The 111,280-nt window shown below is 63.0% G+C and carries 107 protein-coding genes (1 of these 107 cut by a window edge); 70 read left to right on the forward strand and 37 right to left on the reverse strand.

Going from position 1 to position 111,280, the window contains the following annotated elements; translation table 11 throughout:
* Positions 1-165 precede the first annotated feature (165 nt).
* The 5 genes from CTATCC11996_RS01725 to CTATCC11996_RS01740 all read left to right on the forward strand — a co-directional run bounded on the left by CTATCC11996_RS01725 (position 166) and on the right by CTATCC11996_RS01740 (position 4,792).
* On the forward strand, positions 166-1,176 hold the full coding sequence (locus CTATCC11996_RS01725; RefSeq protein WP_034347944.1) for a Bug family tripartite tricarboxylate transporter substrate binding protein: 1,011 nt from the start codon (positions 166-168) through the stop codon (positions 1,174-1,176).
* Positions 1,177-1,301: 125 nt separating this feature from the next.
* Positions 1,302-2,918 carry a gamma-glutamyltransferase family protein gene (locus tag CTATCC11996_RS01730; RefSeq protein WP_003072324.1) on the forward strand — a complete coding sequence of 539 codons (1,617 nt, stop codon included), beginning with the start codon at positions 1,302-1,304 and terminating at the stop codon, positions 2,916-2,918.
* Between the two features lie 215 nt (positions 2,919-3,133).
* Positions 3,134-4,057, forward strand: a complete 924-nt coding sequence (locus CTATCC11996_RS01735) for an RNA polymerase sigma-70 factor (protein ID WP_003072326.1) — start codon at positions 3,134-3,136, stop codon at positions 4,055-4,057.
* Positions 4,058-4,064: 7 nt separating this feature from the next.
* Positions 4,065-4,241 (forward strand): hypothetical protein, encoded by a 177-nt coding sequence (locus tag CTATCC11996_RS25670; RefSeq protein WP_155278085.1) that lies wholly within the window; start codon positions 4,065-4,067, stop codon positions 4,239-4,241.
* A 53-nt stretch (positions 4,242-4,294) separates the two neighbouring features.
* Positions 4,295-4,792: a carboxymuconolactone decarboxylase family protein gene (locus CTATCC11996_RS01740; protein WP_003072330.1), complete on the forward strand. Its 498-nt coding sequence runs from the start codon at positions 4,295-4,297 to the stop codon at positions 4,790-4,792.
* A 17-nt stretch (positions 4,793-4,809) separates the two neighbouring features.
* Here the strand turns inward: CTATCC11996_RS01740 and CTATCC11996_RS01745 are convergent, their stop codons facing one another.
* The 5 genes from CTATCC11996_RS01745 to CTATCC11996_RS01765 all read right to left on the reverse strand — a co-directional run bounded on the left by CTATCC11996_RS01745 (position 4,810) and on the right by CTATCC11996_RS01765 (position 11,478).
* A complete protein-coding gene (locus CTATCC11996_RS01745; RefSeq protein ID WP_003072332.1) occupies positions 4,810-5,793 on the reverse strand; it encodes a Bug family tripartite tricarboxylate transporter substrate binding protein in 984 nt (327 codons plus the stop codon).
* Between the two features lie 91 nt (positions 5,794-5,884).
* The gene (gene tcuB / locus CTATCC11996_RS01750; RefSeq protein ID WP_003072334.1) at positions 5,885-7,093 is read right to left on the reverse strand and encodes a tricarballylate utilization 4Fe-4S protein TcuB; all 1,209 of its coding nucleotides are present in this window, start codon (positions 7,091-7,093) and stop codon (positions 5,885-5,887) included.
* Between the two features lie 3 nt (positions 7,094-7,096).
* On the reverse strand, positions 7,097-8,548 hold the full coding sequence (tcuA, locus tag CTATCC11996_RS01755) for an FAD-dependent tricarballylate dehydrogenase TcuA (protein ID WP_003072336.1): 1,452 nt from the start codon (positions 8,546-8,548) through the stop codon (positions 7,097-7,099).
* Positions 8,549-8,841: 293 nt separating this feature from the next.
* Entirely contained in the window at positions 8,842-10,227 is a 1,386-nt protein-coding gene (locus CTATCC11996_RS01760; RefSeq protein ID WP_003072338.1) for a GntP family permease, read from the reverse strand.
* A gap of 312 nt (positions 10,228-10,539) precedes the next feature.
* The gene (locus CTATCC11996_RS01765; RefSeq protein ID WP_003072340.1) at positions 10,540-11,478 is read right to left on the reverse strand and encodes a LysR family transcriptional regulator; all 939 of its coding nucleotides are present in this window, start codon (positions 11,476-11,478) and stop codon (positions 10,540-10,542) included.
* A 53-nt stretch (positions 11,479-11,531) separates the two neighbouring features.
* On the opposite strand from CTATCC11996_RS01765, the gene mnmA reads away from it, so the two are divergent.
* Positions 11,532-12,662, forward strand: coding sequence for a tRNA 2-thiouridine(34) synthase MnmA (gene mnmA, locus CTATCC11996_RS01770; protein WP_003072342.1), 1,131 nt, complete (start codon positions 11,532-11,534; stop codon positions 12,660-12,662).
* A 14-nt stretch (positions 12,663-12,676) separates the two neighbouring features.
* On the opposite strand, the gene CTATCC11996_RS01775 is transcribed toward mnmA, so the two are convergent.
* The 3 genes from CTATCC11996_RS01775 to CTATCC11996_RS01785 are packed head-to-tail and all read right to left on the reverse strand — an operon-like array spanning position 12,677 to position 16,525.
* Positions 12,677-13,873 carry a hypothetical protein gene (locus CTATCC11996_RS01775; RefSeq protein ID WP_003072344.1) on the reverse strand — a complete coding sequence of 399 codons (1,197 nt, stop codon included), beginning with the start codon at positions 13,871-13,873 and terminating at the stop codon, positions 12,677-12,679.
* 18 nt (positions 13,874-13,891) lie between these two features.
* Positions 13,892-15,811 carry a sensor histidine kinase gene (locus CTATCC11996_RS01780; RefSeq protein WP_236597891.1) on the reverse strand — a complete coding sequence of 640 codons (1,920 nt, stop codon included), beginning with the start codon at positions 15,809-15,811 and terminating at the stop codon, positions 13,892-13,894.
* Positions 15,812-15,832: 21 nt separating this feature from the next.
* On the reverse strand, positions 15,833-16,525 hold the full coding sequence (locus CTATCC11996_RS01785) for a LuxR C-terminal-related transcriptional regulator (protein WP_034347946.1): 693 nt from the start codon (positions 16,523-16,525) through the stop codon (positions 15,833-15,835).
* Positions 16,526-16,804: 279 nt separating this feature from the next.
* Between CTATCC11996_RS01785 and CTATCC11996_RS01790 the strand changes: the two genes are divergently transcribed.
* The gene (locus tag CTATCC11996_RS01790) at positions 16,805-17,497 is read left to right on the forward strand and encodes a TerC family protein (protein WP_003072348.1); all 693 of its coding nucleotides are present in this window, start codon (positions 16,805-16,807) and stop codon (positions 17,495-17,497) included.
* Between the two features lie 75 nt (positions 17,498-17,572).
* On the opposite strand, the gene CTATCC11996_RS01795 is transcribed toward CTATCC11996_RS01790, so the two are convergent.
* The 4 genes from CTATCC11996_RS01795 to CTATCC11996_RS01810 all read right to left on the reverse strand — a co-directional run bounded on the left by CTATCC11996_RS01795 (position 17,573) and on the right by CTATCC11996_RS01810 (position 22,857).
* Positions 17,573-17,998 carry a barstar family protein gene (locus tag CTATCC11996_RS01795; protein WP_003072350.1) on the reverse strand — a complete coding sequence of 142 codons (426 nt, stop codon included), beginning with the start codon at positions 17,996-17,998 and terminating at the stop codon, positions 17,573-17,575.
* Between the two features lie 142 nt (positions 17,999-18,140).
* Positions 18,141-18,560: a guanyl-specific ribonuclease gene (locus CTATCC11996_RS01800; protein WP_003072352.1), complete on the reverse strand. Its 420-nt coding sequence runs from the start codon at positions 18,558-18,560 to the stop codon at positions 18,141-18,143.
* A gap of 177 nt (positions 18,561-18,737) precedes the next feature.
* Entirely contained in the window at positions 18,738-20,228 is a 1,491-nt protein-coding gene (putP, locus tag CTATCC11996_RS01805; protein WP_034348045.1) for a sodium/proline symporter PutP, read from the reverse strand.
* A gap of 160 nt (positions 20,229-20,388) precedes the next feature.
* Positions 20,389-22,857, reverse strand: coding sequence for a penicillin-binding protein 1A (locus CTATCC11996_RS01810; RefSeq protein ID WP_003072355.1), 2,469 nt, complete (start codon positions 22,855-22,857; stop codon positions 20,389-20,391).
* A 266-nt stretch (positions 22,858-23,123) separates the two neighbouring features.
* Between CTATCC11996_RS01810 and CTATCC11996_RS01815 the strand changes: the two genes are divergently transcribed.
* The gene (locus CTATCC11996_RS01815; protein WP_003072357.1) at positions 23,124-23,609 is read left to right on the forward strand and encodes a glutathione peroxidase; all 486 of its coding nucleotides are present in this window, start codon (positions 23,124-23,126) and stop codon (positions 23,607-23,609) included.
* Positions 23,610-23,675: 66 nt separating this feature from the next.
* On the opposite strand, the gene CTATCC11996_RS01820 is transcribed toward CTATCC11996_RS01815, so the two are convergent.
* Positions 23,676-24,587 (reverse strand): LysR family transcriptional regulator, encoded by a 912-nt coding sequence (locus tag CTATCC11996_RS01820; protein WP_003072360.1) that lies wholly within the window; start codon positions 24,585-24,587, stop codon positions 23,676-23,678.
* Positions 24,588-24,718: 131 nt separating this feature from the next.
* Between CTATCC11996_RS01820 and CTATCC11996_RS01825 the strand changes: the two genes are divergently transcribed.
* From CTATCC11996_RS01825 to ycaC, 3 genes are all read left to right on the forward strand, one after another.
* Positions 24,719-25,639 carry a pirin family protein gene (locus tag CTATCC11996_RS01825; RefSeq protein ID WP_003072361.1) on the forward strand — a complete coding sequence of 307 codons (921 nt, stop codon included), beginning with the start codon at positions 24,719-24,721 and terminating at the stop codon, positions 25,637-25,639.
* A gap of 88 nt (positions 25,640-25,727) precedes the next feature.
* Positions 25,728-26,423, forward strand: coding sequence for an isochorismatase family protein (locus CTATCC11996_RS01830; protein WP_003072363.1), 696 nt, complete (start codon positions 25,728-25,730; stop codon positions 26,421-26,423).
* A gap of 38 nt (positions 26,424-26,461) precedes the next feature.
* Positions 26,462-27,091, forward strand: a complete 630-nt coding sequence (ycaC, locus tag CTATCC11996_RS01835; RefSeq protein WP_003072364.1) for an isochorismate family cysteine hydrolase YcaC — start codon at positions 26,462-26,464, stop codon at positions 27,089-27,091.
* Positions 27,092-27,193: 102 nt separating this feature from the next.
* On the opposite strand, the gene CTATCC11996_RS01840 is transcribed toward ycaC, so the two are convergent.
* Positions 27,194-27,592 carry a winged helix-turn-helix transcriptional regulator gene (locus CTATCC11996_RS01840; protein ID WP_034347949.1) on the reverse strand — a complete coding sequence of 133 codons (399 nt, stop codon included), beginning with the start codon at positions 27,590-27,592 and terminating at the stop codon, positions 27,194-27,196.
* Positions 27,593-27,755: 163 nt separating this feature from the next.
* On the opposite strand from CTATCC11996_RS01840, the gene CTATCC11996_RS01845 reads away from it, so the two are divergent.
* The 4 genes from CTATCC11996_RS01845 (at position 27,756) to CTATCC11996_RS24730 (ending at position 32,890) form a co-directional block, all read left to right on the forward strand.
* On the forward strand, positions 27,756-28,763 hold the full coding sequence (locus CTATCC11996_RS01845) for a zinc-dependent alcohol dehydrogenase family protein (RefSeq protein WP_003072369.1): 1,008 nt from the start codon (positions 27,756-27,758) through the stop codon (positions 28,761-28,763).
* Positions 28,764-29,840: 1,077 nt separating this feature from the next.
* On the forward strand, positions 29,841-31,646 hold the full coding sequence (locus CTATCC11996_RS01850) for a DEAD/DEAH box helicase (protein ID WP_050878820.1): 1,806 nt from the start codon (positions 29,841-29,843) through the stop codon (positions 31,644-31,646).
* Positions 31,647-31,663: 17 nt separating this feature from the next.
* Positions 31,664-32,263 carry a hypothetical protein gene (locus CTATCC11996_RS01855; protein ID WP_003072374.1) on the forward strand — a complete coding sequence of 200 codons (600 nt, stop codon included), beginning with the start codon at positions 31,664-31,666 and terminating at the stop codon, positions 32,261-32,263.
* Complete coding sequence (locus CTATCC11996_RS24730; RefSeq protein WP_080569823.1) at positions 32,264-32,890, forward strand: biosynthetic peptidoglycan transglycosylase; 627 nt, start codon at positions 32,264-32,266, stop codon at positions 32,888-32,890.
* Between the two features lie 318 nt (positions 32,891-33,208).
* On the opposite strand, the gene CTATCC11996_RS01860 is transcribed toward CTATCC11996_RS24730, so the two are convergent.
* From CTATCC11996_RS01860 to CTATCC11996_RS01870, 3 genes are all read right to left on the reverse strand, one after another.
* Positions 33,209-34,273, reverse strand: coding sequence for a sensor histidine kinase (locus CTATCC11996_RS01860; protein ID WP_003072378.1), 1,065 nt, complete (start codon positions 34,271-34,273; stop codon positions 33,209-33,211).
* Positions 34,266-35,084 (reverse strand): hypothetical protein, encoded by an 819-nt coding sequence (locus CTATCC11996_RS01865; protein ID WP_003072381.1) that lies wholly within the window; start codon positions 35,082-35,084, stop codon positions 34,266-34,268. The genes CTATCC11996_RS01860 and CTATCC11996_RS01865 overlap by 8 nt, the downstream gene beginning before the upstream one ends.
* A 247-nt stretch (positions 35,085-35,331) precedes the next feature.
* Complete coding sequence (locus CTATCC11996_RS01870; protein WP_003072383.1) at positions 35,332-35,907, reverse strand: flavin reductase family protein; 576 nt, start codon at positions 35,905-35,907, stop codon at positions 35,332-35,334.
* Positions 35,908-36,010: 103 nt separating this feature from the next.
* Between CTATCC11996_RS01870 and CTATCC11996_RS01875 the strand changes: the two genes are divergently transcribed.
* Entirely contained in the window at positions 36,011-36,385 is a 375-nt protein-coding gene (locus CTATCC11996_RS01875) for a VOC family protein (protein ID WP_003072386.1), read from the forward strand.
* Positions 36,386-36,447: 62 nt separating this feature from the next.
* Here CTATCC11996_RS01875 and CTATCC11996_RS01880 read toward each other — a convergent pair whose 3' ends face one another.
* A complete protein-coding gene (locus CTATCC11996_RS01880) occupies positions 36,448-37,611 on the reverse strand; it encodes an ankyrin repeat domain-containing protein (protein ID WP_034347951.1) in 1,164 nt (387 codons plus the stop codon).
* A 246-nt stretch (positions 37,612-37,857) separates the two neighbouring features.
* On the opposite strand from CTATCC11996_RS01880, the gene CTATCC11996_RS01885 reads away from it, so the two are divergent.
* From CTATCC11996_RS01885 to CTATCC11996_RS01915, 7 genes are all read left to right on the forward strand, one after another.
* The gene (locus tag CTATCC11996_RS01885) at positions 37,858-38,100 is read left to right on the forward strand and encodes a hypothetical protein (RefSeq protein ID WP_003066979.1); all 243 of its coding nucleotides are present in this window, start codon (positions 37,858-37,860) and stop codon (positions 38,098-38,100) included.
* A gap of 162 nt (positions 38,101-38,262) precedes the next feature.
* Positions 38,263-38,874: a class I SAM-dependent methyltransferase gene (locus tag CTATCC11996_RS01890; protein WP_003072391.1), complete on the forward strand. Its 612-nt coding sequence runs from the start codon at positions 38,263-38,265 to the stop codon at positions 38,872-38,874.
* 72 nt (positions 38,875-38,946) lie between these two features.
* Entirely contained in the window at positions 38,947-39,729 is a 783-nt protein-coding gene (locus tag CTATCC11996_RS01895; RefSeq protein WP_003072393.1) for a hypothetical protein, read from the forward strand.
* 81 nt (positions 39,730-39,810) lie between these two features.
* Entirely contained in the window at positions 39,811-40,656 is an 846-nt protein-coding gene (locus CTATCC11996_RS01900; protein ID WP_003072394.1) for a tRNA-uridine aminocarboxypropyltransferase, read from the forward strand.
* Between the two features lie 155 nt (positions 40,657-40,811).
* Positions 40,812-41,774, forward strand: a complete 963-nt coding sequence (locus CTATCC11996_RS01905) for a transporter substrate-binding domain-containing protein (protein WP_003072396.1) — start codon at positions 40,812-40,814, stop codon at positions 41,772-41,774.
* 59 nt (positions 41,775-41,833) lie between these two features.
* Positions 41,834-42,595 (forward strand): sterol desaturase family protein, encoded by a 762-nt coding sequence (locus CTATCC11996_RS01910; RefSeq protein WP_236597892.1) that lies wholly within the window; start codon positions 41,834-41,836, stop codon positions 42,593-42,595.
* A gap of 435 nt (positions 42,596-43,030) precedes the next feature.
* Positions 43,031-44,134: an acyltransferase family protein gene (locus CTATCC11996_RS01915; RefSeq protein ID WP_003072400.1), complete on the forward strand. Its 1,104-nt coding sequence runs from the start codon at positions 43,031-43,033 to the stop codon at positions 44,132-44,134.
* A gap of 5 nt (positions 44,135-44,139) precedes the next feature.
* Here the strand turns inward: CTATCC11996_RS01915 and CTATCC11996_RS01920 are convergent, their stop codons facing one another.
* The gene (locus CTATCC11996_RS01920; protein ID WP_003072402.1) at positions 44,140-44,802 is read right to left on the reverse strand and encodes a DUF924 family protein; all 663 of its coding nucleotides are present in this window, start codon (positions 44,800-44,802) and stop codon (positions 44,140-44,142) included.
* 287 nt (positions 44,803-45,089) lie between these two features.
* On the opposite strand from CTATCC11996_RS01920, the gene CTATCC11996_RS01925 reads away from it, so the two are divergent.
* The gene (locus tag CTATCC11996_RS01925) at positions 45,090-45,620 is read left to right on the forward strand and encodes a DUF1439 domain-containing protein (protein ID WP_003072405.1); all 531 of its coding nucleotides are present in this window, start codon (positions 45,090-45,092) and stop codon (positions 45,618-45,620) included.
* A gap of 68 nt (positions 45,621-45,688) precedes the next feature.
* Here CTATCC11996_RS01925 and CTATCC11996_RS01930 read toward each other — a convergent pair whose 3' ends face one another.
* Positions 45,689-46,498, reverse strand: coding sequence for a substrate-binding domain-containing protein (locus CTATCC11996_RS01930; RefSeq protein WP_003072407.1), 810 nt, complete (start codon positions 46,496-46,498; stop codon positions 45,689-45,691).
* A gap of 164 nt (positions 46,499-46,662) precedes the next feature.
* Between CTATCC11996_RS01930 and CTATCC11996_RS01935 the strand changes: the two genes are divergently transcribed.
* The 4 genes from CTATCC11996_RS01935 to CTATCC11996_RS01950 all read left to right on the forward strand — a co-directional run bounded on the left by CTATCC11996_RS01935 (position 46,663) and on the right by CTATCC11996_RS01950 (position 50,160).
* Positions 46,663-47,547, forward strand: coding sequence for a LysR family transcriptional regulator (locus CTATCC11996_RS01935; protein WP_003066996.1), 885 nt, complete (start codon positions 46,663-46,665; stop codon positions 47,545-47,547).
* 50 nt (positions 47,548-47,597) lie between these two features.
* The gene (locus tag CTATCC11996_RS01940) at positions 47,598-48,314 is read left to right on the forward strand and encodes a glutathione binding-like protein (protein ID WP_003072409.1); all 717 of its coding nucleotides are present in this window, start codon (positions 47,598-47,600) and stop codon (positions 48,312-48,314) included.
* A gap of 147 nt (positions 48,315-48,461) precedes the next feature.
* Positions 48,462-49,517, forward strand: coding sequence for a pirin family protein (locus CTATCC11996_RS01945; RefSeq protein ID WP_003072410.1), 1,056 nt, complete (start codon positions 48,462-48,464; stop codon positions 49,515-49,517).
* A gap of 157 nt (positions 49,518-49,674) precedes the next feature.
* Complete coding sequence (locus tag CTATCC11996_RS01950; RefSeq protein ID WP_003072413.1) at positions 49,675-50,160, forward strand: FKBP-type peptidyl-prolyl cis-trans isomerase; 486 nt, start codon at positions 49,675-49,677, stop codon at positions 50,158-50,160.
* Between the two features lie 146 nt (positions 50,161-50,306).
* On the opposite strand, the gene CTATCC11996_RS01955 is transcribed toward CTATCC11996_RS01950, so the two are convergent.
* On the reverse strand, positions 50,307-51,224 hold the full coding sequence (locus CTATCC11996_RS01955) for a phosphoribosylaminoimidazolesuccinocarboxamide synthase (protein ID WP_003067010.1): 918 nt from the start codon (positions 51,222-51,224) through the stop codon (positions 50,307-50,309).
* A 442-nt stretch (positions 51,225-51,666) separates the two neighbouring features.
* Between CTATCC11996_RS01955 and hpf the strand changes: the two genes are divergently transcribed.
* The 3 genes from hpf (at position 51,667) to hprK (ending at position 53,652) form a co-directional block, all read left to right on the forward strand.
* The gene (gene hpf / locus CTATCC11996_RS01960; RefSeq protein WP_003072415.1) at positions 51,667-52,026 is read left to right on the forward strand and encodes a ribosome hibernation-promoting factor, HPF/YfiA family; all 360 of its coding nucleotides are present in this window, start codon (positions 51,667-51,669) and stop codon (positions 52,024-52,026) included.
* Between the two features lie 156 nt (positions 52,027-52,182).
* Positions 52,183-52,656 carry a PTS sugar transporter subunit IIA gene (locus CTATCC11996_RS01965; protein ID WP_034347954.1) on the forward strand — a complete coding sequence of 158 codons (474 nt, stop codon included), beginning with the start codon at positions 52,183-52,185 and terminating at the stop codon, positions 52,654-52,656.
* A gap of 36 nt (positions 52,657-52,692) precedes the next feature.
* Positions 52,693-53,652, forward strand: a complete 960-nt coding sequence (hprK, locus tag CTATCC11996_RS01970) for an HPr(Ser) kinase/phosphatase (RefSeq protein WP_003060345.1) — start codon at positions 52,693-52,695, stop codon at positions 53,650-53,652.
* Here the strand turns inward: hprK and CTATCC11996_RS01975 are convergent.
* The 3 genes from CTATCC11996_RS01975 to fur form a co-directional block, all read right to left on the reverse strand.
* Entirely contained in the window at positions 53,649-54,869 is a 1,221-nt protein-coding gene (locus tag CTATCC11996_RS01975; protein ID WP_003072417.1) for a DUF1501 domain-containing protein, read from the reverse strand. The two genes, hprK and CTATCC11996_RS01975, sit on opposite strands and share 4 nt — an antisense overlap.
* A gap of 11 nt (positions 54,870-54,880) precedes the next feature.
* Positions 54,881-56,476, reverse strand: coding sequence for a DUF1800 domain-containing protein (locus CTATCC11996_RS01980; protein WP_003072419.1), 1,596 nt, complete (start codon positions 56,474-56,476; stop codon positions 54,881-54,883).
* Positions 56,477-56,638: 162 nt separating this feature from the next.
* Positions 56,639-57,064: a ferric iron uptake transcriptional regulator gene (gene fur / locus CTATCC11996_RS01985; RefSeq protein WP_003060349.1), complete on the reverse strand. Its 426-nt coding sequence runs from the start codon at positions 57,062-57,064 to the stop codon at positions 56,639-56,641.
* 146 nt (positions 57,065-57,210) lie between these two features.
* Between fur and CTATCC11996_RS01990 the strand changes: the two genes are divergently transcribed.
* The 5 genes from CTATCC11996_RS01990 (at position 57,211) to CTATCC11996_RS02010 (ending at position 60,528) form a co-directional block, all read left to right on the forward strand.
* Positions 57,211-57,756, forward strand: a complete 546-nt coding sequence (locus tag CTATCC11996_RS01990) for an outer membrane protein assembly factor BamE (protein ID WP_003072421.1) — start codon at positions 57,211-57,213, stop codon at positions 57,754-57,756.
* A 106-nt stretch (positions 57,757-57,862) separates the two neighbouring features.
* Positions 57,863-58,696: a 4-hydroxy-tetrahydrodipicolinate reductase gene (gene dapB / locus CTATCC11996_RS01995; protein WP_003072423.1), complete on the forward strand. Its 834-nt coding sequence runs from the start codon at positions 57,863-57,865 to the stop codon at positions 58,694-58,696.
* A 60-nt stretch (positions 58,697-58,756) separates the two neighbouring features.
* Complete coding sequence (locus CTATCC11996_RS02000; RefSeq protein WP_034347956.1) at positions 58,757-59,416, forward strand: MotA/TolQ/ExbB proton channel family protein; 660 nt, start codon at positions 58,757-58,759, stop codon at positions 59,414-59,416.
* Between the two features lie 11 nt (positions 59,417-59,427).
* Complete coding sequence (locus CTATCC11996_RS02005) at positions 59,428-59,871, forward strand: ExbD/TolR family protein (RefSeq protein ID WP_003072428.1); 444 nt, start codon at positions 59,428-59,430, stop codon at positions 59,869-59,871.
* 279 nt (positions 59,872-60,150) lie between these two features.
* A complete protein-coding gene (locus tag CTATCC11996_RS02010) occupies positions 60,151-60,528 on the forward strand; it encodes an HPF/RaiA family ribosome-associated protein (protein WP_003060358.1) in 378 nt (125 codons plus the stop codon).
* Between the two features lie 124 nt (positions 60,529-60,652).
* Here CTATCC11996_RS02010 and CTATCC11996_RS02015 read toward each other — a convergent pair whose 3' ends face one another.
* On the reverse strand, positions 60,653-62,053 hold the full coding sequence (locus CTATCC11996_RS02015; RefSeq protein ID WP_003072430.1) for an aspartate ammonia-lyase: 1,401 nt from the start codon (positions 62,051-62,053) through the stop codon (positions 60,653-60,655).
* Between the two features lie 301 nt (positions 62,054-62,354).
* Positions 62,355-63,287 carry a pirin family protein gene (locus CTATCC11996_RS02020; RefSeq protein WP_003072432.1) on the reverse strand — a complete coding sequence of 311 codons (933 nt, stop codon included), beginning with the start codon at positions 63,285-63,287 and terminating at the stop codon, positions 62,355-62,357.
* 233 nt (positions 63,288-63,520) lie between these two features.
* Between CTATCC11996_RS02020 and CTATCC11996_RS02025 the strand changes: the two genes are divergently transcribed.
* Positions 63,521-63,802 (forward strand): hypothetical protein, encoded by a 282-nt coding sequence (locus CTATCC11996_RS02025; RefSeq protein WP_003072434.1) that lies wholly within the window; start codon positions 63,521-63,523, stop codon positions 63,800-63,802.
* Positions 63,803-63,938: 136 nt separating this feature from the next.
* Here CTATCC11996_RS02025 and CTATCC11996_RS02030 read toward each other — a convergent pair whose 3' ends face one another.
* Entirely contained in the window at positions 63,939-64,355 is a 417-nt protein-coding gene (locus tag CTATCC11996_RS02030; protein WP_003072435.1) for an OsmC family protein, read from the reverse strand.
* Between CTATCC11996_RS02030 and CTATCC11996_RS25795 the strand changes: the two genes are divergently transcribed.
* Together CTATCC11996_RS25795 and CTATCC11996_RS02035 are read left to right on the forward strand one after the other, a co-directional pair.
* Positions 64,347-64,694 carry a hypothetical protein gene (locus CTATCC11996_RS25795; RefSeq protein ID WP_162097102.1) on the forward strand — a complete coding sequence of 116 codons (348 nt, stop codon included), beginning with the start codon at positions 64,347-64,349 and terminating at the stop codon, positions 64,692-64,694. The genes CTATCC11996_RS02030 and CTATCC11996_RS25795 overlap by 9 nt on opposite strands.
* Positions 64,695-64,812: 118 nt before the next feature.
* Positions 64,813-65,979, forward strand: coding sequence for a hypothetical protein (locus CTATCC11996_RS02035; protein WP_003072437.1), 1,167 nt, complete (start codon positions 64,813-64,815; stop codon positions 65,977-65,979).
* A gap of 17 nt (positions 65,980-65,996) precedes the next feature.
* Here CTATCC11996_RS02035 and CTATCC11996_RS02040 read toward each other — a convergent pair whose 3' ends face one another.
* From CTATCC11996_RS02040 to tkt, 3 genes are all read right to left on the reverse strand, one after another.
* Positions 65,997-67,499 carry a rhomboid family intramembrane serine protease gene (locus tag CTATCC11996_RS02040; RefSeq protein WP_003072439.1) on the reverse strand — a complete coding sequence of 501 codons (1,503 nt, stop codon included), beginning with the start codon at positions 67,497-67,499 and terminating at the stop codon, positions 65,997-65,999.
* A 209-nt stretch (positions 67,500-67,708) separates the two neighbouring features.
* Entirely contained in the window at positions 67,709-68,707 is a 999-nt protein-coding gene (gene gap / locus CTATCC11996_RS02045) for a type I glyceraldehyde-3-phosphate dehydrogenase (protein WP_003060372.1), read from the reverse strand.
* A 142-nt stretch (positions 68,708-68,849) separates the two neighbouring features.
* The gene (gene tkt, locus CTATCC11996_RS02050) at positions 68,850-70,898 is read right to left on the reverse strand and encodes a transketolase (protein ID WP_003072441.1); all 2,049 of its coding nucleotides are present in this window, start codon (positions 70,896-70,898) and stop codon (positions 68,850-68,852) included.
* A 154-nt stretch (positions 70,899-71,052) separates the two neighbouring features.
* Between tkt and CTATCC11996_RS02055 the strand changes: the two genes are divergently transcribed.
* The 6 genes from CTATCC11996_RS02055 (at position 71,053) to pyk (ending at position 77,841) form a co-directional block, all read left to right on the forward strand.
* On the forward strand, positions 71,053-71,820 hold the full coding sequence (locus CTATCC11996_RS02055; protein WP_042438111.1) for a nucleotidyltransferase family protein: 768 nt from the start codon (positions 71,053-71,055) through the stop codon (positions 71,818-71,820).
* 3 nt (positions 71,821-71,823) lie between these two features.
* Entirely contained in the window at positions 71,824-72,852 is a 1,029-nt protein-coding gene (locus CTATCC11996_RS02060; protein WP_003072445.1) for a hypothetical protein, read from the forward strand.
* A gap of 172 nt (positions 72,853-73,024) precedes the next feature.
* Positions 73,025-73,855 (forward strand): sulfite exporter TauE/SafE family protein, encoded by an 831-nt coding sequence (locus CTATCC11996_RS02065; protein ID WP_034347962.1) that lies wholly within the window; start codon positions 73,025-73,027, stop codon positions 73,853-73,855.
* A 27-nt stretch (positions 73,856-73,882) separates the two neighbouring features.
* Positions 73,883-75,292 (forward strand): aminopeptidase P N-terminal domain-containing protein, encoded by a 1,410-nt coding sequence (locus CTATCC11996_RS02070; RefSeq protein WP_003072450.1) that lies wholly within the window; start codon positions 73,883-73,885, stop codon positions 75,290-75,292.
* Between the two features lie 22 nt (positions 75,293-75,314).
* A complete protein-coding gene (locus CTATCC11996_RS02075; RefSeq protein ID WP_003072453.1) occupies positions 75,315-76,094 on the forward strand; it encodes a hypothetical protein in 780 nt (259 codons plus the stop codon).
* A gap of 310 nt (positions 76,095-76,404) precedes the next feature.
* Positions 76,405-77,841 (forward strand): pyruvate kinase, encoded by a 1,437-nt coding sequence (gene pyk, locus CTATCC11996_RS02080; RefSeq protein ID WP_034347964.1) that lies wholly within the window; start codon positions 76,405-76,407, stop codon positions 77,839-77,841.
* A gap of 157 nt (positions 77,842-77,998) precedes the next feature.
* Here the strand turns inward: pyk and CTATCC11996_RS02085 are convergent, their stop codons facing one another.
* The 3 genes from CTATCC11996_RS02085 to CTATCC11996_RS02095 are packed head-to-tail and all read right to left on the reverse strand — an operon-like array spanning position 77,999 to position 79,994.
* On the reverse strand, positions 77,999-78,574 hold the full coding sequence (locus tag CTATCC11996_RS02085; RefSeq protein ID WP_003072460.1) for a phosphatase PAP2 family protein: 576 nt from the start codon (positions 78,572-78,574) through the stop codon (positions 77,999-78,001).
* A gap of 26 nt (positions 78,575-78,600) precedes the next feature.
* Positions 78,601-79,356: a phosphatase PAP2 family protein gene (locus CTATCC11996_RS02090; protein WP_003072463.1), complete on the reverse strand. Its 756-nt coding sequence runs from the start codon at positions 79,354-79,356 to the stop codon at positions 78,601-78,603.
* Positions 79,357-79,403: 47 nt separating this feature from the next.
* Positions 79,404-79,994 (reverse strand): phosphatase PAP2 family protein, encoded by a 591-nt coding sequence (locus CTATCC11996_RS02095; RefSeq protein ID WP_003072465.1) that lies wholly within the window; start codon positions 79,992-79,994, stop codon positions 79,404-79,406.
* Positions 79,995-80,149: 155 nt separating this feature from the next.
* Here CTATCC11996_RS02095 and CTATCC11996_RS02100 point away from each other — a divergent pair, with 155 nt between their 5' ends.
* The 22 genes from CTATCC11996_RS02100 (at position 80,150) to CTATCC11996_RS02210 (ending at position 104,151) form a co-directional block, all read left to right on the forward strand.
* Complete coding sequence (locus CTATCC11996_RS02100; protein WP_034347967.1) at positions 80,150-80,845, forward strand: response regulator transcription factor; 696 nt, start codon at positions 80,150-80,152, stop codon at positions 80,843-80,845.
* Entirely contained in the window at positions 80,842-82,200 is a 1,359-nt protein-coding gene (locus CTATCC11996_RS02105; protein ID WP_003072470.1) for a histidine kinase dimerization/phospho-acceptor domain-containing protein, read from the forward strand. Before CTATCC11996_RS02100 ends, CTATCC11996_RS02105 begins: the two co-directional genes overlap by 4 nt.
* A gap of 130 nt (positions 82,201-82,330) precedes the next feature.
* Entirely contained in the window at positions 82,331-83,395 is a 1,065-nt protein-coding gene (gene fba, locus CTATCC11996_RS02110) for a class II fructose-bisphosphate aldolase (RefSeq protein ID WP_003072472.1), read from the forward strand.
* A 213-nt stretch (positions 83,396-83,608) separates the two neighbouring features.
* Complete coding sequence (locus CTATCC11996_RS02115) at positions 83,609-85,285, forward strand: long-chain-fatty-acid--CoA ligase (protein WP_003072474.1); 1,677 nt, start codon at positions 83,609-83,611, stop codon at positions 85,283-85,285.
* Between the two features lie 259 nt (positions 85,286-85,544).
* Entirely contained in the window at positions 85,545-86,078 is a 534-nt protein-coding gene (locus CTATCC11996_RS02120; protein WP_003072476.1) for a cupin domain-containing protein, read from the forward strand.
* A gap of 8 nt (positions 86,079-86,086) precedes the next feature.
* Entirely contained in the window at positions 86,087-86,965 is an 879-nt protein-coding gene (locus tag CTATCC11996_RS02125) for an alpha/beta fold hydrolase (RefSeq protein WP_003072478.1), read from the forward strand.
* Between the two features lie 5 nt (positions 86,966-86,970).
* Complete coding sequence (locus CTATCC11996_RS02130) at positions 86,971-87,777, forward strand: IclR family transcriptional regulator (protein ID WP_003072479.1); 807 nt, start codon at positions 86,971-86,973, stop codon at positions 87,775-87,777.
* Between the two features lie 42 nt (positions 87,778-87,819).
* Positions 87,820-88,620 (forward strand): aspartate dehydrogenase, encoded by an 801-nt coding sequence (locus CTATCC11996_RS02135; RefSeq protein WP_003072481.1) that lies wholly within the window; start codon positions 87,820-87,822, stop codon positions 88,618-88,620.
* A 192-nt stretch (positions 88,621-88,812) separates the two neighbouring features.
* A complete protein-coding gene (locus tag CTATCC11996_RS02140) occupies positions 88,813-89,799 on the forward strand; it encodes a Bug family tripartite tricarboxylate transporter substrate binding protein (protein ID WP_003072484.1) in 987 nt (328 codons plus the stop codon).
* Positions 89,800-89,930: 131 nt separating this feature from the next.
* Positions 89,931-90,689 carry a 5'-methylthioadenosine/adenosylhomocysteine nucleosidase gene (locus CTATCC11996_RS02145; protein WP_003072486.1) on the forward strand — a complete coding sequence of 253 codons (759 nt, stop codon included), beginning with the start codon at positions 89,931-89,933 and terminating at the stop codon, positions 90,687-90,689.
* A gap of 315 nt (positions 90,690-91,004) precedes the next feature.
* Positions 91,005-91,781 carry an SDR family oxidoreductase gene (locus CTATCC11996_RS02150; RefSeq protein WP_003072488.1) on the forward strand — a complete coding sequence of 259 codons (777 nt, stop codon included), beginning with the start codon at positions 91,005-91,007 and terminating at the stop codon, positions 91,779-91,781.
* A 161-nt stretch (positions 91,782-91,942) separates the two neighbouring features.
* Positions 91,943-92,815, forward strand: coding sequence for an IclR family transcriptional regulator (locus CTATCC11996_RS02155; protein ID WP_003072490.1), 873 nt, complete (start codon positions 91,943-91,945; stop codon positions 92,813-92,815).
* On the forward strand, positions 92,808-93,608 hold the full coding sequence (locus CTATCC11996_RS02160) for an SDR family oxidoreductase (protein ID WP_003072493.1): 801 nt from the start codon (positions 92,808-92,810) through the stop codon (positions 93,606-93,608). Before CTATCC11996_RS02155 ends, CTATCC11996_RS02160 begins: the two co-directional genes overlap by 8 nt.
* A gap of 128 nt (positions 93,609-93,736) precedes the next feature.
* Positions 93,737-95,434, forward strand: coding sequence for a thiamine pyrophosphate-binding protein (locus CTATCC11996_RS02165; RefSeq protein ID WP_003072496.1), 1,698 nt, complete (start codon positions 93,737-93,739; stop codon positions 95,432-95,434).
* Positions 95,435-95,469: 35 nt separating this feature from the next.
* On the forward strand, positions 95,470-96,945 hold the full coding sequence (locus tag CTATCC11996_RS02170; protein ID WP_003072501.1) for an aldehyde dehydrogenase: 1,476 nt from the start codon (positions 95,470-95,472) through the stop codon (positions 96,943-96,945).
* Between the two features lie 9 nt (positions 96,946-96,954).
* Positions 96,955-97,914, forward strand: a complete 960-nt coding sequence (locus CTATCC11996_RS02175; RefSeq protein WP_003072505.1) for a VOC family protein — start codon at positions 96,955-96,957, stop codon at positions 97,912-97,914.
* Between the two features lie 162 nt (positions 97,915-98,076).
* A complete protein-coding gene (locus tag CTATCC11996_RS02180) occupies positions 98,077-99,054 on the forward strand; it encodes a Bug family tripartite tricarboxylate transporter substrate binding protein (RefSeq protein ID WP_034347971.1) in 978 nt (325 codons plus the stop codon).
* Between the two features lie 184 nt (positions 99,055-99,238).
* Positions 99,239-99,460 carry a recombinase-like helix-turn-helix domain-containing protein gene (locus CTATCC11996_RS02185; protein ID WP_003060438.1) on the forward strand — a complete coding sequence of 74 codons (222 nt, stop codon included), beginning with the start codon at positions 99,239-99,241 and terminating at the stop codon, positions 99,458-99,460.
* Between the two features lie 24 nt (positions 99,461-99,484).
* On the forward strand, positions 99,485-100,510 hold the full coding sequence (locus tag CTATCC11996_RS02190; RefSeq protein ID WP_003072513.1) for an aromatic ring-hydroxylating oxygenase subunit alpha: 1,026 nt from the start codon (positions 99,485-99,487) through the stop codon (positions 100,508-100,510).
* A complete protein-coding gene (locus CTATCC11996_RS02195) occupies positions 100,507-101,466 on the forward strand; it encodes a PDR/VanB family oxidoreductase (protein ID WP_003072516.1) in 960 nt (319 codons plus the stop codon). The genes CTATCC11996_RS02190 and CTATCC11996_RS02195 overlap by 4 nt, the downstream gene beginning before the upstream one ends.
* 197 nt (positions 101,467-101,663) lie before the next feature.
* On the forward strand, positions 101,664-102,728 hold the full coding sequence (locus CTATCC11996_RS02205; RefSeq protein WP_003072522.1) for a porin: 1,065 nt from the start codon (positions 101,664-101,666) through the stop codon (positions 102,726-102,728).
* Between the two features lie 151 nt (positions 102,729-102,879).
* Positions 102,880-104,151 carry an MFS transporter gene (locus CTATCC11996_RS02210; RefSeq protein ID WP_034347976.1) on the forward strand — a complete coding sequence of 424 codons (1,272 nt, stop codon included), beginning with the start codon at positions 102,880-102,882 and terminating at the stop codon, positions 104,149-104,151.
* A 245-nt stretch (positions 104,152-104,396) separates the two neighbouring features.
* Here CTATCC11996_RS02210 and corA read toward each other — a convergent pair whose 3' ends face one another.
* The 4 genes from corA to tsaB form a co-directional block, all read right to left on the reverse strand.
* Positions 104,397-105,383 carry a magnesium/cobalt transporter CorA gene (gene corA, locus CTATCC11996_RS02215; RefSeq protein WP_003072528.1) on the reverse strand — a complete coding sequence of 329 codons (987 nt, stop codon included), beginning with the start codon at positions 105,381-105,383 and terminating at the stop codon, positions 104,397-104,399.
* Positions 105,384-105,596: 213 nt separating this feature from the next.
* The gene (locus CTATCC11996_RS02220) at positions 105,597-106,532 is read right to left on the reverse strand and encodes a uracil-DNA glycosylase family protein (RefSeq protein ID WP_003072531.1); all 936 of its coding nucleotides are present in this window, start codon (positions 106,530-106,532) and stop codon (positions 105,597-105,599) included.
* Positions 106,523-107,035 (reverse strand): ribosomal protein S18-alanine N-acetyltransferase, encoded by a 513-nt coding sequence (gene rimI, locus CTATCC11996_RS02225; protein WP_003072534.1) that lies wholly within the window; start codon positions 107,033-107,035, stop codon positions 106,523-106,525. Before rimI ends, CTATCC11996_RS02220 begins: the two co-directional genes overlap by 10 nt.
* A gap of 10 nt (positions 107,036-107,045) precedes the next feature.
* Positions 107,046-107,750 carry a tRNA (adenosine(37)-N6)-threonylcarbamoyltransferase complex dimerization subunit type 1 TsaB gene (gene tsaB / locus CTATCC11996_RS02230; RefSeq protein ID WP_034347979.1) on the reverse strand — a complete coding sequence of 235 codons (705 nt, stop codon included), beginning with the start codon at positions 107,748-107,750 and terminating at the stop codon, positions 107,046-107,048.
* 163 nt (positions 107,751-107,913) lie between these two features.
* On the opposite strand from tsaB, the gene dacB reads away from it, so the two are divergent.
* The 3 genes from dacB to CTATCC11996_RS02245 all read left to right on the forward strand — a co-directional run.
* The gene (gene dacB, locus CTATCC11996_RS02235) at positions 107,914-109,362 is read left to right on the forward strand and encodes a D-alanyl-D-alanine carboxypeptidase/D-alanyl-D-alanine endopeptidase (protein ID WP_003072538.1); all 1,449 of its coding nucleotides are present in this window, start codon (positions 107,914-107,916) and stop codon (positions 109,360-109,362) included.
* Between the two features lie 239 nt (positions 109,363-109,601).
* Entirely contained in the window at positions 109,602-110,777 is a 1,176-nt protein-coding gene (locus CTATCC11996_RS02240; RefSeq protein ID WP_034347980.1) for an SGNH/GDSL hydrolase family protein, read from the forward strand.
* A 35-nt stretch (positions 110,778-110,812) separates the two neighbouring features.
* On the forward strand, positions 110,813-111,280 hold the 5' portion of the coding sequence (locus tag CTATCC11996_RS02245) for an OmpW/AlkL family protein (protein WP_003072542.1). 204 nt of this gene lie beyond the right edge of the window; only the first 468 of its 672 coding nucleotides appear in the window; its start codon is at positions 110,813-110,815; the stop codon falls past the right edge of the window.

Here is a 111,280-nt window from a genome sequence, read left to right on the forward strand (position 1 = left end):
CGGTGAAAGCAAATCGCCATTGTGCTCGGTTTGCCGTTTTGGCAACGATGGTTTGCAAATTTGCCGATAGCGGCAAATGCCTCGGCTTTTTAAGATGTCCCGTTCGATGGTTGCCGGGCAGCGGCGCCCCCTTTCGAACAAGCTGCCATTTCACCGGGAGTTGCCATGCGGGCACGGTTTACTGTTTCAACGACGCGCCGACAGTGGCTCCAGGCCGCTGCGGCCGTGGCCGGCGGCTTGCTGGCCTTGCCGGCCCTGGCCCAGGGCGAGGCCGCCTGGCCCGGCCGACCGGTGCGGGTGATCGTGCCGTTTCCGGCCAGCGGCGCTACCGATCTGGTGGCACGCGTGATCGCGCAGCGTGTGTCGCAGGAGCTGGGCCAGCAGCTGGTCATCGACAATCGGCCCGGCGCTGGCGGCACCATAGGCACGGCCGAGGCCGCCAAGGCGGCGGCCGACGGCTACACGCTGCTGTTCACCACCAACAGCACGCATGCGATTTCGCCGCATCTGATGCCCAGGCTGGCCTACAAGGCAGACAAGGACTTCAGTCCCATCGCGCATACGGCGGACGCGGCCAGCGTGCTGCTGGTCACGCCCTCGCTGCCGGTCAAGAGCGTGCAGGAGCTGATCGCCTATGCCAGGGCCAACCCCGGCAAGCTGAACTACGCCACCAGCGGCAACGGCACCATCGTGCACCTGAACACCGCCGCCTTTGCCGCCCAGGCCGGCATACAGCTCGCCCATGTGCCCTACAAGGGCACCGCGCAATCGATCACCGATCTGGCGGCAGGTCAGGTGCATCTGCTGTTCGACTCCATTCCCACGGGCATGCCCCATGTGGCCAGCGGCCGCCTGCGCGCCCTGGCCGTGACCGGCGACAGGCGCAGCACGCTGGCTCCGAATCTGCCCACGGTGGCCGAATCGGGCCTGCCAGGCTATTCCTCGGTCACCTGGTTCGGCCTCTATGGCCCGGCCGGCATGAAGCCAGAGCTGGTCGGCAGGATCAACCAGGCCTTCAACCGCGCCATCCAGAATCCCGAGGTGATCGCCAGCCTGGCCAAGCAGGGCGTGGAGCCCGCCAAGCCGCAGACGCCAGGACAGTTCGCCGCCATGGTGCAGGCCGACAGCGCACGCTGGGCCAAGGTCATCCGGGACAACCACATTACATTGGAATAAAGCACCCCCTGAGCCGCTTCGCGTCTTCCTCCTCTCTCGCTGCGGGGCGGCCCTTGCTCGGCGTGCGTCGAAGGGGTGCGCCAGTTTTAAGCGCGGCGCCCATGAATCACTGATCGGACTTAGATATGACCAACCTCGTCAAGGACTGGACGCTTCCCTATGCCTCGCACCGCTCGCCGGTGCTGGGGCGCAATGTGGTCAGCACTTCGCAGCCGCTGGCCGCGCAGGCGGGCCTCTCCATGCTGCTGGCAGGCGGCAACGCCGTGGACGCGGCGCTGGCCGCGGCGATGACGCTCACGGTGGTCGAGCCCACGGGCTGCGGCATCGGCAGTGACGGCTTTGCCATCGTCTGGGACGGCAAGGAGCTGCATGGCCTCAACGCCTCGGGCCGCTCGCCTGCGGGCTGGACGCCCGACTACTTTGCCCAGCTGGGCGGCATTCCGGAAAAGGGCTGGAATGCCGTGACCGTGCCCGGCGCCGTGTCGGCCTGGGTGGCGCTGTCCAAGCGTTTCGGCAAGCTGCCCTTTGCGCAGGTAGCCCGGCCTGCGATCGACTATGCACGCAGCGGTTTCGCGGTCTCGCCCACGATTGCCACGCTGTGGGAGCTGGGCGGCAAGAAGCTGGGCGACCAGCCCGGCTTTGCCGAGTGCTTTCTGCCAAGCGGCCGCGCTCCCCGGGCCGGTGAGGTGTTCAGGAGCGAAGCCCATGCGCGCACGCTGGAGGAGATTGCCCAGACCCTGGGCGAGTCCTTCTACCGCGGCGCGCTGGCCAGGAAGATGGCCGAGCATTCACGGGCCTGCGGCGGCGTGATGAGCGAGCAAGACCTGGCCGCGCACCAGGCCGACTGGGTGGGAACGGTGTCGCAGAAGTTCGGCGATTCTGTGATCCACGAGATACCGCCCAACGGCCAGGGCATTGCCGCGCTGATGGCGCTGGGCATGCTGGACGAGCTGGGTGCGGGGGGCGCTCCGATCGGATCGCAGCCGCTGGACGGTGTGGATAGCGTGCATCTGCAGATCGAGGCCATGAAGCTGGCCTTTGCCGACCTGCACCAGTACAACGCCGACCTGGACCATATGCGCGTCACCCCCGCCCAGTTGCTGGACCGCGACTACCTGCGTGAACGCGCCCAGCTGATAGACCGCGAGCAGGCCAGCGCACCCACCTACGGCGCACCCCGGCCCGGCGGCACGGTCTATCTGGCGGCAGCCGATGCCAGCGGCATGATGGTCTCCTTCATCCAGTCCAACTACATGGGCTTCGGCTCGGGCGTGGTTGTGCCGGGCACGGGCATCAGCCTGCAGAACCGCGGCCACGGCTTTACCACCGAGGCTGGCCATGCCAACCAGGTCGGCCCGCGCAAGCGTCCCTCGCACACCATCATTCCGGCCTTTGCCATGCATGCCGACGGCACGCCGCAAATGGCGTTCGGCGTGATGGGCGGCCCCATGCAGAGCCAGGGCCATCTGCAGATGGCCCTGCGCGTGCTGCGCTACGGCCAGAACCCGCAGGCTGCGGCCGATGCACCACGCTGGCGCGTGACCGGCGGCAAGGGCGTGGCCGTGGAGCCGTCCTTCGATGCAGCCGTCGTTGAACAGCTGCGCGCACGCGGCCATGAGGTCAGCGTCGAGGCCGGCCACGGCGTGTTCGCCTTTGGCGGCGCCCAGCTGGTGCTGCGCGACGGCGAGCACTACATCGCGGGCTCCGATCCGCGCAAGGATGGGTGCGCGGTGGGGTATTGAGGTCCCCCCTGAGCTGCTGCGCAGCTTCCCCCGAGGGGCGACGTGCAACGGGACGACACCTTCGGTGCGGGGCGGCCCTTCCTCCGTGTCTCTGGCTTGGGGCGCGCCGGTTTTAAGCTTGGCGCGTTGTCACAAAAGCTGCGTGTTCTGCGTCTAAGGCCTGGTGCCTGTCACACTGGGTGGCTGGCCCCTGGCCTATTTGCAGGAGACATCACGTGAGCCCCACTTCCCACACTGCGCCGCCCGCCGATGCGGGACTGCAGGATTTCGAGCGCCATCGTCCCCGCCTGTTCGGGCTGGCCTATCGCATGCTGGGCCAGCGGGCCGAGGCTGAGGATCTGGTGCAGGATGTCTGGCTGCGCTGGCAGGACAGCGAGCGCACCTCCATTGTCCAGCCCGAGGCCTGGCTGGTGACCACGGCCACGCGGCTGGCCATAGACCGGCTGCGGCGCCTGCGCGTGGAGCGCGAGCACTATGCGGGTTTCTGGCTGCCCGAGCCGCTGGTCCAGCCCTGGACCGAGGCCGCTCCCTCGGCCGAGGAGCTGCTGGAGCAGGCCCATGATGTCTCCACGGCGCTGCTGTTCGTGCTGGAGCAACTGACGCCCGAGGAGCGCGCAGCCTTTTTGCTGCGCGAGGTCTTCGATGCCGACTACGCCGAAGTGGCCCAGGCGCTGGGCCGCAGCGAGGCCGCCTGCCGTCAGCTGGTGCACCGCGCGCGCTCCCATGTGAAGGCCGGACGGCCGCGCTTCGAGGCGCCCGCACAAGCCCATGCCGAGCTGCTGCGCCGCTTTGCCCAGGCGGCGCGGGGCGGCGATCTGGCGCAGATCCAGGCGCTCTTCGCGCCCGACGCCGCGCTGATCAGCGACGGCGGCGGCAAGGTGGCATCCTTTGGCCGCGTGCTGGAGACCGGGCGCCGCCTGGCGCTGCTGTACTTCGCCATGGCCCGGCGCCTGCGCCGCGACGGGCAGGAGCAGACCCTGCATCTGGCGCGGGTCAATGGCCTGCCGGGTCTGGTGCGCTGTGTGGACGGCCAGGTGGAGTCGGTGCAGACGCTGCTGGTCGAGGACGGACTGATCCGGCGCATCTACACGCTGCGCAATCCGGACAAGCTGACCCGCGTGTTGGTGCCGGCTGCCTGATTGCCTGATGGGCGATGCCGTCGTAGAAGGAGAAAAAACAATAGCTGTTACCTCATGTCAATCAATAGATTCAGATAGTTTTATTGCTGAGTTTGTTTATTACATGTCGATAGCAGCTATGTTTATTGATTGTCCGGTGATGGATGACGATGCCTGTCACAAACCGCGCCGCTGCCGCGTCTAAGAGGTATGGGCCGGCCGCAGGGGCGGGCCTGCAATGCCTCAAGGAGTATTCACATGGCCGACATCGCCAACCCCACCGCCAACCCTATCGCCATCCCCACGCCGCGCCTGGACTTCCGTGCGCTGGCCCCCGAGCTCTACAAGGCGCAGGCCGGCCTCAACGCCCAGATCGCGCGCTCCAGCCTCGGTGTGCAGTTGCTGGAGCTGGTCTATCTGCGCGTCTCGCAGATCAACGGCTGCGCCTTCTGCGTGGACATGCATGTGCGCGAGCTGCTCTCGCGCGGCGAGGACCTGCAGCGCATCAACAGCGTGGTGGTCTGGCGCGAGGTGGACTTCTTCGAGATGCGCGAGCGCGCCGCGCTGAACTGGGCCGAGCGCTGCACCCAACTGAGCCAGGCCCACCCCGGGCCGCAGGACTTTGAGGCCCTGCGCCCCTACTTCAGCGAGCGCGAGATCGTGGAGCTCAGCTACGCCATCGGCTGTATCAATGTCTGGAACCGTCTGTGCGTGGGCTTTGCGGCGCCGGTGGAGAAGAAGCCCATCACTGTCTGAACACCGGCGCACCGCCCTTAGTTCTGGGTGATCTTGCGTTCCTTGACCACCTTGCCCCATTGCTCGTATTCCTTCTTCATGAAGGCCGCGAACTCGGCCCGCGTCGTGGGCTGGGGCGTCAGGCCGTGGACCTTGAGCGCTTCGGCCACGCCGGGGTCCTTGAGCACCTTGACGATCTCCAGGTTCCAGCGGTCCAGCACGGGCGTGGGGGTCTTGCCGGGGGCGACGAAGGCATACCAGTTCAGCGCCTCGAAGCCGGGGAAGCCCGCTTCGGCCACGGTGGGAATATTGGGCATGTAGGCGGGGCGCGTCAGCCCGGTGGTGGCCAGCGGAATCAGCTTGCCGGTCTCGACATGCGGCAGGGCCGTCGGGGGCGCGGCAAAGTAGGAGGTGACGCGTTCGCCCAGCAGATCCTGCAGGGCCGGTGCGCCGCCCTTGTAGGGCACGTGCACCATCTCCACGCCGGCGCGCTGGTTGAACAGCTCGCCCGCCAGGTGCGAGGCCGATCCCGCGCCGGTCGATGCATAGTCCACGCTGCCGGGGCTCTTCTTGGCCTTGGCCACGAACTCGGCCAGGTTCTTCACGCCCGCGCCCTTGTGCACCACCAGCACATTGGGGAAGTTCACGCCGCCCGAGATGGGTGCCAGGTCGGTGAAGGGGTTGTAGCCCACCTTCATGATGTGGGGCGCAATCGTCAGCGGGCCGATGGAGCCGAACAGCAGCACCGAACCGTCGGTCGGGGCCTTGGCCACGAACTGATGGGCGATATTGCCGCCCGCGCCGCCCTTGTTGTCCACCACTACGGTCTGGCCGATGTTCTCGCCCAGCTTCTTGGCAATCATGCGCGCCGCCGCGTCGGCGGCGCCACCAGCGGCAAAGCCCACGACCAGGGTCACGGGCTTGTTGGGCAGCCAGTCGGGTGCGGCCTGTGCTGCCGAGCCCAGGCTCAGCAGGGAGGCGGCCACGGCCGTGGCGCGCAGGAAATGGCGTTTGTTCATCATGGGATGTCTCCTTGGTCGGAAAGGAATGCCGGTATTCCGGCTGATTTTTCTGAAAGCAGGCACGGCGGGCGTGCCTGTCATGGGGCTTCGCTCAATCGGCGCCCAGGCCGATGGGGCTGGGCTCGCGCTTTTCGGTGTTGTGGCGCAGCAGCGCAGCCGTGCGGAACACGCCGTGGGCAAACTTGCCGTAGGGCAGGGTGGCAAACAGCGCAATCACGGCGCCCAGGTGCAGGCACAGCAGCAGTGCCAGCGCCGGCGTGGCGCGGCCCAGCCATAGCGCGAGGCCGCTTGCGGCCACCAGGAACAGCAGGGCGATGAAGCCGAGGTCCATGGGCTTTTGCTTGGCGTCGCCATGCAGCGGGTGACGCGCGCGGTTCAGCATCCAGAGGCCGGCCGTGCCGATCATCAGGCTCACGCCGCCCAGGGCGCCCAGAATCTTGGGCAGGCTGGGCAGCTCGTAGGGAGCGGGCAGATCGAAGACATAGTGATAGACCGTGGCCAGACCAGTGGCCGCGAAGCACAGCATGAAGCCGTAGAAGGTCAGGTGGTGGAAGCGGCGACGCTTCAAGGTGTACTCGTCGTCCTCGTTGTGGCAGCCGTCACCGTGGCCACCGTCCAGGTATTTCAGGCGCAGCACGTCGTGCGTGGCTTCGGCAGCGGCGGGGCCGCTGACATCCACATTGCTGGTGGCGGGCTTCACATCCTTCCAGAAGCGGCGCACGCCCATGAACAGCGCGAAGACCACGAACAGAAAGACCGGCGCAAAGATGCCGACCAGCAGGTTGTGCGGGAACAGGTTGTAGAAGTTGTTGCCCAGATTGCCGCTCCACAGCTGGCCAATGCCGCCTTGCGCCGCGACGGCCAGCGCCAGGAACAGGAAGAGGCCGGCGACCAGTGCCAGGGACAGGGTCAGGCCGTTCTTCTGGTACAGCTTGCCCATGGCGGGCGGCCAGGCATAGTCGGCATAGGTCTGGCCGCGCACTTCGGCCATGGCCTTGGGAATGTTGATGCCGAACTCGTGCGGCGGCGCGTACTGGCAGGCGTGCAGGCAGGCGCCGCAGTTGTGGCAGAGATTGGCCAGGTAATGCACATCGGCCTTGCCGAACTCCAGACGGCGCGTCATGGCCGGGAACACGGCGCAGAAGCCTTCGCAGTAGCGGCAGGCATTGCAGATCTGCATCACGCGCGCGACTTCGTCTTCGGCGGCGGTTTCCGTCGGTGCAGGAATGATGGGGATGACCTTGCCGGTGGCCAGGGTCTGGGCTTCCTTGCCCAGTTCTTGCAGGGATTGGATGCTCATGATTCAGACCTCGTCCTTTACGGCGCCATGGATAGCGGGTTTGCCGGCAGCCGCGAGAGCAGCATTGCGTCCGGCAATGCGGCCAAAGGCTGTGCCGATCGACATGCCCACACCGGCGGTGTAGCCCTTGCCCAGCACATTGCCGGCCATCATTTCGCCGGCCACGAACAGGTTCTGGCTGGGTTGATCGTTGAAGCGCACGGCGGACGTGTCGTCCACCTTCAGGCCCAGATAGGTGAAGGTCACGCCGGGGCGCAGTGCGTAGCCGTAGTAGGGGCCGGTGTCGAGCGGGCGCGCCCAGTGCGTCTTGGCCGGAGCCAGGCCTTCGGTATGGCAGTCGTCCAGCGCGGTATGGTCGAAATGGCCGACCTTGCAGCTGCCGTTGTAGGCGTCGAGCGTGGCCATGAAGGTGTCCACGTCCAGACCCAGCTTCTGTGCCAGCTCGGGTAGCGAGTCGGCCTTTACGCCGGGGAACACCGGCGGCATGAAGCGGCCTATGGCCTTGCTGTCGATGATGGAGTAGGCCGTCTGGCCGGGCTGCTGGGCCACCAGACGGCCCCAGATCGCATAGCGCTTGGGCCAGAAGTCCTCGCCCTCGTCATAAAAGCGCTTGGCATCGCGGTTCACCACCACGCCCAGCGAGACGCAGTCGATACGCGTGCAGATGCCGCCGTCGTACAGCGGAGCGCGGGCATCGATGGCCACCATGTGCGCCTGCGTGGGATCGCCCAGGCCGTCGGCCTGCTGCTCTTGCAGCATATGCTTGAGCAGCACGCCCTGGTTGAAGGCCGTACCGCGGATGATGAAGTTGTCGGCCGGCCACTCGCCGCGCTCGTTCTGGCCCCAGGCCTCGCGCAGCCATTCGCGGTTGGACTCGAAGCCGCCCGCTGCCAGCACGCAGCTCTTGGCCGTGATGCGCTGGCGCCCATCCTTGGTCTTGACCCAGGCAGCCAGGAACCGGCCGTTCTCGATTTCGAGCTTGTCCACGGGCGACTCGTAGCGGATTTCCACGCCCAGCTTTTCGGCGCTGCGGAAATAGGCATTCACCAGCGCCTTGCCGCCGCCCATGAAGAAGGCATTGGTGCGCGCCACATGCAGCGCGCCCGACAGCGGCGGCTGGAAGTGTACGCCATGCCTGCGCATCCAGTTGCGGCAGGTCGAGGAGGCCCGGATCACCATGCGCGCCAGATGCTCGTTCGTGATGCCGCCCGTGACCTTGAGCAAGTCCTGCCAGTACTCTTCTTCGGGATAGGCCTCGACCAGCACGTCCTGGGGCGCATCGTGCATGCAGCGTAGATTGCGGGTGTGGCCGGAGTTGCCGCCGCGCCATTCGCGCGGAGCGGATTCAAGCAGCAGCACGCGGCTGCCGGCTTCGCGCGCCATCAGCGCGGCGCACAGGGCGGCATTGCCACCACCGATGACGAGTACATCGGTGTCAAAGGCTTCAGTTTTCATGATGGGCTGCCACGGGGCGATGCCTGCAGCGGTTCAACGTGGGTGGATGTCCTCTGTCATTTCCGCTACCGGAGCGCGGTTGACAGGGTCAGATTGGAGTTGAACGCCACTGTAGTGAGCACCGCCTCACCCGTGCAGCGGGGCTAGGGGATGGGGGTATCACCAATCGTGATGGATGGCTTGTGCCGCAGGCCGAAGGCGGCGCGATGCGGCCTTGCGCCACGGCTTGCAACCCCGGAGGAAGGCACCGGGGCCGCTGCGCTGCAGCCCCGGTGTGGCCTGGACGACCGGCCTCAATGCACGGTGACGAGCGCGTTGAAGAGCAGCACCATGATCAGGCCCACCACGGCCACGATGGACTGCACGACCGAGATGGTCTTGGTGGCTTCGCCCATGGTCATGCCGAAGGACTCCTTGACCATCCAGAAACCGGCGTGGTTGGCATAGTTGAAGAACAGCGAGCCGCAGCCGATGGACAGGGCCAGCAGAGGCAGGTTCAGGCTGGGGTCGGCCCCCGCCAGCGGCGCCAGCAGGCCGGCAGCGCCCACGATGCCCACGGTGGCCGATCCGGTGGAGACGGACAGCAGCATGGCGATCAGCCAGCCCAGGATCAGCGGCGGGAAGGCGAACTGCTGGGTCAGATGGACGATGGCATCACCGACCTTGGCGCTGGTCAGCATCTGCTGGAAGGCGCCGCCGCCGGCAATGATCATGATGATGGAGGCAATCGGCTTGAGGCTCTTGCCCAGCGCGTCGCGCAGCTTTTCGGTATCGCCGCCACGGGCCATCACCAGGGCCACGATGGCGAACAGCACGCCCAGCAGCATGGCGATCAGGGGATTGCCCAGAAAGCTGGCCACATGCATGGCTGCCGCATCCTTGGGCAGCAGCATCTCGGCAACAGCGTGGATCAGCATCAAAATGGCGGGCAGCAGGGCCGCCAGCACGCCCAGGGCGATGCTGGGCTGCTGGCCGGCAGTGGCTTTCTCGGTGATGGTGAACTGGTCCAGCAAGGCCTGGTCGGGCTTGGTGCTCATGCGTGGGGCGATGAAGGCGCCATACAGCGGGCCACCGAGAACCATGGCCGGAATGGCGGCCAGAAAGCCGTACAGCATGGTCGGGCCGACCGTGGTCTTGAGGGTGGCGATGGCGGTCAGGGGGCCGGGATGGGGCGGAACCATGCCGTGCATGGCCGCCAGTGCCGAGATCACGGGCACGCCGACGTAGACATAGGCCGAGCCCTTGAAACGGGCCTGGCCTTCCAGCTTGCGCGCCACGCTGAAGATCAGCGGCAGCATGACGACCAGGCCGACCTCGAAGAACATCGGGATGCCGACGATGAAGGCCACCAGGGTCATGGCCCAGGGGATCATGCGATCGGAGGAGTGCCTGAGAATGGCTTCGGCGATCTGCTCGGTGATGCCGGCATCGGCCAGGATCTTGCCCAGCATGGCGCCCAGCGCGATCACGACGCCTACGGCGCCCAGCGTTTTGCCCGCGCCGTTGGTCAGCTGCTTGACGATGGTTTCCGGATCCATGCCGGTGGCAAAGCCGACGCCGACCGAGACGATGAGCAGGGCCAGCAGCGGGTGCAGCTTGATGCGTGAAACGATCAAGGCGACCAGCACCAGCACGCTGACCAGGGCGGTCAGCAGCAACTGAATATCGAGAGATGTCATAAATGAACCTTGGTTTTGGCTGGCTGTCCTGAAGCGCACTTCACATCCAGCACGAGGCAAGGCTCATATTAAAAAAGCGCACTCGCACCCGCTGTAGGCTGGCGCCGTCGGCGTGATGCAAGATGGATGTCGAGATGCGGCCCAGGGGGCGCAACAGCAATGTTGTAATGAAGATCTAGGTTTGCCATGAGGTATGAGCTTCACATGACAACAAAGTTGCTGTGGAAATTACGTAAGGACTGAGCCTTGATTTCCCGGCGTCGCCCATGGCCAGCCAGCTTCGCATTCATCCTCTGCCTGGAAGGCGGGGGCTCAATCCGTCAGCGATGCTCCCCGCCAGACTCCGGAATGCACCAGTTGCCTGGCGCAGTCCGTCAAGACAACGCGTGCCGCCAGGGCGGCGGGCGAGAGCTCGTCGTCCGACAGGCTGCACAGCGCGGCCTTGCGCCGCACCGAGTCATCGGCGATCTGGGACCACTGAAAACGCTCGGCTGCATCACGGTACATGCCCACGGCTGACCAGGGCTGGACCGTGGCGCCCATGCCGGCGTCGACCGCTTCCATCAGCAGGGTCAGCGAGTCGATCTCCATGGCCATCTGCGACTGGAAACCGGCACTGGTGAACGAGGCCATGATGGAGCTGCGCAGGCCGTGGCTGCCCGAGGGCAGGATCAGCGGCACCTGCTGCAGCTGCTCCAGGCTGATGGGCACTTCATGCCGAATCTGCGGTGCCACCGGTTGCTGGCGCGACTGGATCAGAAACAGCTGCTCTTCCAGCAGAGGCATCACGCTCCATCGCCGGGCGCTCTGAGTATCGAAAAGGATAGCCAGATCCAGCTGTCTGGCGTTGAGAAGACTCGTCAGATGCCCCGAGAGGGCTGACACCATGTGCAGCCTCACCTCGGGGTAGCGCTCGCGCATGGCACGCATCAGCGGCAGGCCCAGCACATTGGCAATCGTGGGGGACAGGCCCATGCTGACGGCACCCGATAGCCGCGCCTGCTGGGCCGCGTGAATGGCCTGCTGGGCATGGCGCAGGGTCAGCTGGGCCTGGTGGAAAAAGGCCTGGCCGGCCTCGGTGGGGATGACTCCGCGTGGTGTGCGCTGCAGCAGCCGGGTCGAGAGTTCGGACTCCAGGCGGCTGATCTGCTGGCTCAGCGCCGACTGCACCATGTCCAGATCCAGCGCTGCCCGGCTCATGGAGCCCAGTTCAACAATTCGTACAAAGTAGCGCAGCTGGCGCAGTTCCATGGCAAATCCTCACGCCCGCAGCAGTTGACGGGCGCTGGGATAATCGCATACCTATGAGCAACAAGCAGCGTGTCGTGGTGGGTTTGTCGGGCGGTGTGGATTCCGCCGTCACCGCCTATCTTCTCAAAAAGCAGGGCCACGAGGTCGTCGGCATCTTCATGAAGAACTGGGAAGATGACGACGACAGCGAGTACTGCTCGTCGAATATCGACTTTGTCGATGCGGCGGCCGTGGCCGACGTGATCGGCATCGAGATCGAGCATGTGAACTTTGCGGCAGACTACAAGGACCGCGTGTTTGCCGAGTTCCTGCGCGAGTATCAGGCCGGTCGCACGCCCAATCCGGACGTGCTGTGCAATGCGGAGATCAAGTTCAAGGCCTTCCTGGACCACGCCATGCGCCTGGGGGCAGAAAAGATCGCCACCGGCCACTATGCACGCGTGCGCCAGAATCCGTCCACCCAGCTGTTCGAGCTGCTCAAGGGCCTGGATAACAGCAAGGATCAGAGCTATTTCCTGCACCGCCTGAACCAGGCCCAGCTGTCCAAGGCGATGTTTCCTGTGGGCGAGCTGCACAAGACCGAGGTGCGTCGCATTGCCGAAGAGATCGGCCTGCCCAACGCCAGGAAGAAGGACTCGACGGGCATCTGCTTCATCGGAGAGCGCCCGTTCCGCGACTTTCTGAACCGCTACATCAGCAAGGAGCCGGGTCTCATCCTGGACGACCGCAACCGCAAGCTGGGCAAGCATGTGGGCCTGTCCTTCTATACGCTGGGCCAGCGTTCGGGTCTGGGCATCGGCGGCGTCAAGGAAAAGGGTGCCGCCCGTGGTGCGGGTGACCATGCGCCCTGGTTTGTGGCACGCAAGGAAATGGACAAGAACATTCTGCGCGTGGTGCAGGGCCATGACCATCCGCTGCTTCAGTCGCATGCCCTGCTGGCCGATCAGGTCAGCTGGGTGGCCGGCCATGCCCCGGCCGAGGGCAAGGCCTACGGCTCCAAGACACGCTACCGTCAGCCCGATTCGCCTGCGCTGATTTCCCAGGCCACGGATGCCGGCTTCCGTCTGGACTTTCCCGAAGCGCAATGGGCTGTCACCCCTGGTCAGTCCGCCGTGCTCTATGACGGCGATGTCTGCCTGGGAGGCGGCATCATTGCGCAGGTCGATCCTGCGGCCGCTAGGTAATCGTCAGGTAGGCGCTAGTAGTCGCGGTTTTCATCAAACCACTGCTGGGCCTGCTCATCCGTCAGCTTCAGTGACAGCGCCGCAGGCAGTTGTGCCAGTTGCTGCACGGCCAGCCCCAGGTCTTCACGCTCGCTGGTTTCAATGCCCTTGACTGTGTTGAAGCGGGCGGTAAAGGTCGTCAGTGCAGCTTGCACATGGCCAAGGCTGCTTGCTGTGCCAATTTCTTGTTCGGCCAGCTCATAGGCTGCATGCGCAATCCTGGCACGGGCTGCGGGCCAGCCCGCAAATGGCCGCCCATATTCTTTGGCCCACCATTCAGGCTTGCGTAACTGGCTGACGGATGTGTAGTCAGCCCAGGGCCGAGCCTTGGCACGGTCCTTGAGTTGCTGGCGCAGGCGTTTGCCAGCGGCTTCTTCCACGTTGTAGGCGATGAAGAAGTCCAGCTCCGGCCAGGTTGGCAGCGCAGGCAGTCCCGACAGATGGCGCATAAAACGCAGTGATAGCGCCTTGAGCTGCGTACATGATGAAAGCTGGGCCAAATCGCTGTGGTTACCCCACAGGGAGAGCGATTCCAGCTTCGAAAACTGCAGCAGGTTTTGCAGCGAAATGGGTTGCTTTCCCGCTCCGTTGCGCAGCTCCAGCGTGGCGACCTGTTTCAGGCTGCCCATGTCGGGCAGCTGAAAGGCTTCGTCGGCCGGGTTCTTGCTGGTGGCCGGGCTCAAACTCAGGCTTTCAGGCAGGCCTGCGGTGACGGTGATTTGCTCCAGATTGCCATGCAGATGAAGGCGCATGCCCTGCTGCGGCAGCTTCAGGTGGATGTGGCCCTGATTGCCCGCTTGCAGATGAATGCTCAGCTCGCGAATCTGTGACTGGCTGGCGTCGATATGTACATCCTGCCGCAGCTGCGGGTGCCAGCTGAAGTTTTCGATAGGGCGCAGTTGCGCCCACGTGAAGAAGCCGCTGTCATTGCCCGTGTAGTAGAAGCTGCGCGGCCAGGGCGAGCCAGCGGGCGTGGCAAAGGGGTCAAAGCAGGGCCAGAGCACGCAGGCGTCGACAGGCAGCCACAGGTCCGCTGTTTTCAACAGCGTCCTGGGGCCAAGGGTCAGGCTGCCCTGACCGGGGCTGGTTTTGAGTCTGTGCGGCGCGTCAGGCGTCAGCTCAAGGGTGAAGACGCCATCTTCATGCGGTGTTCCATCGATAAGCAGGGGCATGCAGAAAGCTTAGCGCAGTTACCAGATGCTCTGGGGAGACGGCACGGAGCTCTGTACTTCGGTGTGGCGTTGTACCTTGCCGAACAGCGGCAGGCTGGCACGCAGCTCGGTGCGACCGGGGCGGGACTGTATGACCAGAGTGCCTTGCAGGCGTTCCAGTCGCGCCAGCATGCTGCGCATGCCCACGCCCATGCTGTTGATCTGTGTGCTATCCAAATCAAAGCCTGTGCCGTTGTCCTCGATCTGCAACTGCAACTCCCTGGAGTCGGGAATCTCCAGCCGAACCTGGACTTGACTGGCGCGGCTGTGCTTGATGACATTGGTCAATGCCTCTTCCAGCACGCGGGTCAGCGTCAGGCACTGAATGGGGCTGGGCGCGTGGGTCCAGTATTCGGGCAGACACCACTTCACCTGAATGTCCAGTTCCTCGAACAGCCGTGCAAAGCGGTGGCGCAGCGGGGCAAGCCACTGCATGGGTGTCTCGGGAACCTGGATGGCGGTGCTGGTGCCGGTATCAATCATCTGACGCAGGTCGTCGCGCATGAGCTTGAGCATGGACAACACCTGGGCATTGGGCAGCGGGGCGCTGCTTTGCTCGACCAGGGCAATGGAGCGCACCAGAGAGCCGCCCAGGCCATCGTGCAGATCCTGGGAAATGCGCAGACGCTCCTGCAGGCGGGAGTGGCTCAGAGCCAGATGGTGTTCCCTCTCCAGGGTCTGGCTCAGGTCGTCGCAGGCCTGTGTGACGGTGAGACTGAGCTCGTGGTTGAAGTGCTCGATGCGGCGCATATTCCACACGATCTGTCGCCCCAGCAACCACGCGATCACCAGCATGCTCAGCAAGGTGGTGTAGGGAGTCAGCGTCAGATTGTGATCCAGGGTCTTGGTCAGCAGCAGAAGGTCGTGCACGCCGATGGCCAGGTAAAGCACAAAGCAAAGGCTGAAAGCGATGTGGGCTGGCGTGCGTGTCTGCAGCCCGCGCAGTGGAAACAGCAGGCAGACTAAAGCGCAAAGACAGAACATCAGCAGCCAGACGGCCCGGCTCAGCGCCATCTGTGCATCGGGCACAGACAGTGCAAATACGGCACAGAGGCTGCATATGCCGGCCAGCGTACGTTCCAGCCGCATGAGGCGTAATTCCCCAAAACGCAGCGTAAAAATGCAGAAGGTGTAGGTAAATGCAATGAAAACCAGCAGATTACCCTTGGCAAAGGCCGGCGTGCTGCTGAAGGGCCAGGGATCAGTCATGACCATAAAGCAGAGCATCAGTGCCCAGCACATCAGATTGAGTGCGTACCAGCCATAGAGTTTTTGATTGCGATTGTGGAGCCAGGCAAACGAAAACAGCAGACATAGCACCAGGCTGACCGTGATGCAGACCATATAAATGGTGCGCAGGCTCCAGGTTGCCTGTGCCGTCCATTGCTTGAGCTCGGCTGGATGGCCTATGCGCAGCCGCCCCAGGCCTGGCGTCTGGGTGCTGAGCCCGTGGACGCGCACCCAGATGCTGTTGCCCTGTTCCTTGAGCAGCGCCTTGGGAAGCAGCCAGTAGCGTGGCATATTCCAGCTGCGACTCAGCGGCTCCACCAGCGATTGATCGCGCCAGATCAGTTCTGAATTCACGAACACCTCGCCCGCCATCACGATATTGACGACGGCCAGCGCCACGGGCTGATCGCGCCCGCAGGGGCTCTCCCAATCGATGCGGTACCAGGCTGCACCGTCATAGCCGGGCCAGCGTTGACTCCAGTCATCCAGCCCCGGCACATCCACCCATTGCAGCAAGGCCGCATCGGGTGGAGGCCCATCGGGCAGTGCCTTGGCCGATTGGCGGGCCACAATGCGCGGTTCGCAGAGCAGATCCTGAGGCCTGAGCTCCTGTGCCCAGGCCACGCCGCAACTGACGCCCATGACGAGCGCAAATATCAGGCGGAGCATGAGAGCCGACTGCTTGAACATTCAGCTCAGCAAACCGCGTGCCCGGGCCTCGCTGACCGCCTTGGTGCGCGAAGGCACGGCCAGCTTGCGGTAAATGTTCTTCACATGGCATTCCACGGTGTAGCGGGAGAGAAAGAGCGACTCTGCGATCTCCCGGTTGGTCATGCCGTCTGCGACCAGCTTGAGGATCTGGATTTCGCGGGCGCTGAGTATGGCCTCGGGCGGCATCTCCTTGTGCGCTTCCGTAGGCTGGGAAGGCTGCAACTCGGCAATGATGCGCCGTGCAATGAAAGGGTCGATGGGGGCGCCACCACGCAGCACACTGCGTATGGACAAGGTGACTTCCAGATCGTCGCGCTCCTTGAGCACATAGCCGTTGGCCCCGGCACGCAGCGCCGACAGAATGGCGTCCTCGGTGCTCCAGGCGGAGATGACCAGAATGCCCATGCCGGGGTCGGCGGCGCGCAACTGGCTGATCAGCTCTATGCCGCTGCCGTCGGGCAAGCCCAGATCCACCAGTGCCATGGCGACAGGATGCTCCGCCAGCCGGGCGCGTGCCTGCCCCAGGGTTGCAGCAAAGATGAGAGCATCATCCGCATATCCGAGACCATGCAAAATGCTTTCCAGCCGATTGCGGATCAGCGGCTCATCCTCCACCACGATCAAGGGGCTGGGGAGAATGGACTCTGTAGGGAGGGAGAAAGTCTCTGCCATATAGTGTGATGTGCCGCTGGTTTTCGTGTCCCACTGTTACCGAGATCAGGTCGCTTGGCTATCACTGAAAACTGGTAATTTGAGGTGCATGCGGAGTCTGCGCCCAAAGCGTAAGCGAACTCCGTGGCCTGCAATTCCCATGACGTCAGAAGCAATACGCCGGCGGCGGCTCCAAGAGGCAGTTGGCTAAACTTGCCTGCATTGATCACGCCTGGCCTTGCAATGCTGGGCGTTTGTCCGTTCAAGGTGCAACGGACAGAGAACTCAGGATTATTTTCCATGGATGCCATGCTCGGTGCCGATTTCTGGATCGGCTTGTTCAAGATCGTCTGGATCAACATCATTCTCTCGGGTGACAACGCGGTGGTCATTGCTCTGGCCGCACGTGGCCTGCCGCCGCAGCAGCAGAAAAAAGCGGTGCTGTTTGGCTCCGGCGCCGCCGTGGTGTTGCGTATTGCCTTGACAGTGGTGGCCGCCAAGCTGATGCAGCTGCCATTCGTCGAGGTGATCGGTGGCCTGCTGCTGCTGTGGATTGGCGTGGGCCTGCTCAAGGGCGAAGATGAAGAAGAGAACTCCGGCAGCGTGGCCGGGCAGGGCATGATGGCTGCCGTTCGCACCATTTTGCTCGCCGATCTGGTCATGAGTCTGGACAATGTGATCGCCGTGGCTGCGGCAGCGGGCGGCGATATGCTGCTGCTGATTCTGGGCCTGGCCATCAGCATTCCGCTGGTCATCTTTGGCTCCACGCTGATGATCAAGCTGATGGAGCGCTTTCCAGTCATCGTCACTCTGGGCGCGGCACTGATTGGCTGGGTGGCCGGCGAAACCATCACCAGCGACCATATGCTCGAAGGTTTTGTACGGATCAATCCCTGGGCGCATTACGCAGCGGCCGCCTGCGGCGCCGTGCTGGTGATTGCAATGGGTAAGTGGATGCAGCTCAAGGCTGCCGCGCAGGGCGGCACTGCCTGAGCCTGGGGTTGCTGAAAGCAAAAATGCCCGCATTCAAGGCGGGCATTTTGTGTTGTGTGCGCCGCAGCAGCCGGCCTACAGGAATGAGTAAAAGCAGCGGAAGGGAATCTTGCGCTCTGCCCAGAAGTCCGCAGTATCGCGGAACACGTCCAGCAACTGCTCGCGCACTTCCTTGTCGAACTTGGGAGTGGTCGGAATCTGGTCGAGCACCACCACAAAACCGGGTTGCGGGCCGGATTTGTTGATCGGGTCGGTCATGCAGTCATACAGCGCATCCCAGTTCTTGCCAAAGTGTGCCGGCAGGTAGAACTGGGTGGACAGCAGCTCGAAAACATCGGCCTTGGTCTGGGCATGGGCCAGGTTGGCATAGAGGAAATGGGAGCCCAGCGCCTCTGCTGCTGCCTGAAGATCAGGAATGCGATAGGCGCGAATGGATTGCACGATGTTCGGGCGAACATTGCGCAACGGTGTTTCCGAGGGCTTACGAAGTGGCGTGTCCATCTCCGTGATTCTTTCTAAAAACATCAAAACTGGTGGCAGAGTCGGTACTGACAGCGCTGTAGGCTGTCTGCGCAAACCGCCGCTGCGGAATTCAAGAAGTCAAAAGCCGCTTTATGGCGGGCCTGGAGGGCGTCTTTTAACTTCATTGGACGATTTGCTGAAAGCTGTTGTAGTGGTCGCCGGTGTAGAAGCAGGCATCGGGCACCTGGGGCTGCAAGCCGCCACAGACTATGCGCCGCGCACCCCGGTTTTTCGCGCCTGGCGTGCGCACGGTGTATTCGCGGTAATAGCCTCTGGCCTGGCGCGGAAGTATGCGCTCACGGTTGCCGAATACAGTGCCGTCCTTGTCGCTGGAAAACGGACCGCCCTGAAGGATACGACCATAGGTGGTGCGGCCTTCGCGCGGCAGTTCGGCCAGGCTCACGGTCTCAAAGCCGGGAACGGTGGCACCGACTTCGGGCGCTTTGCGCGCCAAAGCCGCAGGGGGTGCCAGCGCAAAAGCGGCACCCAGCATCAACGCTAAACCCGTCTGATATACCTTGGCTGCAGCGGCCTTGAGCATTCACTAAACCTTTCAGAATCTCAGGTAATGCCTGAAATTTCGACCCGTAAGTGTGACGGATAGGCCTCGAAAATGCAAGTTGCGCCTATTTTTTGTGCAGCCTGTCGAGCGGTTTTCGACGACAAAAAAGCCCTGTCGGCATGGCCGGGCAGGGCTTGGGCAGGGGCGTGGCAGCTTTTATTCGCCGTGGGCAGCGATTTCAGCCTCCACCTCGCGGTGTTTGGCCGTGATCGTGGCAGAAGGAGCTTTGTCCAGTAGGCTGACTACTATGATTGCGATAGCGGACAACGTAAACCCGGGAACGATTTCATAGAGCTTGAACCACTGGTAATGCTGCCAGACCAGCACCGTGACCGCGCCCACGACCATGCCGGCCAGCGCGCCGTTGCGCGTCATGCGGGCCCAGAGCAGAGAGATCAGCACCAGCGGGCCGAAGGCGGCGCCGAAGCCGGCCCAGGCATTGCTGACCATGCCCAGCACCTTGGCCTTGGGGTCCTGCGCAATGAGGATGGCAATCACGGCAATCGCGAACACCATGGCGCGACCAAACCAGACCAACTGCTTCTGGCTGGCGTTCTTGTGCAGAAAAGTCTTGTAGATGTCCTGGGTGAGGGCGCTGGAGCAGACCAGCAGCTGGCAGGACAGGGTGCTCATCACGGCAGCCAGCACGGCAGCCAGCAGCACGCCGCTGATCCAGGGATTGAACAGCAGCTTGGCGACTTCCAGGAACACCAGCTCGTGGTTGCCATTGACGTTTGCCGCAATCTCGGGGCGGCTGGCGAAGAAGGCAATGCCGAAGAAGCCCACGGCCACGGCGCCGCCCAGGCACAGCACCATCCAGGTCATGCCGATGCGGCGCGCGTTGGGAATGGTCTTGATCGACTCGGCTGCCATGAAGCGCACCAGAATGTGGGGCTGGCCGAAGTAGCCCAGACCCCAGGCCAGCAAGGAGATGATGGCAATCGCCCCCTGGCCCTTGAACATGTCGAAGGCGCCGCTGCGGGCGGTGTCGATGATCGCCGCGCTGGCACCCACGCCGCCGTCGGCATAGATCACCATCAGGGGGGCCAGAATCAGCGCGGTGATCATCAGCGAGGCCTGGATGGTGTCGGTCCAGCTCACGGCCAGAAAGCCGCCTATGAACACATAGGCCATGGTGGCCACGGCACCCACCCAGAGCGCGGTCTGGTAGTCCATGCCGAACATGGACTCGAACAGACGGGCGCCAGCGACGACGCCGGAGGCGCAGTAGACAGTGAAGAACACCAGGATCACCAGTGCCGTGACGATGCGCAGCAGGCTGCTGCCATCCTCGAAACGGTTGGTGAAGTAATCGGGCAATGTCAGCGCGTTGCCCACCTTCTCGGTATAGACGCGCAGGCGTGCCGCGACAAAGCGCCAGTTGAGCCAGGCACCGATGCACAGGCCGATGGCGATCCACGAGGCCGACAGGCCAGTGGCAAACACGGCCCCGGGCAGGCCCATGAGCAGCCAGCCGCTCATATCCGATGCCCCGGCCGACAGAGCCGTGACCACCGAACCCAGACTGCGCCCGCCCAGAATGTAGTCAGACAGGTTGGACGTGGCTTTATAGCCTGCCCAGCCTATGAGCAGCATGCCCAGCAGGTAGATGGCAAAGGTGACGATGGTTGGCGTATTGGCGGTCATGTCGGCTCCGGGTCGGCGCAGCGCTATCGGCATGTGGGTTACATGCCCGGCGAAAACAAATCCGCCAGCGGCCTCCTGGTGGGAGGCCTGCTGGCGGGTATCGGTGCGCAATTGGACCAGTTATTCGACAGCCCAGTGGGGCATGTGGCTGAAAACCGCGCTACTGGTTGTCCTGCGGCGCATTCAGTGGCGCCGCTGGCGGCAGTGGTGTGCCTATATCGCTCCAGCTTGACGGCGCGGGGGTTCTGGCCGGTGCTGGCATCATCTCGCCGGGCGCCAGCCCGGGGCTGCTGTCCAGATCGGGCGGCTGGGCGCTGCTGTCGGCGGGCGCCGGCTGGACGGCGGTCGAGGGCGGCGCTGCGGGCGTGCTCTCGATGATGTCGACCTCGCTGCCATTGCTCCTGTTGGGGGCTGGATGGGCAGGAGTCGTCGGCGCTGTGCGATCAGGATCGTTGCCCTCTGCTGCGGGCCCGCTCCATTCCTGAACCTTGTCGCGCAGGCGGCCCACCAGATCGCTCCACCAGTGGCTGGTGTTGGGCTCGGTGAACCGGGCCTTGGCATTGAGCAGCGGGCTGCGCATGGCGCGCGACATGAAGTCACCCACCATGGGCAGGGCGCTGCGCGAACCCTGGCCCCATTGGTCGCTCCTGAGCGTGATGCGTGCATCGTTGAAGCCGGCCCAGGCACCAGCCACGATCTGCGGGTGCATGAGGATGAACCAGCCGTCGGCATTGCCCTGGGTGGTGCCGGTCTTGCCGGCCACATCGGCGCGAATGCCGTATTGCTTGCGAATCGCGCGGCCCGTGCCCTTGTCGATCACGGCGCGCATCATCTCCAGCAGACCGTAGTTCTCTTCCTCGTCCCAGACCTGATCGGGCTTGGGCGGGGTGAATTCAGCCAGCAGCTCGCCATCGGCATTCTCGATACGGGTGACCAGCTGGGGCGGAATGTAGTGGCCGGAGTTGGCAATGCTGCCGTAGGCGTTGACCATCTCCAGCAGCGTGACGGGGCTGGAGCCCAGCGCCAGCGAAGGCACGGGCTCCAGCGGGCTCTGGCGCACGCCCAGAGCGCGTGCCAGCTTGATGACGCGGTCCATGCCCACTTCCTGGCCCAGCTCGGCCGTGATGGTGTTCTTGGAATAGGCCAGCGCATCGCTGAGCTTCATGGGCACGCCCGTGGGCTCGACGGCATCGCTGGGACGCCATACCTCGCCGCCGGGCAGCTGGATTTCCACGGCTTCGTCCTTGCGCGTGTCGTCGGGCCTGGCGCCGCGCTGCAGGGCTGCGCCATAGACAAAGGGCTTGAAGGTGGAGCCGGGCTGGCGGCGCGCCTGGGCCACATGGTCGAACGCATCCTGGGCATAGTCGCGGCTGCCCACCCAGGCCAGCACGGCCGAGGTGCGCGGGTCTATGGCCAGAAAGCCGGCCTGCACGCGGGTCTTGTCTTCGCGCAGCTGCCTCATGAAGGCCTTGTCGGCCAGCAGCTTCTTGAGCGCTTCTTCTTCGCTGATATCGGAAGGCCTGCCGCTTCTGGCGAGCTTGCGAAAGGCCTCCGTCTCGCGCACCAGCTGCAGCACCAGCGCGTTCTCGGCGCTCCAGCCGTCCCGGTGGCTCCAGTTGTTGTTGGCAATGCCCTGCAACGTATGCATCTGGCGATTCACGGCCTGCTGCGCCCAGGTCTGCAGACGCGAATCCAGGGTGGTGCGCACGACCAGGCCGTCGGTATAGATGTTGTAGTCGTGCTTGTCGGCCCAGGCGATCAGCCATTTGCGCAGTTGCTGGGAAAAATGCGGCGCCATGCCCGTGGGTTCTTCCTGGCGCTCGAAGTCCAGACGCATGGGGCGCTTCTTCAGGCGCTCGAACTCATCGTCCTTGAGCTCGCCGCGCTTGACCATCTGGCTCAGCACGGTGTTGCGCCGGGCAATCGCGCGGTCGGGGTTGATCACCGGGTTGTAATAGGCATTGCCCTTGAGCATGCCCACCAGCGTGGCGCTTTCCAGCACCGTGAGCCTGGCCGCCGGCTTGTCGAAATAGGTGCGCGCCGCCATCTCTATGCCATAGGCGTTGTAGAGAAAGGGCACGGTGTTCAGATAGGTCTCGAGAATCTCGTCCTTGGTGTAGAGCGCCTCGATCTTGAAGGCCGTGATCGCCTCCTTGAGCTTGCGGTTCACATTGCGGGCGCGGCCGATTTCCGTGGGATAGAGATTGCGCGCCAGCTGCTGGGTGATGGTGGAGCCGCCCTGGGGATTGCCGCCCAGCGTATGGATGACTGAACCCACGGTGCGCGTGAAGTCCATGCCATGGTGCTCGTAGAAGCGGTGGTCTTCGGTGGCCACGAGGGCCTTGACCACGGCGGGCGAAATCTGCTCCAGCGGCACCCACTGGCGGTTGCTGCGCTTGAACTCGCCGATCAGCTTGCCGTCGGCGCTCAGGATCTGCGCAGGCTGCTCGAGCTTGGCCTTGCGGATGTCGCTGATGCTGGGCGTGAACGGAATCAGCAGCAGCACATAGACGACAAACAGCACCGGCAAGGCCGCGGCAAACCACAGCCATTCACGCCGCGTCGGCCAGCGACGCCACCATGGCAGGGCCGCAATGCGCTGGCCGGCAGTGCTGGCGCGAGCGCGCATCCACAAAGCTGTGGCCTGGGCTAGCCATTTTTCTTTCAATTCGTTCAAGGACAAACGCACGTTGCAAGGCAGCCCGCCAAGGGCCGCAAGAAGGCAAGACTGCGAAGAATGCCCAAAAAACAGGCGCTCTGCTTGCGGGGATCGGTTTTTCTATGGTCGCAGCCCCGGTATTGTCTCCGTGGCGCGGTTAAGCAGGGTTGTTTCTAGCTGTGAGACCGGTTGCCGACTGCCTTAAGCTTGCGGCTTCGCATTGGCGGGAGAGCAGCATGGCAAACAGCGTTTATGACTTTGAAGCCACCGACATCCAGGGGCGTAGCGTTCCTCTGTCGCAGTACCAGGGCAAGGTATTGCTGATCGTGAATACCGCCAGTGCCTGCGGCTTCACGCCCCAGTACAAAGGCTTGCAGGCACTGCACGAACAGTATGCGGACCGGGGCCTGGTGGTGCTGGGCTTTCCCTGCAACCAGTTCGGTGCCCAGGAAAAAGGCTCGGATGAGGAGATCGCGAGCTTTTGCGAGCTGAACTTCGGCGTCAGCTTTCCGCTGATGCACAAGATCGAGGTCAACGGCGACGGTGCGCACCCGCTGTACCGCTGGCTCACCTCTGAAGCGCCGGGTGTGCTGGGCACCAAGTCCATCAAATGGAATTTCACCAAATTTCTCGTGGGCCGCGACGGGCAGGTGATACGACGCTATGCCCCCCAGGACAAGCCCGAGAAGCTGGCGGACGATATCCAGGCGGCTCTGGGCTGATGCTGCAGTTATCGTTTCGATAGCTGACAGCGCTTACCCAGAAAGTGCTGGAGGCGGTTTTGATGCTCAGTCTTCCGACAAGGTCCTGAAGGACTGGGCCAGATGGTCGAGCAGCGCGCGCACGGCGGGCAACTGACCGCGACGCGAGGCGTAGACGGCATGGATGATTTCGGGGCGCGGCTCCCAGCCCGGCAGCACCTGCACCAGCGTGCCGCTGCGCAGGTCTTCGCGCACGAACATGCTGGGCAGCTGGACCACCCCGGCGCCCAGCAGAGCTGCATCGCGCAGGGCCAGCATGGACTGCGTCACCAGCCGCGGCTGGTGCCTGACCTCGGCGCGCACGGCCTCGGGCCCGTGCAGTACCCAGCGGTGGGTTTCCTGCAGGCCGCCCATATCCAGGCTGGGCCAGGCCGACAGGTCCATGGGGCCGCCGGGCTGACCCAGGCGCTGCAGCAGCTCGGGGGCGGCCACCAGGCATTGCCGGCGCTCGGCCAGCGTGCGCAGCACCAGATCGCTGTCCTGCAGCGGCGGCGGGCGCACACGCAGGGCCAGATCCAGCCCCTCGCCAATCACGTCCACGCGCCGGTTGGTCTCGTCTACCTGCAGCTCCACGCGGGGGTACTGGCGCATGAATTCTCCCAGCATGCGGCCCACGCGCGAGGCCAGCAAGGCCACGGGGCAGCTCATGCGCACCTTGCCGCAGGGCTCGGAATGCACCAGCGCCACGGACTCCTCGGCGGCCTCTGCCTCGGTCAGCATGGCGCGGCAGTGCTGGTAGTAGCGCTTGCCAACCTCGGTCACGGCAAAGCTGCGCGTGGAACGCAGCAGCAATTGCGCGCCCAGGCGTTCCTCGAGCAGTGCCACGCGGCGACTGAGCTTGGACTTGGGCAACCCCAGGGCACGGCCTGCAGGCGCGAATCCGCCGTGCTCCACCACCTGGGCGAAGTAGTACAGCTCGTTGAGATCGGGCAGCTTCATTGTTTTAAAAATAGAACTCTGAGGCTGAATATTGTGGACTACTCAAGTCATCGTTCCAAATTCATACTTTCTCCATGTTCAACGCCTGCGGCATCCATAGGAACCGCAGGCCAGCCGCAAGGAGAAATGTCATGCTCAAGAAAATCCTGGGTGTCTACGAAGCTCCCCGTCCCCACTGGGTGGGCAACGGTTTTCCCGTGCGCTCGCTGTTCAGCTATGGCGACCACGGCAAGGCCCTGAGCCCCTTTCTGCTGCTGGATCATGCAGGCCCTCAGACCTTCACGCCCACCACGGCACGGCGCGGCGTGGGCACGCATCCGCACCGCGGCTTCGAGACCGTGACCATCGTCTACGAGGGTGAGGTGGCCCACCGCGACTCCACCGGCGCTGGTGGCACCATCGGCCCCGGCGACGTGCAGTGGATGACGGCAGCCTCGGGCATCCTGCACGAGGAATACCACTCCGAAGCCTTTGCCAAGAGCGGCGGCCCGCTGGAGATGGTGCAGCTGTGGGTCAACCTGCCGGCCAGGGACAAGATGTCCGCCCCCGGCTACCAGACCTTGCTGAATGCCGACATCCCGCAGGTCGCGCTGCCGGACGGTGCGGGTCATCTGCGTGTCATTGCCGGTGACTACCTTGGCAGCCAGGGGAGCGCCTCTCGCGGCCCGGCGAAGACCTTCACGCCTATCGATGTCTGGGATGTGCGGCTGAACGCCGGAGCAGCCACCGAGCTGCAGGCCCGGGCCGGCCACACGCTGGCGCTGGTGGTGCTGCACGGCACGCTGCTGGTCAACGGGCAGGAGATTGCCCGCGCCGGACAGCTGGTGCATATGGATCGCGCTGCGGACAGCGTGCATCTGGAAGCCAACAGCGACGTCACGCTGCTGTGGCTGTCAGGCGAACCGATTGACGAGCCCGTGGTCGGCTACGGCCCCTTCGTCATGAACAGCGACGAGGAAATCCAGCAGGCGCTGGAGGACTTCCGCAGCGGCCAGTTCGGCCGCATTCCGGCGGCCGAGCGCCATGCGCCCACGGCTGTGCCGAACCACTGAGCCCTCAGTGCCACCGTATCCCCGGCCCTGCAGCGATGCGGCCGGGGAGCGAAACCTCCCCTTCGCTCCCAACTCCAAGGAGACTTCCATGAGCATCCAGACCGCAGCCATCCCCGCCAATTTCAACGGCGCCAAGCCCGTGATTGATCCCGACAACGTGGCCATGCTGCTGATCGACCACCAGAGCGGCCTGTTCCAGACCGTGCAGGACATGCCGTTCACCACGCTGCGCCGTCTGGCCAGCACGCTGGCCAAGATCGCTTCGCTGGCCAAGATCCCCGTGGTCACCACAGCCTCCGTGCCTCAGGGCCCCAACGGTCCGCTGATTCCCGAAATCCACCAGAATGCGCCTCACGCCACCTACGTGGCGCGCAAGGGCGAGATCAATGCCTGGGACAACGAAGACTTCGTCAAGGCCGTCAAGGCCACGGGCAAGAAGCAGCTCATCATCGCCGGCACCATCACCAGCGTCTGCATGGCCTTCCCCTCCATCGCTGCCGTGGCCGATGGCTACCAAGTGTTTGCTGTCATCGATGCGTCGGGCACCTACTCCAAGATGGCCGAGGAAATCACTCTGGCCCGCATGCTGCAGGCCGGTGTGGTGCCCATAGACACCGCGGCCGTGGCCTCGGAGCTGCAAAAGACCTGGAACCGCGAAGACGCGGCTGAATGGGCACAGGCCTATACCGGCATCTTCCCCAACTACCAGCTGCTGATCGAAAGCTACGCCAAGGCGCAGGAAGTGGTGCAGAACCACGAAGTGCTGGACTCCCAGCGCGTTTGATTTTCCTCACCCCTCCACTACCTCTGAAGGAGATCGTCATGAGCAACAAGCCCTATATCCGCCTCGACAAGGACAATGCCGCCGTGCTGCTGGTGGATCACCAGACCGGTCTGCTGTCCCTGGTGCGCGATATCGACCCCGACAAGTTCAAGAACAATGTGCTGGCCCTGGCCGACATGGCCGAATACTTCAAGCTGCCCACGATTTTGACCACCAGCTTCGAGACCGGCCCCAACGGGCCCCTGGTGCCCGAGCTCAAGGCAAAATTCCCCACGGCTCCCTATATCGCCCGCCCCGGCCAGATCAATGCCTGGGACAACGAGGACTTCGTCAAGGCCGTCAAGGCCACGGGCAAGAAGCAGCTCATCGTGGCCGGCGTGGTGACCGAGGTCTGCGTGGCCTTCCCGGTGTTGTCGGCTCTGGCTGAAGGCTTCGAGGTGTTCGTGATTGCAGATGCTTCGGGCACCTTCAACAGCATGACCCAGCAGGCTGCCTGGAGCCGCATGGAGCAGGCCGGCGCCCAGCTCATGACCTGGTTTGGCGCGGCCTGCGAGCTGCACCGCGATTGGCGCAACGATATCGAGGGCTTGGGGACTCTGTTCTCCAACCACATCCCCGACTACCGCAACCTGATCAACAGCTACACCACGCTGACCGCCGGCAAGTAAGCCTGCGGCTTTAGAACAAAGCCCGCAAGCTTTTGCAGCCTGCGGGCTTTTTGCTGTTGATTTATTGGAATTGATAGCTGTTGACGCTTGATGGGTAGGCGTTCAAGCCTGTTTTTGCTTCAAGTCCGGCAGACAGGCCGCGAAGTTCTGATCGTCGTCCTGCAAGGAGCCGGCTGTATCAAAGCTCTTGCTGTATTCGATGCCCCAGTTGCGCATGGCAATCAGCACCGGCTGCAGGCTGCGGCCCAGCTCGGTCAGCGCATAGTCCACGCGTGGTGGCACTTCGGCATACACCGTGCGCTCGACAATGCCGGCCTCTTCCAGCTCGCGCAACTGCAGCGTCAGCATGCGCTGGGTGATGCCGCCGATGATGCGGCCCAGCTCGCCAAAGCGCTTTTTGCCGGGCAGCAGATGGAACAGGATGACGGGCTTCCAGGTGCCGCCCATCACCGACAGCGTCACCTCCACGGCGCAGCCGCTCTTGCTGTTCAATCGTTTCATGATCACCTCACTGCAGTTCCGGACTGCAAGCATCGTAGCGCCAGCCAGCGCCCATGCATTACTTACATTTTTAATACTACCCAACAAATATGTTGGTACTGGCGGCTGGCGTGCATTGGCGGCACCATGCAGAGCATCTGTTTCACTTCTTGAGGAGCACTCCATGAAAGTCATGCAACTGGCCGCCCCCGGCGGTTTCGAACACCTGAAGCTTGTCGACCTGCCTGCGCCTGCGGCACCCGCCGCCGGCGAGATCCAGGTACGCATTCACGCCAGCTCGCTCAACTACCACGACCTGGGTGTGGTGCGCCGCCCCGGCGCGGCGGCCGACGGCCGCATTCCCATGGCCGACGGTGCTGGCCTGGTCACGGCCGTGGGCGCAGGCGTGACGGAATTTGCCGTGGGCGATGCTGTGGTTTCCACCTTCTTTCCGCAATGGCTGTCGGGCCGCCATGTGCCGTCCGACTTCCAGCTCGTACCCGGCGACGGCGTGGACGGTTTTGCGCGTGAACAGGTCAACTTGCCTGCCACCAGCTTTACCCATGCACCCAAGGGCTGGAGCCATGCCGAGGCCGCCACGCTGACCACGGCCGGCCTCACGGCCTGGCGTGCGCTGGTGGTGGACGGGCATCTCAAAGCCGGCGACACCGTGCTGGTATTGGGCACGGGCGGCGTCTCCATCTTTGCGCTGCAGATGGCCAAGAGCATGGGCGCCACCGTCATCGCCACCACATCCAGCGCGGCCAAGGCCGAGCAGCTCAAGGCATTGGGGGCCGATCTGGTGATCAACTACAAGGACCAGCCCGAATGGGGCGACGCCGTGCTGGCCGCCACCGGCGGTCGCGGTGCCGACATCGTGGTCGAGGTCGGCGGCCCTGGCACCTTGCCCCAGTCCATTCGCGCCTGCGCCGTGGGCGGCCATATCGCACTGATCGGTGTGTTGACCGGTTTTGCGGGTGCCGTGCCCACGGTGGAGATGATGCGCAAGCAGCAAACCCTCAAGGGCCTCATCGTCGGCAGCCGCGAGCAGCAGCAGGACATGGTGCGCGCGCTGGAGAACTTCGGCTGGAAGCCCGTGATCGACAGCCGCTATCCGCTGGAGCAGATGGTGGCGGCCTTCGAGCATCAGGCCGCGGGCAAGCATTTCGGCAAGATCTGCCTCGAATATTGATGACTGATGGCGCTTTGTGCGCCTGGGTTTGAGGATGATGGGGCATGTGGTTCCTGCGGGGCCACATGCCCTTCTTGTTTTGATAGCTGTCAGCGCTTGGTTTGCCTTGCGCTAAGGCCGATTTGGCTTGAGTTTTTTGTTACGGGGACATGCCTTGCCGGCGGACAGAAGGCGGGTCTCGGCCCGCCCGCCGACCTACTTTCTTCGCAAGAAAGTAGGCAAAGAGCCGGCCCCTGCTGCCCACGACCCCTTCGCTGCGCTACGGGGCAACCTGCGCCGTCAACCTCCTGTGGCTGTGCGGCAAAACTCGCTGCGTGCTTGCAGCACTCCGCTCAAACACGTTGCCGCAAGTCAGAGCATGATGCGTCTGCACTCTGAGGTGCAGACGCCAGCCTCAAGAGGCCGCCGTCGCAGGCGTGGGCACAAGGGGCGAGATACCGAAAGATAGCTTCCATCAGATTTGATAGCCGCAACCGCAATTTGTGATTGGGCTAGAAGCCAATTTCGTCATAACTCTTGCAGGCCGCCCGAATTCACCCGTGTGTCTGTGCCTGCGGCACGCGGTTCGGGCTGCGGGCATTGGCACCGGAGAGTGCCAATGCATCGTGAACAAATTTGCGGCAACCTGTTTGAGCGGCGCGCGTAGCGCAAAGCGAGTTTTGCGGCACCGCAGCCTGAATGGCGTGACGCAGGTTTGCCCGTAGCGAAGCGCGGGGACGCAGACAGTCGGGTTGTGCTCTTTGCTTACTTTCTGGCGACAGAAAGTGAGTCGCCCGCCGGGGCGAAATCCCGGCCTCTGTCGTGTACGACAACATTGAATCTATTTTGATAGCTACCAGCGCTTGACTCGATTGAGCTAGAGCCTGATTTAGCTTGAATTCTCTGTTTGGACGACACAGAGGAAAAACCGCCCATTCCGAATATCAGCTCGCAACCGATACCCGAAATAAACCCAAGCCTGCATTGAAGTCAACGTGAGCGACAGCTTTAATCGGTTTTGCAAGATTCAGAAAGGCTTCATCGGATATAAACACCTCCATTCCTGAAACAAGAAGATACAAGTAAGAGGTGGAGGCAATGGCGGTATTAATTCCCGCGCTTGGAAGCTGCGCGGGGCGTATGACCAGTGGTGAAAAACGTTTGGCCGAGCGTTTGCAGCAAAAACTCGAAGATGATTATTTGCTGTGGTGGGATGTGCCAATTGGTCCCAAACAGACGCGGCCCGATTTTGTGGTGGTCCATCCGCGCCGGGGTGCGCTGATTCTGGAAACCAAGGATTGGCATCTGGAAACCATTCGCAAGGCCACGCGCGAATATTTCGAAATTCTCGACAGCAGCAGCGGCCAGCCCAAGGTGGTGATGAGCCCGCTGCAGCAGGCGCGCCACTGCGCGATTCAGGTCATCAATGCACTGGAGCGCGATCCGCAACTGGTGCAGGGCGATGGCGATCACAAAGGCAAGCTGGCTTTTCCCTGGGGCCACGGCGTGGTCTTCACGCGCATCACGCGTAAGCAGTTCGATGCTGCGGGTCTGGGTGACGCACTGCCCGGCCATCTGGTCATCTGTCAGGACGAAATGGTCGAAGCCGTGGACGCAGAAGCCTTCCAGCAGCGACTTTGGGATATGTTCCCGCACAGCTTTGGTCGCGCCATCAGCCTGCCACAGCTCGACCGTATTCGCTGGATTCTGTTTCCCGAGGTGCGCGTGCCCCAGCAGCAAAACCTGTTTGGAGACGGCGCGCAGGATGAGGAAGAGCTGCCCGACATCATGCGCGTCATGGACCTGCAGCAGGAGCAACTGGCACGCAGCCTGGGCGACGGCCACCGCGTCATCCACGGCGTAGCGGGCTCGGGCAAGACCATGATCCTCGGCTACCGCGCCGAGCATCTGGCCCAGACGCAAGGGCCGGGTAGCAAGCCGATTCTGGTGCTCTGCTACAACGAGCCGCTGGGTGTGAAGCTGGCGGCCAGCATGGAGGCCAAAGGTCTGGCCGACCGTGTGCATGTCGTGCATTGGGACAAATGGACGCGTGCCCAGCTGACTACCTACAACCTCTACACCCCGGACCTTGACCGCTTGCATGTGAGCCAGAAGATGGCTGAGTTTGCGCAGCGCGTCATCAAAGGCGTGGACGACAAACATATTCCCGCAGGCCAGTACCACGCCGTGTTGATCGACGAAGGCCATGACTTTGCGCCCGAATGGCTGAAGCTCGTCACGCAGATGGTGGACCCGAACACCAACAGCCTGCTGCTGCTCTATGACGATGCACAAAGCATTTACGACCGCGGCCAGAAGCGCAACTTCAGCCTCAAAAGCGTGGGCATACAGGCGTCCGGGCGCACCACCATTCTCAAGATCAACTACCGCAACACGCGCCAGATTTTGCAGCTGGCTCACCGCGTGGCCGGCGACATGCTCACGCCCGAGGATGCCAAGGACGAAGACGGCATCCCCCTGCTCAAACCGCTGAGCTGCGGCCGCGAAGGCCCCGAGCCCATCGTCATCGACCTGCCCACCTTGCCCGCCCGCGCAGGCCGCGTGGCAGACCTTCTGGCCGACCAGCACGCCCAAGGTCATGCCTGGGGCGAGATGGCCGTGCTATGTCGCCACAGGGATGAAATGGTGGTCTGCGCCGATGCCCTGCGTCGTAAAGGCCTGCCATACCGGGTGCGGGAAAAGTCAGGCCAGTTCAAGCCTGATGAAGACTCCATCAAGGTCATGACCATGCATGCCAGCAAAGGGCTGGAATGGTCGGTGGTTGCTGTCGTCACTTCGGATAAAGAGCGCCGCACCAAGGATGTGGAGAAGGATGGGGCGTTGGAGGCCAGGTTGGTTTATGTGGCTTCGACGCGAGCAACGGGTCTGGCAATTTCCGCATGAGTTAGCAGTTTTTCGAAATGACAGAATTTATTGATTTAATTAACAAAAATAATATTTTGTATTCTTTGATTGCCGGGGTTTTGTCGGCGATCATTGCTGGGCTTATATTCTTTTTATTTAAAGAAATTGCTTTTAAGAAACCTGAGTTTAATGGAAGATTTTTCCTTAAAGTAGTTGTTTCTGAGTCAACTAAGAACTCTTACAAAGGAATGGAAGTACATTTTCTAGTACATTTTTCTCCAAAAGATAATGGATTTATTGGTGGAGGTGAGCGGATATATGAAGACTCATCGCCGGGGATGGGTTCTCCTCATGTTATTCATTACACGGGGGATAGTAAAATTCCGATGAAGATTAACGGAGAATATAACAAAAAGATTTTCTTGAAAGATGATTTCAGCTTAATGTGTGAAATAACATCCAAAGATAGAGTTTCTCATATGGTGGTTAATTTTAAGGTGCCATTTTTCTATCGCTTGGAAGATTTTTCTTTGCTTGAGGGGAATTTTACATGGAGCGTCGCAAACAAGAGTGGCATAGCATATTTGAGTACTTCCATGTTTAGTCAAAAGGAGGCAACTCATGGCAGATTGGTTGTTGATAGTGGTGCTCTCTAAGTGCAAAGAAATTTCGCGATAACGTTGCTTTATTTTCCTTTTAGTGTCTTCTTTTATTTAGTTGCAATTGCTTCTCTAAAAATCTACAGGCGGTTTGAAATTGACTTTAAAATTCTTGAGGAAAATATAAGAAATACAGAGCTTTGCGAGGAAAAAACAGAATTTGTGAGTAAATTAATTATCGCAGAAGATCATAGGTTCCTAGACCATTTTGGAGTTGATTTCATAGCAATGGCGAGGGCTATTTATTCGACAAAAATAAAAGGAATTTTTCAAGGAGCTAGCACAATAGAGCAGCAATTAACTCGAACTATAACGGCAAGGTATGAAAGAACTTTGAGAAGAAAGTTGCGTGAGCAATTGTTGGCTGTTTTAATTTCAAGAAAATTCAGTAAATATTTGATTGCAAGATGTTATCTTGAAAATGCATATTTTGGTCATGGAATTAAGGGGATAGAGATTGCTCTGAGGAAGTTGGACAATGGTGAATACGAAAATTTTTCTGAATTTTTAGTATCTTTACTTAAATATCCAAAACCTAAATTTGATAGTGATGAATGGGAGAGGAAGATAAGAAATAGAATCGCATATATTAAAAAAAGATATGCTAAATACTGCTGTCAGTAGGTCATAGTTCATCAATTCTTTGGGCTTGCCGCCGCTTGTCTGAGTGAAGCGGCATGCCGCGCAGCGAGTTGGGCGGCAGAGCAGACCGAATGGCGTGGTGCAGGTTTGCCTGCAGCGAAGTGAAACGTAGCGTAGGGACGACGGACAGTCGGGGCGTGTTCTTTTGCCTTCTTTGCTTGCACGAGCAAGAAAAGAAGGTCGCCCGCCGGGGCGAAATCCCGGCCTCTGTCGCCAGCAACGCTGCAAGTGGTGGATTCAGCGCAGTTGGAAATGGATAGTCGCAAGCGCTTACCGCATAAGCATTACAGCCCAGAAGCCTCAATCCTCAGCCCCCAACACCACCCTCGCCGTCAAAGCCGTCCGCCCCGGCGATGACTCAATCTCCAGCAATCCGCCGACCCGCGCAATGCGCACCGCCATGGAGCGCATGCCAACGCCCAGTCCCGATGCATCCACGGCCTGCACATCAAAGCCTACGCCGTCGTCCTCGATCTCCAGCAGCAGTTCCTCGGCCTGCGACTGCACCAGGGACAGGCGCACATGACGGGCCTGGCTGTGCTTGATGACGTTGGTCAGCGCCTCTTCGATCAGCCGGGTCAGCGCCAGGTATTGCAGCGCGTTGGGCGGCTGGCTCCAGCTTTGCGGAAACTGCCAGTCGCAGCGCACACCGAGGGCCTCGAACAGGTCGTTGAAGCGGCGGCGCAAGGGTGCCAGCCATTCCTGTGGAGTGGCTGGCACGCGCACCTGGGCCGAGGCGTTGCTGTCTATGCTCTGGCGCAGGTCGTTGCGGATGAGCTTGAGCATGGACAGCACCTGGGGGCGGGTCAGGGCATCGCTGCCCTGCTCGACGGAAGCAATCATATGGACCAGCTCGCCGCCCAGGCCATCGTGCAGGTCGTGGGTAAGGCGCAGGCGCTCCTGCAGGCGCGCGTTGGAGAGTTTCTGGGCCTCCAGCTCGGCCCGCAAATGCTCGGATTTTTTCTGTTCGGTGATGTCGAAGGTGAAGCCGATCAGCGCTGTGGGCTGACCCTGTTCGTCGCACAGCACATGCACGACTTCCTTAACCCAGACAAAGCGGTTGTCGCTGGTCAGCGCACGGTACTCGGCCTCGTGATCCACGCCAGCCAGGCAAAGCTCCACGCAGCGCGAGACGGTCTGTTCGCGCTCGTCGGGGTGGATGCGTTCGGCCCAGTCGTTCACGGTCTCCCAGCTCTCGGGGCTCCAGCCCAGCAGATCAGCGATCTGCGGGCCGATATAGCTGTATTTCTTCGTGGTCCAGTCAATCTTGAAGGGAATCGCCAGGGTGGATTCCAGCAGCGTCTGGTAGAGGCCGTTGTCCGTGTCGGGTTCGAGGGTGCGCAGGCGGGGGCGGGCTTCAAGCATGGGACGCTCCTGTCAGATCGAGAAGAGGGTGGGTGGTGGGCAGCTCGTTCCAGAACCAGTAGAAATAGCCGCCTTCGGTCTGCAGCAGGGTCTGGGTTTTGACGCTGGAGCGCTCTATCCCGCGCCAGCAGGCCAGGGCCGAATTGCGGTTGCCGTGCAGATCCAGGCAAGTCTGTCCAGGCAGATTGGGCCGGGGAGGCACATACAAGGCCATGCCACGAGGCAGCCAGAGGTCGGCCAGACAGATCTTCTGCTGCTGTGGCCAGTACTTTCCCACCGAAATCACCAGCGGCAGGTGTGGGTCGATGGAGGTGAAGACATGCGGGAAATCGTGATGCTCGAGGTCGGTACAGACCTTGCCCAGCAGGCGGTAGCCGGTGCCCTCATAGGGCGAGCGGTGCCCGGCAAACATGCCGTACTCATAGTCGACCAGCGAAAGATGCGGCTGCGGGCTGGTGATGCGAATTCCCTGGCCCGGCTCTATCAGCGTCATGCCGAATGCCGCTGCAGTTTTATGCGTGACTGCAATGGCCTTGTACTCGACCTGATCGGCCTGGAACTCCAGTCTGGTCTGATTGCCGTACTTGGGGTCTGGGCGGGTGGTGGTCGCAGAAAGGACGCGGTACGCGTTGCCGAGGGCGACCTCGGGGTCACTGGTGGCAGGCTCTTGCAGCTTCAAGCCTGTGGGCGGCTCTGCGCAATAGTGCGGGAACCCGTGGATATTGCAGAAAAACGGTGTCTGCGACAGATCGACCGACGTCGGCGCCTCTTCCTTGATGAACAGCACGGGATCAAAAAACTCTTGCGCCATTGCCTGTCACTTCGCGGTGATTGATAGCAGAGATCGCGGCCCTGTGCGGCGGTACGGCACCTGCAGTCATGGGTTGATTGATATGTCAGTCAGTGATGCAGTCTAAATCAAGGCGGTTACAAAGACCTGGGTGCGCAGGCGCTGCTGGCCAGGGGGCCTGAGGGTGTCAGTGGCCGTCACGGCAAAGTGCCCATTATTTTGATAGCTGCCAGCGCTTGATACATAAGCGATGCAGCCATGAGACCTTCTATTTCACGAGCACCGGTTCGCCAATCGCGAAGAACTGCCCGCCCGCCACATAGTGCAGGGTGCGCAGCTCGGCAGGCGCGGAGCCGAACTCCCAGTGTCCGTTGCGGAACACGCGCTCGTCGGCCCAGGCGGCGACGACTTCGGCGATGAACAGGTCATAGCTTTGCTGGTTGTGTGGCTCGGGGATCAGCTTGCAGACCAGCCAGGCGGCGCAGCCGGCCACAAGCGGTACATCGAAGCCCGGGGCGTCGAAAAGCTGCACGCCATGTTTGACGAGTTTGTGAGGTTCGGTCACTGCGCTGTCCGTGCCTATGCCTACCGTCAGGGCGGCCTGGGGCATGGTGGGCAACTGCAGTGCGAAGAGGCCGCTGCCCTCGACCAGCGCACGCGTGCGCGTGGCCTTGTCGAGCACCACGCTGATCTTGGGCGGCGCGAAATCGAGCGCGCAGGCCCAGGCCGCGCTCATGGCGTTGCGCTCGCCTGCATGCTGGGCCGAGACGATGACCGTGGGGCCGTGATTGAGCAGGCGGTAGGACTTGTCCAGGGGAACCGGGGTGAAATGGTCTGGCAGCATGGTGGGCTGAAAATGGGTGACAGAAGAGGACGGCAAGCTCCCGTTACGATGGCTTGCCGATTTCCCATCTTCGCCCGAAACAGGGCTTTTCCAGGAGACAACCATGTTTAGCCACATCATGCTGGGTGTAAATGATCTGGAGTCCAGCAAGCGCTTTTACGACGCGCTGCTGGGTCAGCTGGGCATTGCACCCGGCGTTGCCAACAAGAACCGCTTCTTCTACCGCAGCCCCACGGGCGTGTTTGCCATCTCCACGCCCATCAACGGCGAGTCGGCCAGCTCGGGCAATGGCGCGACCACGGGCTTCCTGGCCCAGTCCACCGATCAGGTGAACGCGGCCCATGCGGCGGGTCTGGCAGCCGGTGGTGTGTCGATCGAGGACGCGCCGGGCTGGCGCGGCGACTCCATGTATCTGGCCTATCTGCGCGACCCCGACGGCAACAAGATCTGTCTGGCCTATCGCCCCGCCAAGGCGTGATCCACGTCGCATGAAGCAGGGCTGCGCAAGCGGCCCTTTTACATGGCAGGAGTCAGATCGCGTTATTGGGACTTGAGGGCGTTGGCCAGGGCCTGGATCTTGAGGTACTGACGCGCCAGATTGTTGCGCGCCAGCTGTTTTTGCTCCGCCGATACAGGTAGCTTGGCCACTTCGGCATCCATTTCGCTCAGCAGCTCAGGCGGGATCTTGCTGAAGTCCACAGGAGCTGCATCGGCTGAAGCGGGCTGCAGCAGCGCCGGTGTTGCTCCGACCGAAGCAGGTACCTCCACGGCTGCGGGCTTGGTCCTGGGCTGGAGCAGGGCCACGATTTCGGGCGTGCCCTGGGCCTGCGCGATCTGCAGCGCCGTCTTGCCGCTGCCGTCGATGGCGTCGAGATTGATGCCGCCGCCGTCGATGAACAACTGAACGGCCACATCGTCCTTGCGTCGTATGGCATCCATGAACTGCGGCTGAGAGTGATAGGTCATGCCCATGGCGGTGAGGTTTTTGCGCGCTTCCACCTTGGCCTGCAAGGGCGTGCCAACCGCAGCGGCGGTCTGCGAGGCGGCGACGGTAGCGGTGGCTTCGGGAGCAGGGGGAATCAGGGCGGTCACGGCCTGCAGATCCGGGGTTTCCTGTGGACGGCCGGGAATATCGATGCGTTCCACCAGCAGCTTGGGAAGCTTGGTGCGAATGGCGTCGATGTTTTCCTTGAGCTGGCCCGCAGCCCGGTCCTCGTCGCTGCCGCGTATGGCCTTGGTAATGCCATTGAACAGGCCCGAGGTCAGTGACTCGGTGCGCTTGATGCTGTAGTACACCACATAGGCCTTGACACCCTGGGCAAAGCTATAGAGGCAGACTTGATGGCCTTCGGCGATAAATGCAAAGGCGTTCTTGACGGGTGGGGGCTTTTTATAGATCTCGGCATAGGCGTCCTCGCAAAGGTACTCGGGCGAGGGTACGGCTCCCGACATCTGCTTGAGTCTGGGGGCGCCGGGGCGCGCGGGCGGTGTGGACGGCATGGCGCGGTAGCTGAGATTGGCGGGAATCGCGAACTGGGACAGTGCGTCCTTGATGCCATTGGCCGCATCCTGAGGTGGCGTGCCGGGGAACACCAGTTCCGCCTTGCTTATCTGGATGTCCCACTGGTCGCGAATGTCTGCCGCGAGCGCATTCATGCCCAGCCCCGTGCCCACCAGGGCCGCCAGCAACGTTTTCTTGTACACAAATCTCTCCCTTGTTGTTCGTTTGCTCAAGTCTGACGAACAGCGATTCTGAATCATTTGGTAACAAATCTAAGCAAAGAAGCATGGAAAAAGACGGGCCTGGGCCGGCTTCACGCTTGCTCATGCCCGACCTGCAAGCGGTGATGCTGCGCCCGCTGCCGGTGCAAAACCGGGGCAGGCGGCACAATGGCTGCTTTGCAGCGCGGGCGGATGTCTGGCTGCTGCACCACATTCAGTAGTTTTTTCATGACCAACACCACCACTCCTGCCGAAGACCATCTGTGCGATGCCTGTGCCGGCATTCAGCGCAACTGGCGCAAAGCCCCCGGCCATGCCGAACTGATGCAGCGCGGCAACCGCAAGGAGGAGCGCGGCTCGAGCACGGCGACGGTGACCCGTTATGTCTGCGAGCGCTGCGGCACGGTGTGGGACTACGAGAACAACAAGCAGGACCAGCGCAAGGGCTGGTCCGTGGTCGGCAGAATTTAACCCCTTCAGCCGCTGCGCACCTTGCCCCCGGCAGGGGACGATAGCCTCGCTGCGGGGTGGTGGGGCCGCCCAGGCACTTGCTGGCTGCCTCTTTCCTGAGCCAGCGTCGGTTTTTGAAGTTTCGGCGTCTTCGGGCGCCGTTTGTTTTTTGAAGGAGGCTGCGTGCAATCAGCAAGCAACGAGTGGTTTGACGAGGCGTATTACCAGCGCTTTTACTTTGACAAGAAGACCAGCGTGATCGATCCCGAGCACGCGCGGCGGCTGGGTGCGTTCGTCTGCTCGTATCTTGCGTATCTGCGCGTGCCCGTGCAGCGGGTGCTTGATGTGGGCTGCGGCATAGGCCTGTGGCGCGAGGCGGTGCAGAGGCATTTCCCGGGCGTTCAGTATCAGGGCGTCGAGTTCAGCCCCTATCTGTGCGAGCGCTATGGTTGGGAGCAGGGCTCGGTGGTGGATTGGCAGCCCAACGATGGCCAGCCTTTCGATCTGGTGATTTGCCAGGGCGTGCTGCCCTATCTGAGCCCGGCCGATCTGAAAAAGGCGCTGGCCAATCTGGGCCGGCTGTCGCGCGGCGCTCTCTACATAGAGGCGGTGGCACGCGAGGATTACGAGCGCGACATCATTGACGAAGATCTGACCGACCCGCGCCTGTATCGTCACCGCGCCGAGCTGTACCGCCGCGGCCTGCAGCCTTACTTCAAGGAGCTGGGCGGCGGCGTATGGCTGAGCCGTCGGGCGGATATGCCGCTGTTCGAACTGGAGTGCGTTGGGGGCTGAAACCTCTTGTTCTTGGTGATTTCGGGGCCTGCACCTATATTGCGGGGCTTGCGAACTCACAAGGATATGCAGATGCCTCATTGCTGGATCAAACGCTGCGGAGTCTGGACCGTTGCCATGGCTGGCGCAGCCCTGCTGCTGGCCTGCTCGGACTCCAAGACCGAGGGCGCCGCACCCCCGGCACAGGCCCCGGCCGCTGCGCCGGCCCCCGCGCCTGCACAGCCTGCCACCCAGGCCCAGCGTGTGATTGACCAGTTGTTCAGCACCGAAACCATAGGCATGAATCTGGCCTATGTGGAAAAGATTGCCGGCCCGGCCATGCGCTCGGAATTCCACCGCCACCAGTTCCGCACCGACGGCTGCGACATCACCCTGGTCAGCGACGAAGCCGACAAGGTGATCGAGTCTGTCGAGATCGATATCGCACCCAGCTGCAATCTCTCGCTCAAGAGCGTGCTCAATGTGTCCGAGGGTCAGCCCGATATAAAGCTCGGCGATCTGACCTTTGGCGGCTTCGAGCCTTTGCTGGACAGCCGTTACTACGCCGACTGCCTGACGCTGTGCGGCAATGCCGCCGACCCCGTGGTCTATCTGGAGGCCAAGGGTTCACGTCTGACCAACTTCATCAATTACTCGGTGCAGGCCCCCATGGTGGACGGCAAGGTGCTGGATGCGACGGCCGCCTGGCGCGATGCCATGGTCAAGGCAGAGTCCGAGGACTATGTGCTGGACACGCGCTTCAACTGCGAGCCGGATCGCTTCAGGAACGTGATTTCCGCCGGACTCAGGAATGCCAGGCCCACGGTGTTCAGCTTCGGCCGTGGTCCGACCTTCGAGCAGGGGGGCTGTGAGTAAACGGCGCTCCTGCAGCATCAGCACTGGATTTGGCAAAGGCGGGACAATCCGGGCATCTGTCTGAACCTGCTGGTGTCCGTCTTGCCCGCTTCCACGCCTTTGTCCCCTGCCGCTCTGACTCCGCAGAAAGCCCTTGCCTCCACGCTGCCCCCGCATGCCGTCTCGCGCTTGCGCCAGGCGCGGCTGGCGCGCAGTACGCGTCCGTTTCTAGCGCGTGGCGGCCCCAAGGGTGAACGCTGCGAGGGCTGCCGTTTGCGCCCCTCGCACTGCATGTGCGCGCTGCGCCCCGAGCTGGCCACGCGCGCAGCCTTCTGCCTGCTGATGCATGATGCCGAGCCGCTCAAACCCAGCAACACGGGCTGGCTGATTGCCGATGTGGTGAAGGACACCTATGCCTTTGGCTGGTCGCGCACCGAGGTGGATCCGCAGCTGCAGGCCTTGCTGGCCGATCCGCAATGGCAGCCCTATGTGGTGTTTCCCGGCGAATATGCCGAGCCTGCCGAGCCTGCCGAGCCTGCCGAGCGTGTGGTGGAGACGCTGGACGGCGGCGACAGCCGCGCGCTGCAGCCCGGCAGGCGCCCGCTGTTCATACTGCTGGACGCGACCTGGTCCGAGGCGCGCAAAATGTTTCGCAAAAGCCCGTATCTCGATGGCTTTCCCGTGCTCAGTCTGCACCCGGATCTGATCTCTCGCTATCAGTTGCGCAGATCCAAGCGCGACGACCATTTCTGCACCAGCGAGGTGGCGGCCCTGTGTCTGGAACTGGTGGGAGATGCCGGTGATATGCAGGCCGGCCGCGTGCTGGAGAGCTATCTGGGCGTGTTCACCGAGCACTATCTGCAGGCCAAGCACCAGCAGCCGGTCGATGAGGCCGACAGTATCCACCAGCGCCTGCGTGAGCTGATGGGCGCCAAACGCGGCGTATGAAGCGCCGTGCAGGCATAAGCATTCCACTCAAAGCAATAAGCGAACACGGACAATCGTGCCAGGGCCTCATGAGTGCATGAGGTGTGTGCCGGATCGGGTGGGTGATGAGCGCCGATGACCAGAGGTCTCGGCGCTTTTGTTTTTCGGGAGTGGTGATGGGCAAGTCGTTGAAATGGGTTGGGCTGGCAGCAGCGCTGGTATGTGCGGGTTCGGCCATGGCTGCGGGCAAGACTGAAGCGGCGAGCTCCACTATCGGTGCCAATATCGACACGGCGGTGGATCTGTCCGCATCGCCCACGCTGCAGCGCTGGCAGGCAGGCGGCGCCGTGGTGCTGGGGGTACGGGAGGCTGCGGTTCCCATGTCCTACGCGATCGGGGCCAACGAGAAGTTCGTCGGCTATCACATGGACCTCTGCGAGCGCGTGGTGCATGCGATTGCGCCCAGGGCCCAGATCAAGTACATGGTGCTGACGCCGCAGAACACCATGCCGCTGATCAACAACGGCACGGCCGATTTCAACTGCGCCAGCATGACCAACAACCTCACGCGCCAGAAGCAGGTGGCGTTTGGTTTGACCACCTATGTCAGCGAGGTGCGCATGGCCGTGCGTGCCGACTCGGGCATCACCTCCTTCAAGCAGCTGCAGGGGCGCAATGTGGGCGCCATCACGGGCACGACGGCGGTGCAGATTCTGCGCAAGTACGCCAGCGACAACGAGCTGAACTTCAAGACTCTGATGAGCAAGGACCAGTTCGAGAGCTTTCTGATGCTGGAGTCGGGTCGCGTCGATGCCTTTGTGCTGGATGACAACATGCTGGCCGGCGTGATCGGCCAGAGCAAGAATCCCAAGGGCTACAAGATCGTGGGCGAGGTGATTGGTGCCGAGCCGGTTGCCATCCAGTTCAGCAAGAACGACCCGCAGATCAAGAAGGCCGTGGACGGCGCCATTTTGCAGATGATCCGCTCGGGCGAGCTGCACAAGCTCTACAACAAATGGTTCATGCAGCCCATTGCGCCCAAGAACGTGAACCTGAACCTGCCCATGGGCGAGGTGCTCAAGAAGCAGCTGGCCGCGCCCAACGACACGCCGCTGGAGCAGTTCGTATTGCCCCAATAGAGCGGCAGGTCCACATCAGCCGATAGACTGCAAGGCAAACCGCAAGGGGAGTGTTTGCCGTGCTGGAGTACCTGATCTATCCGCTGATTGCGCTGCTGTTCGTGGCGGTTTTCACGCGTGAGGTGATTGCGCCCGCCTCGCGCAATCTCTGCGACCGGCGCTGGCTGATCTACAGCAGCGCCCTGGGCGCGCTGACACTGGCCTGCACGCTTGCGCTGGGCTGGTTGCTGGAAGACCGGATTCGCCAGCATGCGCTGCTGGATGTGGGCGCGCGCTGGAGTCCGCTGCTGGTGGGGCTGCTGAGCTTTTTCATCACCAGCTTTGTCTTTTACTGGTGGCACCGCGCCACCCATGCCTCCGATCTGCTGTGGCGCGTGTTTCACCAACTGCATCACAGTGCGCGTCGCATCGAGGTGCTGACCTCGTTCTACGCCCACCCGCTGGACTCCTGCGCTGCCATGCTGCTGAGCGTGATTTCCAGCTACTGGGTGCTGGGCGCCAGCCCGGCGGCGGCAGCCGTGGCCCTGGGACTGACGGCGGCCTTCGATCTGTTCACCCATGCCGATCTGCGCACGCCGCGCTGGCTCGGCTATGTGCTGCAGCGCCCGGAAATGCATACCGTGCACCATCAGCATGGCCACCATGCGCAGAACTACGGCCTGCCGCTGTGGGACATGCTGTTCGGCACCTGGACCAACCCCGCCGAGCGCGCGCAGAAGCTGGGCTTTGATGACGACAAGTCCGAGCGCGTGGCCGAGATGCTGCTGTGGCGCGATGTGCACCAGAGTGCACCTGCTTGCGGGCGCCGCAAGTCATCCTGAAGCTTCGAAATTGATAGCTGATGGAGCCGATGGGTGGAGCGCAGCCTGCTGTTTTTGTTCTTAATTGTTAACACGGCCTGCCAAGACCCTGCCAGAGCCTGGAAAGCTCTGCCACTGGCTTGGGCAGGTGGCAAAAATCTGTTCAAATTGCCCCGGTCTGTTCACCTGTCAACAGACGCCAAGCCGTCTGGCTGCGGGCATTCATAACATTCTGTGGCCTCACCGCCGGTGAGATGCAACAGACAAATCGCCTGCCAGGTTCCGGCGCCCCCAAGCGCGTTTTCATGCGCTCTGTGACCCCCGGGTCGCTGCAAAGAGCTGTTACTGCCTCTTTGCTCAAACTCTGAATACTGCTTCAGCCATGTCTTGTGCATGGCTGTGATTGTTTGTCTGCAAGCCCGGCCTGTGCCTGGGCGAAAGGAAAGGTGTCCGGTTTTGGTGGAGTCGGCGTTCAAGCTGCGCTACAACCCAGCGCTCGATGGATTGAGAGGCATAGCCATTGTGCTGGTGCTGCTCTCGCATGCACATGCCCCGATGTTCGATGGCGCCTTCTTCGGCGTCGATCTGTTCTTCGTGCTCAGCGGCTTTTTGATCACCTCCTTGCTGCTGATGGAGTATCGGCAGCATGGCAAGCTCGATTACTGGCGCTTTTACCGTCGCCGCTTCTTCCGTCTCATGCCTGCGCTGGCGCTGTTTCTGGTCGCGTACTGTGTGTTTGCGCCTTTTATCTGGCCAGACCTCACGGATATCTATTCGGACGCCCTGGTCTCCATCCTCTACCTGGCCGATTACGGCATTGCCTTCTTCGACAGTCCGGACACGCTGCTGCATATGTGGTCGCTGTCGGTGGAGGAGCATTTCTATCTGATCTGGCCGCCGCTGCTGGTTCTGCTGCTGCGCAAGGCCACGCCTGGACGTGTCTGGGCGCCGCTTGCGGCGCTGTGGCTGCTGAGCACGTTGTGGCGCATCTTCTGGGTGGTGCAGGGTCAGCAGTTCTACGAAATCTTTTTCCGCTTCGATACGCGGGCCTCGGGTTTGCTGGCCGGTGCCTTGCTGGCGGCGCTGATGATGGAGCGTCCCCAATGGATAGAGCGTCTGCAGTCGCTGCGGGCCTACACCATGTGGTTTGTGCTGGCCGTGCCGCTGATCATGGAGCTGGAGTGGGACAACCAGCACGCCATGGTCTGGGGTATCACGGTGGTGGAATGCGCCGCCCTGGTCGTGCTGCTGGCTGTGCAAAAGCCCACGGGTCTGGTCTATGAAATGCTGACGGCGCCGCTGCTCATCAAGCTGGGCCAGCTGTCCTACGGCATCTACCTCTGGCATTACCCGGTGGTGCGCTATCTGCGCGCCGATTACTCCTGGCCTGTGACTGTAGTCGTCGGCCTGCTGGTCTCGACTGCGCTGTCGGCACTGTCGTTCTACACGGTGGAGCGCTGGGCCATGCGCCACCGCGACCTGGGGGCGGGCAAAAAGCCCGTGCGCCAACCCGAGCCGCGCCAGGAACCCGCGCTGCGCGAGGCTGCGCGCGGCTCGTGATCGCCCTAGAAGCCTGAGCCGGGCTGGGCCAGGTACTCGGCCTCTTCGGCCGTGCTGGCGCGGCCCAGAATGTGGTTGCGGTGCGGAAAGCGGCAAAAGCGCTCTATCACCACCTGATGGCGATGGGCGTAGTCCAGCGTTCCGGCCAGATATTCGCGCAGCCCGGCGTCCGTGGCGCTTTCCTGCAAAGCCTCGAAGGCGGCCACGCTGCGTTGCTGCATGGCCGGGTCTTCGGCATGCTCCAGCGGCAGGTACAGGAAGACGCGGGCCACCTCGGGCAGTCGTTGGTCGGTGCCGGAGTCGATTGCCTGCAGCGCCAGTGCCAGGGCCTGCGCGTCACCGGCAAAGCTCTTGGGGGTGTTGCGGTGGATATTGCGCGTGAACTGGTCCAGCAGGATCACCAATGCCAGCTGCTGCCATGGACCCTGGGTTGCCCAGTGCTGCAGCGCACCGCCCAGAGCAGCCTCCACCGCAGTGCCAAAGCGCTGGCGCAGCTCCTCGTCGAAAGCCGCCGATTTGGTGAACCACTGCGCTTTGTGCTTGAGGGCATCGGCATTGCCGGGCCTGGCGCTGCCGAACCACTGGGTCAGAACCTGGTCGGGCAGGCTGGTGTCCTGGGCGGCGGCGGTCAGTGCCTCATGGCTGAGGGAAGAAGGATATGCAGTCATGCAAATCATTGTGCATGCACGGCCGCCATGTGCCGACGGTCAACCCCTGGTGGCGTCGGACGTTAGATAACAGTCTTTTACCTGCAGATTGCGTCAGATGGGGAACTGCCAACATCCATCGAGACTCTGTGGAATAGCAGGCTCGGAGACAATGGATTGCTCAAAAATCATAGCTTGAAGCATTGGTTTATCAAGCGTTTGCACGGGTTTTGAATCAGGTTTTACGGAGTTCGGTGGTCGTGATGAATCGGCGCTCATGGTTGGCGGTGACAGTATTGGGATTGGGAATGGCTGCCACGGGCTGCTCGGGCAAGTCCGTGCCCAGCAGCGTGAGCGTGAGCCAGCAGCAGCTGCAGGAGATGCTGGCCAGGCGTTTCCCCAGGCAGTTTCCCGTGGCGGGTTTGCTGCAGCTGGATCTGAAGGCGCCGCAGCTGAGCATGGTGCCCGAGCGCAATATGCTCAACGCCGTGATCCCGGCCGAGCTCAGCGGCAAGGTGCTCAAGGAGCAGTACAGCGGCCTGCTCAATGTCGATTTCGCGCTGCGCTATGAACCCACCGACCGCACCTTGCGCGCCTACCAGATCAAGGTCAACCAGCTCAGCATGGACGGGCTGTCGCCCGCGCTCAGCGATATGCTGGGCACTTATGCCACGGCCTTGGCCGAGCAGGCCATGGGTCAGGTGGTGCTCTATCAGCTGCAGGACCAGGATCTGGCCCTGGTCGACGCGCTGGCGATGGAGCCTGGCGCCATTACCGTCACTGCTCAGGGGCTGACCGTGGCCCTGGTGCAGAAAGCCGGCCCGGGCAGCAAGCGCTGAGCTGCCAGGCGACAAAAAAGCCCGCAGGCGTATGCCTGGCGGGCTTTTTTTGCGGGGCCGTGCTGCGCTCAGCGGGACTTGGCAATGGGCTCCAGGCCGGTGTCACGAATCGTCTTGGCGGCGGCGGGCGAGGTGTAGTACTTGAGCAGTTGCTCCAGCCCCTGGGGGTTGGTGGAGGTACTGGCCGTGCCGGCCGAGAAGATGGTGTAGTGCTGCACCGAATCGGGCAGGGTGCCGACATAGCTGATGCCCTCGATGGGCAGCAGCTCGCTGACCTGCTGCAGGCCGATTTCGGCCTCGCCCCGCGCCACGATGGTGCCCACACGCTCGGTCACGATCTTCTTGCTCTTGGGCATGACCTGGTCGTGAATGCCGAGTTTCTTGAGCATCTGGGTTTCGTAGTAGGTACCGCTGGCGCTGGCCGAGTAGGCAATGCTCTTGGCATTGAGCAGCACCTGGCGCAGCTTGTCCTCGCTGCTGATGTCGGGGATGGGGGCACCCTTCTTGACGGCCACGCCCACGGCAGAGCGCACCAGGTCGATCTGGGTGCCGTTGCGCACCAGGCCCTTGGCGGCCAGATCGTCGAGCGCTCCGCGCGCCAGAATCACCACATCGGCCTTCTCGCCCTTGCTCAGGCGATTGGGAATGGAGGTGGGCGAGGCCCCCATGGACGAGCCATAGGCCGACTCCACCGCCAGGCCGGTCTGGGCCGTGAACTGCGGTGCCAGTAGCTTGTGTGCTGCGGTGAAGCCGCCCGAGGTCATGAGACGCACAGGCTCCTTGGGCGTGCTGCTTGGCTGCTGGGCGCATCCTGCGGCCAGCGCCGCAGCGCTGATCAGCAGGGCTCGGCGGGCGGTGAAGAGGGTAAACGGCTTCATCAATGTCTCTCTGTATTGGGCGGGCCTGGTCAGGCCTTGAACCCTTATTGAATCGACGCATACAGCTACGGTTGTCATGGCTTCTGCGGCTGACCGGATTGTGAAAAGCTGCGGTCTTTGCGTCCAATACCGTTTGCGTCTGGACTTGATACGAAAATCGTCCTATGGATTTGCGCCGTCTGACCTGTTTTCTGGCTGTGGCTGAGGAGCTGAATTTCAGCCGTGCGGCCCAGCGCTTGCATATGAGCCAGCCCCCGCTGAGCCAGCAGATCCGTCTGCTGGAGCAGGAGATGGGCGCGCAGTTGTTCGAGCGCTCGCGCCGCGCCGTGGCGCTGACGCCGGCAGGCCTGTTGCTGCAGGACAAGGCGCGGCAGATCGTGGAGCTGCACCAGCAGGCGGGCGAGCTGGTGCGCATGGCAGCCCATGGCCTGGCGGGGCGGTTGCGCATCGCCTTCACGGCATCGGTGCCGCTGTTTGACGAGTTCTCCACCATGCTGCGCGACTTTCGCAGCCGTCACCCGCAGGTGGAGCTGGATCTGCAGCATATGACCACGGGCGAGCAGATCGCGGCGCTGACGGCAGGGCAGATCGACATCGGCTTCATGCGCCCGTCGCCGACGTTTCGCATCCCCGTGCCGATCCGGGAGCAGACACTGTGGCGCGATGAGCTGAAGCTGGCCCTGCCGGTGGCACATGCCAAGGCGGCTGCGGGCGAAGCACTGGCTCTGAGCAGCCTGGCCGACCAGCCTTTTGTGCTGCATCCGGCCGTGCTCGGCGGCGGTCTGCACGAACATATTCTGGCGCTGTGCAGCGAGGCCGGCTTTGTGCCGCGCATCGCCCAGCCGGCGCGCGAGACCTCGACCATGCTGGCGTTGGTGGCCGCCGGCCTGGGACTGTCCATAGTGCCCAGCGTCTATGAGCGCATCTGCCCGCCCGGCGTGGTGCTGCAGCCGCTGGCCGATGCTGCGCGCCACTCGCGCATTGCGCTGGTCAGCATGCAGCAGGCGCCATCACCCTGCGTGCAGATGTTCTGGCAGTTGCTGCGCTGAGCGGCCTCTGCCGTTACGATGCGGCAAACCCTTTTTCAGGAGCCAGCCGCATGACCCGCACCCTTGCCGATTTTTCCGTGACCCGCAAATGGCCCGCGCAGCACCCCGAGCGCATCCAGCTGTACTCGCTGCCCACGCCCAATGGCGTGAAGGTGTCGATTGCGCTGGAAGAAATGCAGCTGCCCTACGAGGCGCATCTGGTCAGCTTCCAGACCAATGACCAGCTCACACCAGAGTTTGTCGGCACTTTCCCCAACAACAAGATTCCCGCCATCATCGACCCGCAAGGCCCGGGCGGAAAGCCGCTGGCGCTGTTCGAGTCGGCGGCCATCCTGATCTATCTGGCCGAAAAGAGCGGCAGCCCGCTGCTGCCCGCAGACCCCGCGGCGCGCTACGAGACGCTGCAGTGGCTGATGTTCCAGATGGGCGGCGTGGGACCCATGTTTGGCCAGGTCGGCTTCTTCCACAAGTTCGCGGGCAAGGACTTCGAGGACAAGCGCCCACGCGACCGCTATATCAACGAATCCAAACGCCTGCTGGGCGTGCTGGAGCAGCGCATGCAGGGCCGCGAGTGGATCATGGGCGAGCAGATCACGATTGCCGACATCGCCATCTGGCCCTGGGTGCGCAATATGGTCGACGAGAACGGCTACAACGCCGCCGAGCTGGTGGGCTGGAGCGGGTTTCCCGAGCTGCAGCGCGTGCTCAAGGCCTTCATGGCCCGCCCGGCGACGCAAAAAGGCCTGAACATTCCGCCGCGCGGCTGAGCGCCGGCCAGGGCAGCACAGGCTTGCCGTTGTTGCAAAAGCGGCAACTACTGTCCCAGTGGTGATGTCTTTCAAACCCGTGGGCCGGCCTTATCTTCGAGACTTCAGGCCCTGCAGCTGGCAGCGGCCTCTCAAGAGGAGAACTCCATGACCACGAATCACCCACCCATTCTGGAAAGCGCCCCCCTGGGTCCGCGCTGGCCCTGCCTGGACCCCTTTCTGTTCTGTGCTCACCACGATGACAGCTATCCGGCCAGCAACGGCAAGATGGGCGTGCAGGCCGTGGAGTTCGAGGGGCGTGAAATGGGCAGCGATTTCAGCGCCAGGGACGGCTTCTCGATGTACCACGGCGAGCCGATTCCGGGCTTCCCGGGCCACCCGCATCGCGGCTTCGAGACCGTGACTCTGGTGCGCAAGGGCCGCATCGACCATGCGGACTCGCTGGGCGCAGCCGCGCGCTTCGGCGGCGGCGATGTGCAGTGGCTCACGGCCGGCAAGGGCATCCAGCACTCGGAGATGTTTCCGCTGCTGAACAGCGACCAGCCCAATCCGCTGGAGCTGTTCCAGATCTGGCTGAACCTGCCTGCGAGAAACAAGATGGTGGAGCCCCACTTCACCATGTTCTGGAACGAGCAGATCCCGCGCCTGAGCTTCAGCGATGCGGCGGGCAGGAAAACCACCGTCACCGTGGTGGCCGGAGCCCTGGACGGTGCAGACAAGGCCCTGCCGCCACCGCCCGAATCCTGGGCCTCCCAGGCCGACAGCGATGTGGCCATCTGGACGCTGGAGCTGGAGCCCGGCGCTCGCTGGACCATGCCCAGGGCCGCAGGCGACCAAACTCACCGCATGCTCTACTTCTTCGTAGGCAAGAGCATGACTGTGGGCGGTGAAGCCGTGAACGGGCATCTGGCCATGCATGTCGACGCTCAGCGCGAGCTGGAGCTGGTCAACACCGGCGATGTCAGTGCAGAGCTGGTGCTGCTGCAGGGCAAGCCGATTGGCGAGAAGGTGGCGCAATATGGCCCCTTCGTGATGAACACGCAGGAGGAGATCATGCAGGCCATGCAGGACTACCGCCGCACCCAGTTCGGCGGCTGGCCCTGGAAGGACAACGATCCGGTGCATGGCACCGAGAACCGCCGCTTTGCGCGCTACCCTGGAGCCGATGTCGACGAGCAGCCTCCTGTGCTGGCCATCGTCTGAAATTGCGCTGCTGGAGGCGGTTGTTCAAACGCTGCGACAATGTGCGCCTGACCGCCATGACCCATGCTGGCCGTGGCGGCTTTGTTTTGGAGCCGCTCAAACCGCCGCCTGCGATGGGCCGAATGGTGCGAGTCGCTCGCGGAATCTCCAAACTGTCATGAACATCACCAAAGACACTGCCGTCACCATCAACTACAAGATTCACGAGCTGCTCGCGGGCGGCGTGGCCGTCAAACTGCTGGACAAGGGCGACGTGGCCTATCTGCACGGCGGCTATGACAACATCTTCGCCAAGGTCGAAGCCGCTCTGGACGGCAAGCAAAAAGGCGATACCGTGACCGTGGACCTGGCCGTGGCAGATGCCTTCGGCGAGCGCGACGAAAGCCTCCAGCGCACCATTCCCAAGGGTGAATTCCCTGCGGGCGTGAAGGTGGGCGGCCAGCTGCGCGGCACCAATGACCAGGGCCTGCCCCAGATCTACAACGTGGTGAAGATCAAGGGCCCCGTGGTGCTGCTGGACGGCAACCACCCTCTGGCTGGCTTCGCGCTGCGCTTCAGCGCGGTGGTCAACGAGGTTCGTGAGGCCTCCGAAGAAGAAATTGCGCACAAGCACGTGCACGGCGGCCACGGCCACCACCACTAAAAACATAGCTACAAGCGTATGCAAATAAAGGATTTCAGCATTATTTCTAGCTGAAATCCTTTGTCTGAAAGCGTAAGCAGCTATCAAAACAAAAAGGCCCCGGATTTCGGTTCCGGGGGCCTTTTTGTTTGCTTGGGGCTGATCGCTCAGGCGGTCAGGCGATCCAGTGCTTCGCGGTACTTGGCCGCCGTCCTGTCGATCACTTCCTTGGGCAGGCGGGGCGCGGGAGCCTTCTTGTCCCAGGCCTTGCCGTTGACCTGGGCCTGCTCCAGCCAGTCACGCACGAACTGCTTGTCGTAGCTGGGAGGGTTCTCGCCCTTGGCCAGCGCGTCCTCGTAGCCTTCCACGGGCCAGTAGCGCGAGCTGTCGGGGGTCAGCACCTCGTCCATCAGCACCAGGGTGCCGTCTTCGGTCAGGCCGAACTCGAACTTGGTGTCGGCAATGATCATGCCCTTGGTCAGCGCGATCTCGGCCGCTTCCTTGTAGATGCGGATGGCGGTGTCGCGGATCTGGGCAGCGAGTTGCTCGCCCACCATCTCCACGGTGCGCTCGTAGGTGATGTTTTCGTCGTGGTCACCCATTTCGGCCTTGGCCGCGGGGGTGTAGATGGGCTCGGGCAGCTTGGCTGCGTTGGTCAGGCCGGCAGGCAGCTTCACGCCGCAGACCGATTGCGATTCCTGGTATTCCTTCCAGCCGCTGCCGGCCAGATAGCCGCGCACCACGGCTTCGATCAGCACGGGCTTGAGGCGCTTGACCAGCATGGAGCGGCCTTCGACCTGCTTGACTTCTTCGGGCTTGACCACGGACTCGGGCGCTTCGCCGGTCAGGTGGTTGGGGCAGATATGGCCCAGCTTGTCGAACCAGAACAGCGCCATCTGCGTCAGCAGCACGCCCTTGCCGGGAATGGGCTCGCCCATGATCACGTCAAAGGCGGACAGGCGGTCCGAGGCCACCATCAGGATGCGGTCATCGCCCACGGCGTAGTTGTCGCGGACCTTGCCACGCGCGAGCAGGGGCAGCGAGGCAATGTTGGAGGTATGCAGGGCGGAGGGCTGGGTGGTCATGGTCGAGATAGGGGCTGTCAGGCAATTCAGGCGTGCAGTCGGTCAGCAGGCGCCTGAAAGCCCAAGGGGCTGCCAGCGTCGCAGGCCCGAGAGGCGGCTGCGTAAAAACGCGATTTTAATGGCGCAGGCAGGGGTTTTGACGGTCACGGTCTTTGCCATTGCGCGCCTGCTGCGATCGAGGCCCTGGGGCATGCAGGCGTATCCCTTGCACGCGGGCCAAAGCCACTCATTGTGGCGGCAAAACCGGCTGCCATCAAACCGTCAAACAAGGCCCCTGGCGAGCCTGCGCTATCTCGGTCATTTCGTTGCCTTTGGCGTGGGGCGGGCGCATAGTGGATTCACAGCAAAGACGAATGCGCATTCCGAACTGCCAGGCTGCGGCACAGCCATCAGGCGCTGTGAAACCGCAGTGATTTCACCGAGAGCTAAGGAGTGTTTTGTTATGAATTTGACGATTAGCGGGCATCACCTGGAGGTCACTCCCTCGCTGCGCAGCTATGTCATGGCCAAGCTGGAACGCATTCTCAGGCACTTCGATCAGGTCGTGGACGTGAAGGTGCTGCTCACAGTCCACAAGCAAAAGGAAAAAGACAAACGACAGCGCGCCGGTTGCACAGTGCGCGTGAAAGGGCAAGACTTGTTCGTGGAGACGCAGCATTTCGACCTCTATGCCGCCGTGGACGCCCTGGCTGACAAACTCGACCGTGTGGTGATGCGCTACAAGACTCGTCAGCAAGGCCCGCGTGCCACAGCCAAGCGACTCGATGCCGGGGGCTTGCAGCTGGCGCAGGTGTCAGCTTGATGAAAGCGAGGCGCAAAGCTAGCTTTTGCGCCGGTTTGTTGCAGGGCTGTCGCCTTGTTACAACGCTAAAAGCGCCGCCCTACGGGGCGGTTTTTGATGGTGATCAGGGTTTCCCCACGGTTTTCAGCGCTGCGGTGCATAATTGTTGATCACACCATGAATCGCCTAGCTTCTATCCTTCCCGCCGCTCAAGTGCTTGTGAGCGTTGATGTCACCAGCAAGAAACGCGCTTTCGAGGAAGCGGGTTTGCTCTTTGAGAGCTTGCATGGTCTGTCTCGTGCCCTGATCACCGATAGCCTGTTCGCACGCGAACGCCTGGGCTCCACCGGTCTGGGGCATGGAGTTGCCATTCCCCATGGCCGCATCAAGGGCCTGACGGCTCCCATGGCGGCAGTGTTCCAGCTGGCCAACCCCATCGGCTTCGATGCGCCCGATGAGCAGCCGGTCGGCCTGCTGATCTTCCTGCTGGTGCCCGAGGCGGCGACGCAAAAGCACCTGGAAATCCTCTCCGAGATCGCCGAGCTGCTCAGCGACAGCCAGTTGCGAGAGCGTCTGAAGTCGTCCACCGATGCGCAGCAGCTGCACGGCATGATCGACAGCTGGCAGTCCTCCATCACCTCCCAGGCCTGAGTCCTGGCCCTTCTTCCTGACTGACAGGGCCTTGCCATGAGACCCAGCGCCATCAGTGCCGACGTACTGTTCGAGGCATTTCGCAACTCCAGCCTGCGCTGGCAGTGGATAGCCGGGCTGGGCGCCTCCGAGCGCCGCTTTGACGAAATGGCCGTGCGCTCGGCCCGCTCGGGCGCCGATCTGGTGGGCTACCTCAACTACATCCACCCGTACCGGCTGCAGGTGCTGGGCGAGCGTGAAATCGCCTACCTGACCAATGCCACCTCGCAGGACTGCCTGCGCCGCATTGCCCGCATCGTCACGCTGGAGCCGCCGGTGCTGGTGCTGGCCGACGGCCAGGATGCGCCTGACGAACTGATCTCCATGTGCGAGCGCGCGCACATCCCTCTGTTCTCCACCAAGGAGCAGTCGGCCTTCGTCATCGACGTGCTGCGTGCCTATCTGTCCAAGCATTTCGCCGATCGCATCACTATGCACGGCGTGTTCATGGATATCTTGGGCATGGGCGTGCTGATCACGGGCGAATCGGGCCTGGGCAAGAGCGAGCTGGGGCTGGAGCTGGTCACGCGCGGCAACGGTCTGGTGGCCGACGATGCGGTGGATCTGTACCGCATCAACCAGACCACGGTTGAAGGCAAATGCCCCGAGCTGCTGCAGAACCTGCTTGAGGTGCGCGGCATCGGCCTGCTCGATATTCGCGCCATCTTTGGCGAGACGGCGGTGCGCCGCAAGATGCGGCTCAAGCTCATCGTGCATCTGGTGCGCAAGGAAACCATGGAGCGCGAATACGAGCGCCTGCCCGCCGAGCCGCTGACCCAGGATGTGCTGGGCGTGCCCGTGCGCAAGGTGGTGATTCAGGTGGTGGCGGGTCGAAACATCGCCGTGCTGGTGGAAGCTGCGGTGCGCAATGCCATCCTGCAACTGCGCGGCATCGACACCTACCAGGAATTCGTGATGCGCCACCGCCGCGCCATGGAGAGCGGTGAGTCGTTCTAGACCAGCTGCAGCCTGCCGGGCTGCGAGGCCGGAAAGATCTGCTGCAGCTGCGATGCGTTCAAGCCATACATGCGGGCAAACAGGCCGCCCAGCAGGGAGCGGTATTCGTTGAGCACGGGGTAGTCGCGGTTCTGGAACAGCGCTTTTTCGGTGACTTCGATCTGCTCGCCCAGCACCTTGCCGCCGGCCTGGGCCGACAGGCCGCCGCCGAGGAACCAGTAAGCCGTGCCATGGCCGTGATCCGTGCCCTTGTTGCCGTTTTCGCGGAAGGTGCGGCCGAACTCGCTGATCACTGCCACCACGGTATGCCGCCAGGCCTCGGCTCCCATGGATTCGGCGAACGTCGCCAGGCCCTGGCTCAGATCGCCGAGCCGGTTGGCCAGATTGCCGCTGGCGGCGCCCTGGTTGACATGCGTGTCCCAGCCTCCGATATCGACAAAGCCCAGGTCGAATTGCTCGCGCATCAGATGCGCCATGCGCTGGGCTACCAGGCTGAAACCCTTGGCACTGATTGCATTGCGCCCGGCCTGGTCCATTTCCTCCTGCATGCTGCGCTGCACGGCACGCTGCACCGCAAAGCCTTCGCGCACCGGGACTTCCAGGCTCGAGCCCTGGTACATGGAGGCAATGATCTGGCTGCGCTGCTCGTCCACGGCCGTCTTGCGCACGGAGGCCAGTGCCATGTTCGCCACCTGGGCGCTGCCGCGCAGGCATAGCGGCAACTGGGCGGTGAACGCCATGGGGCTGAGACTGATCCGGCTCTGACTGTCGGTTTGCAGCACCCGGGTCAGCCGGTTCAGAAAGCCGCTCTGAAAGCTCTTGCCGCCTTCTTGCGGTTGTCCCAGCTCGATCGAGTCCTGGGTCTCGAAATGGCTGCGGGAGAGGTCGTTGCTGCCCGCAAATGGCACAAAGCAGGCTTGGCCCTGCTCATACAAAGGCAGCAGACTGCTTTGCAATGCAGGATGCAGCCCCCATTGAGGGTTCAGGGCCAGGGCACCGTCGGCCGATCCCGGGCGCGCTATGGCGATGCTGGGCCTGGCCTGATAGTAGAAGTCGCTATGGGTCGGCACCAGCAGGCTGTTGCTGTCGTAGGCACCGCGCAGGAAGACCAGCAGAAAACGGGGCGAGCTGCTTTGCAAGGGTGCTGCCAGACCTTGACCCAGCTGGCACAACAGCGGCAGGGCAGCGCCGAGGCTGAGAAATTGACGTCTTTGCATGGCTGCCCTCCTTAGCGGTACATCATTTCGGGGGCAGAGAGGAAAAAGCTGTTCCAGTCCACCGGGTTCCTGGCCTGGGCCAGTGCGGCGCGTGTGGCGGCACCCAAGGCCGGCACACGCGCCTGGACGCTGCTGCGCTTGTCCAGTTCGGGATACGGCGGCTTTTCCAGCGGCTGCTGCGGGCTGTTGCGAAACAGCAGCGCGCCGCGGCTGCCAATTTGCCTTGCTACATCGAAACGGGCATTCATCTGGCCGGAGCTGGACCAGTCCGACTGGGCCAGAGGGTAGCCGTCGGGAGTTTCGTGGCCGTACAGTGGCTGGCCCAACTGATTGAGCCAGTTTTGTACCGGCCCCACATCACTGGCCACGCGCTGGTCGTAGGCCAGGCGTGTGGCGCTCAGCACATAGTGGACCGGGTCCTTGAAGCCCTTGCCGAATTGCTGAGCCTGAGGGTCGCTCAGCAGGGCCGCCAGCGTGGCGGCAATATCACCATGACTGCGTTCGAAGGCCTGGGCCGTGTGCTCGACCACGACCGAGGGCGGCTTGTCGCCGAGAAAATAGACGGACAGCTTGCGTGCTATGAAGCGTGCAGTGACTGGCGAAGCCACTATGCGGTCTAGCGCCTCGTTGACCTGGGCCAGGCCGCTTTTTTCCAGCGGCTTGCCAAGCAAGACCTGGGGTGTGTAATCGTGGCGACCGGGATGGAATTCGAAGAAGCCCTGGCGAACGTAGTCGCCCTGGCGTTCGGGGCGCAGCCTGGGCGGCGGGGCATCGGCTTCCCGGGTGCTGAAGCCCACGCCGGTCAGCACATGGGCCATGGCCTGCACGTCAGCCTGGGTGTAGCCGCTGCCCACGCCCATGGTGTGCAGCTCCAGCAGCTCGCGCGCATAGTTCTCGTTGATGCGCCCGGCGGCATTGCTTGCATTGTCCAGATACAGCAGCATGGCCGGATGGCGCATGCTGGCAGACAGCAACTCGCGGAACTTGCCCAACGCATGAGGGCGAATGGCCTGTTCCTCGTAGTCGCCCACCCACAGGCGTACATCGCCCTTGCGGGTGCTGACGTTGAAGTGGTTCATCCAGAACCAGGTCATCTGCTCCTGCAACTGGTGGGGCGAGTAGAGCGCGCGCCAGATCTGGCGTTTCTGGGCTTCGGCGCCCAGCTGATTGAGCTGGCGCTGCAGCTCGCTGCGCAGTTTCGCGGCTTCCTCGGAGCTCTGGCTGTTGCGAATGGCGAGGCGCTGGTCGGCAATCTCGCGCTGGATCTGCGCCATGGGCTTCTGACTGATGCTCAAGGCATCGATGTGCTGCTGCACCTCGGTCGGCATGGACTCGGATGACGGGCTGAGCTGGGAGGCCAGCCAGCGCTTGAGGCCCTGCTGCTGCAGCAGGGCCGCATCATGGTCGGTGGCGCCCCAGGTGACCCGGTCCAGCCATTGCTGGCTTTGCAGCGCGCTGGGCTTGTCGGGCAGGGCGCTGCTGCTCAGCGTCTGCAGCACCTCGGGGCTGGGGCGGCCCGATGAGGGGGCCAGCGGTGCGCAGGCGGTCGAGGCGAGGGCGGCCAGACAGAGCAGGCCCAGGACAGGTGAAAACGGTAGCAGCCGCATGGACCGGGTCTCCTCAAGCGCGGGGATGACTGCAGCATACGCAGTCCGGCCCGATATTGGCTTGAGGCTTGATGGAGCTATGTAAAGAAGTCTTCACCAAATGTAAAAAGGGCAAGACATCTGCATGTCCTGCCCCTGGGGTCGGTGTCGCGCTTTGCGTTCTTACTTGGCGGCGCGTGTGGCGCATTCGGCGCATTGGCCGTAGAGCGCCATGGAGTGATCCTGGATCACCCAGCCCTTTTCCTTGGCGATCAGGTTCTGGCGCTTTTCGATTTCGGCGTCATAGAACTCCTCGACCTTGCCGCAGCTGGTACAGACAAAGTGGTCGTGGTGCTGGCCTTCGTTGAGCTCATAGACGGCCTTGCCGCTTTCGAAGTTGCTGCGGATCAGGATGCCGGCCTGCTCGAACTGGGTCAGCACGCGGTAAACGGTGGCCAGGCCAATATCCGAGCGCTCGTCCAGCAGCACGCGGAACACGTCTTCGGCCGTCATGTGGCGCTGGGCGCCCTTCTGGAAGATTTCCAGGATTTTCAGACGCGGCAAAGTGGCTTTGAGGCCCGTGCTTTTGAGTTCATCAATATTTTTCATGTCGGCTCTCTTGGTGGACTACGGGCACATGGAAGGCTGGGCTCACTGGTTTAAGGAGAAGCTTTACACGTAGATAAAGGGAATCTCCAAGTGTCTCCGGGGCCTGCCGCTACAATGAACCCGATCATATCCCTATGCCATTACCCATGCATGTTCAAGCCCGTAGCCGCGCAGGTCTGGCCCTGACGTTGGCAATCGCAGCGGCACTGGCCGGCTGCAACAGTATCGATGGCGCCGCACACCGTGTCGCCAATGCCGTCACTCCCTATAAAGTCGATGTCGTGCAGGGCAATTTCGTGTCCAAGGAGCAGGTCGAGGCCTTGCAGCCAGGCATGAGCCGTCAGCAGATTCGCGACATCCTGGGCACACCCCTCGTGACCAGCGTGTTCCACGGCGATCGCTGGGAATACGTGTTCACCATCAAACGCCCCGGCGTGGAGTCGCAGATCCGCAAGCTCACCGTCTTCTTCAATGGCGATGCCTTTGTGCGCGCTGAAGGTGACGAGATGCCGTCCGAGTCCGAGTTCGTGGCCAGCCTCAAAGGCATGAAGGGCACACCCAAGGTTCCGCAGCTGGAAGCCAGCGAAGCCCAGCTGGCCAAATACCCTGCACGCAATAACGCCGAAGCCGAGCAGGCAGCGGCCAATCTGCCGCCCGCCGCCGCCAGCTATCCATCACTGGAATCGCGTTAAGCAGCAAAACAGGTTGTTCCCCGCTTGCACAAAGCGGTGGATGCTCTCTTCTTATGACGGCGTGGATGCGATCCTGCCGTCTTTCATTTGATCGAGTGATAGCGCCATGACCGCATCCACCACCCATTCCTCCACCCCTCAGCGCGTTGCTGTGGCGGGTGCCTCCGGCCGCATGGGCCATATGCTGATCGAAGCGATTCTGAACAGCAGCGACTGCGTGCTGGCTGCGGCACTGGACCGCGCCGACAGCCCTTCCATCGGCACCGATCCTTCTGCATTCCTGGGCAAGCCCAGCGGGCTGAAGATCGAAAGCGATGTCCGCGCAGCCCTGTCGAAGGCAGACTGCCTGATCGACTTCACGCGCCCCGAAGGCACGATGGAGCACCTGGCCGTTGCGGCCGACCTGGGCGTGGGCGTGGTCATCGGCACCACGGGCTTCTCGGATGAGCAAAAGACGCAGATCGCCGAGTTCGCCCAAAAAACTTCCATCGTTTTCTCCCCCAATATGAGTGTGGGCGTGAACGTGACCTTCAAGCTGCTGGAGATGGCGGCCAAGGCCTTGCAGCAAGGTGGCTACGACATCGAAATCGTCGAAGCCCACCACAAGCACAAGGTCGATGCCCCCTCGGGAACGGCCCTGAAGATGGGCGAGGTGATTGCCGAAGCCCAGGGCACCAAGCTGGCCGACCGAGCCGTGTATGAACGCTTTGGTCACACCGGCGAGCGCAAGGCAGACACCATTGGCTTTGCCACCGTGCGCGGCGGCGATATCGTTGGTGACCACACCGTACTGTTTGCAGGTACGGGCGAACGCATCGAGATCTCGCACAAGTCCAGCAGCCGTGCAGGCTATGCCAACGGCAGTCTGCGAGCAGTGGGCTATCTGGCCGACAAGAAGACCGGCCAGTACGATATGTACGATGTGCTGAAGCTGCGCTGACCGCGCAATTTGCAAAGGGGCCGTGACGGCCCCTTGCTGTTTCTGGGAGCGAGGTGAGAGATGTCTGCAGGAATGTGGCAATGGCTGGCAGAGGGCGATGCGGTCACATGGGCGACGGCGGCCTTGATGCTGCTGATGTCAGTGCTCAGCTGGGTGGTCATCCTCTACAAGCTCTGGTTTATGGCCGTAGCGCGCCGAAGCGTGCCGCAGGCCGTGGCTGCGTTCTGGCAGATGCCCGATCTGGTCCAGGCGATGGCGCAGGTCAAGGCGCTGGATAGACAGGGGCTGGTGCAGGCCATGGCCGATGCCTTGGGGCAGGGCGCAATGGCTGCGCAAGGCTCTCTGGCACAAAGCGCGGCGCAGGGGCAGCGACTGTTGCGCAGCCTGCGTGAGGCTCTGGGTCAGGCATCCGTCCAGCTGCAGTGGGGTCAGACCTTGCTCGCCACCATTGGTGCAACGGCACCGTTTGTGGGTCTGCTGGGTACGGTCTGGGGCATTCACCATGCGCTCGGAACGCTGGCGGGCAGCGGTCAGGTCGATATCGCTCAGCTGGCCGGGCCTGTGGGTGAAGCCCTGGTCATGACGGCTGCAGGTCTGGCCGTCGCCTTGCCTGCTGTGCTGGCCTATAACCTGTTGGGGCGTTCGGCCAGCCAGCTGGAGGCTGTGCTTGAGGGGTTTGCCCATGATCTGCATGCCCAGTTCGGAGTGGATGCTTCATAAAGGATGGTGCCATGGCATTCGGTCGCATGAGCCGCCGTGAGGGGGCACAAACTCCGATCAACACCATCAATGTCACGCCGCTGGTGGATGTGATGCTGGTGCTGGTTGTGATCTTCATTCTGGCTGCTCCCATGCTGGCAGCCACCTTGCGTGTGCAACTGCCCAAGGCGCAGGCAGTAGTGCAGCAGGCTGCCGTGAACAAGAGCGATGCCTTGATGATTGAGGTCAGCCCTGCCGGCGAAATCTGGATTCAGGGGGCCGTGGCGGACGATGCGGCAGTGCAGCAGCAACTGGAAGAGCTGGGGCGGCGCAATCCTCAGGCCGAGGTGCAGTTGCGTGCCGACACCAGCGTTCCCTACGGTCGCGTAGTGCAGGTCATGGGCTGGGCCCACGCAGCAGGCCTGACGCGCATCGGCTTTGTGGCCGAGCCTGAATCGAAGGCTGGCATTAACTGACGGGCCGAGGCGTAAGAACGCTTACTTTTTGCAAATCACCGGGCAGCATTTTTTGCTTTGGCTCAAGGGCAAAGCTCGTGGAGCCTACCCTTGTTGCTATCTCTTTCAAATCAGGGAGAAGCTGCCTCCACAATGGTCAAAGCCCCTGTCCTTTGCTGGCGTAACAAGCCCCGATGGGCAGAACAAGGTTCTGGCGTTACGATGTTTTCGCCTGCCTTTATGGCACCCCTACAGATTTCGCCGCAGCGGTTGCGGCATTTGGTGACTAGGAGGATTTGCATGCAAGTACAGGTTCATGCCGACGATTCCATCCAGGGTGGAGAGTCTCTGGCTCAATGGGCGCAGGAGGAGATCAATGCCAAGCTGGCCCGCCTGAAGGAGTATGTGGTGCGTGTGGAGGTCTTCCTCACGGGCGTTGATGCCCTCAAGACCACGGGCGGCCCAGGCAAACGCTGTGTGCTCGAGACCCGGGCCACAGGTCGCCCCCCCATTGCAGTGAATGCGGAAGCCGAAAAGGTCAAGGAGGCCTTCAGCGCTGCGATTGAAAAGCTCAAGCGCGCGGTGGAGACCGATCTTGGCAAGCTCAAGGACAAAAATCTGCGTGAAAGCGTACGCGGCGTGGATGACCCCAGTGACGAGAATGCCGCAGTGGCTTGAACATGAAGCGTTTTTGGCTTCCTGCCCTTTGAATACGGGCATGGAAAGCTATTAAAACCATATCAATCAAAAAGGGCATGTTCATGGCGAACATGCCCTTTTGCATTGTCGATAAAGAGTGTGCTTATGCGGCGGTCAAGGCGCCGGCCTGGGTCAGCTTGTCGGCGACCAGCAGCTTGTTCATTTCGGCCCGGCTCATGATGCCCAGTTCTTCCGCCACCACGGCAATCTGCTTGCCGTTGGCAATCGCGGTCTTGGCAATCCTGGCGGCCTTTTCGTAGCCGATCAGAGGGTTCAGTGCCGTCACCAGCGTCACTGACTCGGCAATGCGGGAATCCAGCAGCGCTTCATTAGCCACAATGCCTTCCACGCAGTTGACTTGCAGCGTCTTGCAGGCGCTGCTCAGGTGGCTCAGGCTTTTGTGCAGAGCCCAGGCCATCAGCGGCTCGAAGGCGTTGAGCTGCAACTGGCCGGCTTCCACGGCCATGGTGATGGCGGTATCGTTGCCTATCACTTCGAAGCAGACCTGGTTCATCACCTCGGGAATGACGGGATTCACCTTGCCGGGCATGATGGACGAGCCGGCCTGGCGCGCCGGCAGCTTGATGTCTGCTACACCTGCTTGAGGGCCCGAGGAGAGCAGGCGCAGGTCGTTGCTGATCTTGGATAACTTGACGGCAACACGCTTCAAGATACCGGAAATGTCGGCAAAGGCGCCGGTATCTCCCGTGGCGGCGATCAGATCGCCGGCTTTGACGACGGGGACGCCCGAAATTTCAGCCAGGGCCTTGGTCACGGCGCCGGCGTAGCCTACGGGTGCGTTGATGCCGGTGCCGATGGCAGTGCCACCCATGTTCACTTCGGTCATCAGATAGGCGGACTCGCGCAGACGCTTTTCATCGTCGGCGATCATGGCTGCAAAAGCGGAAAACTCCTGGCCCAAAGTCATGGGCACGGCATCTTGTAATTGTGTGCGGCCGATTTTCAGGATATGGGCGAATTCGCCCGCCTTTGCTTCGAAAGCAGAGCGCAACTCGGCCAGGGCGATCAGCAGCTTCTGGATGCCAGCGTAGGTGGCAAGCTTGACGGCGGTGGGGTAGGAGTCGTTGGTGGACTGCGAAGCATTGACATGATCGTTGGGGTGGATCACGTCGTAAGTGCCTTTGGGCAATCCCAGGTGCTCGAGTGCACGATTGGCGATCACCTCATTGGCGTTCATATTCGTGGAGGTGCCGGCGCCGCCCTGGATCACATCGACCACGAACTGCTCGTGCAGCTGGCCGGAAATCAGGTCATCACAGGCTTGGGAGATGGCAGTGGCTTGTTTGAGATTGATGGCGCCAAACTGCAGATTGGCCTGGGCCGCTGCCTTTTTGACAAAGGCAAACGCGCGGATCAGCTCGGGCATGTGCGCGACCGAGTGACCAGTGATGGGGAAGTTCTCCACTGCGCGTGCGGAATGAACGCCCCAGTACGCGTCGGGAGGGATGGTTTTGATGCCAATGAAGTCATGTTCTTGACGCATCGATCTGCTTTCTTTGCAAAGTTGAATGAGCCACCGGTCCAAGGACAGGACGTGGCAACGCCCTGGATGAAAAAGCGGCGGTCGCAATCTCGTGGCCAGGGCGTTGGCTCGATTATGAAAGCTTGGCGTGCATGAGTCCAAACGTTTCATGCATAACGTCCTGGTTGCCTTCTCTTGAAGAGAGTGCGTTGCCTCTAAAAGCTTCCAAAATCCATCAAAAACTTGCAAAAATGCTTTTATTTTTCTTTTTGAGAAATTCAATTCGCACCAATTTGGTGCGAATTGAATAAGCGCCGCAGGCTTATCTGGAGGCGCGCAGGCTGACGCCAGCCAGTGATGGAGAGTGCAGCGACTTCAGAGGCGAGGCCACGGGCTTGCCAAAACGGCGTGGCTGGCCGTTGAGGAGCTCCGCATCGGTGGCGGCCTCGGCCTCCCACTGCTTCTGGGCCAGTTGCATCTCTTCGGTGGTGCGGGCCACAAAGTTCCACCACAGCAAGATGGCTTCATCCATGGGCTCGCCGCCGATGATGATGAGGCGGCTGCCGGGCGCGCACTCCAGTTGCACCTCCCGGGTGCCGACGGGCAGATAGATCAGCTCCTGCGAGGGCAACACCTGGCCTTCAACCTTCACCTCGCCCGACAGACTCATCACCGCATGCTCGAAGTCGGCGCGCAGCGGCATGGTGGCGCACGCCTGGCCGGCTGTGCCGTCGGCCAGAAGGTCCACGCCCATCAGCGGGGAGTGGACTTCTGCGGGCGCCGTCAGTCCCAGGGCTTCACCGGCCAGAACGGTCACGGCAAAGTCGCCGATCTCGGTCCTGGGCAGGTCGGGATAATGCTGGAAGCGGGGCGCAGTATTGCGATGGCTGTCGGGCAAGGCAATCCACAACTGGGCTGCATGCACGCCCAGTGTCTGGGCTTCTTCGGAATGGGCAATGCCGCGGCCAGCCGTCATCAGATTGACCTGGCCGGGGCGGATGATCTGCTCGCTGCCCAGACTGTCGCGGTGCAGTACCTCGCCCTCGATCATCCAGGTGAAAGTCTGCAAGCCGATATGAGGATGGGGCCCGACCTGCATGCCGGGTGGAGGGGGGATGGCCGGGCCGGCGTGGTCGAGGAAGCACCAGGCCCCCACTTTGCGCAGCGCGGCCTGAGGAATGGCACGGTGGATGGGGATGCCGCCGACATCGGCTATACGGGTGGGCAGACGTTGTAAGTTCTTTGATTCACTCATGACAAATCCTGACGGCGAAGAGATTCGAGTGTCAGGGATATGCGGTATTCGCGCAATCAGACGGCAGAATGCAGCAACGCCTTGCACGCAGTTACATCACTGTGAGGATTCAGCCAATAGGCTGACAAGGACTCCGCCAGGAGTCGGCTAAGTTAAAGGCGTAGGCCGCTAGCAGTGGCTTTCACGTGGCGCAATTCGTGCGCAGCGACCTAACAACTGCAGGAGGAATAAACATGAACGAACACAGCACTCAAGGCAACCAGATCTCGGCAGTCGAGATCCAGCTGTATCCCGAGCACTTTGCCGCTCGCGTCACTGGCAAGGTGGAGCATCGTGTCGGAGATGGTCCGTCCGAGCAGATTCCCATGGGCATAGAGATGAAGGTCGATACCGCCATCGCCAGCTATGTGCTGTCCTGGGTCGACCCCGAGGACCAGCAGCCCGAAACTGCATCGCTGGCCAAACGTGAGTTCGAACACTATGTGGAAGTGGGTGCGCTGGAAGTGACGGTGTAATCAAGTTACACACAATGGCGTCCAAGGCCCTGCAGGTGACTGCAGGGCTTTTTTTATCGTCGGGCAGTCCCCAAGATGAAGGCGGCCCTTCCGGAGGAGGCGAGCCTCATGCCGTGTGGGCGTGAGGTGCCTTTTCTCATGCCTGCGCGGCTTCGGTCAAGGCGGTGGGAATGGAAACCTTGCCTTCCAGCAGCTTGTGCACGGGGCAGGCATTGGCAATCTGCAGCAGGCGCTGGCGCTGCTCGTCGTCCAGCTCGCCATGCAGGGTGATGCTGCGCGTGATCTGGTTGGCATCCGCGGGCTTGCCATCGGGGTTGAGTTGCAGATCCACATCGACATGGCTTAGCGGCCACTGCTTGCGGCCCGCGTACATATGCAGGGTGATGGCCGTGCAGGCTCCCAGGGCCGAGAGCATGAGCTGCATGGGGTTGGGCGCGGTGTCGGCGCCGCCATCATTCACGGGTTCATCGGCATGCCAGACATGGCCTTGGGCATCGGTCAGAGTGATGCGGTACGGGGTGGGGCTGCTTTGTGCGTGTGCGCTGTGAATCATTCGCTGCTTCTCCATAAAACCTGGGCCACTTTAAGCGCTGCCTGCAATCCTTGCAGTCATATCCGTTATCAGGTCAAGGCGGCTTGGCCGGCTGGCATGACTGCAAAAGCATTTACGGGGTTTCTGGCAAGCGAAAAAAGCAATATGCCGGATGTTTATCGGTATTTGGATTCAGCGCGAATTTCTACCTCAGAATTCCGCAATGACCCGATTTCAAAGAAAAATCGGGCAATACCAGAGCGGATTAGGTCACTGCAAGCGGGCTTGCAGATGATTCATCAAACCGAGAGTGGGAGAGCAGGCATTGAATTCGATACATGGTGTTCACCAAAAAGGTGATTCTTCCGAGTGGAAAATCCCTCCGTTCTGGCAAAGGCTCAATAGCTTTTTTCTGTTTCCTCTGCAGACCGAGCCTTTGCTCTATGCATTGCTGTTGTCGGCATGCAGTTATGGCTTGATGTTCGGGTGGATTGGAGTCTTGTTTGTGGGTCTGGGCTTGATGCTGGCAGTCAGCCGTTATGCATTCAAGGTTTCGGCACTCGCATCTCGTGGAATTACCCATAGCTCCGATTTCCGCTCCAGTCAGGTCGATGAGGACTGGAAATGGCTGCCCTGGAAATTCTTCGGGGTACTCGTCGTTTTCGGGATATTCGTGGGCTTTATGGCGACCCGCAGCCTGACCCTGGGCGTGGTTGCCAATCTGCTGGTGGCCTTCCTGATTCCTGCCACCTGGATGGTGCTGATCAATACCAATAGCCTGAGCTCGGCCGTTAATCCGTTCGAGCTGCTGGCGACGATTTTCGGTATCGGCAAGTCCTATCTGCTGCTGTGCTTTTTCCTGTTTCTGCTGCAGCAGGGCTCGCCCATGGTCCTGGCGATGCTGCTCAAGGTTGCGGCACCCGGATTGGTACTGCCCCTGGTGAGCTTTGTGATGATTTATTTCAGCTGGGTGATGGCGGCCATGATCGGCTATGTCATGTACCAGCACCATGCGGCACTGGATATCGACCCCGTGCAAGCGCCCGAGGGGCCTGCGACCGTGCAGATCGACCCTGCGGCCCTGGAAGCCAAGCGTCGCGATGCGCTGGTGGCCAGACTGGTGCAGGACAACAAGATGGACGAGGCCGTGAACCAGGCGCGCGAATGGCAGCGGCAGGACTATGAGAGCCTGCCTGATTGCCGCCGTTACTTCCGGGTGCTCAAGCTGACGGAACGCGCGGATGCCCTGGCGGAGCTGGGCCAGCGTTTCATTCCCATGCTGCTCGCCCAGCAGCGCGCCAGCGAGGCCCTGGAAGCCTGGGTGAGCTGTGCCAAGCGCAAGCCGGACTTCAAGCCCGACTCGGCCCAGCTCAGTTACGAGCTGGCACAGCAGGCCTGGAAGGCCGGCAAGCCCAGGTATGTGTTGATCCTTGCCAAGGATTTTGAGAAGCGCTTTGCCGGCAGCACTCTGATTCCGTTCATGCTGGAGCTGGTGGTACGAGCGTACAAGCAGGGCCTGGAGCAGCCCATGCAGGGGGTGTCGGTGTACATGCGCATGAAGCAGCACTTTCCCGAGCACGCGAGCACCCAGGAAGCGCAGTGGGTGCTGCGTGATGAGCTGCAGGAGCTGGAGGCAAAGACCTGAGCGCGACAGGGCGTTGGCTAGCGCTGCTGTGCCAGCCAGCGTGTGAGAGCTTCCTCGGGTGCCGATTGCTGCAGCACGGGCAGCCAGACTTTGGCATCCTGAATGCGTCCGGCCTGGGCCATGCCGTTGACCAGCAGCAGCAAGCTTGCCGGCCATTGGGGGTGGTCTGCCAGCTTGTGCAGGGAGCGGCATAGCTTTTCAGCCTCCGGCAGGGCCCCCAAACGCACGAAACTGCGCACCAGGCCATGCATGGTGTCCGCGCTCATGCGCATGCCGGGCTGGGCGCGCTGCTGATAGCTGCGATAGCTGGCCAGTTGCAGCTGGCGTTCGGCGTCCGTGGTGGCCGGCAGCTTGAAGATGCGTCGCGCCGCAGCATGAAAGTCCTCGCTGGCGGGCTGATGGCGAGAGCTTTCAAACCAGGCCCGCAGAATGGTCAGGTCCGAGGGAGCCAGACGTGCCGCTTCGCGCCAGGCCGGAGCAGCGCGGTCAAATGCCAGCGCATCGGTATGGCGCTGGGCACGGGCCACGGCCTCGGCCAGCGGCCGGGCGGCGGCCAGTGCCTGCTCTTCTTCGTTGACCGGCGCCGCGACGGTCTGCAGACGCATATAGCCCCACATCAGCAGGGCGCCCGTCAGCAGGCCGCCAAAGTGGGCCATATAGGCCACCTGCTTGCCACCCAGCAGATGCTGCAGCAGCTCCACGCCCATCCAGACCGGCAGCATGATCAGGGCCGGCCAGCTTGCGTAGTTGAAGTAGAACAGCAGCATGTAGAAGAAGCGGATGCGCCGCATGCGGTACATCACCGCATACATGGCCATAAGGGCCGAAATCGCACCCGATGCCCCCAGGCCGTAACCACCCATGCCGGCATAGAACATCAGCGCGAACAGCGAGGCGCCGATGCCGCCGATCACGTAGAAGGCCAGATAGGTGAAGGCCCCTAAAGCCAGCTCCAGGGTGAAGCCGAACAGGAACAGAAACACCATATTGCCCAGCAGATGACTGGTGCTGCCATGCAGAAAGATGGAGGTGAAGGCCTGCAGGGGCTGCCAGCCGGCGCCTCTCTCATAGCTCATGGACCAGCGCTCGGTAAAGCTGCCGCGCGGCTCGTGGGGCGCAAAGGCGGCACGTGCAGCCTGCCACTGCGCATGGCGCGGGTGGCTGGCAGTGATGATCTGGCCGTCCAGCAGGCGCTGGTGGAATTTCTTTTCCTGCCACAGCAGCGCATAGAGCTGAGCATAGGCCTTTTGCTGATAGAGCTTTCGCACGGCCTGCAGCGTTCTCTGGTCGAAGCGCTTGCTGCCCTGGGCGGATTGCTCCTCCAGATAGGTCAGGAACGGTGGCAGCTCCAGCGTTGGCAAAGCGGTCTGGGCATATTGCCGGGCCGCTTTTTCCACGGCATCTTCCTCGGGTGCCTGCCAGCCCCAGAAGATCACGCAGTTGATGATGATGAGCAGCACCGTCATCCAGGGCGGCGAGCGCCAGGAAGGCTTGTTCTCAAGAGGAATCGCAATAAACATGGCGGCCTTGTCCGAGGAAGTGGCAGCGCTTCACGCTCTTGGGCGCCGGCGGCAGCTGCGTGTTACAAATGTATCCGAGACATGCTCCGGCCGGCTCCGGTCTTGCGGGACGAAAAAAAGCCAGCATGGCGTCCCATGCTGGCTTTTTGATAGCTCTCAGCGCTTATCTGATAAGCGATTGAGCCTGTTTGGGCATGTAATCGTGAAGATTACTTGGCCACCACGCGCACCATTTCCAGGCACTTGTTGGAATAGCCCCACTCGTTGTCATACCAGGACACGACCTTCACAAAGGTCTTGTCCAGGGCGATACCGGCTTCGGCGTCGAACACGGAGGTGCAGGTCTCGCCGCGGAAGTCGGTGGCGACGACCTTGTCTTCGGTGTAACCCAGCACGCCCTTCAGAGCGCCTTGGGACTGGGCCTTCATTTCGGCGCAGATTTCTTCGTAGGTGGCTTCGCTGTTCAGCTCCACGGTCAGGTCGACCACGGATACGTCAGACGTAGGCACGCGGAAGGACATGCCGGTCAGCTTCTTGTTCAGCTCGGGGATCACAACGCCCACGGCCTTGGCAGCGCCAGTGCTGGAGGGGATGATGTTTTCCAGAATGCCGCGGCCGCCGCGCCAGTCCTTGTTGGAAGGGCCGTCCACGGTCTTTTGCGTGGCAGTCGCTGCGTGCACGGTGGTCATCAGGCCGCGCTTGATGCCCCACTTGTCGTTGAGCACCTTGGCCACGGGAGCCAGGCAGTTGGTGGTGCACGAAGCGTTGGAGATGATGGCTTCGCCCTTGTAGGTGCCGTGGTTCACGCCGAACACGAACATGGGGGTGTCGTCCTTGGAGGGAGCGGACAGGATGACCTTCTTGGCACCGGCGTCGATGTGCTTCTGGGCGGTTTCCTTGGTCAGGAACAGGCCAGTGGACTCGATCACGATGTCGGCGCCGACTTCGTTCCACTTCAGGTTGGCGGGATCGCGCTCTTGGGTCAGGCGGATCTTCTTGCCGTTGACGACCAGGGTGTTGCCTTCGACAGAAACTTCACCGTCGAAACGACCGTGCACGCTGTCGTACTTCAGCATGTAAGCCAGGTAGTCAGGCTCCAGCAGGTCGTTGATGCCGACGATTTCGATGTCAGAGAAGTTTTGCACTGCGGAACGCAGCACGTTGCGGCCAATGCGGCCGAAGCCGTTGATACCAACCTTGATCGTCATAGTTGCCTCGTAGATAGTGAGTAATGAAAAACCGGAGCGGATTGTGCCCGGACTCGGCACCCTGGGGCCTGGTCCGGATGGCTGAGGACTGCGGGTGAGCAAACTTCAGCCGGAAAAAAGGGGCACGAGGCCCCTTTTGCGCTTACTTGCCAGCGTTCTGCAGGGCGACCTGCACGGTGTCGGCCACATTCTCGGCGGTGAAGCCGAAGTGCTTGAACAGCACGCCTGCGGGGGCGGACTCACCGTAGGTGTCGATGCCGACCACGGCGGCGCAGCCGTACTTCCACCAGAAGTCGGTCACGCCCATTTCCACAGCGATGCGGGGCAGGCCTGCGGGCAGAACGGCCTTCTTGTACTTCACATCCTGCTTGTCGAAGGTCGTGGTGCTGGGCATGGAGACCACGCGCACGGCGATCTTGCGTTCGGCCAGCTGCTTCTGGGCAGCCAGAGCCAGCTGCACTTCGGAGCCGGTGGCGATGATCACGGCCTGGGCCTTCTTGCCCTTCAGGCCCACATCCTTGGGCTCGGAGAGCACGTAGGCGCCGCAGGCGATGTCGTCCAGCGCGTCTTCGCTCTTGGGCGAGTAAGCCAGGTTCTGGCGGCTCAGCAGCATGGCTGTGGGCTTGTTCTTCTGGCTCAGGGCCACAGTCCAGGCCACGGCGGTCTCGGTGGTGTCGGCGGGGCGCCACACGTCCAGACCGGGGATCAGGCGCAGGGAGGCTGCGTGCTCGATGGACTGGTGGGTGGGGCCGTCTTCGCCCAGACCGATGGAGTCGTGCGTGAAGACGTGGATCACGCGCTGCTTCATCAGAGCCGCCATGCGGATGGCGTTGCGGCTGTAGTCGGAGAAGGTCAGGAAGGTGCCGCCGTAGGGGATGAAGCCGCCGTGCAGCGCCACACCGTTCATGATGGCTGCCATGCCGAACTCGCGCACACCGTAGTTGATGTGGCGGCCGATCTGGCCTTCTTCGGTCTTGACCACGGCGCCCTTGTCATCCACGCGGAAAGAGGGAGTGGACTTGGTGTTGGTCAGGTTGGAGCCGGTCAGGTCGGCAGAGCCGCCCAGCAGCTCGGGCAGAGCGGCTGTCAGGCCTTCCAGGGCCAGCTGGCTGGCCTTGCGGCTGGCCACGGTGGCGCCGGCGTCATGGGCGTCGGAGGCGATCTTGGCGGCGATTTCACCGAAGTTGGCGGGCAGATCGCCAGCCATGCGGCGAGTGAACTCGGCGGCTTGCTCGGGGAAGGCGGCCGTGTAGGCAGCGAACTTCTCGTTCCAGGCGGCTTCGGCCTTGGTGCCCAGATCCTTGGCGTTCCAGTCGGTGTAGACGTCGGCAGGGATCTCGAAGGGGCCGTAAGTCCAGCCCAGAGCAGCGCGGGTCAGTGCAATTTCTTCGGCACCCAGAGGTTCGCCGTGGGCCTTGGCCGTGTCCTGGCGGTTGGGCGAGCCCTTGCCGATATGGGTCTTGCAGCAGATCAGCGTGGGCTTGTCTGCGCTCTTCTTGGCAGCGGCGATGGCCTTGTCCAGGGCGTCCACATTGTGGCCGTCCACGGAGCGGATCACGTTCCAGCCGTAGGCTTCGAAGCGCTCGGGCGTGTTGTCGATGAACCAGGGGGTCACCTTGCCGTCGATGGAGATGCCGTTGTCGTCGTACAGTGCGATCAGCTTGTTCAGCTTCCAGGCACCGGCCAGGGCGGCGGCTTCATGCGAGATGCCTTCCATCAGGCAGCCATCACCCAGGAACACATAAGTGTGGTGGTCGACGATCTCGTGCTTGTCCTTGTTGAACTCGGCAGCCAGCAGCTTTTCAGCCAGTGCAAAGCCCACGGCATTGGTGATGCCCTGGCCCAGAGGGCCGGTGGTGGTTTCCACGCCGGGGGTGATGCCCACTTCGGGGTGGCCGGCAGTCTTGCTGTGCAGCTGACGGAAGTTCTTCAGCTCTTCGATGGGCAGGTCGTAGCCGCTCAGGTGCAGCAGCGCATAGATCAGCATGGAGCCGTGACCGTTCGACAGAATGAAGCGGTCGCGGTTGGCCCAGTGAGGGTTCACGGGGTTGTGCTGGAGGTGGCGGCTCCACAGTGCTACGGCCATGTCGGCCATGCCCATGGGGGCACCGGGGTGGCCGGAATTGGCTTGTTGAACGGCATCCATTGCGAGTGCACGGATTGCATTCGCCATATTTTGAGTGTTGGCCATCAGGGCGCTCCGAAAAGGAGGGGGTAATTCTGCTAAGCCCATCATTTTAATGGAGGCCCAATTTTCGCAGGCGGCATGCGGGTCAATGCTCTACAGTGCAACCCCAGAAACAGGTGTCTTGCGCACCTCAAACCGTGTTGAAAAGCTGATTGCAATGACTGTAGAAAACGCTGCTTCCCTCCTGGTGCAACCCCCTGCAATGCTACTGGCCGCAGGCCGGGGCGAGCGCATGAGGCCGCTGACCGATGTCACGCCCAAGCCGCTGCTCAAGGTGCAGGGCGTGCCGCTGCTGCAGTTGCACATGCAGGCGCTGCTTGCTGCCGGCGTGCCGCGAGCCGTTATCAACACGGGCTGGCTGGGGGCGCAGATTCCCGCGTATTTCGGCGATGAATTTGTGCCGCAGCCCGATGCGGGCGCGAGCGCGAAGCTATTGCTTGCCTATTCGGCGGAGCCCGAGAAAGCCTTTGAAACCGCTGGCGGCATCAGTCGCGCCCTGCCGCAGCTGGACCGGGTTTTCTGGCTGGCCGCAGGCGATGTCTATGCGCCGGATTTCAGCTTTGCGGCGAAGGCTTCCCAAGCGTTTGCGCAAAGCGATGAACTGGCCCACCTGTGGCTGGTGCCCAATCCTGCACACAATCCGCGCGGCGACTTCGGTCTCAGCGAGGACGGCAAGGCGCTGGATCTGCCTGCCGACGATGAGCGACCACGCTATACCTACAGCACGATTGCGCTCTTGAAAGCCGAGCTGTTTGCATCACCGTGGTTCGATGTGCAGCCCGGAAACCCCGAAGGCCTGCGCGCACCGCTGGCACCGCTGCTGCGCCGCGCCATGCAGGCAGGCCGGGTGGGTGCCTCGCTCTACACCGGTCGCTGGGTCGATGTGGGCACGCCCGAGCGACTGGCTGAGCTGAATCAGGGCTGAGGCATGAGAGCACGCAGCATCGACTGGCAAGGCCCGCACATCGTCCACGCCTGCACTGCGCAGGCTGGCTGGGGCCAGTTGCTGCTGCTGACCCGGGACGGCGGCTTGCATGCGTTGAAGCTGCCAAGCGGCCAGTGCCAGCAACTGGCGCTGCTGGATTTGCCAGAGCCGACACCGCCTACGCCGCACTGGCCGCATGGCTTCAAAGTACATTGCGCGCTCAGTGGCAACTATGCGGTGATTGCCGATGATGGCGGCACGTTTGGTGTGTTGGTGAACTTGCGTACGGGTGAGCGCATCGTGCAGCTTTTTGGAGGCGACTACCATCCCAAAACCGTGCCTTTTTCCATCGCCTTTATCCAGCATCGGGGCCGCGATGTGCTGATTCACCGCACGCAGTGGAACCGGCTCGATGCCATGGATTGCGCGACGGGCGAGAACCTGACCGAGCGCGACGGGCTGGCGTTCGAGCAGCCACACTATCTGGACTATTTTCATGGTCGTCTTCTGCCGAACCCTGCGCAGCAATGGTTGCTGGACGACGGCTGGGTCTGGGCGCCCGTGGGCATTCCCGCCGTGTGGTCGCTGCCCGCCTGGCTGGATGGCAACCGCTGGGAGTCCGATGACGGCCCCTCGCGCAAGCGGCTGGCGCAGGGCGAGGGCTGGGACCAGCCCTGCGTGTGGCTGGATGACTCGCGCGTCGCGATCTGGAACGTCGGCAACTGGGATGACGATGGTTTTGGCGACTGTCTGCATGCGCCGGGCGTGGTGATCTTCGATATCCATGCGCCTGTGCCCGAGGAAGGCCATGCGGGCCAGCTCTGGCCAATGCCTGGCTTGCCGCGCGCCCGGTATCTGCACTGCGTGAACGGTCGCTTGCTGGTGGTGGGCGAGGGGCAGTGCTGGCTCTGGGATGTGCCAACCCGCGAGCTGCTTTGCCACTGGCCGGATTTCGCGCCCCAAGGCTGGCATGCACAGTGCGGCGAGCTGGTCGAGTGGTCGGCGCAGCAGATCAAAATACTTGCTCCATAAACTGCCTTGGAACTCATGCCGGCAATGCGCACGAAGCTATGAGTTAAGGCGCCTCTCTGTGGATTGCACGAATGCTTGCCATGGCAAGCATCTGCTATGCTTTTTAATTTTCTGACTGGCGCAACCGGATGCAAATCCACAGTTCCTCTTGTGGCCGTCATCGGGTGAGTGCATGCAAATCGTTTTCTTCATGGCTCTGGTGGGGCTGGCCGCGTTCTGCCAGAACCTCACGGGCTTCGCGTTCGGGCTGATCTTTGTGGGCGTCGCAGGCGCCACGGGCCTGATGAATATTGCCGATGCGGCCAATGTGGCCTGTCTGCTGTCCATCATCAACGGCGTCAGCTATATGCGCGCCTACCGCTTCGAGCCGGACTGGGCCATGCTCAAACCCATGCTCATCAGCAGCGTGCTGGGTGTGGTCGGCGGGGTGCTGCTGCTGCACTGGCTCAGCGGCAATACGCTCAACGGTCTGCGCATGCTGCTGGGCCTGGTGATCGTGCTGTGCGCCATGTTGCTGCTGATGCAAAAGAAGGCGTTGGACCAGCCATCCGGCCCTGTCTCCATGTGGGTGGCCGGTGTGTCGTCGGGGCTGCTCGGTGGTTTGTTTGCCACGCCCGGCCCGCCCATGGTCTATCACCTCTATCGTCAGCCGCTGGATCGCATGCTGGTGCGCCACTGCCTGTTTGCCATGTTTGTTTCCTGTTCCTTGCTGCGCGCTGCCATGGTGGCTGTGGAGGGTCAGCTGAACTGGGCCGTCATGGGCTGGACGGCACTGGCCTTTCCTGTCGTCACGGGCGTGACCTGGTGGAGTGCCAGACATCCGCCCGCCTGGCCCAAAAGGCTTGTGGAATGGCTGGTCTGTGGCCTGCTGATCCTGTCTGGGGCAAGCCTGCTCTGGTCGGGCTGGCGCGCGAGTCAGCCCGAGGCCCTGGTGCCCGGTGACGCGACGGCGCTGCTGACCACCGGATTCAGATCGACACAGGGGCCAGAGCGCAATAGCTGACATCCGCAGATGTAAGCTGATGTACAGATGCCCGGCCAGCATTACGATATGCCCATGACTTCTGTATATGCCCAACGCCGCGCACGCTTGGCCGCCCAGTTGGGCGACGGCGGTGTCGCCATCATCCCCACGGCTCCCGAGTTGCATCGCAACCGCGATACCGAGTATCTGTATCGCCACGACAGCTACTTCTACTACCTCACGGGCTTTTCCGAGCCCAATGCCTGCCTGGTACTGACCAGCGACGGCAAAAGCGTGCTGTTCTGTCAGCCCAAGGATCTGGAGCGCGAGGTCTGGACCGGCTATCGCCTGGGCCCCGAGGCAGCCAAGACCAAGCTGGGCATGGCTCAGGCCTTCTCCAGCGATGAAATCAATTCCCGCCTGCCGCGCCTGCTGGAAAACCGCGAGCGCGTCTGGTTTCCCTTCGCCACCCACAAGGGCCTGGCCGAACAGGTCGAAGGCTGGCTGGGCCAGGTGCGCGCCCGCTCGCGCTTTGGCGTGCTCTGTCCCACACAGCAGGGTGACGCCTGTGCGCTGCTGGACGAGATGCGTCTGCTCAAGGATGAGCATGAGCAGGACATCATGCGCCGCGCCGCGCAGATCAGTGCCCAGGCCCATGTGCGTGCCATGCAGCGCTCGGCCCGCATGATCCGCAATGGCGAGGAGGTGCGCGAATACCATCTGGACGCCGAGCTGCTGCACGAGTTCCGCCAGCATGGCTCGCAGTACGTGGCCTATGGCTCCATCGTGGCTGCCGGCGCCAATGCCTGCGTGCTGCACTATCAGGCCGACAAGGCGCCGGTGCGCGCGGGCGAGCTGGTGCTCATCGACGCAGGCTGTGAGCTGGATGGTTATGCCAGCGACATCACGCGCACCTTCCCGGCCGATGGCAAGTTCAGCGGGGCGCAGCGCGCGCTGTACGAGCTCGTGCTGGCAAGCCAGGAAGCGGCGATTGCCGTCACCAGGGCCGGCAAGCGTTTCAACGACCCGCATGAGGCCACCGTGGCCGTGCTGGCCCAGGGCATGCTGGACCTGGGACTGCTGGAGCGTACCAAGTACGGCACGGCCGAGGATGTGATCGAGTCGCGTGCCTACTTCCAGTTCTACATGCACCGCACCGGCCACTGGCTGGGCATGGATGTGCATGACTGCGGCAGCTATGTGGAGCCCAGCGAGCTGGGCGTGGTCAGCGAGCGCAAGGACCCGATCTCGGGTGAAACCATTGCCAATCGCCCCAGCCGCATCCTGCGCCCCGGCATGGTCACGACGATAGAGCCGGGCATCTATGTGCGACCTGCACCCGGCGTGCCCGAGCAGTTCCACAACATCGGTATCCGCATCGAGGACGATGCCATCGTCACCGAGACCGGCTGCGAGCTCATCACCCGCGGAGTGCCCGTCAAGCCCGACGAGATCGAAGCTCTGATGCGTGATTGAGCGACGGGCGCCAGAGTTCAGCATGCCGCAGACCTTCAACCACCTGTCCCATGGCGCAGCAGCCCGGCCACAGTCTGCCGCGCGCATGGGCTTGCTGCTTTGGTTGCTGGGTCTGCCAGGTGTGGTGGCGCTGGCCTGGACCACGCCGCCTGTCTGGCTGGCCGTTCTGGCGAGTGGCAGCTCCGACATTGTGGTTGGCTGGGCCGCGACGGCGGGGTTGAGTGTCCTGCTGGCGCTGAGCGTGGGCCTCGGGGTCCGGCTGGGCCCGAGGCTGGGCTTGAGCGCACCATTGATTCATGCCGTGGCCGAGGGGCGCATGCCCTGGCGCGGCGTGCGCGTGCTGAGCCTGCCCGGCGTGGCGGGCGGGGTGATCGGCGCGGCCTGGCTGGTGACGTTGGCCGTGGTCTGGCCCGAAAGCATGTCTTTTGTGGACCCGGTCTACGGCCTGCCGCTATGGCCCAAGCTGCTCTACGGCGCGATCACGGAAGAGCTGCTGCTGAGGCTGGGCATGCTCACGGGCGTGATGTGGATGGTGTGGAAGGCCTTCGGCAGCCCCCGGCAGCGCCCGGATTGGCGGCTGGGCTGGGCGGCGATTGCATTGGCTGCCCTGCTGTCCGGCTGCATTCCGGTGTTTCTGGGCTGGAGCGTGGCCGGCGAGCTGTCGGCGCCTGTCGTGCTGCAGCTGCTGATGTGTGAAAGCGTCTATGGGCTGCTGGCGGGCATCGTGTTCTGGCGCTACGGACTCGAGGCCGCCATGCTTACGCATGTGGTGACCTATCTGCTCTCGCACGGGCTGATCTGAGGCCTGCACATTTGAACCTGCCGGGCAAAACTGTTTCGACGCGCTCATTGATGCGCTGCACAAGGCTTGTCGACTCCCGCGCTAGTTTCCCTCTTATGCTTCCGAATTAGTAGCTGCAAGCGCTTGAAATATAGACATTTCAAGCATTATTTGCCCTGATATATAAGATGGGTGGTCGCAAGCAGCTACTGTTTTTTCTGTTCTGCAACTCGCTTGTCTGGTGTCGCATCGCTGTGCAAGATGCAGTCATGTAACCGCATTCGTGCCAGAATTGAAACCCGATTACATTCCATCGCGAGAGAGACATTTCATGCAAGTGAGTCGTGCTACCAAGATCGTCGCCACACTGGGCCCCGCTTCCAGCGATCCCCAACTGCTTGAACAAATGGTGCGCGAAGGCGTGAACGTCGTGCGCCTGAACTTCAGCCATGGCAAGGCGCAGGACCATATCGACCGTGCCACCATGGTGCGTGAAGCCGCCCAGCGTGCGGGCCGCGAAGTGGCCATCATGGCCGACCTGCAGGGTCCCAAGATCCGTGTCGGCAAGTTTGCCGAGGGCAAGGTCATGCTCGAGCCCGGCGAGCGCTTTGTGCTCGACGCATCGCGCACCGAACCCGGCGACATCAACGGCGTGGGCCTTGATTACAAGGAGCTGCCCCGTGATGTGAAGGCCGGCGATGTGCTGCTGCTCAACGACGGCTTGATCGTGCTGACCGTGGATGCGGTGCGCGGCGAAGAGGTGCACACCATCGTCAAGCTGGGTGGCGAGCTGTCCAACAACAAGGGCATCAACAAGCAAGGCGGCGGCCTGACGGCTCCCGCACTGACCGCCAAGGACATGGAAGACATCAAGACTGCGATGTCCTTCCAGGCCGACTACGTGGCCGTGAGCTTCCCCAAGAACGCCACCGACATGGAAATGGCACGCCAGCTGTGCAATGTGGCCGCTGCCCAGTACGGTCACAAGCCCGGCCTGATCGCCAAGATCGAGCGCGCCGAGGCCATTCCGCGCCTGGAAGAAATTCTCAAGGTCTCCGACGGCATCATGGTTGCCCGTGGCGATCTGGCCGTGGAAGTGGGCAATGCCGCCGTGCCCGCGCTGCAAAAGAAGATGATCCGCATGGCGCGCGACATGGACAAGGTGGTGATCACCGCGACCCAGATGATGGAGTCCATGATCACCAACCCCGTGCCCACCCGTGCCGAAGTGAGCGACGTGGCCAATGCCGTGCTGGACGGCACCGATGCCGTGATGCTGAGCGCCGAAACCGCCGCCGGCAAGTACCCGCTGGAGACCGTGCGTGAAATGGCCGCCATCTGCGCCGCTGCGGAAGCGGCCGAAGACCGCGTCAAGGATGCCGATTTCAGCAACAGCCCGTTCAAGCGTACCGACCAGGCCATCGCCATCGGCGCGCTGTTCACTGCGCATCACCTGGGTGCCAAGGCCATCGTGGCGCTGACGGACTCCGGCTCGACTGCGCTGTGGATGAGCCGCCATCGCATCCACATCCCCATCTACGCCCTGACGCCCAAGCTGGCCACGCAGCGCAAGATGGCGCTGTACCGCAACGTGCGTCCCTTGCTGATGGACACCAGCGCCGAGCGCGACATGGCGCTGGACCAGGCCAAGGGCCATTTGCTGGCCCGCGGTATCGTGCAGTCCGGCGATGTCTACGCCATCACCTGCGGCGAGCCCATGGGCCAGCCCGGTGGTACCAATATGCTCAAGATCTGCAGGGTGGAGTGAGTCCCCTGAGCGGCTATGCCGCTTCCCCCCGAGGGGGACGGCATCTTCGCTGCGAGGCGGCTCTTGCTCGATGCCTCTGACTTGAAGCATGCCTCATCAAAAAAGCTGCCAGTGCTTATGAATAAAGCGCTGGCAGCTTTTGTTTTTGTAGCGTGCTTCAGGTGATCTGGGGTTGCAGGCGGTGTTTGAGTTGTTTGCGGCGCTGCGCTTGTTTGAGCTGCAATGCGCTGCGCCAGACGACTACCGCGCTGACGGAGCCGACCAGCATGCCGGCCAGAACGTCCGAAGGGAAATGCACACCGAGCACCACGCGGCTCAGTGCCACGCTGGTGGCGAGAAGCCATGCGACAACAACCAGCCAGCGCTGGTGTCTGCCCACGCCCAGATTGATGCCCTGTGCCAGGGCAAAGGCGCCAGCGGCATGCATGCTGGGAAAGCTGGCGCTGGCACCATGTGCTATCCACTGCATGCCCATGCCCAGTTGCGCCGGCCTGGGCATGGGCAGGCCCCAGCGAATCAGACGGCAGGCCAGCCAGGCGCAGGCCATGGACAGCAGGGCTAGCTGCAGGCTGCGCCGCCAGCCCTTGCCAAGCGCCAGCATGGCAGCAATCACGGGCAGGGCGCACAGGCCGGGCAACCAGTTGGAGGCAAAGCGCGAGGCCTGAATCCACCACAGCGGGCTCTGGGTGGTGGCATTCAGAAAGTGAAATACGGGGGCATCGAAGAGCAGCATGAATGACCTTTGCGTGTGCGCAGAGTTCAGTCCGAGGCCAGCAGCTCGTCGGGAGGCAGGGCTGCATCCGCCTGTGCCTGGCGTGTCAGGCGGCGGGTGGCCAGCAGATCGCAAAACCAGCTGGCCGTCCAGCAAAGCCAGGCGGTCCACAGGGTGTGGCTCATGAAGTGGGCGCCGCGCATCTGTTGCGCCAGGCCCAGGGCAAAACCTGCGGCCATAGCTGCGGCCAGCCACAGGCGTGCTGCACGCGGCAGATCGTGACGCAGAGCAAAGTAGCCGCTGATGAAGGCAAAGCCTGCCGAGGCATGACCGGCCGGAAAGCAGTGGCCGCCGCCGCCATCCGTGACACCCCAGGCCCAGTGCGAGACATAGTGGCCTACACCGCCGAAGTCGGCGAGGTCCCAGGGGCAGCTGGTCACGCTGATGCGTTTCATCAGCGCCATGATGATGAGCGAGACCAGTGCACCCACCACCAGTTGTATCCGGCGTGGGTAAGGCACTTTTCGCATCCAACCGATGGGCCACCAGATCATCAGGCTCAGCCCCAGCACGACGCCCCAGGCCAGTTTGCGTGCACCTTCATGGGCAATGTTGACCATGAACCAGTCATTTTGCAGGGCAAAGCCCTGGCTGCTGCCAAACCAGTGCGCCATGGGCATGTCCAGAGCGCTCATGTCCCAGGCCAGTACACAGGCCAGGGCGATGACAGTCCAGCCCAGAAGGGCTGGAGAGGAGGCGGCGCGAAGAGGTGGGTAAGGGATCGAGGGGGCGGACGACTTCATGCCCGCCACGATAGAAAGCGCTGCTTAACAAGCGCTTAAGAGCACGCTCAGCCCTGGGCCGCCCATGCGCCGCGCAGGCGCTTGAGATGCGGCACGACGCGCAGGTGACGGCGGCGGCGCAGCTGGAAGGCGATATGCCAGACGATGAGAGCGCCGCTGATGCCTACCAGCGCGCCGGCCATCAGATCGGAGGCAAAGTGCACCCCCAGATGGACGCGGCTCCAGGCAATGCCGATGGCGGCTATCCAGGCCAGCCAGACCAGCGGCTTGCGGTGGCGGGTTGCGCCCAGGCTGAGGGCCATGGCCAGGGCAAAGGCTCCGCTGGCATGCAGGCTGGGAAAGCCGGCACGTCCGCCATGCTGAATCCATAGCGTGCCCAGATTGAGCTGGAACGGGCGCGGGGCCGGGAAGCCCCAGCGTATGAGTCTGGCGATCAGCCAGGCCGTGGCCATGGACAGCAGCAGCATCAACATGGTGCGGCGTGTTGCCGGTGAGCCGAACACCAGGGCGATGAGGACAAGAATGCCGCTGAGATTGGGCAACCAGGCCGAGAGTGCACGTGCTAGCTGGATGCTGAACCAGTGCGTCTGGGCATCGGCATTGAACAGCGCAAACAGAAATGGATCGAAGAAGAACATGAAGGCGCTGCGGCAGATTGCGGCAATGGAGGGTGGCAGATGTTAAAGCGAAATCCGCTCTTGCGGATGTCAAGCCCATGCGCAAGCAGGGGAGGTGGGCGTCGGCGTTGACCAGCCAGTTGAGCAGATTGCGGATTGCCGCGCACAATGCGTGCATGCGAATTCTGGTGGTCGAAGACAACGAAGGCATTGCAGCAGGGCTGCGAGCCAATCTCATGCAGCGCGGCTATGCGGTGGACGTGTGCACCAGCGTGGCCGAGGCCTGGCATGCCCTGAGCACCGAGCGCTTCGATGCCGTATTGCTGGACCTGGGTCTGCCCGATGCTGATGGCAGCGAGGTCGTGCGCCGCCTGCGCCTGCAGACAGGCCGTCCCGGTGTGCCGCAACTGCCGGATCCGGCCACGCCAGTGCTGATCCTCACGGCACGCGATCAGGTGCAGGACCGGGTCGCGGGGCTCAATCTGGGCGCCGATGACTACCTGGTCAAACCTTTTGACATGGACGAGCTGGAGGCACGCTTGCGCGCCATGATGCGCCGCGCCGCCGGTCAGGCATCGCCGGTGATCCGCCATGCGGATCTGGAGGTGGACCCGGCTGCCCGCACCATCAGGCAGGCGGGGCAGAAGGTGGAGGTTTCACCGCGCGAATTTGCCGTGCTCTGGGCCTTGCTGCTGGCGCGCGGGCGGGTGCTGTCACGCCCGCAGATCGAGGAGCATCTCTACAGCTGGGGCGATACGGTGGAGAGCAATGCCGTCGAAGTCTATGTCCACCATCTGCGCAAGAAGCTGGGCCAGAAGATCATTGTGACCATGCGCGGCGTGGGCTACTTCATGCCGCAGGAGCAGGAATGAAGGCCATGCCGCAGACCGGCATGCGCCGCAGCTCGCTGCAGCTGAATCTGCTGGCCTGGATGCTGGGCGCGCTGGCGCTGGTCTGGGGCAGCTTCGTCATCTGGGGTTACCAGACCGGGGTGCACGAGGCCGACGAGTTGACCGACGGACACCTGGCCGGAGTGGCTGCGCTGACCTTGAACTGGCATGTGCAGGACGATGTGCCGGCCGGAGAGACCACGGCTGTCCAGCCGCCTGCAGGCCTGCACGCCCACGACTATCAGGAGTCGCTGAGCGTGGTGCTCTGGAATGCGCAAGGCCTGCTGATCTCGCGCACCGGACAGGCGCCTTTACCGGACTTCGGCATCGAGCAGGGCTTTGCCACGATTGGTGCGGATAAACGCCAGGCCTGGCGCAGCTATACCCAGTGGAGTCAAGATAGAAAAGCCAAGGTCACGGTGATGATCGACCTGGCCGAGCGCGACAGTCTGGCCGACGACATCGCCATGCAGATGATTGAGCCGGGTTTCTGGCTGCTGCCCGTGATAGTGATTGCGCTGGGTGTTGCCATGCGCCGCGGCATGCGTCCGCTCAATCAGCTCACGCAACGCGTGGAGGCACTGGATCTGAGTCGTGACCAGCGCCTGTCCGACGCCCATGTACCGCGCGAGCTCTCGCCCATGGTCAGCTCCATCAACACCTTGCTCGACCGCCAGCAGCAGGCACTGGAGCGCGAGCGCAATCTGGCCAATGAAGTGGCCCATGAACTGCGCACGCCGCTGGCATCCATCGTTTTGCAGGCCCAGGCACTGAAGTCGGGGGGGCAGACCGATGCCGCTGTCATGCAGGCCGCGCTGCAGCGCATCGGTCAGGACGCACTGCATGCCGGCCATGTGCTCGATCAGTTGCTGACCCTGGCCAGAGCCGGACGCGGCATGCTGGATGCGCCTTTGCAGACCGTAAACTGGGCCGATGTGGTGCGCAGTGTGGCGGCGGCACAGGCTCAGCATGCCTGGCAGCGCGAAGACATGATCTCCGTGGATGCCCCGCAGGAGCTGCCTGTGCGCGGCAATGCGCTACTGCTCGATTCGGCCCTGCGCAATCTGGTGGAAAACGCCGTGCGCCACACGCCGGGCGGCACACAGATCGAGGTGCAGGCCGGTCTTGATTCGATCCGGGCGCTGGCTTGGGTGCAGGTCTGCGATGACGGCAGGCGTGATGCTGCACCAGAGCATGTGCCGCCCGCGGACAGTCTGCATCTGGGCCATGAAATCGTCAGCCGTGTCATGCAGGCCCATGGCGGGCGCTTCATGGTGGTCGAGGCACCGCAAGGCTTCACCACCTGCTATCGCATGGAAATACCGCTAGCCGGTTAAAATACCCGGTTACTAAGCGGTTACAGAAGCGTGGCCGCTGGTCTTTCCCCGGGCCACAGCTGTCGTGCGGCGCACTGCAGTGATTCATCGCCGGGGGCGTTGCCTCTCAAAACTTTGAACGGAACCCACCATGCCTTTGATCTCGATGCGCGAAATGCTGGACCATGCTGCTGAAAACGGCTATGGCATCCCCGCCTTCAACGTGAACAACCTGGAACAGGTCCAGGCCGTGATGTCGGCGGCTGACGAAGTCGGCGCGCCCGTGATCCTGCAGGCCAGCGCCGGTGCCCGCAAGTACGCCGGTGAGCCCTTCATCAAGCACCTGATCCAGGCGGCTGCCGAGATGTATCCCCACATTCCCCTGGTGATGCACCAGGACCACGGCACCACGCCTGAAGTCTGCCAGGGCGCGCTGAATCTGGGCTTCGGCTCGGTGATGATGGACGGCTCCCTGATGAGCGACGGCAAGACCCCTTCGTCCTTCGACTACAACGTGGACGTGACCCAGAAGGTGGTGGCCATGGCCCACCAGATCGGCGCCACCGTGGAAGGCGAGCTGGGCTGCCTGGGCAACCTGGAAACCGGCGAAGCCGGCGAAGAAGACGGCATCGGTGCCGAGGGCAAGCTGGACCACAGCCAGATGCTGACCGACCCCGAAGAAGCTGCCGTGTTCGTCAAGGCCACCCAGCTGGATGCGCTGGCGATCGCCATCGGCACCAGCCACGGCGCCTACAAGTTCAGCCGCAAGCCCACAGGCGACATCCTGGCCATCTCCCGCGTCAAGGAAATCCACGCCCGCATCCCCAACACCCACCTGGTGATGCATGGCTCCTCTTCCGTGCCCCAGGAGCTGCTGGCCATCATCAACCAGTACGGCGGCAAGATGAAGGAAACCTACGGCGTGCCCGTGGAAGAAATCCAGGAAGCCATCAAGTACGGCGTGCGCAAGATCAACATCGACACCGACATCCGCCTGGCGATGACCGGCGCGGTGCGCAAGTTCCTGGCCGAGAACCCCGACAAGTTCGACGCCCGCGAGTGGCTCAAGCCGGCCCGCGAAGCGGCCAAGCAAGTCTGCAAGGCCCGCTACATCGAGTTCGGCTGCGAAGGCCAGGGCGGCAAGATCAAGGGCTACAGCCTGGAGCAAATGGCCAAGAAGTACGCCGCCGGCGATCTGGCCCAGCTGGTCAAGTAATCTCAAGTTTGATAGCTTTCAGTGCTTTGCCAGTAGGCGCTGAAAGCTGAAAACACTCAAAGCCCGCAGTCTGTTGCCTGCGGGCTTTTTTCATGGGTTTTGACTTCTGTTACCAAGGTGACTAGGCTTGTTTCCTAGGGTTACTACAGTATCGAACGACCGTGCTTTTTATCACAATGGCCGGATCAGACGATAAGACACGGAGACAGAAGAATGAGTGACCGTCCTTGGCTGAATGCTTATCCAGAGGGAGTTCCTGCGGACATTGACGCGTCCCAGTATTCATCGCTGGTGGCCTTGATGGAGGAGGCATTTGCCAAGCATGCCGACAAGGTGGCCTATTCCTTCATGGGCAAGGAGCTGAGCTTCGCCCAGGTCGATGCGCAGAGCAAGCTGTTTGCCGCCTATCTGCAAAGCCTGGGACTGCAGCGCGGCGACCGCGTGGCGCTGATGATGCCCAATATTCCTCAGTACCCGGTGGCGGTGGCCGGGGTTCTGCGTGCCGGCTATGTGCTGGTCAACGTCAACCCGCTCTACACGGCGCGCGAGCTCGAGCATCAGCTCAAGGATTCGGGCGCCAAGGCCATTGTCATCATCGAGAACTTCGCCAAGACCCTGCAGGACGGCATGCATGGCAGCGCCGTGCAGCACATCGTGCTCTGCGCCATGGGCGACGAGCTGGGGCTTTTGAAGGGCATGCTGGTCAATTATGTGGTGCGCTCCGTCAAGAAGTTGGTGCCGCCCTTCAGCCTGCCCGGCGCCGTGCGCTTCAAGGACGCACTGGCCAAGGGGCGCGGTGCGACCTTGAATGCGCCGGTGCTCAAGGCCGACGACATGGCGCTGCTGCAATACACGGGCGGCACCACGGGCGTGAGCAAGGGGGCCGTGCTGCTTCACCGCAACATCATCGCCAACGTGCTGCAGTCCGAAGCCTGGAACGAGCCCGCCATGAAGAAGGTGCCGGCCGGCGAACAACCCACCAGTATCTGCGCGCTGCCGCTCTATCACATCTTCGCGTTCACGGTGAACATGATGCTGGCCATGCGCACCGGCGGCAAAACCGTGCTGATTCCCAATCCGCGCGATCTCAAGGCCACGCTCAAGGAGCTGTCCAGGCACCGTTTCCACAGCTTTCCGGCCGTGAACACCTTGTTCAACGGACTGGCCAACCACCCCGACTTCGGCACCGTGGACTGGAGTCACCTCAAGGTCTCGGTGGGCGGCGGCATGGCCGTGCAGAGTGCCGTGGCCGAGCTGTGGCTCAAGAAAACCGGCTGCCCCATCTGCGAGGGCTACGGCCTCTCGGAGACCAGCCCTTCGGTGACCTGCAATCCGGTCACGGCCACGGCTTACTCGGGCACCATCGGCGTGCCCCTGCCCAGCACCTATGTGAAGCTGGTCGGCAGTGACGGCCAGGACGTGAACGAGCCCGGCCAGCCCGGCGAAGTCGCCGTGCTGGGCCCCCAGGTCATGGCCGGCTATTGGCAGCGCCCCGACGAAACTGCCAAGGTCATGACGGCCGATGGCTACTTCCTCACCGGCGACATCGGCACCATGGACGAGCGCGGCTTTGTGAAGATCGTCGATCGTAAAAAGGACATGGTCATCGTCAGCGGCTTCAATGTCTACCCCAACGAGGTCGAGGACGTGGTCTCCAACTGCCCCGGCGTGCTGGAGTGCGCGGTGGTCGGCGTGCCCGACGAAAAGTCCGGTGAGGCCATCAAGCTCGTCGTCGTCAAGAAAGACCCGGCACTGACCGAGCAGGCCATTCGCGATTACTGCCAAGCCAATCTGACCGGCTACAAGCGTCCGCGCCACATCGTCTTTCGCACCGATCTGCCCAAGACGCCCGTGGGCAAGATCCTGCGCAGGGAGCTGCGCGACGCCTGAGAGTTTTCATCTTGTCCTTCAAGGCGAGTTCACAGGAGCGCTTGGCGCTCCTTTTTTTGCGCCTTTTTTCAGCTCGCTGCCCGTGCTGGCCGGGGCGAAACGTCATGCCCAAACCGGTCTCCACCGCACCGACAAGGAAATGTGCTTGTTGATATCGGGCAAGTCTTCTTATAATTGTTTCGCTAAATGAACCTGGTTTTATTAGTAAAACAAAAAGCAGATCGCTTTTTGTGTTCACCAACGGTTTCAGGAGAGACATATGAGCGAGATCGCACAAGACAACAGCGCCCGTACTTGGGATCGCCCCGAGGGCTCCAGCTTTGAAGACTGGATGAGCACACGCATTGCACGCTTTGCCACGCGCAAGTACGACTTCGATGCCCTGAAGTTCCAGGCCGACTTTGATCCTAAATACCGCCGCGGCCAGATGCGTTACATCGGCACGGGCGGCACGGGCGTGGCCTCCGACAGCAACACCATTCCGTCGGAAAACTTCACCTTCTCCACCATGGTGATTCCTGCCGGCCATGAAGGCCCTTCGCATCTGCACACCGATGTGGAAGAAGTGTTCTTCGTGATGCGCGGCAAGCTCAAGCTGGTGCTGGAAAAGGACGGCGAGCGTTTCGAGACCATCCTGACCGATCGCGATGTGGTTTCGGTGCCGCCTGGCGTGTACCGCGAAGAGATCAATGTCGGTGATGAAGATGCGCTGATGTGCGTGATGCTGGGTGCCAAAAAGCCCGTCACCCCGACCTATCCGCCCGAGCATCCTCTGGCCAAGATCAAGCGCTGAGCTTTGTCATGCACGAGGATTTGCTGTCGCTGAAACTGCAGCTGCTGCAGACCGGTTTTCCCGAGCGACTGGTGAAGCTTCCCCAGGGCGTCCAGGTCGCCTGGCGCGAGGCAGGCGACGCCAGCTCCGACTTCGCGGTGGTGCTGCTGCATGGGATCAGCTCCGGGGCCGCATCCTGGCTGGATGTGGCGCTGCAGCTGGCTGACAAAGTGCGTGTCCTGGCCTGGGATGCCCCCGGTTATGGCGTGTCGACGCCGCTGGCCCAATCGGCGCCTGCCGATGCCGACTATGCGCAGGCGCTGGCCCAGTCGCTGCTGGTGCTGGGCGTGCGGCGCTGCATCCTGGTCGGGCACTCGCTGGGCGCCCTGATGGCAGCCAGGCTGGCGCTCATGGCCGCGCCGGGACTGGTCGAGCAACTGGTGCTCATCAGTCCGGCAGGCGGCTACGGCGCGGCGGCCAAGGCCGAGCAGCAAGCCAAGGTGCGCGAGGGCCGGCTGGCGGCTCTGGCCGACAAAGGCGTCGCCGGCCTGGCGGCCGTCATCGACCAGCGTCTGGTGTCTTCCGGGGCGCCTGAAGCCGTGCGTGCCTGGGTGCGCTGGAATACGGCGCGCCTGCAGCCGCAGGGCTATGCGCAGGCGGTCGAGTTGCTTTGCGGCAGCGATCTGGCACAGGCGCAGGGCAGGTTGGGCATGCCGGTCGAGGTTTGGGTCGGCGAGCACGATGTGGTGACTACACCTGCAGCTTGCAAGTCCTGGTCTGAGTTGCTGGGCGCGCACTACGGTACGCTTGCGGCTGCCGGTCATGCTTCACCCGTGGAACAACCAATGGAGGTCGCGCATAGGCTGGCATCTTTGTTGAACCAAAGCTATTGCCCCAATACCAGCTGATTGCTATGAGCGAAACCCCTGAGATTTCAACCAACGAACAAGACCGTTACACCGTGCCCGCTCTGGATCGAGGGCTGCGCCTGCTGGCCTGCTTTGGTCCGACGCAACCGGTCTGGAGCGCGCCCGAGCTGGCGCGCAAGCTCGAGCTGCCGCGCTCCACGGTGTTTCGCATGTTGACCACGCTTGAAAACTCGGGGTATCTGCAGCGCAGCGGAACCGAATACCGGCTCGGTCTGGCCGTGCTGCGCCTGGGCTATGACTATCTGTCCACCCAGCCGCTGGCGCAACTGGCAGAGCCTGTGCTGCAGGCCTTGTGTGATGAGCTGGGCATGACCAGCAATCTTGCATTGCGCGACGGCACTTCCGTGGTCTATGTGGCACGCGTCACTCCGTCCGGAGCATTCCAGGGCGCGGTGCGCGTGGGTTCGCGTCTGCCGGCGCATGCGACGGTGCTTGGGCGAGCCCTGCTGCATGACATGGATGGCGCGCAGCTGCGCTCGGTGTTCGGCGGCGAGGAACTGCCCCAGTTCTCCGAGAGCACGCCGCGCAATGTCGACGAGCTGCTGCGTCTGCTGGCCGAGGATCGCGAGCGCGGCTATGCCATGGGAGAGGGCTTTTACGAGCCTGGCGTTTCCAGTATTGCAGCGCCGGTGCGCGCCGCAGACGGGCAGGTGGTTGCGGGGCTGGGTATGGCCATTCCGTTTACCGAGCTGGGGCCCGAAAAAACCCAGCTCTGGGTGCAGAAGGTGCTGGAGGCGGCAGAGACTCTGTCGGCTCATTTGCGCCAGCAGCACCCGGACCATTTGCGCTGACCCAGATCACGCCGGGCCAGCGCATTTTTCAGGAGTCTAGAGATGAAAAATATTGCTTTGATTGGCTGCGGCGCGATTGGCTCCAGTGTTCTGGAGCTTTTGAGCGGAGATACCCGGTTGCAGGTGGGCTGGGTACTGGTTCCCGAGATCACGCCAGCCGTGCGCGAGACGGCTGCCCGCCTGGCGCCACAGGCGCAGCTGCTGCAGGCCTTGCCCAGCGATGCGGTGCCGGATCTGCTGGTGGAATGCGCAGGCCATGCCGCCATCGAGGAGCATGTGCTGCCGGCGCTGGCGCGTGGCATTCCTGCGGTCATCGCATCCATAGGCGCCTTGAGCGCACCGGGCATGGCCGAGCGTGTACAGGCTGCGGCCGAGGCCGGCAACACACAGGCCCAGCTGTTGTCGGGCGCCATCGGCGGCATTGATGCCCTGGCTGCGGCGCGTGTCGGCGGCCTGGAGACGGTGGTCTACACGGGCCGCAAGCCGCCCAAGGCCTGGAGCGGTACCCCGGCCGAGCAGGTCTGCGACCTGGACAGCCTGACCGAGGCCTTCTGCATCTTCGAGGGATCGGCGCGCGAGGCCGCGCAGCTCTATCCCAAGAATGCGAATGTGGCGGCCACCTTGTCGCTGGCCGGACTGGGGCTGGACAAGACCATGGTGCGTCTGTTTGCCGATCCTGGCGTTCACGAGAACGTGCACCAGGTCGAGGCCCGAGGCGCCTTCGGCGCCATGGAACTGACCATGCGCGGCAAGCCGCTGGCGGCCAATCCCAAGACCTCGGCGCTGACGGTGTACAGCGTCGTGCGCTCGGTGCTCAACAACGTGGCGCCGCTGGCCATCTGATCCGGCGCCAGGCCAGGGGCGCCATGCGCGCCACCGGCCCTGGCACCTCTCTTGCTTGTTGCTGAAACCTGCACGCAGACCTCTCCCACATCAGCATGGTGTCACGCCTGTGCGAATCTTTCCTTGCGCATCATCAAACAGGGCGCGCATCGAACCTCGGCCGGCTTGACATCTCCATCCTCTGGAACCCTCATGCAACGCTCCGACTTTCTCAAATCCTGCCTGGCGCTGGCCAGCGTCCTGGCTCTGCCCGTCGCCCATGCGGCGACTGCCACCGAGCAGCTTTCCGCTGCGCAGTTCACCGTCATCGCGCCTTTCCCTGCCGGCGGTCCTGTGGACATCCTGGCGCGCATTCTGGCGACCGGCCTGACCGAGCATTACAAGCAGGCCGCCATCGTCGATAACCGTCCCGGTGCCAGCGGCAATATCGGCATCGACATGGTCAAGCGCGCCAAGCCCGACGGCCATACGCTGCTGGTCGTGCCTCAGGGCAATCTGACCATCAATCCGACGCTGATGCCCAAGCTGCCCTACAGCGTGTTCGGCGACTTCGTGCCCGTGGCTTCCATGGGGCGCACGGCCAATGTCATTGCGGTCAATCCGCAGGTGCCGGCCAAGTCGGTTCAGGAGCTGGTGGCGCTGTCCAAGGCCAAGCCCAACTCCATCAGCTACGCTTCGCCCGGCGTGGGCTCCAGCCTGCATCTGGCCGGCGAGCTGTTCAAGGACAAGTCGGGCGCAGACATCATGCATGTGGCCTACAAAGGCTCGGCCCAGGGCGTGACCGATGTGCTGGGCGGCACCATTCCCATGATCGTGGCCAATCTGCCCACCGTGCTGCCACATTTGCAGTCGGGCAAGCTGCGCGCTCTGGCCGTGACCGATGGTTCGCGCTCGGGCTTTTTGCCCAATGTGCCGACCCTGGCCGAAGCTGGCGTGCCGGGGATTGCCATTTCCTCCTGGTATGGCGTGCTGGCTCCGAAGAACACGCCTGCAGAGGTGGTCAAGCAACTGGGCGAGGATATCGACAAGATTCTGAAGACCCCGGCAGCACTGAACCAGCTCAAGGCACAGGGGATGACGCCCTGGGTGGTCAAGGGCGAGGCCTTCGGCGAGCTGATCCGCAAGGAAACCGGACTCTGGGCGCCCATCATCAAAAGTCATGAGATCGAGGCGCAGTAGGCCCTCGTGCTCTAATCGCGCCTCTTGCGCATCCCCCAAAAGCGGCCTGGTGCCGCTTTTGTGCTTTCCTTGTACTTTCTTTTGTGCTTTCACCAGGGCCGCCCGGCCCATGTTCCGGAGTATCCCCATCCATGACGCTTGCCATTCTCAGCGCTCTTGCCGAAGAACAACACGGCCTGGTCGACGCCATGCAGGGCATGCAATGCCTGCGCCATGCCGGGCGCGACTTCTGGCTGGGCAGGCTGCATGGTCACGAGGTGGTGTGCGCGCTGTCGGGCATCGGCAAGGTGGCCGCTGCCACCACCACCGCCGCGCTGATCGAGCGCTTCGGCGTGCGCGGCATTCTGTTCACTGGCGTGGCCGGCGGCATCGGCGCGGGCGTGAACGTGGGCGATGTGGTCATCGCGCGGACTTTCCTGCAGCATGACATGGATGCCTCGCCGATCTTTCCGCGCTGGCAGTTGCCCGGCTACGGCTGCAGCACCATGGCCTGCGACGCGGCGGCGACGGACAGGCTGGTGCAGGCTGCCGACTCTGCGGTTCGCTCCGGCATCGTGGCTTCATATGCTTCGGCTCGCGTCCATCAGGGCTTGATTGCCAGCGGCGATCAGTTTGTCAGCTCGCGCCAGGCCAGCGCCCAGCTCAGAGCCGATCTGGAGGCTGCCGGCCACGCCGTGCTGGCTGTGGAGATGGAGGGCGCCGCCGTGGCCCAGACCTGCCTGGATTACGGCACGCCGTTTGCCGCGATGCGAACCATCTCGGACCGGGCGGACGACAGCGCCCATGTGGACTTCTCGGATTTCGTGCGCACGGTGGCAAGCCGCTACGCGCAACGCGTGGTACTGGACTTTCTGCGCCAGACACCTGCGAAGAAGCAGGCTGTTTGCTAATCTTTTAGTAGCTGTAAGCTATTGATAGATATGATTTTTAAGTTGTTTTAAGCCTGAAAGTATTCATTGATAAGCGCTATAAGCTATTGATATTGATGACCTCTGATCCGGTCCGCCGATAGTTCGGATCGGATACCTTTTGTTGCCCCGTTTTCCTTTCAACCGCGCTTGTCGCGGTTTTTTTACGCCTGTGTGTCGCTGTGGGGTGGGGACTACGGGTTTCTCCGGGTATTGACTCAAAAGAAGGCTCACTAAACTGCAGACTTGTTTCAAGAAAAAAGTGTCATTTCATATTTGAAACAAACAAGGTTTAAGATGACCCTCAACACCATGCCTTCCACCGGTCAGCTCGCTGGGCGCCGGATTCTTGTGACCGGCGCTGCGCGCGGCCTGGGTTTTGCTTTTGCGCAGACGCTGTGCCAGCAGGGGGCGCAGCTTGTGATGGCCGATCTGCGCGCTGAATTGCTGAACGAAGCCGTTGCCAAGCTGCGCGCCATGGGCTTCGAGGCTCACGGCGTCGCCTTTGATGCCAGCAACCCGGATTCCATCGAACAGTGCGCACAGCAGGCCGTGCAGACCCTCGGCGGCCTGGACGGCCTGGTCAACAACGCGGCCGTGACGGACTCCGGCGGCAAGGGCATGGACGACATCGCCCTGGACAAATGGGATCAGGTGATGAACGTCAACGTGCGTGGCGTCTGGCTGATGACCCGTGCCTGCCGCGCGGCTCTCAAGGACAGCGGTCGTGGTGCCATCGTCAATCTGGCTTCCGACACTGCCATGTGGGGCGCTCCCAACCTGATGGCCTATGTGGCGAGCAAGGGTGCCGTGATGGCCATGACGCGTTCCATGGCGCGCGAGCTGGGCGCGGACGCCATCACCATCAATGCCGTGGCGCCGGGCCTGGTGCTGGTCGAGGCCACCGAGTACGTGCCCGAGCACCGCCATCGTCTCTATATCGACCAGCGCGCGTTGCAGCGCGAGCAGGGACCCGAGGATGTCTCGGGTGCCGTGTCCTATCTGCTGTCGGACGGTGCGCGCTTTGTGACGGGCCAGGTGCTGCCCGTCAACGGCGGCTTCGTCATGAACTGATATGAATTGCCCCCTGAGTCGCTGCGCGCCTTCCCCCCAGGGGGACGACAGCCTCGCTGCGGGGCGGCCCTTGCTTGCTGTCTCTGGCGACGGAAACGGTGCATGCAGCGGGGGCGCTTCAAGCTTGGGTGCAACAAGCTGGAATGAACCGAAAGTTGGGTATGTCTGCTTCCACTATTCCTGAAGATGCTGGTGGCGCGCCGGACGGCGGCTCCGACAAGTACATGGTGCCCGCGCTGGAGCGCGGTCTGCGCCTGCTGCAGGAGTTCGGCCGCGACAACGCCACGCTGGGCGCGCCGGAGCTGGCGCGTCGCCTGCAGCTGCCGCGCGCCACGGTGTTCCGCATGCTCAACACGCTGGAGAGCATGGGCTTTTTGCAGCGCGCCGAGGGCGGCAACGACTACCGGCTGGGCCTGTCCGTGCTGCGTCTGGGCTTCGAGTTCCTGTCCTCCATGGACCTGACCGAGCTGGGCCAGCCCGTGATCGCGCGGCTGTGCGAGGAAATCCGCTTCCCCTGCAACATCGTGGTGCGCGACGGCCGCTCCATCGTCTATGTGGCCAAGGTCACGCCTCCGACGCCGCTGACCAGCTCGGTGCGCGTGGGCACGCGGCTGCCTGCCCATGCCACGCTGCTGGGCCGCATCCTGCTGGCCGATCTCTCGCTGCCCGAGCTGCGCGCCCTCTATCCCGAAGAGCATCTGGAAGGCCATTCGCCCAATACGCCCAGGACCGTGGTCGAGCTGTTCGACCTGGTTCAGTCCGATCGCGAGCGCGGCCATGTGGCCGGTGCCGGTTTCTACGAAAGCTCGATCTCCACCATCGCCGCGCCCGTGCGCGACCACAGCGGCCGCGTCATCGCGGCCCTGGGCGTGACCCTGGCCTCGGCCCAGATCGATCTCGCGCGCCAGACGGAGCTGGTGCCGCGTGTCTGCGCGGCGGCAGCCGAACTGTCGGAGCTGCTCAACTACCGGCCGCAGTCCAGCGCGCAGGTTCTGTCCATCACTTCAAGGCGCGCAGGAGGCGGCCATGCATGATTTCAAACTCGACGCGACAGCCGTCGTCACCGGCGGCTCTTCGGGCATAGGCCTGGCCACCGTGGAGCTGCTGCTGGCCCAGGGCTCACGCGTGGCTCTGTGCGGCCGCAATCCCGAACGCCTGGAGCAGGCCGTCAAGCAGCTGCTCGAGCGCCACCCCGAAGCCCGCGAGCGCCTGTTCGCCCAGGCCTGCGACGTGCTCGATGCCGAGCAGGTGCAGCAGTTCGCCCGCGCCAGCGAAGCGGCGCTGGGCCCGGCTTCCATCCTCATCAACAACGCCGGCCAGGGCCGTGTCTCGACCTTCGAGAACACCAGCGACGAAGCCTGGACCGAGGAGCTGCACCTGAAGTTCTTCTCGGTGCTGCATCCCACGCGCGCCTTTCTGCCGCAGCTCGAGCGCGGCGAAGGCTCGGCCATCGTCTGTGTGAACTCGCTGCTGGCCTCCCAGCCCGAGCCCCACATGGTCGCGACCTCGGCGGCGCGCGCCGGCCTCAAGAACCTGGTGCGCTCCATGGCCACCGAGTTCGCGCCCAAGGGCGTGCGCGTCAACGGCATCCTGGTCGGCCTCATCGAGTCAGGCCAGTGGCGCCGCCGCTTCGAGGCCCGTGAGGACCGCAGCCAGAGCTGGGAGCAGTGGAGCGCCGAGCTGGCCCGCAAGAAGTCCATTCCGCTGGGTCGCCTGGGATCACCCGCTGAAGCCGCGCGCGCCATTTTCTATCTCGCCACGCCCCTGTCGTCATACACGACCGGCAGCCATATCGATGTTTCCGGAGGCCTTTCGAGATATGCGTAGCACCCCCTGCGCGGCTTGCGCCGCTTCCCCTTCTCACGCTTTGTGAGAGGGGGCCGCCTAGGCCCTTGCTTGGCGTCCCGTGCATGAGGCGCGCCGGCTTCGACCACTAACGAAATTCAGACCAGAACATGACATCCACCGCAAACCAAATCACCGTCGGCGCCGTCGTTGCCGAATTCCTCGAGCATTGCGACGTGAAGGCCGCCTTCGGGGTGATCTCCATCCACAACATGCCCATCCTCGACGCGATGTTTGCTCGCGGCAAGGTGCGCTTCGTGATGGCGCGCGGCGAGGCCGGCGCGGGCAATATGGCCGACGCCTGCGCGCGCTCTACATCCAGCCTGGGCGTGTGCATCACCAGCACCGGCCCGGCTTCGGGCAATATCGCCGGCAGCCTGGTGGAAGCCTATACGGCCGGCACGCCGCTCTTGCACATCACGGGTCAGATCGAGACCCAGTACCTGGACAAGAAGCTGTCCTATATCCATGAGGCGCCGGACCAGCTGACCATGCTGAAGTCCGTCTCCAAGGCTGCCTTCCGCGTGCTGAGCGCCGAGACCTGCCTGTCCACGCTCAAGGCTGCGGTGCAGACTGCGATGACCGCCCCCACGGGCCCGGTCAGCGTGGAGATCCCCATCGACATCCAGCAGGCGCTGATAGACATGCCCGCCGATCTGTCGCCGCTGCCGGTGGCTGTGCTGGCTCCCGGCGAGGCCGCGCTCGATGCACTGGCCGAGCAACTGGCCAAGGCCAGGCGCCCGCTGCTGTGGCTGGGCGGCGGCGCCCGCCATGCCGGCGCTGCCGTGCAGCGTCTGAAGGCCCTGGGCTTCGGCATCGTGAGCACCGGCCAGGGCCGCGGCATCGTGCCCGAGGACGATCCTGCCTCGCTGGGCGCCTACAACATCCAGAAGCCCGTCGAGGCCTTCTATCAGCGCTGCGACGCCATGCTGGCCGTGGGCACGCGCCTGCGCAGCAACGAAACCCTGAAGTACGAACTCAAGCTGCCGCGCCCGCTGCTGCGCATCGATGTGGACGCTGCCCAGCAAGGCCGCTGCTATATGGATGACGGTTTTGTCTGCGGCGACTCGGCCCTGGCCCTGAACGGTCTGGCCGACCGCCTGGAAGCGCGGGGCTACAGGGCTGACCCCGAGCTGCTGGCCGACCTGCGCCAGGTGCACGACGAAGTCGTGGCCACCATGCGCGACGGCCTGGGCCCCTACAGCGCCCTGGTGCAGCAGCTGCAGCAGGCCGTGGGCCGCAACTTCAACTGGGTGCGTGACGTGACCGTCTCCAACAGCACCTGGGGCAACCGCGAGCTGCGCTTCTTCGAGTCCAACTCCGGCGTGCACGCCACGGGCGGCGGCATCGGCATGGGCATGCCCATGGCCATTGGCGCGGCCATCGGTGCGGCCGAAAGCGGCTCGGGCCGCAAGACCCTGGGCCTGGCCGGCGATGGCGGCTTCATCCTGAACCTGGGCGAGCTCGCCACCCTGGTGCAGGAGGAGTGCGACACCATGATCGTGCTGATGAACGATCAGCGCTATGGCGTGATCCAGAACATCCAGGATGCCTCCTACGGCGGCCGCCGCTGCTACGTGGAGTTGCACACCCCCGACTACGCCCAGCTGTGCGCGTCCATCAAGCTGCCCCATGCCCGCATCAGCGATCTCGAGGATCTGCCTGCGGTGCTGGAAGGCGCCTGGGGCAAGAAGGGGCCCTTCCTGCTCGAGATCGACATGCGCGCCATCGGCAGCTTCAAGACCACGTTCTCGGGCCCTCCGGTGAACAAGCTGGACCAGATCCCGGCCACCACCAAGGCTCAGTGAGCCAGCACGACCAGCAAGAACGAAAGAGCTTCACGATGTCGAACCTAGAACTGCTCCCCATCAATATCGGCGGCGAATGGCGTCTTGGCGGCGGCGACGAGTCCGCCACGCTCTACCCCGCAACCGGCGAGGTGGTGGGCCGCCTGCGCGCTCCCAGCCTGGCCGATGTGCAAGAGGCCATCGAGAAGGCCGACCATGCCTTTCGCACCAGCGGCTGGGCCCAGAAGAAGCCCCATGAGCGTGCCGCCGTGCTGCACCGCGTGGCCCAGCTGATCCGCGAGCGTGCCGAGCCTCTGGCCCAGCTGCAGCGCCTCGATAACGGCAAGCCCATCAGCGAGACGCGCGCCCTGGTGGCCAGCGCCGCCGGCACCTTCCAGTTCTTCGCGGCAGCCTGCGAGACCATGGAGGAGACCATCACGCCCTCGCGTGGCGACTTCATGACCATGAGCGTCTATGAGCCCATGGGCGTGGTCGCGGCCATCACGCCGTGGAACTCGCCCATCGCCAGCGAGGCGCAAAAGCTCGCCCCCGCGCTGGCCGCCGGCAACGCCGTGGTCGTCAAGCCCGCCGAGGCCACGCCGCTGCTGGCGCTGGAGCTGGCCAAAATCTGCGAAGAGGCCGGCGTGCCCAAGGGCATCGTCAGCGTGCTGCCCGGCCGTGGCTCGGTGATCGGCGACGCCATCACCAAGCACCCGCTGGTCAAGCGCGTGTCGTTCACGGGCGGCACTTCCACCGGCAAGCACATCGCCCGCATTGCGGCCGACAAGATGATGCCTGTCTCGCTGGAGCTGGGCGGCAAGTCGGCCACCATGGTGCTGGAGGACGCCGACCTCGACCATGCCGTCAACGGTGTGCTCTACGGCATCTTCAGCTCCTCGGGCGAATCCTGCATCGCGGGCTCGCGCCTGTTCGTGGCACGCAAGCTCTACGGCGACTTCATGGAGCGCCTCACGGCCAAGGCCGCCGCCTTGCGCGTGGGCGATCCGGCCGACGAGCGCACCCAGATGGGCCCGCTGATCACCGCCAAGCACCGCGAATCCATCGAGAGCTATGTGCAGCTGGGCCTGTCCGAAGGCGGCCGGCTGCGCACCGGCGGCCACCGCCCTGAGGGTGCGCTGTACGAGCGCGGCTACTACTACCGCCCGACCATCCTCGAAGGCGTGACCAACAACGACCAGATCTGCCAGCAGGAGATCTTCGGCCCCGTGCTCGTGGCCATGCCCTTCGATGACGAAGAGGCCTTGCTTGAGCAGGCCAACGACAGCGTCTACGCACTGGCTGCCGGCATCTGGACGCGCGACTACAAGGCCGCCTGGCGCATAGGCCGCGCGGTGCAGGCCGGTACCGTGTGGATCAACACCTACAAGCAGTTCTCCATCTCCACGCCCTTCGGCGGCTGGCGCGACAGCGGCCTGGGCCGCGAGAAGGGACGGCTGGGCATACAGCAGTACATGGAGCAGAAAAGCATGTACTGGGGCTTGAACGAACACCCGCTGGCCTGGGCAAATTAAGGAGCGATCATGAGCGTACTGGGCATTGACGAAATCAGCTACGGCGCCGACGACCTGGCGGCCTGCCGCCAGTTCTTCCTCGACTGGGGCCTGAGCCTGGTCGACGAGCAGGCCGACCGGCTGGTGTTCGAGACACTGAACGGCTGCCGCGTGATCGTGGCTGCCACCAATCACCCCGATCTGCCGCCCGCTATCGAGCCCGGCCCCACGCTGCGCGAGGTGGTCTGGGGAGTGGAAAGCGAAGCAGACCTGGCTTTGTATGCAGATCGCATCCGCGCGCTTCCAGGCTTCGTCCAGGGCAATGGCCGCATCGGCTGCACCGACCCCAACGGCCTGGCCGTGCGCCTGCAGCTCACGCAAAAGCGCGATGTGCAGATGCAAAGCGCCGAGTACAACACCTGGGACCGCAAGGGCCGTATCAACCAGGCCAGCCCGGCCTATGAGCGCGCCCAGCCCATCGAGGTCGGCCATGTGGTGTTCTTCGTCAAGGACGTGCAGGCCTGCGAGCGCTTCTATGTGGAGAACTTCGGCTTTGCGGCCTCGGACCGCTATCCCGAGCGCGGCGCCTTCCTGCGTACCGCGCCCGATGGCGGTCACCACGACATCTTCTTGCTGCAGCGCCCCGACAAGCATGCGGGCCTGAACCATGTGGCCTTCACCGTGCGCGACATTCACGAGGTCTTCGGCGGTGGCATGCACATCTCGCGCTGCGGCTGGGACACCCAGCTCGGCCCGGGTCGCCACCCCGTGTCCTCGGCCTATTTCTGGTACTTCAAGAATCCGGCCGGTGCGCTGGTTGAGTACTACGCCGATGAGGACCAGCTGACTGCCGACTGGCAGCCGCGCGAGTTCGAACCCGGACCGACGGTGTTTGCCGAATGGGCCATTGACGGCGGCCTGGACGGCAACACCCGACGCCAGAAGGGCGTGGGCGCTGCCGACGGCAAGTTTCTGACCGACAAGAAATGAAACACCCTCTGAGCCGCTTCGCGCCTTCCCCCTCTCTCGCTTCGCGGGAGGGGGACAACACCCTCGCTGCGGGGCGGCCCTTGCTTGGTGTCTCTGATGTGAGCGAATTCTCCAGATCCTCTGGCTGGCTAGAGGCTTAACCACAACCCCACGGGCTATTTCATGAAAAACATTCGTCGCCAGGTAGTTATCGCTGCTGCATTGCTGGCTGCAGCCCAGATGTCAGGTTCCGCGCTGGCGCAAGCCTATCCGAGCAAGCCCATCACCATCGTCGTGGCCTATCCGGCTGGCGGCGATACCGATGCCATGGCACGCCTGTATGCCGAGAAGCTGGGCCAGCGACTGGGGCAGCCCGTGGTGGTGGACAACCGGCCCGGTGCCAGCGGCACCATCGGCACCGTGCATGTGGCCAAGGCCGCACCCGACGGCTACACCTTGCTGCTGGCGCCCAATACCTTTGCCATCGCCCAGTTCGTGCTCAAGACCAACGCGGGTTCGAGCTACGACGTGCTCGGCGGCTTCACGTCCATCGTGCAGACCAGCGTGCAGCCCATGTTCGTGGCCGCCAGTCAGAGCTCGGGCATCAAGGACATCAAGGCCCTGGCGATCCAGGGCAAGCGCGACGGCCTGACCTATGCCAGCCCCGGCAGCGGCTCGCCCATGCACATCCTGGGCGAGATGTTCAACAAGGCCGCTGGCACCAAGCTGTCCCACATTCCCTACAAGGGCGTGGCGCCCGCAGTCAACGATCTGATCGGCGGCCATGTGCCCACGACCTTCATGACCTGGGGGCCCATCGCGCCCTATGCAGGCGGCAAGGTCAACGTGCTGGCCGTGGCCGATGCGCAGCGCAGCCCGCTGGCACCGAATGTGCCCACACTGGCCGAGCAGGGCGTCAAGGATGTGGAAGTGTCGGCCTGGCAAGGCCTGTTCGGCCCCAAGGGAATGAAGCCCGAGACCGTCAAGCTGCTGAACACCCACCTCAATGAAATTCTGAGGATGCCGGACGTGGTCGCCAAGATGGCGGCCTTCGGCGCCCTGCCTGCGGGCGGCGAGCCGGCACGTCTGGAAAAGACCAACGCTGCCGACTACAACCGCTTCGGCAAGCTCATCAAGGACCTGGATATCCGGGCCGACTAAATGACCAACCCCCTGAGTCGCTTCGCGCCTTCCCCCATGGGGGACGACACCCTCGGTGCGGGGCGGCCCTTCCTCGGTGTCCCTGAGGTCGGGCCGCGCCAGTTTCACGCGATACGGGTGGCACGCAGCGCTCCGGGCGATGAAACCGAACCACGATTCAAGACAGTTTTCGAAGGAGAGAACCATGGCCGCTGATCGATATCTCGAGCCGCATCAGGCGCGCGAGCGCGCCTCCACCCTGTTTGAGGACCTGCTGGGCGACTCCATTGAGCGCGCCTTCGGCGAGGGCGTGCAGACGCTGCCCGAGCTGGTGGCCTACATCAACCGCAGCGGCCCCGCCGGCGAGAACGGCGAGCCCTGGACCGAAGACAGCTTTCAGGCGCTGATGGCCCGTCTGGGCTATTGAGACAGAACAGGACAGGAGTACCCCATGAACGTACAAACCATCACCATCAATCCGGTGGACCGTTTGCTCAACACGGGTCTGAAGAACCTCTGGTATGCGGTCTGCCCTTCGGATTTCGTCAAGACCGAGCCCGTCTCGCTGCGCCGCTTCGGCCGCAAGATCGCGCTGTGGCGCGACGCTGCCGGTCAGGTCCATGCGCTGGAAGACCACTGCCCGCACCGCGGCGCGCCGCTGTCCCAGGGCGTGATCCTGGGCGACCGCCTGGCCTGCCCCTACCACGGAGTGGAAGTGCGCTGCGACGGCACGGTGACCAAGGTGCCCGGCAGCCCCGGCTGCAAGCTCGAAGGCTCGCGTGCCGCGCTGGCCTTCCATGTGCGCGAGATGCACGGCGCGATCTTCCTCTACAACAGCGACAAGCATGTGGACGAGGCTCCCGATTTCAGCCTGCCCGAGGAACTGAGCTCGCCCGAGTACTCGAACTTCCTGTGCTATGCCGAGTGGCGCAGCGACTACCGCTACGCGCTGGACAACGTCATGGACCCCATGCACGGCACCTTCCTGCACAAGCAGTCGCACTCCATGGCCGAGGGCGACAGCAAGGCCAGCTTCCAGGTGCGTGACACCGATCACGGCTTCGTGTTCGAGAAGGTCGGCCAGCGCGGCGTGAACTTCGACTGGACCGAATATGGCGAAACCGGCGTGCAGTGGATGCGCCTGGAGATCCCGTACCCCAAGACCGGCGGCCCCGGCGGCAACTTCGCCATCGTCGCCTGCGTCACGCCCATCAGCGCCGATCTGTGCGCCGTGTTCTTCTGGCGCGCGCGCAAGGTGCAGGGCTGGATGCGCGACACCTGGCGTTTCCTCTACCGCAACCGCCTCGAGGCGCGCCACTGGGCCGTGCTGGAGCAGGACCGCATCATGATGGAGCAGATGGAAGCCGACGCCAATGAGCGCGAGAACCTCTACCAGCATGACATCGGCCTGGTGCGCCTGCGTCGCCACCTGCGTCGTCAGGCCCAGGAACAGATCGACGAAGGCATCGCATCATGAGCAACAGCTTGCAGGCCTTTGTGCACACGCTGCGCTTCGAGGCCCAGGACACCATCAGCGTGGAGCTGCGCCCGGTCGATGGCGGCGAGTTCCCTGCCTTCACGGCCGGCTCGCATATCGACCTGCACCTGCCCAACGGGCTGGTGCGCAGCTATTCCCTGTCCAACGACAGCAGCGAGCGCCATCGCTACGTGGTCGGCGTGCTGCGCGATCGCGCCAGCCGCGGTGGCTCGCGCTGCGTGCACGAGTCGCTGCGCGTGGGCATGCCCATCACCATCTCCGAGCCGCGCAACCACTTCGCGCTCGACGAGACGGCAACGCATTCGGTGCTGGTGGCTGGCGGCATCGGCATCACGCCCATGCTGTGCATGGCACGCCGCTTGAAGAGCTTGGGACATTCGTTCGAGATGCTGTACTTTGCGCGCGAGCGCAAGAGTGCGGCCTTTCTGGCCGAGCTGCAGGCCCTGGGCATGCCACTGCACCTGCACTTCGATGCCGAGGCGGGCGGGCCGCCCGACCTGCGGGCATTGCTGGCGCAGCGCGCCCCCGAGGCGGGCCTGCACCACTATTCCTGCGGCCCGACGCCCATGCTTGATGCCTTCGAGAAGTTCTGCGCGGAGCTCGGTCATGCCAATGCCCATATCGAGCGCTTCACGCCCGTGGAGGTCAAGGCATCGTCCGATGCGCGCAGCAACTACACGGTGGAGCTCAAGCGCAGCGGCCGCTTCATCGAGATCACGCCCGAGAAGTCCCTGCTGGACACGCTGCTGGACGCCGGTGTCGATGTGGATCACAGCTGCTGCGAAGGGGTCTGCGGCTCCTGCGAGACCCGTGTGCTGGAAGGCGTTCCCGACCACCGCGACTCGGTGCTCAGCCCCAAGGAGCGCGCTGGCAACAAGGTCATGATGGTCTGCGTCTCCGGCTGCAAGAGCGAGCGCCTGGTCCTGGATATATGACACCCCCTGAGTCGCTTCGCGCCTTCCCCCCTCTCTGTATCCGCTTCGCGGGAGAGGGGGGCGGCACCCTCGGCGCGGGGCTGCGCGGCCGGCCCGCGTCCTTCATCGGTGTCCCTGAGCTGGACCATGCTGAATTGACGAGTGAGGCCCTGGGCCAGCAACTGAAGACAACCCACCACCCCTAGAGGAGACAAACCATGAAATCCATCCATACGCCGGCCCTCGGCGTGGCGCTAGCCTGCCTGGCATCTTTGCCCGGCGCCGCTTCGGCACAGTCCAAGGTCGAGCTTTTCGGCGTCGTCGACGTCGGCGTGGCTCATCTGGGCGGCTCGGGAGCCTCCAAGACCGGCCTTTCCACAGGCGGCGCCAACATCAGCCGCCTGGGCTTTCGCGGCACCGAGGATCTGGGCGGCGGCCTTAAGGCGGGCTTCTGGCTCGAGGCCGGCCTGGACGTGGACAGCGGCGCCGGCAAGGCCACGGGCGGCGGACTGAGCTTCAATCGCCGCTCCACCGTGAGCCTGATGGGCAACTGGGGCGAGGTGCGCCTGGGGCGCGACGACTCGGCCACCTTTCTGAACACGCTGATCTTCGATCCCTTCCTGACCAACGGCGTGGGCGGCACGGGTGCCTTCACCATGCTGGGCATTCCGGGCGTTCCCTCGACCGGCGGCGCGCCCATACAGATCAGCAATGCAGTGAGCTATTTCCTGCCCCAGAACCTGGGCGGCTTCTACGGTCAGGCTCAGCTGGCATTCGGCGAGCAGCCCAGCGGCGCGCCCAACAAGCGCGAGGGCGACTATCGCGGCCTGCGCCTGGGCTACCGCCAGGGCGCGTTCAACGGCGCGCTGGCCACGGGCCGTCTCTACGGCAACACCAGCGACACCAATCTGACGGCGAACAATGTGGGTCTGTCCTACGACTTCGGTGTGGCCAAGCCCATGCTGCTGTGGGCCTCGGAAAAGCGCGGCGGCACCAAGATCACGGCCGTGCAACTGGGCGTGACCGCTCCCGTGGGCAATGGCGAGGCCCGTGCCTCCTTCGGCCACTACAACCTGTCCGGCAGCAATGCGGACTGGAACAAGATCAGCGTGGGCTATGGCTACAACTTCTCCAAGCGCACCCAGGTCTACGGCACCTATGCCTTCCTGAAGAACAAGGGCTCGGCGGCGAAGTCCATCGGCGTGCAGGGGCTGAGCGCTCCCGGCACCACGCCGGGCGGCAACGCGAACGGCCTGGAACTGGGCATCCGCCACTTCTTCTGACCCCGCCCCGCAGGGCCGGCATGGGCCGGCCCCGGGGTTTCGGCGGCAGCACGGCTGCCGTATCGCGCGCCCGCCAGGACGTGCGCCCTGGCGGGGCCGGCGGGTGCCGGTCCCGGCTTTTTTCTCTCTCAACGCTAGCCGGACTCCTATCATGAAAGACTCACGCTCGTTGCGCTGGTGGGGCGTGGTCACGCTGTTCGTGATCGTCGCCATTTCCTACGTGGACCGGATCAATATCTCGGTCCTCATCACCGATCACGACTTTCTGTCGCACATCGGCCTCACGCCCGACGACCGAACGCGTCAGGGCCTGCTGGCCACGGCCTTCATGGTCGGCTACGGTGTCTCGTCCTTCGTACTCACGCCGTTCTGCGCGGCGCTGTTCGGCGTGCGCCGCAGCCTGTTTGCCGGCTTGCTGCTGTGGGGTGTGGTGACCTTTCTGTCTCCGGCCATGAACAGCTACGGGCTGCTGCTGGCATCGCGCGTTCTGCTGGGCGTGTCCGAGGGGCCGCTGTTCTCCCTGGCCGGCAGCTACATCAAGGCGCATTTCGAGAGCCGCGAGAACGGCAAACCGAACTCCCTGGTCAATATGGGCACCGGACTGGGCCTGGCAGTGGGCTATCCCTTCGTCGGCTACCTGGTCGTGGGCCACAACTGGGAGACCTCGTTCCATGTGCTGGGCCTGATCAACGTGCTGCTGGGCGTTCCGCTGGTCTGGGCCTTTGTGCGCATGCCCAAGGTGGAGACCGGCATGCCCAAGCCCCAGTCGCTGGGCCAGGCCGTGGGCCAGGTCGGCCAGATCGTGCGTGGTGCCATGCACACGCGCTATCTGTGGCTGATCACCATTCTCACGGCGGCCTTTCTGTCCTATCTCTGGGGCAGCAGCAACTGGCTGCCTGCCTATCTCAAGGAGTCGCGCGGCTTTTCCATGCGCGAGATGGGCTGGCTGGCTTCGCTGCCGCAATACGCGAGCGTGGCGGCGGTCTTCGTCGGTGGCATGATCATCGATCGCATCGCGCGCCGCCAGGTGCCGCTGATCTTTGTCTTCGGCAGCCTCGGCGTGGCGATCGCCGTGTGGCTGGCCATCCATATGGAAGACCGCTATGCGGCAGCCTATTGCCTGATTGCAGCCAACTTCTGCTGGGGGCTGATGAGCCCGGCCATTCCCAGCACCGTGCAGCACTGTGCTCGGCCCGAGCATGTGGCCAGCGCCTATGGCGTGGTCAACGGCGCGGGCAGCCTGGTCGCGGGCTTCATGCCGGCCATCATGGGAGCGGTGATAGGCGCGCTGTCGGCCCGCGGCGGCGTCGGTGCGGGATTCTTTGCGGGCTTCGCGGCGCTGATAGGCACGCAGGTGATCGTGATGCTCTGCGGCATCGTGCTCTGGGTGCGCGAGCGCAGCGCCGAAGCGCAGTCATCGTGATGCGCATGCAAAAAAAAGGAGCGCATGGCGCTCATTTCTCATGGGTTTCAGCATATTTTGAGCCTGAGATGACTGTTGATAAGTCGTAAACAGCTCTATTTTTAATAGCAAACACCTTGAGCCTGGTGCGACGCATCTGAGCTGACACCGAGCAAGGGCTGCCCCAGCAAAGGCTGCCTCAGCAAAGGTGTCGTCCCCCTTGTGGGGCGCCGTGCAACGGGAAGGCGCGTAGCGCCACAGGGGGACTATTTCAACCAGCCGCGTTTGCGGAAGTACAGCATGGGGCCGACGGCGCTCAGAATCATCAGGCCGACCACGTAGCCGTAGCCGAATTCCCACTCCAGCTCGGGCATGAACTTGAAGTTCATGCCGTAGACGCTGGCAATCAGCGTGGGCGGCAGCAAAGCCACGCTGGCCACCGAGAAGATCTTGATGATCTTGTTCTGATTGATGTTGATGAAGCCGACCGTGGCGTCCATCAGGAAGTTGATCTTGTCGAACAGAAAGGCCGTGTGACTGTCCAGCGACTCGATGTCGCGCAGAATCTGGCGCGCTTCCTCGAACTGCTCGGCGTTGAGCATCTTGGAGCGCATCAGAAAGCTCACGGCGCGGCGCGTGTCCATGACGTTGCGGCGGATGCGGCCGTTCAAGTCTTCCTGGCGGGCGATCGCGCCCAGCACTTCCTTGGCCATTTCGTCGGTCACATCGCCGGACAGCACCATCTTGCTGGCTTTTTCCAGGTCGTCGTAAATGCGCTCCAGCGTGTCGGCAGAGTACTCGGCGTCGGCGTCAAACAGCTTGAGCAGCACGTCCTTGGCATCGTCGATCAAGCCGGGCGCACGGCGCGCTCGCATGCGCAGCAGGCGAAAGACCGGCACATCCTCGTCGTGGATGGAGAACAGCACGCCATGGCTGCGCAGCGCTGCGTTGTGCTGGTTGACGATGAAGGCCACGCGCACCGAGCGGGGGTCTTCGTCGTCGTCGATCAGAAAGTCGCTGCGGATATGCAGCTCGCCGTTGTCTTCTTCGTAAAAACGCGCCGACTCCTCAATGTCGTCGTCCATCGCATCCTCAGGGATGGACAGCTCGTAGTGCTGCTTGATCCAGCGCTTTTCTTCGAGGGTTGGCGATTCCAGATCGACCCAGACGGGGCGAAAGCGTTCAAGGTCTGCCAGGGACTCGATTTCTTCCTGAACGAGTCGACCATTGGCTAGCGTAAAGATGTTGAGCATCAGCTCACTCCCGGTTGTTCTTGAGGTTCTGCAGGGATCAGGGCGCTTTCAACCCCCCACAGTCTTCACCGGGAGCTGAAAGCTACCAACTAGGGTAGGTTTCCACGGAAGTCTTTCAATAATTCGAAGCCAGTGATTATGCTACGTTGCACTGCAGCATGTCGCGTGCGGCATAGTTGGGAGAGTGGGTAAGCGGGGCTTGTCGCCCGCCTGTCACAGCCCCTTGGTAAACGCGTCGGCCTGCACCAGATCGGCCCAGGCACCTGCCTTGGCCTGAGGCGCACGCAGCAGATAGTTGGGGTCGTAGGTCACCACCGTGGGTACGCCCGCAATGTGGTGCGGCTCGGCCCGCAGCCGGCCCAGCGCATCATGGCGGCCCAGCACGGCGCGGGCACTGGCCAGGCCCAGAACCAGCACACAGTCCGGGCGCAGCTCGCGCAGCAGGGCCTCCAGGGCGGGTTGCAGCGCCTGGGCATGGCTGAGGTCGGCATCGGGCGGCGCACGGTGCAGTGCGGCGCTGAAGACACGCGGTTTTTCCTGCAGTCCGAGGGCGCGCAGCATATTGTCCAGCAGCCTGGCGGCATCGCCCTGCAGCGCCGTCTGGGCGCTGTCGGCCGCAGGCCTTTGCGCCGGGCTCAGCAGAGGCGGGTTGGCGGCAGGCTCCAGCAGGATCAGCCAGCCGCCTTGCTCAGCGCTTTGCACATGCTGCAGCGCATGGGGGTAGACCAGCTGGGCTGGACTGATGGTCCAGCCCAGGCCTGGCTCGCCGGCCGGGCCTGCTGCGGGTTGCTGCACAAACTGACGCGGCTCGTGCGCCCAGTGGGCGGACAGGTTCTGGGGCGCTGGGCTGGCGGGTCTGGCGGGCCCGGCGGGCCCGGCGATCTGGGCGGTCTGGGCGGGCGGCTGGGCCGGTGTTGGCGCTGCCTCGGCCGCAGGTGCAGCGGCCTGAGCCACGGGCGGACTTACAGGCGGGCTGACAGGGGCGGGCGGTGCCACGCGCATCGCTGGCGCTGCGACGGGCTCGGCGACCGGCGACGGTGCGGCAGCGACAGCAGCCACTGCTGCGGGTTCCACGGGCTCGGGCAACCAGACGGTGATGCCCATAGCTTCCAGCATGGCCCGCTGGCGGGCGTCCAGGTTCAGGGCCATAGTTTCAGACTCATGAGCACCGCGTGCTCGCGCGGGCCGTTGGGGTTGGGGTAGTAGTTCTTGCGCAGGCCGACTTCGGTGAAGCCGTGCCTGAGGTAGACCTCGCGGGCGCGGGCATTGCTTTCGCGCACTTCCAGCCAGATCCATTGGGCATTCTGCTGCCGGGACCACAAAGCCAGCGCATCGAGCAGCACGCGCGCCCAGCCCTGGCGCTGGCAGGCCGGATTGACGGTGATATTGAGCAAATGGACCTCGTCCAGCGCCTGCATGGCGACAAAGTAGCCCAGCAGCTGGTGATCGGCATCGACCAGCAGCTGCATCTGGTAGCCGGCCACCATGGCATCCTGGAAGTTGCCGCGCGTCCATGGGTGGACATAGGCTTGCTCCTCGATCGGGAGCAGGGTGTCGAGCCAGAGCGCAGACAGCGGCTCGAAATGCACCAGGGATGCCGCATCCTGGGTGCTGGCGTCGGTGGCGAGTGTGGAGCTGCTGGGCAAGGTCATGAGGTGCTCATCAGGAGGCGGCTTCGGAGGCAGCGGCAGCGGCGGCCTTCTCGGCTTCGCGCTCGGCCGTGGTTTTTGCCACTTTATCGCGGATATAGCGCGGCAGCGCCTCTTCGGCCGGCACCGCGCAGCCTTTTGCCAACAGTGCCGGAGCCAGGCGCAGCATGGCCGTGGCCGTGGGCATGGCGTGCACATGGCGGGCCTCGGGCGCCAGCAGCTCGGGGTAGACGGGCTGGGCATTGCCCGCCACGGCATGGCCGGCTGCAGCCTGCAGAGCCTCGGGGGCGCACAGGCCGAAGTCCTCGGGCTCGATCCACTGGCCGTCCACATAGCAAAAGGCTGCGTGATAGACCTCGTGCATGCGCGCGTCGAGCACGGCCTCGACCTCGGTGCAGCCATGCAGATGACGGGCCTCTTCGGCCACGGTGAGCAGCGAGTCCACGGGCAGCACGGGAACCTTGGCGGCAAACGCCAGACCCTGGGTGATGGCGCAGGCCGTGCGCAGGCCCGTGAAGGAGCCAGGGCCGCGCCCGAAGGCAATGGCGTCCAGCTGCGCAAAGCTCAGCCCCGCCTCCTTCATGAGCTGGCGGATGGCCGGCAGCAACTGGGCCGACGACTGCTGCGCGCCCGGCCCGCTGTGCTGCCAGATGGCATCGCCACGCTGGACGGCAACAAACAAGGTATCGGTACTGGTGTCGATGGCGAGAAGATTCATGTTCGGCGGGGCGTCAGCCGCAGATGGGCTGGAGCGCAATACAGGCTGCACTGGGCTGCAGTAGAGGGCAGCGTAGCCCTGCATTATCGGACGCCCGCCGTCAGCTTGCCGCAGGCTTCGCCAATGCCCGGCATGGGCGACGCCCGGCGTAGACTCTGGCCCCATGCTGCAGACCCCCTTCTTTCTTCGCAAGACCCTGAGCGCGCTGGGCGCATCACTGCTGGCGCTGCTGGCCCAGCCCGCGCTGTCGCAATCCCTGCCTGCCGACACCCGCATTCCCGCCGCCGTGGACGCGGCGCTGCAACGCGCCAAGATTCCGCGCGATGCCGTATCGCTGCTGGTGATGAATGTGGATGGCAGATCGCCACCGAACCTGGCCTGGCGCACGCACCAGGCCATGAATCCGGCCTCGGTCATGAAGCTGGTCACCACCTATGCGGCGCTCGACCAGCTCGGCCCCGCCTATGTCTGGCGCACGCCCGTCTATCTGGGCGGCCCGGTGGTCGATGGCGCCCTGCGCGGCAACCTCTACATCCAGGGCCAGGGCGACCCCAAGCTGGTGCTGGAGCGTCTGTGGCTGATGCTGCGCCGCCTGCAAGGCATGGGCATCAAGGTCATCGTGGGCGATATCGTGCTGGACCGCAGCGCCTTTCAGCTGCCTGCGCATGATGCGGCGGTCTTCGACAACGAGCCCTGGCGGCCCTACAACGCCTCGCCCGATGCGCTGCTGATCAACTACAAGGCCGTGGCGCTGAATATTGCTCCTGATACAGGAGCTGGTATCGCTCGTATTCAATACGATCCACCAATGTTTGGTATGGAAAACCAGCAGACAGTTGCGCTGGCTGCTCCTACTTCTGATTGCGGCGATTGGCGCAGCAAAATGCAGCTGGACATGAACAATCCGCAGCGCATTGCCTTCAACGGCAGCTATCCGGCAAGCTGCGGCGACAAGAGCTGGTCCATCGCACCGGCGCAGCCCGAGCGCTTTGCGGCCAAGGCCATAGAAGGCATGTGGCGCGAGCTGGGCGGCAAGCTCACCGGCGCCGTGCGCGACGGCAGCGTGCCCCAGGGCCTGCAGCCGGCGTTCCAGCTGGAGTCTCCGGCACTGTCCGAAGTGGTGCGCGACATCAACAAATACAGCAACAACATCATGGCCCAGCATGTGCTGCTCACCCTGGGCATGCAGCGCACCGGCGTGGCCAGCTTCGACTCCGCCAGGCAGTCGCTGGCCCAGTGGTGGGCCGCGCGCTGGGGCAATGCCGAGCAGCCCGTGGTGGACAACGGCGCAGGCCTGAGCCGCAATGCCAGCATCACGGCCAGCGGACTGGGGCAGATGCTGCAGAACGCCTGGGTCTCGCCCGTGATGCCGGAGTTCGTCTCCTCCATGCCCATCGTCGGCGTGGACGGTACGCTGCGCCGCAGCAAGAGCCGCTTTGCCGGTGCGGCCCACCTCAAGACCGGCAGCCTGCGCGACTCGGCGGCGCTGGCCGGCTATGTCGACGGTGCCAGCGGCCAGCGCTATGTGCTGGTGGCCATGGCCAACCATGCCAATGCGGCCGCGGCGCGCACGGCCTGGGATGCGCTGGTGGACTGGACGGCGGCCCAGTAGCCGCCTGGGGGCGGCCGCTCCATTGCCGCTCTATCGCCGCCCTTTGCCAGCCTCGACAAACCGGACCCAGGTCCGGTTTTTTTGTTGCGTGACAGCCTGATGACCAGTTTCTTGGGCGTTGGATTTTTGTCCGACCATCGGTAATTGCCCGATAACAACGCTTGGATGAGTGTCGCTAGGATGACGCTGAGGAAAAAAGCACGACCGTGCGATTCACAACACCTCAGGAGAACATCATCTTGGCAAGCAAACTCAAACTCTTGGCGGCTGCAATGGCAACGGTGGGCCTGCTGGCGGCCTGCGGCGGCGGAGGCGGAGCCGATACCACCCCCAAGGCCAAGGTCACCTCGGTCAAGGTCATGGGCGACAGCCTCTCGGACAGCGGCACCTTCGGCTTCAAGTTCACGGTACAGGGCTCGGCGCTCACCGGTGCTGGCTCGACCATGATCTGGCCTGAGCGCATTGCTGACCAGTTCAGCCAGAGCTTGTGCGCCCACTTTCGTGCCGGTGACGAAAATCTCACGACTTATCAGGAAGTCGCCACCTGCACCAACTACGCAGTGGGTGGTGGCCGCGTGAACCCGCTGGATGCGCCGACATCGCCCAAGTCGGTTCTGGTTCAGATCCAGGTCGCATCCAAGGCCGGTTTCACTGCTGATGACCTCGTCATCATTGATGGTGGTGCCAACGATGCAGCCGATGTGATCGGGGCGCTGATTGCTGCGGCCAAGGGCAATTCGCAGCCGCTGAACGCCATGGTGGCCTGGCTGGATTCCAAGGCTCCCGGTACTTCCACGGCCCTGATGACGCAGGCCGGAGGCGATGCCACCAAGTTTGCAGGTCTGGCGGCCGGCGCTTATCTGCAGACCCTGGCCAAGACTCTGGCCGGCTCCATTGCGCAGAATGTGGTCGCCAAGGGCGCCACGCGTGTGGCCGTGCTGAATGTTCCCGCCATCACCAAGACACCGCGCTTCCAGATGGTTCTGGCCAGCATTGCCCAGGCCGCAGGCGGCGGGGATCAGGGGGCTGCTGTGGCCGCCAAGCAGGAAGCATCGTTCGATGCCCTGGTACAGGTCTTCAACAACCAGCTGGCTGCCAGCCTGGCAGGCCAGTCCCAGGTGGTCGTGGTCGATTTCTACACCGAGTTCAAGAGCCAGATCAGCAACCCGGCCCAGTACGACTTCGACAACGTGAAGGACCCGGTCTGCCCGATCACTGGCGTGGACGCAAGCGGCCTGCCCACCTATACCTTCCCCACCTGCACGGCAGCGGCCTTGAGTGCTGCACCGGGCAAATCCAGCCCTGACTGGTGGCAGCACCATGTCTTTGCCGACAGCTTCCATCCCACGCCTTACGGCCATCAGCAAATGAGCCAGCTGGTTTCCCGCTCTCTGGCCCAGAAGGGCTGGCTGTAAATCCGTCCGCACCTCAATAACAAGGAGATAAAACCATGAAAATTTCTGTGCGGATCATTGCAGCCGCTGCTGCGCTGGCGGCCTGCGGCCTGGCCAGCGCCCAATCGGCCGGAAGCTGGATGGCGCGTGTGGGCGTGACCCATCTGTCGCCCGATGTGAACAGCGGCAATCTGTCGGCGCCATCCTTTCCCAACACCAAAGTCGATGCCGGCAGCAATACCCAGCTGGGCGGCGGCATCACCTATATGGTGACCGACAATCTGGCGCTGGACGTGCCTCTGGCCACGCCCTTCAAGCATGACCTGTCGGGAGCCGGCGCGATTGCCGGCGTGGGCAAGCTGGGCAGCACCAAAGCCATTCCGGCCACGCTGATGCTGCAGTACCGCTTCAACGAGGCCAAGGCAGCGTTTCGCCCCTATCTGGGCGTTGGTGTGACCTATGCTCATTTCTATGGAGAAAAGACCACGGCCACGCTCAACGGCCTGACAGGGGGCACCCAGGCG

The organism is Comamonas testosteroni ATCC 11996 (assembly GCF_000241525.1).
GTDB classification, from domain to species: domain Bacteria; phylum Pseudomonadota; class Gammaproteobacteria; order Burkholderiales; family Burkholderiaceae_C; genus Comamonas; species Comamonas testosteroni.

Bases quoted from the DNA above. Each gene is read 5' to 3' on its own strand.
- CTATCC11996_RS01875 (WP_003072386.1), top strand. From the start codon at position 36,011: ATGTTTAGCCACATCATGCTGGGTGTAAATGATCTGGAGTCCAGCAAG.
- CTATCC11996_RS01745 (WP_003072332.1), bottom strand. From the start codon at position 5,793: ATGATGAACAAACGCCATTTCCTGCGCGCCACGGCCGTGGCCGCCTCC.
- CTATCC11996_RS01955 (WP_003067010.1), bottom strand. From the start codon at position 51,224: ATGACCACCCAGCCCTCCGCCCTGCATACCTCCAACATTGCCTCGCTG.
- CTATCC11996_RS02000 (WP_034347956.1), top strand. From the start codon at position 58,757: ATGTCTGCAGGAATGTGGCAATGGCTGGCAGAGGGCGATGCGGTCACA.
- CTATCC11996_RS02130 (WP_003072479.1), top strand. From the start codon at position 86,971: ATGAGCGAAACCCCTGAGATTTCAACCAACGAACAAGACCGTTACACC.
- CTATCC11996_RS02035 (WP_003072437.1), top strand. From the start codon at position 64,813: ATGTTCGGGTGGATTGGAGTCTTGTTTGTGGGTCTGGGCTTGATGCTG.
- CTATCC11996_RS01925 (WP_003072405.1), top strand. From the start codon at position 45,090: ATGGCTGCCACGGGCTGCTCGGGCAAGTCCGTGCCCAGCAGCGTGAGC.
- CTATCC11996_RS01855 (WP_003072374.1), top strand. From the start codon at position 31,664: ATGACAGAATTTATTGATTTAATTAACAAAAATAATATTTTGTATTCT.
- CTATCC11996_RS01945 (WP_003072410.1), top strand. From the start codon at position 48,462: ATGACCACGAATCACCCACCCATTCTGGAAAGCGCCCCCCTGGGTCCG.
- tkt (WP_003072441.1), bottom strand. From the start codon at position 70,898: ATGGCCAACACTCAAAATATGGCGAATGCAATCCGTGCACTCGCAATG.
- CTATCC11996_RS01905 (WP_003072396.1), top strand. From the start codon at position 40,812: ATGGGCAAGTCGTTGAAATGGGTTGGGCTGGCAGCAGCGCTGGTATGT.
- putP (WP_034348045.1), bottom strand. From the start codon at position 20,228: ATGACCGCCAATACGCCAACCATCGTCACCTTTGCCATCTACCTGCTG.
- CTATCC11996_RS02115 (WP_003072474.1), top strand. From the start codon at position 83,609: ATGAGTGACCGTCCTTGGCTGAATGCTTATCCAGAGGGAGTTCCTGCG.
- CTATCC11996_RS01895 (WP_003072393.1), top strand. From the start codon at position 38,947: ATGCCTCATTGCTGGATCAAACGCTGCGGAGTCTGGACCGTTGCCATG.
- tsaB (WP_034347979.1), bottom strand. From the start codon at position 107,750: ATGAATCTTCTCGCCATCGACACCAGTACCGATACCTTGTTTGTTGCC.
- CTATCC11996_RS02030 (WP_003072435.1), bottom strand. From the start codon at position 64,355: ATGATTCACAGCGCACACGCACAAAGCAGCCCCACCCCGTACCGCATC.
- CTATCC11996_RS01730 (WP_003072324.1), top strand. From the start codon at position 1,302: ATGACCAACCTCGTCAAGGACTGGACGCTTCCCTATGCCTCGCACCGC.
- CTATCC11996_RS02145 (WP_003072486.1), top strand. From the start codon at position 89,931: ATGACGCTTGCCATTCTCAGCGCTCTTGCCGAAGAACAACACGGCCTG.
- CTATCC11996_RS01740 (WP_003072330.1), top strand. From the start codon at position 4,295: ATGGCCGACATCGCCAACCCCACCGCCAACCCTATCGCCATCCCCACG.
- CTATCC11996_RS02210 (WP_034347976.1), top strand. From the start codon at position 102,880: ATGAAAGACTCACGCTCGTTGCGCTGGTGGGGCGTGGTCACGCTGTTC.
- CTATCC11996_RS01865 (WP_003072381.1), bottom strand. From the start codon at position 35,084: ATGGCGCAAGAGTTTTTTGATCCCGTGCTGTTCATCAAGGAAGAGGCG.
- hprK (WP_003060345.1), top strand. From the start codon at position 52,693: ATGAGACCCAGCGCCATCAGTGCCGACGTACTGTTCGAGGCATTTCGC.
- CTATCC11996_RS01800 (WP_003072352.1), bottom strand. From the start codon at position 18,560: ATGCTCAAGGCCGCTGCAGCCAAGGTATATCAGACGGGTTTAGCGTTG.
- CTATCC11996_RS02020 (WP_003072432.1), bottom strand. From the start codon at position 63,287: ATGAGTGAATCAAAGAACTTACAACGTCTGCCCACCCGTATAGCCGAT.
- CTATCC11996_RS02150 (WP_003072488.1), top strand. From the start codon at position 91,005: ATGACCCTCAACACCATGCCTTCCACCGGTCAGCTCGCTGGGCGCCGG.
- CTATCC11996_RS01930 (WP_003072407.1), bottom strand. From the start codon at position 46,498: ATGAAGCCGTTTACCCTCTTCACCGCCCGCCGAGCCCTGCTGATCAGC.
- ycaC (WP_003072364.1), top strand. From the start codon at position 26,462: ATGAGCAACAAGCCCTATATCCGCCTCGACAAGGACAATGCCGCCGTG.
- CTATCC11996_RS01780 (WP_236597891.1), bottom strand. From the start codon at position 15,811: ATGCTCCGCCTGATATTTGCGCTCGTCATGGGCGTCAGTTGCGGCGTG.
- CTATCC11996_RS01725 (WP_034347944.1), top strand. From the start codon at position 166: ATGCGGGCACGGTTTACTGTTTCAACGACGCGCCGACAGTGGCTCCAG.
- CTATCC11996_RS02220 (WP_003072531.1), bottom strand. From the start codon at position 106,532: ATGGCCCTGAACCTGGACGCCCGCCAGCGGGCCATGCTGGAAGCTATG.
- CTATCC11996_RS01790 (WP_003072348.1), top strand. From the start codon at position 16,805: ATGGATGCCATGCTCGGTGCCGATTTCTGGATCGGCTTGTTCAAGATC.
- CTATCC11996_RS01850 (WP_050878820.1), top strand. From the start codon at position 29,841: ATGGCGGTATTAATTCCCGCGCTTGGAAGCTGCGCGGGGCGTATGACC.
- dapB (WP_003072423.1), top strand. From the start codon at position 57,863: ATGACCGCATCCACCACCCATTCCTCCACCCCTCAGCGCGTTGCTGTG.
- gap (WP_003060372.1), bottom strand. From the start codon at position 68,707: ATGACGATCAAGGTTGGTATCAACGGCTTCGGCCGCATTGGCCGCAAC.
- CTATCC11996_RS01810 (WP_003072355.1), bottom strand. From the start codon at position 22,857: ATGCGCGCTCGCGCCAGCACTGCCGGCCAGCGCATTGCGGCCCTGCCA.
- CTATCC11996_RS01845 (WP_003072369.1), top strand. From the start codon at position 27,756: ATGAAAGTCATGCAACTGGCCGCCCCCGGCGGTTTCGAACACCTGAAG.
- CTATCC11996_RS02180 (WP_034347971.1), top strand. From the start codon at position 98,077: ATGAAAAACATTCGTCGCCAGGTAGTTATCGCTGCTGCATTGCTGGCT.
- CTATCC11996_RS02010 (WP_003060358.1), top strand. From the start codon at position 60,151: ATGCAAGTACAGGTTCATGCCGACGATTCCATCCAGGGTGGAGAGTCT.
- CTATCC11996_RS01775 (WP_003072344.1), bottom strand. From the start codon at position 13,873: ATGCCCCTGCTTATCGATGGAACACCGCATGAAGATGGCGTCTTCACC.
- CTATCC11996_RS02170 (WP_003072501.1), top strand. From the start codon at position 95,470: ATGTCGAACCTAGAACTGCTCCCCATCAATATCGGCGGCGAATGGCGT.
- CTATCC11996_RS01830 (WP_003072363.1), top strand. From the start codon at position 25,728: ATGAGCATCCAGACCGCAGCCATCCCCGCCAATTTCAACGGCGCCAAG.
- CTATCC11996_RS02090 (WP_003072463.1), bottom strand. From the start codon at position 79,356: ATGAAGTCGTCCGCCCCCTCGATCCCTTACCCACCTCTTCGCGCCGCC.
- CTATCC11996_RS01990 (WP_003072421.1), top strand. From the start codon at position 57,211: ATGCATGTTCAAGCCCGTAGCCGCGCAGGTCTGGCCCTGACGTTGGCA.
- CTATCC11996_RS02075 (WP_003072453.1), top strand. From the start codon at position 75,315: ATGCCGCAGACCTTCAACCACCTGTCCCATGGCGCAGCAGCCCGGCCA.
- CTATCC11996_RS02205 (WP_003072522.1), top strand. From the start codon at position 101,664: ATGAAATCCATCCATACGCCGGCCCTCGGCGTGGCGCTAGCCTGCCTG.
- CTATCC11996_RS02135 (WP_003072481.1), top strand. From the start codon at position 87,820: ATGAAAAATATTGCTTTGATTGGCTGCGGCGCGATTGGCTCCAGTGTT.
- CTATCC11996_RS25670 (WP_155278085.1), top strand. From the start codon at position 4,065: ATGGGCGATGCCGTCGTAGAAGGAGAAAAAACAATAGCTGTTACCTCA.
- CTATCC11996_RS02155 (WP_003072490.1), top strand. From the start codon at position 91,943: ATGTCTGCTTCCACTATTCCTGAAGATGCTGGTGGCGCGCCGGACGGC.
- tcuB (WP_003072334.1), bottom strand. From the start codon at position 7,093: ATGAGCATCCAATCCCTGCAAGAACTGGGCAAGGAAGCCCAGACCCTG.
- tcuA (WP_003072336.1), bottom strand. From the start codon at position 8,548: ATGAAAACTGAAGCCTTTGACACCGATGTACTCGTCATCGGTGGTGGC.
- CTATCC11996_RS02165 (WP_003072496.1), top strand. From the start codon at position 93,737: ATGACATCCACCGCAAACCAAATCACCGTCGGCGCCGTCGTTGCCGAA.
- rimI (WP_003072534.1), bottom strand. From the start codon at position 107,035: ATGACCTTGCCCAGCAGCTCCACACTCGCCACCGACGCCAGCACCCAG.
- CTATCC11996_RS02055 (WP_042438111.1), top strand. From the start codon at position 71,053: ATGACTGTAGAAAACGCTGCTTCCCTCCTGGTGCAACCCCCTGCAATG.
- CTATCC11996_RS01940 (WP_003072409.1), top strand. From the start codon at position 47,598: ATGACCCGCACCCTTGCCGATTTTTCCGTGACCCGCAAATGGCCCGCG.
- CTATCC11996_RS01820 (WP_003072360.1), bottom strand. From the start codon at position 24,587: ATGAAGCTGCCCGATCTCAACGAGCTGTACTACTTCGCCCAGGTGGTG.
- hpf (WP_003072415.1), top strand. From the start codon at position 51,667: ATGAATTTGACGATTAGCGGGCATCACCTGGAGGTCACTCCCTCGCTG.
- CTATCC11996_RS02025 (WP_003072434.1), top strand. From the start codon at position 63,521: ATGAACGAACACAGCACTCAAGGCAACCAGATCTCGGCAGTCGAGATC.
- CTATCC11996_RS01975 (WP_003072417.1), bottom strand. From the start codon at position 54,869: ATGCAAAGACGTCAATTTCTCAGCCTCGGCGCTGCCCTGCCGCTGTTG.
- CTATCC11996_RS01920 (WP_003072402.1), bottom strand. From the start codon at position 44,802: ATGACTGCATATCCTTCTTCCCTCAGCCATGAGGCACTGACCGCCGCC.
- CTATCC11996_RS01935 (WP_003066996.1), top strand. From the start codon at position 46,663: ATGGATTTGCGCCGTCTGACCTGTTTTCTGGCTGTGGCTGAGGAGCTG.
- CTATCC11996_RS01795 (WP_003072350.1), bottom strand. From the start codon at position 17,998: ATGGACACGCCACTTCGTAAGCCCTCGGAAACACCGTTGCGCAATGTT.
- fur (WP_003060349.1), bottom strand. From the start codon at position 57,064: ATGAAAAATATTGATGAACTCAAAAGCACGGGCCTCAAAGCCACTTTG.
- fba (WP_003072472.1), top strand. From the start codon at position 82,331: ATGCCTTTGATCTCGATGCGCGAAATGCTGGACCATGCTGCTGAAAAC.
- CTATCC11996_RS02125 (WP_003072478.1), top strand. From the start codon at position 86,087: ATGCACGAGGATTTGCTGTCGCTGAAACTGCAGCTGCTGCAGACCGGT.
- CTATCC11996_RS02040 (WP_003072439.1), bottom strand. From the start codon at position 67,499: ATGTTTATTGCGATTCCTCTTGAGAACAAGCCTTCCTGGCGCTCGCCG.
- CTATCC11996_RS02015 (WP_003072430.1), bottom strand. From the start codon at position 62,053: ATGCGTCAAGAACATGACTTCATTGGCATCAAAACCATCCCTCCCGAC.
- CTATCC11996_RS01870 (WP_003072383.1), bottom strand. From the start codon at position 35,907: ATGCTGCCAGACCATTTCACCCCGGTTCCCCTGGACAAGTCCTACCGC.
- CTATCC11996_RS02175 (WP_003072505.1), top strand. From the start codon at position 96,955: ATGAGCGTACTGGGCATTGACGAAATCAGCTACGGCGCCGACGACCTG.
- CTATCC11996_RS02105 (WP_003072470.1), top strand. From the start codon at position 80,842: ATGAAGGCCATGCCGCAGACCGGCATGCGCCGCAGCTCGCTGCAGCTG.
- CTATCC11996_RS02195 (WP_003072516.1), top strand. From the start codon at position 100,507: ATGAGCAACAGCTTGCAGGCCTTTGTGCACACGCTGCGCTTCGAGGCC.
- CTATCC11996_RS02005 (WP_003072428.1), top strand. From the start codon at position 59,428: ATGGCATTCGGTCGCATGAGCCGCCGTGAGGGGGCACAAACTCCGATC.
- CTATCC11996_RS02190 (WP_003072513.1), top strand. From the start codon at position 99,485: ATGAACGTACAAACCATCACCATCAATCCGGTGGACCGTTTGCTCAAC.
- CTATCC11996_RS01765 (WP_003072340.1), bottom strand. From the start codon at position 11,478: ATGGAACTGCGCCAGCTGCGCTACTTTGTACGAATTGTTGAACTGGGC.
- CTATCC11996_RS02100 (WP_034347967.1), top strand. From the start codon at position 80,150: ATGCGAATTCTGGTGGTCGAAGACAACGAAGGCATTGCAGCAGGGCTG.
- corA (WP_003072528.1), bottom strand. From the start codon at position 105,383: ATGCTCAACATCTTTACGCTAGCCAATGGTCGACTCGTTCAGGAAGAA.
- CTATCC11996_RS02140 (WP_003072484.1), top strand. From the start codon at position 88,813: ATGCAACGCTCCGACTTTCTCAAATCCTGCCTGGCGCTGGCCAGCGTC.
- mnmA (WP_003072342.1), top strand. From the start codon at position 11,532: ATGAGCAACAAGCAGCGTGTCGTGGTGGGTTTGTCGGGCGGTGTGGAT.
- CTATCC11996_RS01785 (WP_034347946.1), bottom strand. From the start codon at position 16,525: ATGGCAGAGACTTTCTCCCTCCCTACAGAGTCCATTCTCCCCAGCCCC.
- CTATCC11996_RS02160 (WP_003072493.1), top strand. From the start codon at position 92,808: ATGCATGATTTCAAACTCGACGCGACAGCCGTCGTCACCGGCGGCTCT.
- CTATCC11996_RS01840 (WP_034347949.1), bottom strand. From the start codon at position 27,592: ATGAAACGATTGAACAGCAAGAGCGGCTGCGCCGTGGAGGTGACGCTG.
- CTATCC11996_RS02085 (WP_003072460.1), bottom strand. From the start codon at position 78,574: ATGCTGCTCTTCGATGCCCCCGTATTTCACTTTCTGAATGCCACCACC.
- CTATCC11996_RS02065 (WP_034347962.1), top strand. From the start codon at position 73,025: ATGCAAATCGTTTTCTTCATGGCTCTGGTGGGGCTGGCCGCGTTCTGC.
- CTATCC11996_RS02095 (WP_003072465.1), bottom strand. From the start codon at position 79,994: ATGTTCTTCTTCGATCCATTTCTGTTTGCGCTGTTCAATGCCGATGCC.
- CTATCC11996_RS02120 (WP_003072476.1), top strand. From the start codon at position 85,545: ATGAGCGAGATCGCACAAGACAACAGCGCCCGTACTTGGGATCGCCCC.
- CTATCC11996_RS01815 (WP_003072357.1), top strand. From the start codon at position 23,124: ATGGCAAACAGCGTTTATGACTTTGAAGCCACCGACATCCAGGGGCGT.
- CTATCC11996_RS01760 (WP_003072338.1), bottom strand. From the start codon at position 10,227: ATGACATCTCTCGATATTCAGTTGCTGCTGACCGCCCTGGTCAGCGTG.
- CTATCC11996_RS01885 (WP_003066979.1), top strand. From the start codon at position 37,858: ATGACCAACACCACCACTCCTGCCGAAGACCATCTGTGCGATGCCTGT.
- dacB (WP_003072538.1), top strand. From the start codon at position 107,914: ATGCTGCAGACCCCCTTCTTTCTTCGCAAGACCCTGAGCGCGCTGGGC.
- CTATCC11996_RS01980 (WP_003072419.1), bottom strand. From the start codon at position 56,476: ATGCGGCTGCTACCGTTTTCACCTGTCCTGGGCCTGCTCTGTCTGGCC.
- pyk (WP_034347964.1), top strand. From the start codon at position 76,405: ATGCAAGTGAGTCGTGCTACCAAGATCGTCGCCACACTGGGCCCCGCT.
- CTATCC11996_RS01950 (WP_003072413.1), top strand. From the start codon at position 49,675: ATGAACATCACCAAAGACACTGCCGTCACCATCAACTACAAGATTCAC.
- CTATCC11996_RS02070 (WP_003072450.1), top strand. From the start codon at position 73,883: ATGCCCGGCCAGCATTACGATATGCCCATGACTTCTGTATATGCCCAA.
- CTATCC11996_RS02185 (WP_003060438.1), top strand. From the start codon at position 99,239: ATGGCCGCTGATCGATATCTCGAGCCGCATCAGGCGCGCGAGCGCGCC.
- CTATCC11996_RS01825 (WP_003072361.1), top strand. From the start codon at position 24,719: ATGCTCAAGAAAATCCTGGGTGTCTACGAAGCTCCCCGTCCCCACTGG.
- CTATCC11996_RS02060 (WP_003072445.1), top strand. From the start codon at position 71,824: ATGAGAGCACGCAGCATCGACTGGCAAGGCCCGCACATCGTCCACGCC.
- CTATCC11996_RS01965 (WP_034347954.1), top strand. From the start codon at position 52,183: ATGAATCGCCTAGCTTCTATCCTTCCCGCCGCTCAAGTGCTTGTGAGC.
- CTATCC11996_RS01860 (WP_003072378.1), bottom strand. From the start codon at position 34,273: ATGCTTGAAGCCCGCCCCCGCCTGCGCACCCTCGAACCCGACACGGAC.